We start from the raw sequence: 112877 nt of genomic DNA on the forward strand, positions 1-112877 counted from the left end.
GCACGCCAGTGGCTCCGATTCCGGCCCGGTACCTCTTTTCCAACTGGCCCGTTGCACCAAAGCGGCCTGCGGCGCCGATGGCTTACTCACCGGCCGGAACTCGTCGGGTGCCCGCCGGGTCTCGGCCGCCGCCCTTGCGCGTGGCGCTCGGCGAAGTGCGGGTGAAGGCGTCTCGAAAAACCCCGTCAGAACCCACGACGCCCTACGCCGACACGCTGGCGGCCCGTTTGGCCAAGGGTCAGGCCCTAACGCTGCGGACCCTGTACTTCACGCAAAGCAAGGCCGACCTGCCCATAGCAGTCCAGGCCAGCCTCGACACGCTGGCTCGGGCCCTGCGCCGCTACCCCGCCCTGCGCCTGGAAGTACAAGGCCACACCGACGACCAAGGCGACACCTTGCTCAACCGGCAACTCTCGCAGCGCCGCGCCGAGGCCGTTTGCCGCTACCTGGCCGCGCGCGGCGTGCCGACTGCGAGCTTGCGGCCCGTGGGCAGGGGAGGCACCCAACCCATCGCCGACAATGCCGTGCTCACGGAGCGGCCCCGTAACCGGCGGGTGGTGCTGCGTCCCGTGCCTTAGGAGGTCATTTTCAAGGGAAAAGAGAGTTTGCATATCAATTCCCCTTGCCACGCATAGTAAAGCTATGCCCTCAAGGGCAACCGCTGGCGCACCCGCCGGGCGTAGGGCCGTCTTCCACCTGCACGGTGCTGTGATGAATGTGAAACTCGGTTTCCAGGCCCTTGGCCAGGCGGGCCAGCCACGCGGCATCGGCACCGCCGGGGCGCACCAAGTGAGCGGTGAGGGCCGTGTCGTGGTCGCCGCTGCTCAGGCTCCACACGTGCAGGTCGTGCACGCTCACTACATCGGGTTGGTTGAGTAAGAAGGTTTGTACGGCCTCTAGGTCGATGCCATCCGGCACGGCTTGCAGGCCCAAGCGCACGGTGTCGCGCAGCAGGCCCCAGGAACTGACGGCAATCATGGCCAGGATGACGACGCTGATGGCGGGGTCGAGCCAGGTCCAGCCGGTCAGCATTACCAAGCCGCCGCCAACCACTACGCCCACGCTCACCAGCATGTCGGTTACCATGTGCAGGTAGGCGCCGCGGACGTTTACGTCGCTTTTTTGACCGTGCCGAAACAGCCAAGCCGTGAAACCATTGATGAGCACCCCAATGCCAGCCAGCAGCATCACCGTAGTACCATTCACGGGGGCTGGGTGGCGAAAGTGGTCGATGGTTTCCCAGAGAATGAAGCCTAGCGCGGCGTAGAGCAAGGCAGCATTCAGTAGGGCCGCCTGAATGGTGGCGCCCTTGTACCCGTAGGTGTAGCGGCTCGAGGAGCGCCGGCCAGCCAGCCAGGCGGCGCCCCAGGCCAAGGCCAGGCTCAGCACGTCGCTTAGGTTATGGCCTGCATCGGCGAGCAGGGCCACCGAATTGGCCGCCAGGCCGCCAATGGTTTCGGCCACCACAAAACCCAGGTTGAGGGCGATGCCAGTGGCGAAAGCCGCGCTGAAGGCGCCCCCGGGCGGCGGGGCCGCGTGCGCATGGCCAGCGTGGCCGTGCGAGTGATGAGCGTGGTTGTGAGGCATGAAGGAAGCACGTGGTACTGTCGCAAGAACGCAACAGCCGCGCAATGGGTGCGGTTTGTGCCTCTTTCTTCTCGTCAAGCGGGGCGTGGCGGCGTGCGCGTCAGCACCTCGTCAATGAGGCCGTACTCTTTGGCTTCGTCGGCGCGCAACCAGTAGTCGCGGTCCGAGTCGTCGTGGATTTGCTGGTAGGTTTTGCCGGTACGCTCGGCGTAGATGCTGTAGAGTTCCTGGCGCAGCTTCACCACTTCGCGGGCCGTGATTTCGATGTCGGCCGAGGGGCCTTGCACTCCGCCCGAGGGCTGGTGAATCATCACGCGGGCGTGGGGGAGGGCCGAGCGTTTGCCCAGCGCGCCGCCCGCCAGCAGGAACGCGCCCATCGAGGCCGCCAGGCCCGTGCAAATGGTGGCCACGTCGGGCCCCACATACTGCATGGTGTCGTACATGCCCAGGCCCGCATACACCGAGCCGCCGGGCGAGTTGATGTACAGCAGAATGTCTTTGCGGGCATCGGCCGACTCCAAGAACAGCAGCTGGGCGTTGATGATGTTGGCAATGTTGTCGTCCACGGCCGTGCCCAAGAACACAATTCGGTCCATGATAAGGCGCGAAAACACGTCGATTTCGGCGAAGCGGGTGGGCCGTTCCTCAATCACAGAGCGGGTCATGCCGTGCACATAAGGACGGGCAATGCCCTCAACGTAAGACATATATTGGTCGACGCCCAGGCCGTTGAGGCCCTGGCCCTTGACGGCGAACTTGCGGAATTCTTGTTTGCTCAGCATGATGTAGGTTGGAATAAGGAGAAAGTGGGATTGCAGCGGAACAGGCATAGCATGGCCGCGCAGCCTGCTGAGGCGCTGGTTTGAATAAGATTTTGGGAACGATGTAGAGACGCGACACCTCGCGTCTCGGCGTTGAACGACGGGCGGCAGTAGAGTGGGCAGCGAACGGCGCGCACACCGAGATGCGAACCGCAGGTCGGCGTAGCCAAGTGTCGCGTCTCTACACTACCCTGCCGTTTGGCTCATTATATAATACAGTCCTAGCCACGCAGCCAGCCCAGGAACTGGTAAAGTTTCCTCACCCAGCCGCCCGGCCGGGCGGCATAAAGCTGCGCGTGAATGGCGGCCAACTCGCGCCGCAACTGGCGCCGACCAGCCATCTGTAAGCCGGCATATAGATGCTGCTGGGCCACGGTGTCAGCGTGCAGTTCGCCGTCGAGCAGCTGGTGTAGGTGCCAGTCGGCGGCGGGCAGGGCGGCCGGGCCATGCAGTAGCTGCGATTCGATAAGAGCCAGGCGTTCGAGTTCGGGGCGCATGGCTTAATAGTGAATAGCTTCCGGGGTGACAGCGGCCCGTACCGATTGCCGCAGCCGCTCAAGGCACTTGAATTTCTGCACCGTAGCCGAACGCACGGTGCGGTAGCCGTGGGTGGCGGCAATGTCCGTCAGGGGCTGCTGAAAGTAGTAGAAGCTCAGCAGGATGTTTCTGCATTTCTCGCCCAGTCGCTCCACGTACTCAAGAACCGTGAACCCCGACTCGGCAGGCGCGGACGGCTCGGCAGCCAGCTGGCTGGGGTCGTCGGGGAGGGCATCTTGCGGCAGGCGGGCACGGCGGCGCTGCTCGTGGTGCCACAAGTTGCGGCTGATGCCCACTAAATAGGTGCTGGCCGAGGCCGTGAGGACCAGCGTTCCAGCCACTGCCTGCTCATAGAGAAGCACCAGCGCATCGTGAAATACATCTTGCGCATCGTGCGGCGTGCCGCCGTGGTTGCCCACGTAGCGGCGCACCACGGGAAACGCCTGGCGGTACAGCTGCGTCAGGGCGCGTTCGCGGTTAGCGAGCAGGTCCTCGCGCAAGAGCGCCGCAGGCGAGAAGGTCGGAAGTTGAGGCGAAGGAACCATAGGAGTGGCTGTGTACCTAGTTAATCCAGTTCCGGGGCAAGTATCACCTTTTAACGCAAAATAGCTGCGCTATTTTCTGTTGGGGAAAGCAGCATGTCCAGAAATCAATCAGAATAATTGGCCATTATGCCACGCTTGAAGGCTTTTCAGGTCCACACGAAAGCATTGGCGCCGGAGAGGCTTGTGCTGAAAGAACGGCAACTCGAAAAGAATAATAGGCGCTCAAAGGCTTTTGCCGCTGCTTCATTTCAAATGATTCAACGCGTGACCTAATGCCTCAAACGCAAAAAAGCTGAGCAGTCCTGGCGGACTAACTCAGCTTTAGGGTGCTGGTGTGATTACTCGGCCTGACGAGGGGCCTAGGCCATTACGCAGTCTTGCAAAATCAACTCGTTATTGAGGAAAGTAGCTGCGCGGGTGCCGCTGGCGGCGGCCAGAATGGCCTGCTGGTAGGGACCGGTCATGTCCCCCACGGCGTACACGTTGGGCACGCTGGTTTGGCCGGCGTCGTTCACGTCCACATACACGTCGTCGGCGGTGAAATGACAGCCTAGCTGCCTGGCCAAGTCGCTGCGTTGGCGCTGCACGGGGCGCACAAAAAGAGCATCCACAGCCTGGCGGGTGCCGTCCTCAAACAAGATGGCCCGCAGGCACTTGGCTGTGCCATCGATGGTCGTGATGGGCGTTTCGAGCACAGTGATGCCCAGCTGGGCGAGGTGCTTGCGCTGGGCGGGTGCCAGGTCGGCGGGGCCGTCGGTGCACAGCGTCAGGCGGGGCGCCCAGTGGTGCAGGTGCACGGCTTGCTGGTAGGCGCTTTCGCCGCGGCCGTACACAGCCACCTGGCTGTAGCGAGTTTCCCAGCCGTGGCAGTACGGGCAATGATAAACGCCCCGGCCCCACAGCTCGGCCAGGCCCGGCACGGCGGGCAGCTCGTCGACAACGCCGGTCGCCAGTATCAGGGCGAGGGCCGAAACTTCGGCGCCGCTGCTCAGGGTGAGCTCACACTGGCCGGTGGCCGAGACGCGGGCTTCGCGGGCGAGGTCGGCGCAGATTTCAACCTGGTAGGGCCGCAGTTGCTCGCGACCGATGCGCAGCAATTCCTCGGGCGCGGCTCCGTCGCGGGTGAAGAAGCTGTGCGAGTGGAAGGACGGTGCATTGCGCGACGGCCCACCGTCGAGCACGAGCACGCGGCGCCGCGAACGCCCCAGCACCAACGCGGCGCTCAGGCCGGCGTTGCTGGCGCCCACAATTATCATGTCGTAATGAGCCGCAGTCGGCCGGGGAATTCTACGCATAGCGAAATAGGATTGCAGAAAAAGTGAGTTGATAGCGAAGGCAGGAGCGGGGGGAATAAAGCCTCCCACAGGAAGCCTCGGGTAAGCAGGCCCGGGCACTGGGCCAGAGTCCGCTTCCCCGAGGCCAATTGGAGCGGGCCCGCGGTTACTGCACCGTCACGGGGAAGGTTACTTCCACGTCAACATCGCCAGCGGTTTCCGAGCCGGTCTTGCTGCCGGGCTGGTGGCGCAGGGTGATTTTGAGCGTGCCGTTGCCGGCTGCGTTGGTAACTACCCGAGTTGCGAGGCCAATTTGTAGGTTGTTCTTGTCGAGGTCGGTGCGCGTGATGGTGAGCAGGCTGGGGGGCGTGCTTTGGTAAATAAAGAGGTGCTCATCACTCTCTTCTGCTACCTCTTTGGTGACGTCTGCCATTGGGTTCTTAGTCTCGTCAGACAGCGTGATGGCCCCGGTGTAAGTGGTGTTGGCCCGCAGGTTCGTGGAGGTAATGGTGGGGGCGTTGCCACCCGCGCCGTCGATGTCGCGCCATGTGAAGGTGGCGGTGGGAGCGCCGGCCGTGGTGGGCGTCAGCACATACGTCACGGTCGTGATTTGTTCGTTGTCATCCTCGGGCTCAGGGTCTTTATCCTTCTTACAAGCCGAAAAAGTGAGCGGAAGGGCCAGCAGCAAAGCAGCCAGGCGGAAGCGTGATTGGAAAATGGTCATGGTGATTGAAATGGTGAAAAATGAAAAGATGGGGAAATGTGAAGTATCAATTTTTAGAAGTGCCGAAGGCCAGCGGCACCCGTAGCCGCAGCGTCACGTTGCGACCCACTTCGTCGAGGAAGTAGCGGTAGCGGTTGAGGTAGTCGCGGTAGGTGTTGTCGAGCAGGTTGGTGCCGGTCAGGCTGATTTCCAGCGGCGTGCGCGGCCCCAGCTGCAGCGTGCCCCCGATTTCGGCACCGAGCAGCCAGTAGCCGGGCGGTGGGGCCAGGTAGTCGCGCTCGTTGTTGTCGAGCGGCACGCGGGTTTGGCGGCGCACGCCTTGCGCCCCAAGCTGCGCATAGAAGCCCCGCACGCGGCGCGGCGCGTTGCGGGCGCCCTCGGCTTCGTAGCGCAGCCAGCCTTCGAGGCGGTCGGCGGGGGCCAGAATCAGGTAGTCGTCGCGGCGCAAATCCCGCTCTACCACTGTCGCGGCCTTCGCCCCCAGCGTGAGGGGCCGAGCCACCCGGTAAGCCACCAGCAAGTCGAGTCCATGAAAGCGGGCATCGGTCTGTTGGTAGCGGTAGGAGGGAAATAGCCCCCGAATGTCGAGCACGGGCGGAATGGGCGTCTGGAAAATATAATTCTGGATGTGGGTCTGGTACACCGTCAGCTCCCCGTTGAGGCGGGGATGGTCGTGCCAGCTCATGCTAAACGCCGCCGAGCGAGCCGTTTCTGGTCCCAGCCCCGGCGTGCCGGGTGGCCGGGTAATATCGTAGCCCTCTTCGTAAATGCCGTTGTGCACGCCCTGGCTGGCGCGCTCGTTGGCGGCCGGCGGCCGTTGCAGCAAGCTGGCATCGGCCCGCAGCGTCACGTGCGGCCCCAAGTCCCGCGCCACGCCCGCCGACAGCGACGGCGTAGTGAAGGCGAAGCTTTCCCGCACCACCGCGAAAGAGCCGCTCGCGCGGGACGGCCGTCGGGTTTCGAGGTAGCGGCGGTCGAGGCGCAGCCCGGCTTCCAGCAGCCAGAGGCCCGGCCGCCAGTGCCCCAGGGCATAAGCCCCGCCGCCCGCGTTGGTGAAGTAAGGGATGAAGTAGCGGCTGCCGGGCCGGTAGGTATTGTCCTGGTAAGTGCCGCTCAGGCCCAGCTCGCCGCTGAAGTCGCCGTGGGAGTGGGGCTCCCAGCGCAGGTCGGCGGTGCTGGTTTGGTTGCGGTAGTCGAGCTCCGGCAGGTTTCTCTGGGCCACGTTGTCGTTGCGCGGCCGGTACTTGTCGTACTCGCCCCGGCGGTCGGCCTGCTGGGCCAGCGTCAGGTTCAGGCGCCCGCCCCAGCCGTTCAGCTTATAAAAGCTGTTGAGCTTGAACAGCGTGTGCTGAATTTGCTGATATGGCCGGTCCAGCGCATAGCTAAACGTGGCTGGCAACGGCGCTACCGTGCCCTGGCGAGCCGTGACGTTCCAGTTTTCCGGCACCGGATACAGGCCCAGCTGGGCGTTGTATTGGCTCACAAAAGCCTCCACGCCCCAGCGCTCCCGCTGCCAGCCCACGGCCGCCGAGTAGTTGTACTCGGCCAGCCCCGATGAGCTTATCCAGTAGTCGGGCGTGCGCGAAAGCCCGGCCCGCCGCACCGTGCCCTGGGCCCGCCAGGCCAGCGAAGACAGCCCCGCCGGCGAACCCTGCACCGTGGCCGACAAAGCGCCCAGCCCGTTGTTGGAAGCGCCCACCGCGTGCACCTCGCCCGTGGTGCCCGCCGAGTCGGGCAGGGCGGCCGGCTGCACCAGCACCACCCCGCCAATGGCATCAGCCCCGTACCGAACGCCGGCCGCGCCCTTCACCACCGTCAGCTGCGAGGCCACAAAGGGGTCGATTTCCGGGCCGTGGTCCTGGCCCCACTGCTGGCCTTCCTGCCGCACCCCGTTGTTAAGCAGGGCTACGCGGTTGGAGTGCAGGCCGTGAATCATGGGCTTAAACACGTTAGGTCCGGTTTGGATGGCCGATACCCCGCTCACTTTCAGCAGGGCTTCGCCCAGGGTTTGGCCGCGGGTGGCCGCCAGGTCGGCGCCAGTCAGGGTGGCCGTGGCTTGGGTGGCTGGCGGGGGCGGGGCATGCCCGCGCACCACGGCGCCCTGCAGCTGCACCGCATCGGGGTGCAACTGGAAGTTGCGCACCACGGAGCTCGTCACGCGCACCTCGGCCGTTTCGGAGCGGAAGCCCACGAAGCTTACTTCAAGGTGATAAATGCCAGCGCACACGTGGAAGTGATAGTTGCCATAGGGGTCGGCAGCGCTCACCTCGCCCGTCTCCACCAGCCGGGCCGTAGCGCCAGGCAGCACCACGCCCGACTCGTGGTCGGCCACGCGGCCCGCCAACGCCAGGGTGCAAATATTCGAAATTGGGGCGTCTTGCGCCCGGACTGGCAGGGCCAGCAGCCCTGTCATCACCATTGCCAGCCATACCGCAACGCGGCCGGCTATGCAGGAAATTACCCTCATTAAATAGACAAGAAGCGCCGCACAACGGCGGCATAAGCAGTAGTCCGCCCCCAGACCGCGGCAGGGGTCAGGGCAGAACATTGCTTAAAATCAAGAAAAGCCGGGAGCCGCTACGCGGCCGGCGGCCCACGCAGTTGGGCCGGTTGCCGGGCTATCCAGGGCGCTGTGGCGATGGTAGGCACGGGAGCCGTGGCAAAGCACGAGTGGGCCACTGGCTGTGGCACCACCACAGGCGCGCTCAGCAAAAAGGGCACGTCGTAGAAGTGCTCGGCGGGGCAGTGCAGGTGCTGGGCGCTAACCAGGGCCTTGCCCTTGCTCCGAAAAGCCGGCGCCTGGGCGGGCTCGTCCGCGGTGTGTGCGTGCGCGTGCATATCCAATACCCACGTCTCGGGCAGCAGCGTCCGCACGAGGCAGAGCAGCAGGAGAAGGGCGATATGGGAGCGCAGGGCGGACATAAATACAAAGATGCGAGGAAAGAAATAAAACGCGGCGAAGAGAATCTTTTTAACCCTCTTCCGTTTATAACATTCCAGTGGAGGCGAATTGTTAACAGCCCAACCAGTATTTTCGCCCCAAGCGGCTCAGGCCGAACTCTTTTGTGATAATTACAACGATTCCCGACCTATCTGTGCAGCACGACGAAGCCTTGGGCTTGCTGCGCATCGAGTGGGCCTCGGGCCAGGACATGCGAACCTTCCGGGCCAGCTTCGAACAAATTTTAGAACTGGCTCAGCGCTCCCAAACCAGGCATGTACTCCTGGACATAAACTCCTTTCCCGACATATCGGTGTACGACCAAGTCTGGATGGGGTCAAACTGGATGCCTGAGCTGGTGAAGCTGCCAATCGAGCGTCTGGTTTTGGCCATCAACCGCCACCGGGTACACAACCAGCTGGCTATCGATTCGCTCATTGCAACAGCGCGTCCGCTCATCAAGTTCGACCTCCAGTTTTTCTTGACGGCCGTGCCGGGCCTGCACTGGCTCAGCGACTATTCTCCCCGCCTGCCAATGTTGCTGGCCGAGTGGAACGCCGTGCACGGACCCGACCTGCCCTCGGCCTCGGGTAATTTGACCGAGCCGCGCAACTTCTTCCGGCCCCGGGGCTAGGCCGACGGCCCCCGCCGCTGTCAATCTGACAGCGCATCTCCCCTTGGAACGTGCTTTGAATGCCGCTCGACCTGCGGCCCGCGGCCCTGTGCCCGGCCATTCCGTCTGCATTCAACCGTTTCCCTATCTTATTACCATGCAAGAAACCGGCTCCATCTCCATCCACACCGAGAACATCTTCCCCATCATCAAGAAGTTCTTGTATTCCGACCACGAAATCTTCCTGCGGGAATTGGTTTCGAACGCCGTCGATGCCACCCAGAAGCTGAAGAGCCTGGCCCAGCTGGGCGAGTTCAAAGGCGAGCTGGGCGAGCTGAAAGTGCGCGTGACCGTGGACAAAGAAGCCCGCAAAATCACGATTTCCGACCACGGCCTGGGCATGACGGCCGAGGAAATCAAGAAGTACATCAACCAGATTGCCTTCTCCGGCGCCACCGAGTTTGTGGAGCAGTACAAGGAGAAGGACGCCGCCACCAAAGACCAGATTATCGGTCAGTTTGGCCTGGGCTTCTACTCGGCCTTCATGGTGGCCAGTGAGGTGGAAATCTGGTCGAAGTCATACAAAGACGACACGCTGACGGCCCACTGGGTGTGCGACGGCAGCACGCAGTTCACCCTCGACGAGCCCACGGGCGAGCACGCCAAGGCCGAGCGCGGCACCGACGTGGTGCTACACGTGGCCGAAGATTCCGACGAATTCCTGGAGGAGGCCCGCCTGCGCACCATCCTCACCAAGTACTGCAAGTTCCTGCCCATTCCGATTGAGTTCGAGGGCCAGCTCATCAACGACACCACGCCCATCTGGACCAAGCAGCCCGCCGAGCTGACCGACGAAGACTACAAGAAGTTCTACCAGGAGCTCTACCCCATGAGCATGGACGAACCCCTGTTCTGGATTCACCTGAACGTGGACTACCCGTTCAACCTGACGGGCATTCTCTACTTCCCCAAGGTGAAGGACGAACTGCAGTTTCAGCGCAACAAGATTCAGCTCTACTCGCGCCAGGTGTTCATCACCGACGAAGTGAAGGACGTGGTGCCCGAATTCCTGATGCTGTTGCACGGCGTGATTGACTCGCCCGATATTCCCCTGAACGTGTCGCGTAGCTTCTTGCAGGCCGACGCCGCGGTGAAGAAAATCAACACCTACATCACCAAGAAAGTAGCCGACAAGCTCAGCAGCCTGTTCAAGCAGGACCGGCCCGGCTACGAGGAGAAGTGGTCCGATATCGGCATGTTTGTGAAGTACGGCATGCTCTCGGACGAGAAATTCTACGAGAAGGCCAAGGACTTTGTGCTGCTGAAGAACGTGGACAACAAGCTGTTCACCCTCAACGAGTACACCGAGCACATTCAGGCCAACCAGAAAGACAAGAACGACAGCACCGTGGTGCTCTACACCAACGATGCCGAGCACCAGCACAGCTTCGTGGCTGCTGCCCAGGAGCGCGGCTACGACGTGCTGAACTTCGACCACATTCTCGACCCGCACTTCGTGGGCCAGCTAGAGCAGAAACTGGAGAAAACCAGCTTCAAGCGTGTCGATGCCGACACCGTGAGCAAGCTCATCGAGAAGGACACCACCACCGAAAGCGTGCTGGGCGAAGACGACCAGAAAAAGCTGGAAGAAACGTTCAAATCGGCCATCGCCAACGAGGCTATGCACGTGAAAGTGGCGGCCCTCTCGCCCCAGGACGCGCCCGTGGTTATCACTCAAAACGAGTTCATGCGCCGCATGAAGGATATGCAGCGCACTGGCGGCGGTGGCGGCATGCAGATGTTCGGCGCCTTCCCCGAGTCGTATGATGTGACAGTGAACGCCAACCACCCCGTAGCCCAGAAAGTACTGGCCGACGGCGGCAGCGGCGAGAAACTGGCCAAGCAGGCCTTTGACTTGGCCCTCCTGGCCCAAGGCATGCTGAAAGGCGAGGCGCTGACGGCGTTTGTGAAGCGTAGTACGGAGCTGCTGTAAAACCTCACCCCCGGCCCCTCTCCCGTGGAGAGGGGAGCCAACTGATTCGTAATGAAAAGCCCCGACTCATTTTTGAGTCGGGGCTTTTTGTTTTGAACTGATGAATAATGGGGCCGCCGTGGCTCCCCTCTCCACGGGAGAGGGGCCGGGGGTGAGGTTACGCCGCCTTCACGTTCCGCGCCACCACAAACATCCTATCCCCAAACCGCCCGGTCACCTTATTCAAATAGTAAGTCGGGTACTGCCCCGCCAGCTTGCCCACCTTCTCCACCATACTGCCGCCCAAGCGGATATTCTTCGGCGGCTTCACCGGATTCAGCAGCTCCACTACCTCGAACCCCTGCTTCTTGAGCATCTTGGTAATGGTGGCAGGAGTAAATTCGAAGAGGTGATAAGGCGGGATGTCCATCTTGCGCTCCTTGCCCAGCAGGCCGTACGCGGCGAAGCCCAAGCGCACGGTGGGCAGGTTCAGGGTGGCGGGCAGGGCCAGAACCAGCAGGCCATCGTTGGACAGAATGCGGTGAAACTTGGCCAGCGTGGCGCTGGGCGAGAGCAGGTGCTCGAGCACGTCGCCCATGTAGGCGAGGTCGAACTGGTTTTCGTGGAAGTCCTCGGTGGTTTCGATGTTGCCGGTTACCACAGGCAGCTGCAACTCGCGGCGGGCAAATTCGGCGGCGTGCTCGGAGATTTCCAGGCCGTGGGTTTCCCAGCCCAGCGCTTGCAGACTTTTGAGGGTGTAGCCAGGGCCGCAGCCCACTTCCAGGTAGCGGAACTTGCGGCCGGGGTACTTGGCCAGGATGTAGTTGGTGAACTTGTCGGGCCGGACCTGGTTTAATACATCGCGCTTCTGGCCTTCCTCAATGAAAACCACCTCCTGTTGGGTGCGGTCGTAGTTGGGCCGCTCCGTGAAGTAGTCCTTGCCGTAGAGCCGTTCCAGCTGCACGGGCGTGGGCTGGGGGTCCAGAAACATCAGGTCGCAGCTTTGGCACTGGGTGCCTTGCAGCTTTTGACTTTCAAATTCGTAGTAGAAAGGCAGCTTTTTAAATTTGGTGCTGCCGCACAAGTCGCAGGTACGCATGGCTGTAGCGCGCGAGTAGCGCAAACTTTAACTTCGTTGACCTTTCGGTTGTAGTTCGCGTCCCGGAACGACTACCGCCAGCGCAAATGCACAACGGCGCGGGGACGCGAGCTGCAAAGTTCGCGCTACTTCACTCAACAATTCTCCAACCCCTGGTTGGCACTAGTATATGCTTGATGTTCTCATTATTGGCGCCGGCCCTGTTGGCCTCGCCTGCGCCCTCGAAGCCCAGCGCCGCGGCCTGCGTACAGCCGTGGTAGAAAAAGGCGCGCTGGTCAATTCCATCGTGGGCTATCCCACCAACATGGAGTTTTTCTCCACGCCCGAGCTGCTCGAAATCGGCGGCTACCCATTTCCCACCAACCACTACAAGCCCCTGCGCGAAGACGCCCTCGACTACTACCACCGCGCAGCCGCCACCGAGAAGTTGGAGCTGCGCCTGCACGAGAAAGTGCAGTCTCTGGAAGGTGAGCAGGGCGACTTCACCGTGCGCACCGACAAAGGCCAGATTCGCACCCGCACCGTGGTAGTAGCCACCGGCTTCTACGACTTGCCTAATCCGCTCGGCGTGCCCGGCGAAGACCTGCCTAACGTCAGCCACTATTACAAAGAGCCCTACCAGCACGCCACCCAAAACGTAGTGGTCATAGGAGCCAAAAACTCCTCGGCCAAAGCCGCCCTGCAGCTCACCCGCGCCGGAGCCAAAGTCACGCTCATCGTGCGCGGCCCCGAAGTCAGCAATTCCGTGAAATACTGGATTCGCCCCGACCTCGTCAACCGCATTGCCGAAGGCCGCATCACCGCCTACTTCAACACCACAATCACGGCCATCACGCCCGAAGCCATCGAAATTCTGACGCCCGAAGGCCCGCTCACCATCGCCACCAATTTCGTGTACGCCCTCACCGGCTACCACCCCGACGAAGCCCTGCTCGGCCGCCTCGGCGTAGAGCCCGACCCGGCCGACGAAGCCCACGCCCCGCTCTTTGACACCGCTACCCACGAAACCACGCGCCCCGGCCTGTACGTGGCCGGCACCGTGTGCGGCGGCCGCGCCACCAGCCGCTGGTTTATCGAAAACGGCCGGCACCACGCCCAACTGATTGCTGCCCACATTGCCGCCCGGCAGCCCGTGAGTGCTGCGTAATGCGCAATCTGTGGTTACCGCACACCTCTAGTTGGACTGACATTTCACAAAAAACGCCTTCCTCTTTCGGGGAAGGCGTTTTTGTTATTGTTACAGGGCAAGCTACTGCGGGAAGCGTACGCCGCGGTAGGAGCTGACATCCACGCCGGGCACCGAAGAACCGTACTTGGCATTGATGACTTTAATCATCTCGTTAGCTACGAGGGCGTAGCCGCGCGGCGTGGGGTGCACCCCGTCCAAGCTAAACAAGTTGCCTGAAACATAGGCCGCCGTATTAGGAACGGTGTTGGTGATAACGCCACTGGTAGCCACTGAACGGAAGAACACGTTGGCATCAAATACTGCTAGGTTGCGAGCATTTGCGGCGGTAACGAGTGCAGTATTGAAAGCCGTGGTAGCAGCTTGAACCTGAGCCTGCTCGGTATCGTCAAGAATGAAGGCACTGGGAATGGGATTGCCCGCCGTGGCTCCGAAAGCCTGCAGGGTGTCAACACCGTAGGCCTGCAAATAAGTGGCAAGAGCCGCCCGAGGCACGAAGGAGCGCCACGGAGCGCCGGTAGGCCGGCCCAGCAACCCCAGGAATGGCGAGGAAGTGAGCGTAAACAATTGGCGACCGTTGCCGGCAGCATCCCGAATGTCGGCGGTAGCAATTTGCCTGCGGTTGGCAGTCGCGGGCCCACCGGGTGCGGCGCCCGTCATAGCCACGATGCCGGGAACGCTATTTGCTGTCAGCGTTGCTTTGAAAGAGGGACCCACCGTGGTGAAAAAAGGAATGGTGGTGACATCTGGAATGGTCGCCACTACGCCTTTGGCACCGCCTGCTGTCAGAGCATCCAGAACCAAGTTGTTGTTGGCTGTGAAAGTGGCAATAGGAGTGAGGGAACTGGAAGCTCCTCCAGCCGTGGCAAAGCCCAGAACGTCATTGTTGCCCAGCCAAGAGGTAAAGAAGGTTGGCCGCAGGCTCGTCACCGTGGCCTGCACACGTTGCAGGTACGTTTGCTGCAAATTGGCATCGGGGGTGATGCGCTCAAAGTAAGCATTAGTGCTAGTCAGTGTATTGCTGGTAATGTCCGACATGCGGATGCCGTCGACTCCCAGATTGTTAACCGGGTCGGTGTATTTCGTGTAAAGAACCCGCGGGCTTACTGCCCGGATGGCCAAGTTGGTGGTCACGTTACCGGTCGTGGGCGTGCCAGCTGCCGTGAAGCCAGTTATGCGCAGGTAGCCTGAGCCATTGCTTTGGGCCTCGGTGAAAAGAGGCTGCACAAACTCACCGCCGCCCACTCGCTTAAACTGAGTAGCAAGGATGTTGGGGTACGAATTGAGTTGGCCTTCCCGGTAGACGCCGCCATCGGAGGTGCCCTGCGTGAGCGAGTTGCCTACCGATACATAGGTGGTAAAATCGGCTTGTCCGGCACTGGATTTCGGGTCTTCATTCAGGTCAGGCTGGCAGCCGCCAAGCGCAAGGCCTAACAGCGCTAGAAAGGGCGCGGAACGTTTGAAAATAAGGTTCATACAAACGAGATACTAGCGGGGTGAGACTTAAAAGTTGTAGCGGAAGCCGATGCCGGGGATGCTGACATTGGTGCGGTAAGTGCCGGCCACGCGGTCAGTGGTACCGTTGTTGAGCAGGTCGGCTTCCGTCTGGGTGCGCTTGAGAATAGCTTGGAACATAAAGGATGCATCGACGCCGAAGTTCTCGGTGATGTTGTAGCCCACCCCGGCCGTGCCGATGATGCGGTTGTTGTCGGGGGTTTCGGGGGTCACGTAGCCGTCTTTCACGGGCGTCATATCGTAGGCCGTGCCCAAGCGCAGGGCCAACTTGTCGTTCACCTTATACTGGCCGCCGAGGCGGAAAGTCAGGGCGTCCTCGTACGAGCGTTTCGACTCCGAGAACGTGGCCGTACCTATCTGAGCAGGGGCTCCGTCTTTGGTGAAGTCGAAGCGCAGGGCGCGGTACTCGCTCCACTGCGTGAAGTTTACGTCCACGCCAATGGTCAGCTTATCGGTGGGCATAATGCCGATGCCGAGATTCACGGTGGCGGGCAGGGGCAGTGTGGCGTCAAACTTGTTGGCCACAAACCGCGACTGCAGCGCCGGAATGGGGTTGGTCACGGTTACGTCGCCGCCTACCACGCGCGCATCAATCTTGGAGCGGTAGCTCACGCCTAGGCTGAGCTTGTCCGAAGGCTTGAAGAAAATGCCGGCGTTCACGCCAAAGCCCGTTTTGGTTTTGCCGTCCAACTCAATCCGGCCTTCGGCCGAGGGCAGCGCAACGGCGCGCTGCAGGTTCACCGAACCCGAGGCCAGAATCATCAGGCCCGCGCCCACGCTCAGCTTATCAGTGATGGCGTAGCTCACAGTGGGCTGCACGTAAATAGCGCGCAGGGTGATTTCGCTCAGCGAAAAACGACCTTCCCAGCCGTCCTGGTACTTCAGTGTAGAGCCATAAGGCGTATACACGGCAATGCCCGTCCGGAACTTGCCCTCCTTGGGGCCAAAGCTGGCGTAAAGGTTAAATGGCGTGACGGTGGTATTCTCTAACTCGCGCTGTGGACCGCCCGAGGCCGGCCGGAACGCAAGCCGGGCAAATGTGGCACTCACGCCCACTTGCACGCCGCTTTGGCGCAGCATGGCCATGGCGCCGGGGTTCAGAAACTGCGCGGCCTGTTCCATGGAGAGGCCCACGCCCACTCCGCCCATGCCAATGCTCTGCTGGCTGGGCAGGTAAACCTGAAAGCCGCCTGCGCTAGCGCTCGACGCGCCCATCAGGACAGCCCCGCCCGCAAGGAGTAGTGTTTTTACCGTCATACAATATAGAAAATTTAGGTGGTGAGGTTGTAAGGGCTAAAAGTAACGTAAATTTTCAAGTGAAGTGTTAGGCAAGCCGAATAATTAAATGCATTACAAACGTTTGTGGCGCGTCTTCACCTTCGCAAGCACCAGCCTGTACCTTTGCACTATGATTCTTCGCGCCGACCACCTGATTAAGAAATACAAAGCCCGCACCGTGGTCAACGACATGTCGGTCACGGTGGAGCAGGGGGAAATTGTTGGGCTACTCGGGCCAAACGGTGCCGGCAAAACCACGTGCTTCTACATGATGGTGGGCATGGTAAAGCCCAACGCCGGCCGCATTTACCTCGATGATATCGAAATCACCACCATGCCCATTTATCAGCGGGCACGGCTGGGCGTGGGCTACCTGGCCCAGGAAGCCAGCGTGTTTCGCGACCTGAGCGTGGAGGAAAACATCATGGCTGTGCTCGAAATGACCAGCATGAAAAAAGAAGCCCGGCGCGACAAAGTGGAAGAGATGCTTGAGGAATTCAGCCTCACCCACGTGCGCAAAAACCTGGGCAAGGTGTTGAGCGGGGGCGAGCGCCGCCGCACCGAAATTGCCCGCGCCCTGGCCGTCGACCCCAAGTTCGTGCTGCTCGATGAGCCCTTTGCTGGCGTAGACCCCATCGCGACCGAAGAAATCCAGGGCATCGTGTCCAAGCTCAAGCACCGCAACATTGGCGTGCTCATCACCGACCACGACGTAAACTCCACCCTCAGCATCGTGGACCGCGCGTATCTGCTTTTTGAAGGCAAGCTTCTGAAAGCCGGCACCGCCGAAGAACTGGCCAGCGACGAAACCGTGCGCCGCGTGTACCTGGGCAAAAACTTCGAGTTGAAACGGGCCGTGTAACAACCCGGCCCAGGCAGGCACGCTCAGAAGATAATGAGGCAATAAGCCGCCCGCAGCGATGAGATAGGCGCGGCCAGCGACTTCCCGGCCATCGCATTTTCTGGCCGGATGGCAGTGCCATTAGCGCCGCACGCCATTACTTCGTGCCCTCATCACGCCACTGCATTATGCTCGACCAGCTACTCGCCTCCGCCGTTCAGTGGGGCAGCCTACCCCGGTTGGCCCGCATCCGCGAACAGCCGCACCGCGTGCAGGCGCAGGTGCTGCAGCGACTGCTCAGCCGGGCCCAAGCCACCGAATGGGGACAGCGCTACGGCTTTCGGGAGCAGCTGAGCGCCGCCGAGTTTGCGCGGCGCGTGCCAGCCAGCACCTACGAGCAGCTGTACCCCGAAATTGAGAAGGTGCTGCGCGGCCAGGCCGATGTGCTCTGGCCGGGCCGGCCGCAGTGGTTTGCCAAGTCGAGCGGCACCACCAACGACCGCAGCAAGTACATCCCCGTCACGCGGGAAGCCCTGCACGACTGCCACTACCGCGCCGGCCGTGACATGCTGGCCCTGGCCACTACCTTTTACCCGCAGGAGCGGCTGCTCACCGGCAAAACGCTCTCGCTCGGTGGCACGCACGCCAGCAATCCGTTTCGACTTCAAGAGTCCGCTTCCCGCGTCGGCGATGTGTCGGCCGTCATCATGCAGCAGCTGCCGTGGTGGGCCGAGCAAATGCGCACGCCCCCGCTCGCATTGGCGCTGCTCGAGGAATGGGAAGAGAAAATTGAGCGCATTGCCGCCCACGTGCTCACCCAGGACGTACGCACCCTCGCCGGCGTGCCCACTTGGATGGTGGTGCTGCTGCGTCGCGTGGTAGCCCTCGCCAACGCGCCCGACATCACCCACGTGTGGCCGAACCTGCGGCTGTTTTTGCACGGCGCCGTAGCGTTTGGGCCCTACCGCGAGCTGTTTCGGCAGCTGATTCCCGATGCGCGCATGCGCTACCTCGAAATCTACAGCGCATCGGAGGGCTACTTCGCCCTCCAAGACCAGCCCAACAGCGAAGACCTGCTGCTGCTGCTCGACCACGGCATCTACTACGAATTTCTGCCCGCCGAGCAGTGGGCCAGCCCCGACCCACGCCCCATTCCGCTGGGTGAAGTAGAACTGAACCGGCCCTATGCCGTGGTCATCACTACCAACGCCGGCCTATGGCGCTACATCGTGGGCGATACCGTGCGCTTCACCTCGCGGGCTCCGTACCGGGTGCGCATCACCGGCCGAACCAAGCACTTTTTGAACGCTTTCGGGGAGGAAGTCGTCATCGAGAATGCCGAAGCAGCCGTGGCCGCGGCCAGCCGGGCCACCGGGGCAGCTGTCCGCGACTTTACTGCCGCCCCGGTCTGGTTTGTTGCCGAGGATTCGTCACGCGGAGGACACGAGTGGGCCATAGAGTTCGCAACGGCCACCATTACCCCCGACCTTGATAAGTTCGGCGCCGTGCTCGATGCTACGCTCAGCGAGCTCAATTCGGACTACGCTGCCAAGCGGCACCGCAGCCTGGCGCTGGCACCTCCGCGGCTACACGCCGTGCCGTCGGGCACATTCGAGGCGTGGCTGGCTAGCCAGGGGAAGCTTGGCGGCCAGCACAAAGTACCACGCCTGCTCAACTCACGCGATGTGTTGGAGGCTGTGTTGCGAACCGCCACCAAGTACCAATCTAATGGAGTATAACGGTATGCCAACCAGTATTTAGGAAATAAATGTTAAAAGAATAACAGAAAAATGCGGCTTGCATAGCCAAAAATTTGGCTTAGTTAAATTGTTTATATTACATTTCGGGAATTCTTAGTAATATTACATTCTTATTCCCACTCTATGTCTTATTCAACTCTTGTTCCCATGGCCAAGAAATCGGCCTTTCAACGCCCGTATAAGTCACGTAGCGAACGCCGAGAAATCGACCGCCGCAAGCACGATGAGGCAAAAGATTATAAATTTCTGATTCGGGTAGCCATTGCCATAGGCCTCGTGCTGGTGGTTGCGCTCGGGTTTGCCATCACTGGAGTGGTAGACAACAGTGGCAACCTGGCGCAATCGACGATGAGCAGGTAGCAGCCCTGGGGTGCTCGGCACCCCAGGCCCCAACCTTTACTGGTCCATCACGCCCCCGAAGAGGCCGCCCAGCACGCCGCCACTTTCTTTTTGGGTATTGCTCCCGCCGGGAGCCAGGGCTTGAATGAGCTTTTTAACCGGCATCGACTGTATCCACACGCGGCCTGTGCCGCGTAGGGTGGCCAGCAACAGCCCTTCGCCACCGAATATCATCGATTTCAAGCCACCGGCCCGGGCCACACTGAAATCAATGCTGGGCTCGAACGCGACCACGCAGCCCGTGTCCACGCGCAGGAGCTCGTTGTTCAGTTTTTTCTCGATGATGGTGCCGCCGGCGTGCACAAAGGCCTTTCCGTCGCCAGTCAGCTTCTGTAGAATAAAGCCCTCGCCCCCAAAAAGCCCGGCCCCGAATTTCTGGTTGAAGTGCACGCTAATTTTGGTGCCCCGCGCCGCGGCCAGAAAACCATCTTTCTGCACAATCAGGCCATTGGGCATGTCGCCCAAATTGACGGGGATGATGGTGCCCGGGTACGGTGCTGAGAACGCCACGCGGCTTTTGCCATAGCCCCCGCGGTGCGTGAAGTGCGTGATAAACAACGACTCGCCCGTAATCAGCCGGGTGCCGGCCGAGAACAGTTTGCCCATTAGGCCCTGGTCGGGCTCTGAGCCATCGCCCATCTTGGTTTCGAAGGCGATGCCTTCTTCCATGTAAACCATGGCCCCGGCCTCGGCAATTACGGTTTCGTTGGGGTCAAGCTCAATTTCCAGCACCTGGATATCGGAACCAATGATGCGGTAGTCAACGTCGTGAGAAAGCATAGCAACATGGAAAGATGGTTGATGCAGCCAAAGGTAAAAGCGCGCGGGATTTCTGCTGGCCGTTCACTATATAGGACATAGGCCCAGGCATACACGAAATTTCGGCGCAGAGACGTTTGGCTTTCCGATAGAAACTAAATTTATAATCCGATCTAATGTTCTCGTTTTATGCGCATTTCTGTGTTCCTGATTTTCCTCAGCGTCGGCCTGCTGTTAGGTTCCTGCGCCGCTAGCAACCGCTACGACCGCAACAGCATGACCAGAGGCCGTTGGCGTACTTATTATGACTCCAACAGTAAACACATCACGGGGAAATACCGCCACGGGCGCCCGGTAGGCACGTTCCGCTATTATGCGCCCACCGGCACCCTCGACCATTCGGAGCGCTACGGCGACGACGGCCTGTGCGAGGTAACTTACTGGCACCCCAGCGGGAAAGTAGCTCGCCGGGGCACGGCGCAGTGGGTTACTGGGGCCAAAGGCGCCCGGTTCTACTGGTACGGGCCTTGGACAAGCTTCGACGAAGACGGCCAGATTACATCCATTCAAACCTACACCGACGGCACCGTTAGCCGCACCGAAACGTACGAGCTGGGCAAGCTCACGCACGTGGAAATCCATGACAACGCGGGCAAGGTCACGCGGGCTGAAACGTACCAGGACGGCAATTTGCTGCGCGTAGAAACCTTTGAGCAAGGCCGGCGCACTGGCTCTTCGCTCACGTTGTAACAGCTAAAGCGGACTTGGTTGGTTTACTCGTCGGCGGGCAAGTCGAGGCGGGTTTCCGCGGCCGCCGCATCGGGGTCGAGTGCTGCTTTCTTGCGCTTGGCCTCGCGGCTGGTGCGTTTCATAAAGTCTTCTTCGCTCTCCTCGGGCTCGGGCGAGTGCTCGGCATCGGCAATGGGGAAGGCTTCGTCCTCGGTTTCGTCGGGAGCGGGCTTTTCGCCAAATTGTCCGGCGCGGTCCACCAGTTTTTTGTCGCGCACGTGGCGCCCCAGAAACTGGTTGATTTCCTCGATGCTGTAGTTGGAGGTGATTTCGCCCAGCGGGTTCACGCCAATCTCAAAGCCTTCCAGCTCTTTGTGGACGCGGGCTTTCTTGTCGGGGTCTTGCTGCGATTTCGACTTCGGTTTAACAGGTTTCTTGGCCATGGTGGAAGCAGTTGAGTTGGGTAGCGGTGGTACGCTTTACGCGAATTAGCCGGCGTGGGTGGTCACTCAAGAACGGACCAAGCATAAAAAAAGGCTGGCCATTGGCCAGCCTTTTGTCTTTACAGCGAAGGAACCACGCAATGCTTATCCCAGCGTGGCCACCGCCTGACGCAGGCGGGTGGCAACTTCGCCCGTGCCCAAAATGGCCAGGGTCTCAAACAAGTCGGGGCCAGCTGCAGCGCCGGTCACGGCCACGCGCAGGGCTTGCAGCACCTGGCCCGGCTTCATGCCTTTCTCCTCCACAGTCTGGTTGAAAATGGCTTTTACTACTTCGGCGTTGGAGCTGGGCTCCGAAGAATCGGGCAGAGCTTCAGCATAGGCCACTAAGACGCTGCTCACCTGCGCATTCCATTTCTTGGCCACCACCTGCTCATCGTAGCTGTCCGGCGCCTGGAAGAAGTACTTGGCTTCCTGCCAGAAGTCGTTGGGGAAGCTCACCCGCTCCTTCATCACGCTCACAATTTGCTCGGCCTTGGCCTGGTCGCAGGCAATGCCGTGCTCGGCCAGGGCCGTGAGTAGGTAGGGGGCCAGTTCGGCGTCGGACTTGGCGCGGAGGTAATGCTCATTGTACCACTTCACCTTGTTCTGGTCGAAGCGGGCCGGCGACTTACTCACGCGCTCGATGCTGAAGGCAGCAATGAGTTCGTCCATCGAGAAAATCTCCTGCTGCGAGCCGGGGTTCCAGCCCAGGAAAGCCAGGAAGTTGATGAAGGCTTCGGGCAGGTAGCCGTCTTCGCGGTAGCCGCGGCTCACAGTGGGCTCGCCGGTTTCACCGTCGGTGCCGTGCCATTCCAGCGGAAATACGGGGAAACCGAGCTTGTCGCCGTCGCGCTTGCTGAGCTTGCCGGTGCCGTCGGGCTTCAGCAGTAGGGGCAGGTGGGCAAACTGTGGCATGGTGCTTTCCCAGCCCAAATAGCGGTAAAGCAGCACGTGTAGCGGCGCCGATGGTAGCCATTCTTCACCCCGAATCACGTGGGAGATTTCCATCAGGTGGTCGTCCACGATGTTGGCCAGGTGGTAGGTCGGCATGCCGTCCGACTTCATCAGCACCTTGTCGTCGATGGCCGAAGAGTGCACCACCACCCAGCCGCGAATCAGGTCCTGAAAACGGACTTCCTCTTTGCGCGGCACCTTGAGGCGAATAACGTACTGCGCGCCGCTGTCGAGCAGCTGCTTCACCTCGTCCTCGGGCAGGGTGAGGGAGTTGCGCATCTGGGCGCGGGTGATGCTGTTGTACTGCGGATTGGGCACTTTGGCGGCCTGCAGGCGCGCGCGCATGGCGTCTAGCTCCTCGGGGGTGTCGAAGGCGTAGTAGGCGTGGCCGCTGGCAATGAGCTGGTCGGCGTACTGCTTGTACATGGGCTTGCGCTCGCTCTGGCGGTAGGGCGCGTGCGGGCCGCCGGGGCCCACGCCTTCGTCAATCACAATGCCGCACCAGGCCAGCGCTTCCAGAATGTAGTCTTCGGCGCCGGGCACGAAGCGGTTCTGGTCAGTGTCTTCAATGCGAAGCAGCATCTTGCCGCCCAGCTTGCGGGCCAGCAAATAGTTGTAAAGGGCCGTGCGGACCCCGCCAATGTGCAGTGGCCCCGTGGGCGACGGTGCAAAGCGCACCCGAACTTCTCTCTCAGTCATATCGCAAAAAAAGCGCGTTCCGGAGTTCGGAACGCGCCGCAAAGGTAACGCCAGTAACCAGTAGCGCGAAGCTAGGCGCTGCGAGTTCTACTCGCCCCACGGATACAGGTCGGGCGGGCCCTTCTCAGTCGGATGAATATCGAGCGGGTGCAGGGCCTGGGTTTTATCAAAGAAGAGAAACGCATCGTACCGCTCCGGGATAACCGAGGGCACGTAATTTCCGAACTGTTCGAACTGTGGGCGGTACACCACTCCAATGGCCCGGTGGCCCTGGGCCTTGCTCAGGCTGTCAATTTGCCTAAGCTCGGAGGACAAAAGCAGCGCATTATCGCCGCTCAGCTGGCTGTGCAATTGGTGCTCCCAGGAGCCTCGGGTAGCCGCCGGCACGGCCATGGTCTCCAGTGGTGCTCCCCAGGATTTCCCGGCAATCACGCTGCCCTGGTACGAACCAAACCCCACGCTGAACACTTTATCCCGACCCAACTGCTCCCGGGCCAGCTGGCCGATGTTGACCATGTCTTCGCGGCGCATGTCCGTAAAGCGGGCATCGCCGATGTGGGTGTTGTGCGCCCAAATGATGGCTTTGCTATCCGGCCCGTGCAGGTCAAGCAGGCGGGTGAGAGTTTCCATCATGTGCTCGTCACGCACGTTCCAGGAGGCCCCGCCACCGCGCAACATGGCCTTGTAGTAGCGCTCGGCGTTCACCGCCACCAAGGCATTTTGCTCGGCTCCGAAGGCCAGCTCCCGCTCGGGTAGGTTGGTCGCGGGCCGCTGCAAGGTTTGGGTACGCAGGGCTTTGAGCACGGCGGTTACCTCGTCCTGGCAATCTTCCGACACAAAGGCCACGGCCCGGGCATACTCCTGCGGGTCGGTGCTGTAGGGCTCGAAGCAACTGAAGGCGCGGCGCGCGGCCGTTACGGCGCCATCGCCCTGCTTTTCTACATACTGCAGCACCGCTTGCAACGATTCCCAGAGGCTATACACGTCGAGGCCATAGAAGCCCACACGCTGCTCAGCGGGCTTGCTTAGGTTGTGGCGGTGCAGCCAGTCGACCAGGGCCGCAATCTCCCAGTTCCCCCACATCCAAGTCGGCCATCGGTCGAAGGTTTGCAGCAGCTGCGCGGCGGAGCTGTAGCTCACTTCTTCCTGCTTGATGGCGGCATTCACTGCGAAGCAGTCGGGCCAGTCGCCCTCCACGGCAATGAATTGAAAACCTTTTTCCTGAATCAGGCGCTTGCTCAGGGCCGCCCGCCAGGTGTAGTACTCGTGCGTGCCGTGCGACGCCTCGCCTAGCAACACCACGCGGGCGTCGCCAATGGCGTCCAGCACGGGGGCTAGGTCGGCCGTTTGCTGTAGGGGGTAGGTGGGAAAAGACGAAGCCATAGCCAAAGGGTATTCAGCGGAATGGGTTTTCCGCTTCCAATTGGGTCCACGTTAGTAGACCTTGCCCAACCTACGCCCTTGGCTATCTATTGGTTAATGAGGAGCTTAGCTGTAAGCTCAGCCTCTCAGAAATCAGTCGGCTTGGCTGCCAAGCTAATCCCGGTTCTTAAAGCTGAGCCACAGTATTAGCCCAAGCAGCGTAATCCCACCGCGAATTAGCCAGGCCACAGTCGTGCCCCACTGGTCAATCCAGGTCAGAAATACTGATTTGATGTTGGGGTTGATGAACGGCAGTACCAGCGAAATCAGCCCAATGATGAGCAGCCCGAGTCCAAGTTCTTTCATGCGTGAGAGTAGTTAGCAAGCGTTGATTATTTCGCATCAACGCTGTGCGGGCCCTCTTTCTTATGCGCCAACGGCAATGCAGGAAATTTCCACTTCCACGTCGCGGGGCAGGCGGCTTACCTCTACCGTTTCGCGAGCCGGCGCGGTAGCCTCATCAAAGTAGGAACCGTAAATCTGGTTGATGGTGGCAAAGTTGCCGAGGTCTTTCACGAAAATGCTGCACTTCACTACATCCGTCAGGGCGAGGCCAGCGGCAGCTAGCACGGCCGTGAGGTTTTTCAGCACCTGATGGGTTTGCTCGGACACGTCGCCTGCTACCAGCTGTCCGTTAGCATCGAGCGGAATCTGACCCGAAACATAAACGGTATTGCCAGCCTTCACGGCTTGCGAGTAGGGTCCAATCGGTGCAGGAGCTTGGTCAGTCAGGATAATCTGGTGGGGCATGGGTGGGTATGGTTAGGGTATCTTTGGCCCCAAAGTAACAACCGAAACTATGCACATCCTGGTCATTGACGGCAACCATGTAGAGGCTGAGTTCCGCCAGAAATTCGGGCCGACGCACGAGTATACCTTTTTTCGTATTTCTGAGGTAGCAACTTACGACGACTTTAATCAGCAGCTTGAGGCCTGTTTAATTGCATGTAATGTCGTATTTGATTTACCCGGGTTACTACACTTGCAAAATCGCAAGCTTCCTTCTTTGCTTCCAGTATTTCAGGAGATGTCCGGTGCCGCCAACAGTTCATCGACTCTCTCTAGTTCTGTTTGTTTCGGCTTCTGCGGCCTCCCCACTCTCCTTAACCGCGCCTTGCTGGAAGTAAGCCTCTACGATGAGGCCGACCGCGGGAAGCTGGCCGAGACCTGCGCCGCCCTCGGTACTGACTACCGTGTAGTCGAAGACCGAGTGGGCCTGGTAACTCCCCGTGTCATCTGTCAAATCATCAATGAAGCCTGCTTCACCCTGCAGGAAGGAACTGCCAGCATGCAGGATATCGACCTCGGCATGAAGCTGGGTACCAACTACCCCCATGGGCCCTTTGCCTGGGCCAATGCCATCGGCGTAGAGCGCGTGTATGCCGTGCTAGAAGCCCTGTGGCAGGACACGCACGACGAGCGCTACAAAGTATGCCCCTTGCTCAAGCGGCAGGCACTACGCGGCCAGCCGTTTGCTGTCTGAACCGCGGATTTATCGGATTGAACGGAGTTGCCGAATTTTGAGGGCGATAAACTGTCGTCAGTGGCAAGGGCGCTGCTCAGGCTACGGCAATGCCGCGCCAAAAAAAGGCCACCTAATTAGGTGGCCTTTTCTGTTCTGGCAAATTGTCCTCAAAATCCGACAACTCCGTTCAATCTGCGGTTCAGACAGTTTTATTCCACCGTTACCGACTTGGCTAGGTTACGGGGCTGGTCCACGTTGCAGCCGCGCAGCACGGCAATGTGGTAGCTCAGCAGCTGCAGCGGCACCACCGATACCAGCGGCATCAGAACTTCGCTGGTGTGAGGCACTTCGATTACGAATTCGGCCATGGCCGGAATCACCTTGTCGCCTTCGCTCACCACGGCAATGATGCGGCCTTTGCGCGCCTTCACCTCCTGGATGTTGCTTACCACTTTCTCGTACGAGCTGTCGCGGGTCGCAATAACTACTACCGGCATGTTCTCGTCAATCAGCGCAATTGGGCCGTGCTTCATCTCAGCCGCAGGGTAACCCTCGGCATGTATGTAACTGATTTCCTTGAGCTTCAATGCGCCTTCAAGAGCTACAGGGAAGTTGTAGCCCCGACCCAGGTAGAGGAAGTTGGTGGCGTCCTTAAAAATCTCGGCAATGGCCTGAATCTCATGGTCCAGCTCCAGCGCCTTCTCCACTTTCGAAGGAATCGTGTCCAGCTCCACCATCAGCTCACGCAGCTTGGTGTCGGTAATGGTGCCCCGCTTCTGGCCCATAATCATGGCCAGCAGGGTCAGCACGGTTACCTGAGCCGTGAAGGCTTTGGTAGAAGCCACCCCAATTTCGGGGCCAGCGTGGGTGTAGGCCCCAGCGTCGGTAGCGCGCGCAATGCTGCTGCCCACCACGTTGCACACCCCAAAAATGGTAGCGCCTTTGCTCTTCGCCAACTCGATAGCGGCCAAGGTATCGGCCGTCTCACCGCTCTGTGAAATGGCAATTACAATGTCGCGCTCCGTAATAACAGGGTTGCGGTAGCGGAATTCCGAGGCGTACTCCACTTCCACCGGAATGCGGGCCAAGTCCTCAATCAGGTACTCGGCCACCAAGCCAGCGTGCCACGACGTGCCACAAGCTACAATGATGATGCGCTGGGCATTCACGAACTTTTGCTCGTAAGCCCGGATGCCGCCCATGTTCAAGTGGCCAGCTTCCAGCTCCAAGCGGCCGCGCATAGAGTCGAGAATTGAGCGGGGTTGCTCAAAAATCTCCTTCAGCATGAAGTGCTCGTAGCCACCTTTCTCGATGCTCTCCAACTCCATTTCCAGCTTCTGGATGTATGGGGTCTGGCTAACATCTTCTTTGGTACGAATCTCCAACTGGCCATCGCGAATAACCACTACCTCGTAGTCATTTACATAGACAACTTCGTTCGTGTACTCAATGATGGGGGTAGCGTCCGAGGCGATGAAGAACTCTCCTTCGCCAATGCCAATTACCATTGGCGAGCCCTTACGAGCCGCAATGAGTTGGTTGGGGGCGTCTTTGCTGAGTACTACAATGGCGTAGGCACCCACTACTTCGTGCAAGGCCAATCGCACTGCTTCTTCCAGTGAGCAGGCGTTCTGCGTTTGGATTTCCTCAATCAGGTTTACGAATACCTCCGTGTCCGTATCCGACTGAAACGTGTGCCCTTGCTTTAGCAAGTGCGTTTTCAGCGCGGCGTAGTTCTCAATGATGCCGTTGTGAATGATGGCAATTCGCTCCGAAGTGGAGTAGTGGGGGTGGGCGTTCTCGTCGTTGGGCTCGCCGTGGGTTGCCCAGCGCGTGTGGCCCATGCCTACGTTGGCATGCGTATCTTTTTCAAGAATAAATTTCTCTAAGTCAGCAACTTTGCCTTTTTTCTTATAGACGTTTAGCTCACCATCAAGCAATGCGACACCGGCTGAGTCATAGCCACGGTACTCGAGGCGACGAAGACCTTTAAGAATGATAGGGCAGGCCTCGCGATGACCCAAATAAGCAACAATGCCGCACATGGCAGAAGGGGGTTAAGTAATTAAAGGAATTGAGGATAAAGGAATAGGGGGACCTAACAGATGCCCGTCCCTTCGCTATTTATCGTTTGGAGTAGTAAACCCGCAAACTCACGTTGGCAGCATCGATTACTGCGCGGTTTAGGCCTAAGGTTAACGTAGATGGTTCCGTGCTATCAGGAATTAGGTTGCTACTGTCTGGTATGAGTAGCAACGAAGCCGGATTGCCGCCCAACCTATCGTTGAGATAAGCCTGTAAGTAATTAGTGATAACCAAGGTATAGTACTGCTGGGAAGCAGGTCCCTCCAGTATGCCCAGTGCTCTGCGGCCTACTACGAGTTGATTACTGCCATCTTCTTGCACAACGCGGTCGCTGGGAAGGAAATTTAAGATGCGCTGCAGTACCTTATTGTTATTGTCGGCTTCAACCGCATAGATGTAGCGGGGATTTGGAAACAACGCGTTGCTAAAAGGCTTCACGGGCACCCGCAACTCGGCGCGGTTGATGATGAGACCGGGCATATTTCTTAGGGCTTCCAAGCCCCTCAGCGTGACGCGGGTGCTCAAGCCAACGCCTTCCTGCAAATAGCTGGTGCCATTAAGGGTTGCGGACGCAACTGCTTGCGTCGCATCAGACAAGCGACTCAAATCAGTGTTTGCCAGATTGCTGCTCATCTGGGTGTAGTAGCGCGGGTCCCGTGCCGGAGCTGCTCCGCCACTGCTGTAAATCGGTCCGAAGAAAACCGAGTACGAACGCCAGCGGCGGCGAGCCGGCGCCACAGGAGCAGCAGCAGCGGCATCATGGAAGAAGAACGCCAGGCGACCATTATAAGAACGGCCAAAGCTGACAATGGCCGAAGAGTAGCCCTGACTGGGTTCGATAGCCAAGCCTTTCAACTCGCGGTTGAGCTGCGCTTGCGTGAAGCTGGCGCCACTGCCGCGCAGCGTTGCAAAGAAATTGCTGAAATAAGACGAAGCCACTGCCGGGGCGGGCGCAAAGGGCGCTGCTACGGCGCCACTGCGCTGCAATGCCAAACGTATTGTTTGGTCGGGCACAGCGGTCCTGGTTACGGGCCGGGTGCTGGTGTCCGTCACCACCAGCGCGGTGCGGTCGAGTCGGCTCATCAGGTTCTGGCCCAACAGGGCGCCCTTGGCCGTGGCTGTGGCGCTGTTGTAGGGCAACCGCTCATCCAGAGGGGCTTGCAGGTCGGAAACGTCAAAGCGCACGGGCGTCGCACTGCTGCCATTCACTCGGTCGAAACCCATCACCAGCACCACCGAGTCGAGAACGGGCTGAACTAGCTTGGACGGCAGCGAATCATTAGAACTGCCAGCCACCACGTTCAAGAATGAGCGCGCTTCGGTGATTCCAGCAACGTTATCGGTCAGCCGGCCTATTAAGTAATGGTCTGCTTTGAGGCTTTGCACCGAAGCGGTGCGGACCGTAGCCACATCGAGCAAAGGAGTTTTGTACTCCGTGTACTCGGTGCTGATGGCCGTAGTATTGGGTAGGTCAACGTTCAAATCAGTTCCTTTGTCGCAGCCGGTCAGGGCCAGCGCCGACAAGGCCACTACGGGTGCACAACGGCTAGTTAGCCAATTCATTGTAGAGCGCTAGGTAGGAGGAATGCAAGTTTTCGTCGGTGGCAACCTGGCTGAGCCGGTGATGCAGCGCGTACTCCGTGAACATGCCATTCATGTTGTCGCTGAAATCCTCGTCGGACCGCACCACAGTGTCGGCATATTCCATGCCCATTTTAATGAAACCGCTGAAGTCTGCCGTTTTCAGCGAGGCCAGCATGGCATCATCAATGTCGAGCATCTTGGCTTTCTCGAGGATGTTGCCCTCAAATTTGTCGGCAAACTCGTTGTTGTAAATCGAAAACACCGACTTGGCATCCTTGAACACCGGGTCTTTTTTGTAGGTCGTTTTCAGGTACAACGGAATCAGGCCCGTCATCCAGTCGCTGCAATGCACGATGTTGGGCGACCAGCCGAGTTTCTTCACGGTCTCGAGAACTCCTTTGCAGAAGAAGATGGCGCGCTCGTCGTTGTCGGCGTAAAATTTATCGTTCTTGTCGACCAGCGCCGACTTGCGGTGGAAATAATCTTCGTTATCAATAAAATAAACCTGCAACTTTGCCGTCGGAATTGAAGCAACCTTGATAACCAAGGGCTTCTCATCATCTCCCACGGCGATATTGATGCCCGAAAGGCGCACTACTTCGTGCAACCGGTTCTTGCGCTCATTGATAATGCCAAAACGTGGCACGAAAATGCGAATTTCGCAGCCCATTTCCTGCATGCTGGCGGGCAGCCGACGCAGCATTTCAGCTACTTTCGTAGTCTGTAGAAACGGGTCAATTTCGGTGGCCGCGTAGAGGATTCGTAGCTTCGACATAAGGGATTATTGAAGAGAATGGGACAAGGCCATGCTATGGGTGCACAAAATTAAACAATTTTGAGCGGAAAATCAATAAAAGCTACTTTGGAGGCTACCTCAATTGCCTTCCTCCTCTATGCAGATACTTACTACCGCCGCCGGGTTGCAAGCCTACACCGAACGGGCTCGTCAAACCGGAAAACGGGTGGGCTTGGTTCCCACCATGGGCGCTTTGCACGCCGGCCATCTTCAACTTGTGCGGGCCGCCCGGGCCGATTGTGACGAGGTGATAGCCAGCCTGTTCGTTAACCCCACGCAGTTCAATAGCGCCGAGGACTTCCGGCTTTATCCGCGCCTTCCCGAGGCCGATGCGGCATTGCTGGCACCAGTAGGGTGCACCGCCCTTTTTGTGCCGTCGGTAGACGAAATATACCCCCGGCCCACCGTGCTCCGGTTCGATTTTGGTGCCCTGGAACAGGTGATGGAGGGTGCCCACCGGCCTGGTCATTTTAACGGGGTGGCCACGGTCGTGAGCAAACTTTTTCATCTGGCGCGTCCGCACCGGGCCTATTTTGGGCAAAAAGACTGGCAGCAGGTTGCCGTGATTCGCCAGCTGGTGGCTGACTTATCGTTTGATTTGGAAATTGTAGCCTGCCCCACCATCCGCGAGGCCGACGGCTTGGCCATGTCTTCGCGCAACCTCCGGCTCGATGCCGAAGCCCGCGCGGTGGCGCCGCTCCTGCATCGGGTATTAGTTGCTGCTGCTGCCGAAGTGAGGCAAGGAATATTGCCTGCCCAAGTACGAGCCTCTGCGGCCTCGGCCCTCGCAAGCGAGCCACTTGTAACGCCTGAGTACTTTGAAGTAGCTGATGCACAAACCTTGCAGCCTCTTAGCGAGTATGCGGCGGGCCGCGACGTGGTACTTTGCCTGGCCGCGCACCTGGGCGGAGTCCGCCTCATCGATAATGTGGTAGTCGCCGCCTAAACTGGGGCGCTGTCACCTTTTATCTTTGCTTTACGAACCCTATATCCGGCCTTGCTTAGTTGAAACAGCTTCTCAATATCCTAAAATACGTGCTATTGCTGGCCTTATCCGGCGTACTCATGTGGTACGCCGTTCGTGACCAGGATTTATCGCGTATCGGCTATCATATTCGTTCAGCCAATTACTATTGGCTGGGGATAACCATGTTTCTCTCCGTGTTGGGGTACTTTAGCCGTGCTTACCGGTGGAGAATGCAGCTTGAAGCCTCGCGCCAGCACGTGCCTTACTGGAATGTCTACCACGCGATGATGGTAGGGTATTTGGCCAACATTGTACTCCCCCGCATGGGCGAAGTCATTCGCTGTTCGGTGCTGCGCCGCACAAGTGGGGTACCGGTAGAAGTGTCCCTGGGCACGGTGATAACGGAAAGGGTGATTGACGTGCTAGTGCTGGCCTCGCTGCTGGGAGCAGTGTTGCTGATGGAGTTTAATAAGTTTTGGGCATTTATTCAGAGCTTGTTTGTGGATAAATACGATTCTTTGGCGGCCAACCGAGATGTGCTGCTATTGGTATTGGGCATCATTGGGTTATTAGCCATAGTGTTTGGCTACTTGATGTTACGAAACCTCGATAAGCTGCGTGAGAATGCCTTATTTATGAAGGTGGTAGGGTTTGTTAAGGGCTTGCTGGCGGGCGTGTTTAGTATCCGAAAGATGGAAAACAAGGGCGTCTTTCTGCTTCATACGGCCTTCACCTGGTTGGTCTATTACCTGATGGATTACCTGGCTTTTAAGTGCTTTCCGGCAACCTACGGCCTTGATGTGAAGGCCGGCCTGGCGGTGCTCACATTCGGAGCTTTCGGTATGGCAGCCCCCGTTTCGGGCGGTATTGGCGCATTCCATGTGATGGTGCAGAGCACCTTGCTGGTGTATGGCATTGGCAAAGAGGCAGGTATTGCGTATGCTTTGGTGGTGCATGGTGCTCAAACGATTCTAATGGGACTTATGGGAGCTATTAGCTTCGTTGTTACTGCCATTCAATCGGCAAAGCCAGTGAGCAAAAGTGCGCTACAGGTAAATAGTTAACTTTAAGAGGAAGCGGAGCAATGACGGTTCAGCTAAATTCCTCCAAACCTGAATTACTCACCCTAAACTGGTTCCTGATTGTCTTGTATGTGGACGAAAGAAAAAATCTTGACCCGGGAGCAACTGCCTGCTACCGTAGCTGGCTGGCGGCAGCAAGGCCGAAAGGTGGTATTTACCAATGGCTGCTTCGACTTGCTACACCTGGGCCACGTTGATTACCTCGAGCAGGCTCGGCACTTGGGCGACGCCTTGGTAGTGGGCCTGAACACGGATGCTTCGGTGGGCGCGCTGAAGCCGGGCCGACCCGTGCAGGACGAAGAAGCCCGGGCGCGTATCCTCGCGTCGTTGTCGTTCGTAGATGCAGTAGTCCTGTTCGGCGAGCCTACCCCTTTAGCTCTTATCGAACTGGTGCAGCCCGACGTTTTGGTCAAGGGTGATGATTACGCAATTGACGGAATTGTAGGCCACGAATTGGTGTTAAACAGGGGCGGAGAGGTGCGTACCGTTCCTTTGGTGCCAGGCTACAGCACTTCCCGCATTGTCGAGCGTATAAAGAGTGCTGCTGGTTTTTAAGTTGTGGTTTCTGATTACTCGTTTGGGTACTTAGGCGTGGCCAACAACGAAAAGCCAGTAGCAAGAAACCAATAAACCCCTTCAGCCATGTACTTCCTTATAATTCTGCTTATGCTGGCCAGCTTCGTCATTCAGTGGCGTTTGCGAAGCAAGTTCAAACAGTATTCCCAAGTTGGCTTGAAAGCCAACCTAACCGGCGCCCAGATAGCCGAGCTCATGCTCGCCGACCACGGCATTACCGATGTGCGCATCATCAGCACCGAGGGCCGGCTTACCGACCACTATAACCCCACGGATAAAACCGTGAATCTGAGCGAAGGCGTATATGCCGAGCGCAGCGCTGGCGCTGCTGCCATTGCGGCGCACGAGTGCGGCCATGCTGTGCAGCACGCCACCGCGTATTCTATGCTGCAATTCCGCTCGGCAATGGTACCGGCTCTGAGCGCCGTATCTACCTACATGCCTTGGATTCTGCTCGCGGGTATTTTCATGATTAACCGCAGCGTGATTCCGCTGGGCGTGGGCATTGCTCTTTTCTCGCTTACTACGCTGTTTTCCTTTGTCACCTTGCCCGTAGAGTTTGACGCTTCGAGCCGGGCCTTGGCTTGGATGGACAAGCGGGGTGTAGTGACTACGCAGGAGCACGCCATGGCTAAAGATGCCTTATGGTGGGCCGCTATGACCTACGTAATTGCGGCCCTTAGCTCACTGGCTACGCTGTTGTACTACGTAATGATTTTCATGGGTGGCAGCCGCCGCAACTAAGCTACTGTTTGCATAGTCCTAAGCCACCGTCCTGCTTGCAGGGCGGTGGCTTTTTTATTTTGTTCAAATTTTTCTTGACATATTGAATATTTGATTTAAAGCTATAAATTGGTCATACCATTCGCTTCGTGGCTTTTAACATCAACTGTTAAAGGTGCGAAGGGTGTGTACGATGCTCCTTTCATCTTTTTCTGCTTTCCTCCATGACGACGTCTACCCAGAATGTCTTGGTGGCTGCCGCGCCCACGCTCTACCGCGAAGGCCTGGTAGCACTGCTCCACGAGCAATGGCCCCACCTGCGGCTCTCCCTCACCGCCGACGCTACTCAGGTTGCCTATTTAGTTTGCAATCGGCCCTACGGGCTGCTCATTCTCGACGCTTTGCTGCCTGGTTTTCAACTGGTGCCTTTGCTGACGCAGTTGCATCGGTCATGCCCCCGGCAACGGGTGCTGCTTCTTACTGGCCCAGAGACCTCTACTACCGCCGCCCCCTTGCCGTGGGCCGATACTAGGTTGCTGGTGTCGCGGCAGGCGTTGGCCGATGCGTTGGTGGCAGCATTGGCGCCGTGGCTTAGCGCACAGTCGGCCGCTCCTGCGCCGGTTAGCTCCTCCTGGCGTGGTACCAGCAGCTTGTGCAATGGCTTCAGCGCACGGGAATTGCAGGTTCTCAGCTTGGTAGTAGCGGACTACTGCAATGCGGAAATCGCGGATAAGCTCTGCCTGAGTGTGCGCACGGTGGAGAGCCACCGCCGCATGCTGCTGCAAAAGGCCGGGACCAAAACGCTGGTGGGCTTGGCGGCGCGGGCCGTGCGCGAAGGGTGGGTGGCATAAAATTCAGCGCTTATACTATTACGAGAGGACTCGACAGTGTAAGGAAGCCCACACTTATGTCATTCAGTTTCACAAGCACGGAGGTTTGCCCATCAATAACGCTCACCCCAACAATTGCTGGCTAAGTATAGCGCTGGTTGGCAACCTCTGGCTGCCGATTGGCGCTATACCTGCCAGCCGTACGACGGGCTGGCCGACTTTCTCCCCTGCATAATGACTCATCTCAAGTTTAGTCTCAGCTATTCGCTTCTGTTTTTGGCCTGCAGTTTTGGCACTGCAGACTTAGTAAGGGCTCAAAGCACTGCATCCAGTTCCATCCTCGCCGGTTCGGCTACGCCGCAACTTGTAGCGCGCCAGTTCAAATTCACCGAAGGCCCGGCTGTAGACAAGGCCGGTAATATATACTTCACCGACCAGCCTAACGACAAAATCTGGAAGTACGACACCAGTGGCAAACTCAGTGTTTTCCTAGAGAAATCAGGTCGTTCCAATGGGCTTTACTTTGACAAGCAAGGGAATCTGTTAGCCTGCGCCGACGAGCAAAACCAGCTTTGGTCTGTTGCACCGAATGGCAAGGTCACCGTTTTGCTGGATAACGTGCAGGGGCACCGCCTCAATGGTCCCAACGACCTGTGGCCGCACCCGCGCAACGGTGGCATTTACTTCACTGACCCTTACTACCAGCGGCCCTACTGGACGCGCACCGAACCCGACCCGAATCTGGGCGGCCAAAAGCTGTACTTTCTGCCCAAAGGCCAGGCACAACCCACAGTGGCCGACGACCAGCTGCAGCAGCCCAACGGCATTATTGGCACGCCAGATGGCCGTTTGCTTTATGTGGCCGATATCAAAGCTGACAAGACTTATCGCTACGAAATAAGTGCGGATGGCAAACTCACCAACCGCCAACTATTCGTCGCACAAGGCTCCGATGGCATGACCATCGACAACGAAGGCAATGTGTACCTCACGGGCAAGGGTGTTACCGTTTATAATTTGGCGGGCCAGAAAATTCAACACATCGACGTGCCGGCCGACTGGACTGCCAATCTCTGCTTTGGTGGCAAGGACCGGAAGACGTTGTTTATCACCGCTTCCGAATCTGTGTTTATTCTGCCCATGCGGGTGAAAGGCGTGCAGTAAGGCAAGTTGAACGGCAGATTGCCAGCCTTAGCGCCTACCGCGCTGAATACTCTGGGATGAAACCATCTTAGCTCCCGCATTCAAGCGGAAGCTAAATAATCAAAGTATTGTACCACGTAGGTACAAAAAAGGCCCACGTCATGTTGACGTAGGCCCTTCAGTGAGACTGTAATGATTGTTAGCTTAACCCAGCTTCTTGTACCGCACGCGCTTCGGTTCCACGTCACCCAAACGCTTGCGCTTGGCCTCCTCGTAGTCCGTGAAGTTGCCTTCGAACCACACCACCTCCGAATCGCCCTCAAAAGCCAGAATGTGCGTGGCCAAACGGTCCAGGAACCACCGGTCGTGGCTGATGATAACGGCGCAGCCAGCGAAGTTTTCCAAGGCGTCTTCCAGCGCCCGGATAGCGTTTACGTCCAGGTCGTTGGTTGGCTCGTCAAGCAGCAGCAGATTGGCGCCCTGCTTGAGCGTCATGGCCAGGTGTACGCGGTTCTTTTCGCCACCCGAGAGCATGGCCACCTTCTTCTCCTGGTCGCCACCGCCGAAGTTGAACTTGCTGACGTAGGCGCGGGAGTTTACGGGTCGGCCGGCCAGCAGCATAGTTTCAGTGCCGCCCGTGATGGTGTCGAACACTGACTTGCTGGGGTCCAGCGTGTCGTGCTGCTGGTCGATGTAAGCCGTCTGTACCGTGGGGCCGACTTCAAACGTGCCTGCGTCGGGCTTCATCTGGTCGGTTATCATGCGGAAGAGCGTGGTCTTTCCCGCGCCGTTCGGCCCGATGATGCCCACAATGCCACCCTGCGGCAGCGAGAAACTCAGGTTTTCAAACAGCAGCTTATCGCCAAACGCCTTCGTCAGTCCTTCGGCCTCAATTACCTGAGCACCCAAGCGCGGGCCGTCGGGGATGAACAACTCCAGTTTCTGCTCCTTGTCTTTGGCTTCCTCGTTGGCCAGCTTGTCGTAGTTGGCCAAGCGGGCTTTGCCTTTGCTCTGACGCGCTTTGGGCGACATGCGCACCCAGTCCAGCTCGCGCTGCAGGGTTTTCATGCGCTTGCTTTCGGTGTTTTCCTCCTGGGCCATGCGGGTAGTCTTCTGCTCCAGCCAGCTGCTGTAGTTGCCTTTCCACGGAATGCCCGAGCCGCGGTCCAACTCCAGAATCCAGCCGGCCACGTTGTCGAGGAAGTAGCGGTCGTGGGTCACGGCGATTACGGTGCCCTTGTATTGCTGCAGGTGCTGCTCCAGCCACAGCACGCTTTCGGCGTCGAGGTGGTTGGTGGGTTCGTCCAGCAGCAGCACATCGGGCTCTTGCAACAACAGGCGGCATAGGGCCACTCGGCGTTTTTCACCACCCGACAAGTTGCCAATGATGGCTTCCTGCGCGGGCGTGCGCAGGGCATCCATGGCGCGCTCCAGCTTCGAGTCCAGATTCCAGGCGTCGAGCTGGTCGAGGCGCTCCTGCACCTTGCCCTGGCGGTCGAGCAGCTTGTCGAAGTCGGCGTCTTCGGCGCCGAAGGCCTCGTTGATTTCATCAAATTCCTTGAGCATGGCCACCGTTTCGGCCACGCCTTCTTCTACTACCTCACGCACAGTTTTGGTGGGGTCAAGCTGGGGCTCCTGCTCCAGGTAGCCCACCGAATAGCCCGGCGAAAACACGACTTCGCCCTGAAACTGCTTGTCGACGCCGGCAATAATTTTCAGCAGGCTCGACTTACCCGAGCCGTTGAGGCCGAGCACGCCGATTTTGGCACCATAGAAAAAAGAGAGATAAATATTTTTGAGAACTTGCTTCTGGGGTGGGTAAATCTTACTCACGCCGGCCATGCTGAAGATGATGGTCTGGTCGCTCATGGAGGTTGGGTGTTGGGGTAAGGGAAGGATAAGCGAATGAGGTGGATACCAGAAGGTATGCCAGCCCGGGCCTCGTAATTACACACTGCCTGCTACAGCAGCCGAGGGGCAAAGTACGGCAGGGGCGCCTTGGTAAACCACACCTTTTCTCCTGCGGCCCCCTTATGACCTACCCGCCTCACAAGCCCATTTTTGTTTAACTTCTTTGTTGCACCGTCCCATTACTGAAAGAACACAGCAATTCATCGCGTTTTTACCGTAAACTTGTAATCCTTTCCCCATTCCACGTTTCAGCCGTATACCTATTCCACACTCCTACCCACGAGCTTAATTTTAGTATGGAACCAACCGACCCCTTGCTGGCCGAAGCCAAGCGCTATGGCTACGTGGAAGCCGGCGGTGTATGGCTGCGCCCGGTGTTGGGCCAGCCCGCCCGCCAGATAGGCCTGGTCAAAGAAACGGACGATGCCGCGCTGCTTTACTTCGGGCAACGTTTTGAAGCCTTGCGCGCCAAAGTGGATACGCTGCTTGCCCGAATGGAAGCCAGCGAGAACAAAGGCTCGTTTCTGATGAAGGCACTGCACCTCAAAGAGCAGTTGCTGAGTTACGACGGCCTCGGCGACTTCACCGGCCTGCAACGCCGCCTCATCGAAGCCGAGGAATCCATTGCGGTGACCGTAACCCGCAACCGCGAGAAAAACCTGGCCACGAAAATCGGCTTCATTCACGAGGCCGAAGCCTTGCGCGACAGCGTGGAATGGATTTCGGCCAGCGAAAAGGTGAAAGACCTGCGCCAAGGCTGGCTCAAGACCGGCCCCGTCGACAAGGAGATGACCGATGACCTAGAGCACCGCTTCCAGACGGCCATTCAGGTGTTTTTCGACCGGCGCAAGGCCTTCCAGGCTGATAAAAAAGCCATGACTTCGCGGGTGCAAAACCGCTACCGCGAGCTTATCCAACAAGCCGAAAACCTCAAGAACTCCGACCAGTTCGAAACCACGTCGCGGCAGCTCAAGCAGCTGCAGCAAGCCTGGCGCGAGGTAAACGGCTCCCTGCCCAAAAAACAAGCGTCGGAACTGTGGACCCGCTTCCGAGCGGCCAATAACCACTTTTTTGAGCGCCTGAAGGTGCACATCGCCGCCCAGCAAGCCAGCGGTGGCCCGGGCTCGCCGGCCTCTCCCGAGGAGCTGCTGGCTCGCAAGCGTGCCCTGGCCGACCGTGCCGAAGCCCTGATGAGCGTGCCGCCGCAAGAAGCCATTCACCAGGCCAAAGCCCTGCAGGCCGAATGGAAGCAGGTAGGCACCGTGCGGGGCGAGGAATCGGACCGCATCTGGCAGCGCTTTATGGTGGCGTGCGATAAGATTTTTGAGCTGAGTGCCCTCGAGTATCACCTGCGCAAGCGCGTGGGCGGGGAGCCTGCCAACTCGCCCTCCGAGCGGGCCCGTTTTCGCGCCAACACCCTGCGCGAGCTGCTCAAAGACGACCACCAAGAGCTGGAAGTGCTGCGCGACAACCTCGACAAGCTCAGCCCCAGCAGCGCCAACGACGCTTTCCGCCAGATGCTCCAAACAAAAATCCGTTCCTTCGAGCGTAAAATCCGCACGAAAAACGATTTAATTGCCTTATTCAGCCAGCAAGCCCAGGCCGCGGGCTAACATTGCACCCACTAATTGCGTTGTCGAATTTCAACGTGTTTTCTGGCTTGTATCTTGACTGGAAACAGTTACCTTCGCCAACCTTTTTTTATCCTTCTCACTATGTATTGGACACTCGAACTTGCTTCCTACCTGGAAGATGCTCCCTGGCCCGCCACCAAAGACGAACTGATTGACTTTTCTATCCGCTCGGGTGCGCCCATGGAAGTGGTTGAGAACTTGCAAGCCCTGGAAGACGACGGCCAGCCCTACGAAAACATCGAGGAAGTATGGCCCGACTACCCGACCAAAGAGGACTTCATGTTCAACGAGGACGAGTACTAAAATCCATTAACAATTATCAGTGAGCAATGAACAGTTGCTCGGCGGGCACTCGCGGCAAGTAACAGGCTTCTCCAATTGCTCACTGATAACGGCTCATTGCTTATTGAAGACTTGGTTGCGGGCTACCCCGGAAGGGTACTGGTCCGCAACCTTTTTTTGTGCCTGCCCGAGCCCGCTTTTGTGGCCCTGGTAGGCCACAACGGCAGTGGCAAAACCACCTTGTTTCGGGTGCTCACGGGCCAGTTGCCCTACGAAGGCAGCGCGCAGCTGCTGGGCCAGGAAGTACGCGGGCTGCGCCGAGCAGCGGCCGCCGGCTTGCTGGGCTATTTGCCCCAGCGCGGCAGCATTGGGTTCTCCATTGCGGTGCGCGAGCTGGTGGTGATGGGCCGCTACCGGCACCACGGTCTGTTCAGCGCCTATTCTCCCGCCGACTACGCGCTGGCCGATGCGGCCTTGCTGCGTGTGGGCGTAGCGCACCTAGCGTTGCGCGACTTTACCGAACTTTCCGGGGGTGAACAGCAATTGGTGTGGCTGGCGCAGCTCAGCTTGCAGGATGCCCAGGTGTACCTGCTCGATGAGCCCACCCAGCAGCTCGATGTGTACTACCGCCGTCAGGTCTTTAGCCTTGTGCACGATTGGGTGACGGAGCATCAGAAAACAGTGCTCTGCAGCACGCACGACCTCGACAACTTACCTGCGCTGAGCGGCTATTTGCTTAACCTTTCGGAGCCGCAGCCGCAGTTGCGCGTGCTGTCTTCAGCTACCGTGCATGCTGCCCGTGAGGTGCTTGAACAAGCACCCGTACGCTTCGCATAGGGCCGAAAAGGGAGTAACACATTAAAGCGCCCGCTTGCCGGGCTTGCCACGCAACACCTGCGCAATGGAGCGCATGAATGGCCCCGGCGACACAGAATTCATCACACGGAAGTTATCGGCCCAGGAAGTGGTTTCGTCCAGAAAGCGGAAGATGCGCTCAACGGGATTGCGCTCAAATAACTCCCGGAAAATATCGCGCGTGGTTTCGCCGCGCCGCTTCATAATGTCGAGCAGGAGCGTGTCGAACAGGTGAAACTGCCACTTGTCGCCCGTGGGGTCCGCTGGGGGCTGGCCAGTGCTGGCCAAAGCCGCTACCAGCCGCTCAGACTGCCTTTGAATGCGTTTGAACGCATAGCCCGTGCTGGGCTTGGCCCTGCCGCCCCGCGTGCCTATGTTGATGATGTGAGCGCCAGCTCGGGCGGGCAATGGGTGGTCAGTCATGGGGATGGCCCCAATTTCTTCCGCCTCAATGCGGTAGTCCTTAACCCCTAAAGTCTTCTCCAGGTATTCACGGATGGCTGCCTCATACTCGGTTTTCGCTAGCGGTGTTTCTGAAAACAAAGTGTACTCCACCAGTGCTCTGCGCTTTGAAAAAGGCAGTACGTAAATGAAGCGCGCCTCGTGGTGCTGCTCGCCCCGGAAGTCCATAAATTCCACCACGGCTGGGTCAAATACATCGGCATCAGTAGCTATTTCCCAGCCCACGAAGTGCTGCAACAGGTAGCGGTGCTTCTGCGGCTGCTGCAGCTGCTGGAGGTCAGGCGGGCGGCTGTCGAATGCGTATCGGGCTGTGAAGTGGCCGGTGCTGCTATAAGCTTCCACGCCGGTAGCCGTGTTTTGCAGCTGCTCAACGGTGCCTTGCACGAAAGTGAATTGGGCATTGGCAGCAAGCGCCCGGCGTACGAAGTGGTAATAGTCGAGCCCGCGAATCATGCGGTAGCGGTAGGCGCCAAGGTCTATCACCTTCTCAAAGCCGGGGCTGCGAAAAGCAATCTGCCGCCACTCGTGCGCTGCCAGGCCGTCAAATACCATCGGTTTGTCGGCCCAATATGACCAGGTGCGGTCGTTGTGGTTCTTGGCCTCCGGCTCGATTAGCAATACCTTCTTGCCGGCCAAGCGGGGTTCCTGGGCCATGTGGTAGGCCAGGCTGAGGCCCGCCGCTCCGCCGCCTACAAGGAGGTAGTCATAATCGAAGCGGGCGTCGGCAGTAGGCATGGTGGCAGGAGCAGGCTACAAAAGTGGCACACGCAGGCGCAAAAAAAGCCGAACCTCGCGGCTCGGCTGATTTTGTTACTGGTAAAACTGCCTGGCTTCTTAGAAGTTTGGCGACAGCAGGTACTTGTGGTAGAAATCGTCGATGATTTTTACCGCCTCGCTGGCATCGTCCACAATCTGCACCAGGTTCATGTCTTCGGGCGAGATGTTGTGTTCCTCGTGCAGCATCACTTCTTCCACCCACTTAAACAGGCCGCTCCAATAAGCGGAACCTACCAACACGATGGGGAAGCGGCTGATTTTCTTGGTTTGAATCAGCGTCATGGCCTCAAACAGTTCGTCGAGGGTGCCGAAGCCGCCGGGCATGCCCACGAAGGCCTGCGCGTACTTTACAAACATCACCTTCCGCACGAAGAAGTAATCAAAGTCGATGCACTTGTCCTGGTCGATGTAGATGTTGTGGCTTTGCTCAAAAGGCAACTCAATGTTGAGGCCCACCGACTTACCGCCCTCGGAGCGTGCGCCTTTGTTGCCGGCTTCCATGATGCCGGGGCCACCGCCTGTGATTACGCCGTAGCCGTGGCGCACCAGTTTGGCAGCAATTTCCTCGGCCATCTGGTAGTAAGGGTTGTCGGGTTTGGTGCGGGCCGAACCGAAGATGCTCACGCAAGGGCCAATTTTGGACATCTTCTCGAAGCCCTCCACAAACTCGGCCATCACCTTGAAAATCTGCCAGCTGTCGGCGATTTTTATTTCGTTCCAGTCTTTGTCCACGAAGGCGCGGCGCAGGCGCTGCTCGTCTTCGATGGCCAGGGCCGGGTGGCCACCGCTCTGCTCCCGCATCTCGCTGATGGAAGTCAGCTTGTCGTCGTTGACGTTGGGCTGCTTGATGGTTTTGCCGCTGCCAGCGTTCAACATGTCGTCCGACATCTTGGTCTTGCTGGTCTTTTCTCTTTTGATTGTAGACATAGTTGCTGTGGGAATTCCTGCCAAAACAAAATCGCCCCGGAAAAGGGGCGATTAAAAGTAGGGCGTCAAAGTTACCAAATTGTTACGATAAAACAGTGATGTCTTGATGTATTACTACTCCTGAACTAGGCCGAAGCCGGAATATGTTCCCGACTTCGGCATTTCAAATCAAGCAAATTATTTAGATTCAATAGATTACATCTTGTATCATTAAACCAATTGCCGAAGCGCCATCTCAAACGAGCGTTGGGCAATGCCGGTGGGGTGGGCATTTTCCTGGTACGTGCGCTCCAGCGCGGCCCCGATGATGCGCGAGGTATCGGCAAAAATGGCTTGGTCTGTAATCTCGGCGCCGGTTTCCATGAGGTAGGCAAACACGCGGGCCATGCCGCAGTTGGCAATAAAGTCGGGAACAACGGCCGTGTGCTGGTCGGCAAACTCTCCGGTGGGACCGAAGAATATCTCCGGGTCGGCAAAAGGCACGTTGGCGCCGCAGCTAATTACCTTCAGGCCACCGGCCAGCAGTTGCTCCACCTGCTCCCGGGCCACGAGGCGCGAGGACGCAGCCGGGATGAAAATGTCGGCGCCCATGGACCAGACCTGCTCGTTCACCTCATTGAACGAAAGCAGGTTGTCGGCAGTTAAAGCATTACCCTGGCGCGACAACAACAGCGCCCGGATTTCTTCCAGGCCGAAGCCTTCGGGATTTAGCAGGCCCCCGGCCCGGTCGATAATGCCCACGATGCGCACGCCCTGCCCGGCCAGGTAGTAAGCAGCCGCCGCTCCTACATTGCCCCAGCCCTGAATGATGGCGCGCTGCCCGCGCAGGTCTGTTTGGGGCCAAAGCCGATAATAGTGCCGTACGGCTTCTGCCACGCCGTAGCCGGTAATGAGGTCGGCCACAGTGTACTTGCGGGCCAAGTTCGGCGAAAAAGTAGCGTCTTCTACCACTTTTATTACCCCCTGCCGAAGCTGGCCGAGTTTCTGGATTTTCTGGGGTTCGGTGGCGTGGTAATGCCCGGTTACTACGCCTTCCTGCGGGTGCCAAAGACCATATTCTTCAGTAATAGGTATAACCTCATGTATCTCATCAACGTTAAGGTCACCGCCGGTGCCGTAGTAGTTTTTCAGTAGAGGGATGACGGCCCGGTACCAACGCTCCAATACTCCGCGCTTGCGCGGGTCCTGGGGGTCGAAGTTGATACCCGACTTCGCGCCGCCAATTGCCGGGCCCGACACCGTGAACTTCACCTCCATCGTTTTTGCCAGGCTCTCCACTTCCCGTTTGTCCAGCCCTTTGCGCATGCGCGTGCCGCCGCCGGCCGCCCCGCCCCGCAGGGAGTTGATTACCACCCATCCTTCGGCATCGGTTTCGGAGTCTTTCCATTCAAAGACGATTTCGGGGCGCTTGTTTTCAAATTTGGTGAGCAGGTCGAGCATTGGGTGGGAATACTGAAAAGGTTCCGAATAATAAACAGAATGACAAAGTTAGAACTTCAGTCTTAAGCGGCTGAAACACAATAATTGTATTTGACGTAGAAATAAGAGGTTCGAATACTTGAGTATTATAGAAATAAATGGTTTACTTGCATCTATTTTACATCACTTTGTAGGAACTACCCTTTGAGTACAGTTGTATTGCGGTCATTCTACCTCTTCAACCTAAATGCTTCTGCCCATCGATTACACCTCTCCTCCTTTTCCATTTTACTTTTCATTGACTCATGAAACCATTGCATTCGCGTGTAGAAGCGCAACAGTTGGACCGTGCCGCGGCTATGCTCAAGGTTCTCTCCCATCCCAAGCGGTTGGCTATCGTTGACTTATTAGGCAAGACCAAAGGCAAAGACAGCCAGATGTCAGTTACTGACATTTACCAAGCCCTCGACCTCCCCCAAGCCATTGCCTCGCAGCACCTCATCACCCTCAAAGACCGTGGCGTGCTGAAATCGAGCAAAATTGGTACGAAGATTTACTACTCCCTGGCAGTTCCTCAACTGCTGAAGGTGATTGATACCCTCGAAGATTATTCGGGCAAGCTGTAGTCGTCACGACCAGCTGAATTATAGTGAAAGAAGCTGTTTTGCGAGAAACGGCTTTTTTTATGCCTTTACCCCAGCGCTGAACTCGGTGTGCAGGGCCAACACCTGAGGCAGCAGCGGGAGCACCTCGTCGTTGGTCAGGACGTAGTCGGCGCGGTTCATTTTTTCTTCCTCGCTCAGCTGCTTCGCCATAATGGCCTGCACGTCGGCCGGCGAGCGGTGCGGGTCGCGGCGCAGCACGCGGGCCTCGCGCACGGCTACTGGGGCAAACACCGTAATAATCCGGTCGAGCTGCCGATAGGAGCCTGCTTCAAAAAGCAGGGCCGCTTCTTTCAACACATACGGGTGCCTGGCCTGCTGCTGCGCGGTGGCCCAGCGTTCAAAGTCGGTGCCCACGTGCGGGTGCACGAGCGAGTTGAGTTGCGCCAGCAGAGCTGGGTTGTTGAACACCGTACCCGCCAGCACCGGGCGGTTTAGCCGGCCCGCCGCGTCATAGGTAGTGGGACCAAAGGCTGCGCTTAGCTGCTCGCGTAGCTCCGCGTCGTTTTCCATCACCCAGCGGGCGCGGGTGTCGGCGTCATAAATGGGCACGCCCAGCGCGTGAAACAAGCGACTGACGATGCTCTTGCCCGAACCGATTCCGCCGGTGATGCCGATGCGCAGCATAAGAATAGACTATTCGTGGGGTGAGAAAGTGCGCCGGAGCAAGCTCCGGCTCGGTTCGGCTGCGCGGGATTTGCAGCGCATCTGCACGCTTGGCACCGAAGCCCGCACGCGGGCGGGAGCTTCCACGGCCACCTCTACTTCATCATCGGCGCGTTTGCTGGTGGCGCGGGGTACCAGCATGGGGTAGGGGTCGGGCAGGGCGCTCACCACGCTGGCAGGCCCACGGAAGGTGACCACTGCCGGCGTAAAGCGAGCCGTATAGAACCGCGCCGAATCGCGGGGCAGGGCTAGGCGAAGCTGCCGGCTGGCAATTCGGTCAAACGTAAGGCGCAGGGTGTCGCCGGCCCATTCAGTGACCTGAACGCCCTCCAGGGCGCTTTGCAGGCCAAGGCGCCAGGCATCGGCGGGGAGGTAGCGGGTTCCGGGCAAGGGCACGGGACGCAGCACCGCCGGGCGGGTGCCCCAGCCCATGTTAGCCCGCAGCAAGCGCCAGCCCTGGCCCGTCACCGTTACTGGCAGGGCCTCCGGCAGGGGGCGCATCGGTACGTAGCGGGCCGAGTCATAGCGCCACGCCAAAGGGTAATTCAGGCGGGTGGTGTAGGTCTTGTTCAGGGCATTCATCTGCCAGAAGAAGCCCGCCGCGAGTAAACACGCTGTGATGGCCCGATAAAAACTGGGCTCCTGGCCTGCGAAGGGCCGCACAAACCAGCTAACCAGCCGGCTGGCCCGGTTCAGCGGCCCGTCCATCGTTTAGGCGGAGGCGATGCTATCGGTGCCGGTGCTGGCTTTGCTGCTCACTTCGCGAGCAATAGCCGAGCGGTCGAAGCGCAGCTTGGTGCCGCGGTCTACTTCCACCACCACCGTGTCTTCGGTGAGGTCGACCACGAGGCCGTGCAAGCCACCAATGGTGACGATGCGCGAACCTTTGGCTAGCGACTGGCGGAAGGCCTTGGCGTCGGACGCCCGCTTCTGCTGGGGGCGAATCATGAAGAAGTACACCACCAGACCGATGGCTATCGGGAAGAAGAGCTGTGTGTAATCCATTCCTCCGGAAGCTTGCAAGAGTAGGGTCAAATACATGGTGCTGAAATTAGTGGCTTAGAGCGGGCTGGAGGCTGCGGCGCCGACAGTCAACACGTTACCTTTGATGAGAATGGTGGTGATGTTGGGTTGGGTGTTGGCCCGCACCGCAATCTGCTTACTAATGATGCCCTGCTTGCCGCGGCTGTCAAACTGCACTTCCATGGTGCCCTGGGCACCGGGAAGAACGGGGGCTTTGGTCCAGCTGGGGGTGGTGCAGCCGCAAGACACTATGGCGTCCTGAATCAGCAGCGGCGACTTGCCAGTGTTGGTGAAGGTGAAGGTATGACGCACCTTGCTGTCGGCTTTGATGTCGCCGAAGTCAAACTCGCTTTCGGTGAATTTCATCACTGGCGCGTTGGGGTTGGGAGCTTCGTCTTCGCTCACCACGTTGGGGTTGTCCACTGTGGGGTTCGCCGTGGCGTCGGAGGCCGCATCGGTAGCGGCGGCGTTCATGCCTTCGGTGCCCACTTCGCCCGACTTGTCGCGGTTGCAGGCGCTAAACAGCAGCGCTGCAGCAAGGAGAATCTGGTATTTCATACACGTGGAAACGCGCAGGGCACGTTTCGATAAGGGCTCAGTAATGACTAGGTGCCTTCAGCAACAAGGCCTTGCAAAGGAGAGTGCCCGCAGCCAGTCCTTTGCAGGGGGCTGCGGGCAACTTCTTTTGGTGCAACTAGAGCTTGGCGATGATGTTTTGGGCAAACTGGCTGGTGCTGGCTTGGCCGCCGAGGTCACCCGTGCACTCTTCCTGGTGCATGAGGGTAGCTTCCAGAGCTTTATCAATCTGGTCGGCCTTGTCGTGCTCGCCGAGGTAGTGCAGCATCATCAGGGCCGAGCGGAGCAGGGCGGTGGGGTTGGCTTTGCCCTGGCCGGCAATGTCCGGAGCCGAGCCGTGCACGGCTTCAAACACGGCCATGTCGTCGCCGATGTTGGCACCGGCCACCACGCCCAAGCCGCCCACGAGGCCAGCGCATAGGTCGGAGAGGATGTCGCCAAACAGGTTGGTCGTTACCACCACGTCGAATTGCTCGGGCTTGTTCACGAGCTGCATGCACATGTTGTCGATGATTTTATCCTCGAACACAATCTGCGGAAACTCGGTTGCGGCTTCTTTGCAGGCGTTGAGCATCAGCGTACCCGCCATCTTGATGATGTTGGCCTTGTGGGCCAGGGTCACCTTTTTGCGGCCGTGCTTGGCAGCGTAGGCAAAGGCGGCGCGGCAGATTTTGCGCGAACCTTCTACCGTGATGCGGTTAAAGGAGTCGGCAATGCCCAGACGCTCGTCGTACACCTCCAAGCCGGAGTACAGGCCTTCGGTGTTCTCGCGAAACAGCACTAGGTCGATGCCTTCGTAGCGGGTTTTGATGCCAGCCGTGGTTTTGCTGGGACGCACGTTCTGGTAGAGGTCGTACTTCTGGCGCAGCGTCACGTTGATGCTGCGGAAGCCCTTGCCGACCGGCGTGGTAATCGGGCCTTTGAGGGCCACCTTATTCTTTTCCAGAGACTTGAGTAGCGAATTCGGAATCAACTCGCCCGATTGGTCGAACGTGGTCTGGCCAGCGTTCTGCTCTTCCCACTGCACGGGCACTTGTGCCGCGGCAAAAATGTCGGTTACGGCCTTGGTGATTTCGGGACCAATACCGTCGCCGGGAATAAGGGTTACTAAATGCATTCTTTTAGGAGTGACTGAGTGGCTGAGTGACTGAGTGAGAAGAGGAAGCAAATGGTTTTACGCATCTGCTCATTCAGTCGCTCAGCCACTCAGTCGCTCGTTTAAAATTAGACGCCCTTGCGGGAGTTGATTTGATTAATGAGTTGGTCTACATCGCCCAGCAACTGCTCGGCTTTGGATTTGGCGTCGGAAATCACGCGCTGACCTTCGGTTTTGGCCGAGGAGGGACCAGCCATGTCGCGGCTGGTCACCAAGCTGTCGGTGAGGTCGGCGAGTACGGAACGGTACTTCTCCAGCTGGTAGCTAAGCCAGGAACGGGTTTCGGTGCCGGTTTCGGGGGCATAAAGCAAGCCAAGGGCTGCGCCGGTGAGGGCGCCGCCCGCGAAGCACAAGATGCCGGTAGTGGTTTTGCTGGCCATGGTCGTCGAGATGAAGAGGGAGAGGTGGGAAAAGGTACGAGCTATTGGTACGGAGAAACGCAGCAGTAGTATACAAAGGTGGCCAAAGTGATGGAATCACCAAATTGAACCGGCTAGTCAGCGCGCTGCCTGGCCGTGCCCTACTGGTTGTCGAGTAGTCCGCGGCCCGATTTACGGATGTCGCCGCTGGCTGCCAAATCCTGCGCCAGCTTGTCCAGAATGCCGTTTACAAACTGCTTGCTCTTGGGCGTGCTATACAGTTTGCTGATTTCGATGTACTCGTTGATAGTGACTTTCACCGGAATGCCGCGGAAGAGCTGCATCTCGGTAAGGGCCATTTTCAGGATAATCTTGTCGAGCAGCGCCACCCGTTCCACGTCCCAGTTTTGCACCGAGCCGGCAATGAGCTTTTCCATTTTGTCATCCTCGATGAGCGTCTGCTTGTAGAGCGTTTCAGCAAATTCGCGGTCGTCGGCCCAGTTGGCCGAGAGGTTCATCAGCTCCTGCTTTTCATCGGCGGCGAAGGGCAGCATCTTCAGCGTTTTCAGTACCAGGTTGCGCACGATGGGGCGGTTTTCCTCCCAGTTCAGGTCGTCGGCTTCCAGCTGGCGTGGCAGTGCCTCGCCCTTAAAAACGTAGTCCTTGTAGATGAGCCGCAGGATTTCCATATCGGCCTCATAGTCGGCCTCGGCAATGCCGGTAGGCTGGCCGGCCAGGTACTCGCGGAGCGGGCCGTCGGCCTTCATCTCTTGCCAGGCGGCGCGCAGGGCTTCAATTTCCTCGGCGCCGTCCCAGGCCAGCTTGCGGCGGATGGTCAGGTCCTGAAGCTGCTCGTTTGCCATTAGCTTAACAACAGCTTGGTTCTGGTGCAGGCGGTCGGTGTTCAGCGCGTTCTCGCTGGGGCCGAGGCGACGGCGCTCCTCGCGGCTCTGCTCTTCTTCCAGCACTCCCTGCAGGGCAGCCGGCAGGTTGAGCAGGTGCAGGTACTGGTCGTGAATACTTTCGGCACCGGCTAGCAGCTGCCCGCCAAAGAACGTAGCATCCTTTTTTACCTGGGCCTCAAAGAAGCTGATGGCATCGGTCAAGGCCGCGTCCACGGCTTTGTCATCCGTCTTTTCGGGCTGAACGCCGGTTTTGTACCACTCGCGCAGCTGGGCTTCGCCCATTTTGCGCTGGCCTTCCAACTGGCGACGGTCGGGAGCCTCTTTGGCCGTGAGGTCGGGCTCAAAAGCAGCCGCGATGCGGTCCTGGGCCAGCATCAAATCAGCCCCTACCGCTTGGTGGTAGGAGTAGAGCGACTGCATGACTTTGATACGAAGGAGGCGGCGATTTAGCATTTCTTTGAGTTATGAATTATGAGTTATGAATTATGAGTTGCGGTTATAAGCTGGCTGGCTACTTGGTCCATCCAACTCATAACTCACAACTCATAATTCATAACTCCTTTAGTAGGTCGACTTCACCTTGCCCACGTTGGCGATGCGCTCCTTGGCCTGCTTGATAGCAGCAGCTTGGGGGTGCGTGCCTTCTTCTTCGGCCTTGGCCAAAACCTGGAGGGTGAAATCGTAAATTTTTTCGGTTTGGGTGAGGGCGCCCTGGCGGCTGGAGCCCACTACTTCGGAATACACGTTGATGAGGCCGCCGGCGTTGATGAGGAAGTCGGGGGCGTACACGATGCCGCGGCGCACCAGCTCGGGGCCGTGCTGGTTTTCTACCTTGAGCTGGTTGTTGGCGCAGCCGGCCACCACCTGGCACTTCAAGCGCGCAATGGTGTCATCGTTCAGCGTAGCGCCCAGGGCGCAGGGCGAGTAGATGTCCATCTGCTGGTCGTAGATGTCCTCCAGGCCCACGGCGGTAGCGCCGAAGCGAGAGGCCGCTTCAAGAGCGCGGTCTTCGTAGTAGTCCGTCACGATGAGCTTGGCACCTTCTTTTTGCAGGTGCTCAAGTAGGTAGGTGCCTACGTGGCCCACGCCCTGCACACCAATGCGCTTGCCAGTCAGGCTTTCGGAGCCGAATGCTTTTTTGGCGGCGGCCTTCATGCCCATGTAAGTGCCATAGGCTGTCACGGGGGAAGGGTCGCCCGAGCCACCCATGCTCTCGGGCAAGCCAGCTACGTGAGTGGTTTCCATGCGGATGTACTCCATGTCCTTAGTGGTCATGTTCACGTCCTCGGCCGTGATGTACTTGCCGTTGAGGTTCTTCACGAAGCGACCGAATTTGCGCAGCAGCGCTTCGGTCTTCATTTTCACATCGCCGATAATGACGGCTTTGCCACCGCCCAGGTTCAGGCCCGAAATGGCCGCCTTATAGGTCATGCCGCGCGAGAGGCGCAGCACGTCGTTTAGGGCTTCCATGTCGCTGGCGTAGTGCCACATGCGGGTGCCGCCCAGCGCTGGGCCGAGCACGGTGTTGTGAATGCCGATGATGGCTTTCAGACCGGTTTCGTGGTCGTGGCAAAACACGACTTGCTCGTGCTGGTGTTCGGCAATTTGACCGAAGATGACCTCGGGGGCCAGGGTTTGGGTTTCAATCATGGGAGGGGATTGAGATTGGTGGGAATTTAGGGTTGGGAGGAGTGTGGCGTAACTTTGTTGTATTCTATACGAAGGCTATACGCAAACCCGGAACGTCATGCTTACTCTGGCGTCTGTCTGCCGAAGCATTCCGTTATAGTTTGAAGATGCCCTTTCGTTTCAGGCCACAAAAGTACCCCTATTTTCTTATACCGGCCTCTTTCCCACCCAGCCTGTGCGCGCCCTAAACGCTGTCAACCCCTTCATCTTTCGCTACAAATGGCACTTCCTGGCGGGCGTGCTATTTGTGGCGCTAAGCACCTTGCTGGCCATTTTTCCGGCCCAATTGGTGCGCTACGCCTTCGATTTGGTGAACGAGGGCATCGACCTCTACCACCTCTATGCCGGCACGCAGGCCCAGAGCAGCGTGTACCAGCTGTTTGGGCGCAACGTGCTATTCTACGGCATGCTCATCATCGCGCTGGCTCTGCTGCGCGGCATCTTTTTGTTCTTCATGCGTCAGACTCTCATTGTGATGTCGCGGCACATTGAAAACGACCAAAAAAACCAGATTTACCAGCACTATCAATCGCTGCCGCTCAGCTTTTACCGTCGCCACAGCACCGGCGACCTGATGTCGCGCATTTCCGAGGACGTGAGCCGGGTGCGCATGTACCTCGGGCCGGCCATCATGTATTTTCTGCAGCTGGTACTGCTGTTTTTGCTCATCGTGCCGCTTATGCTCATGGTGAACGTGAAGCTGACGTTGTACACGCTATTGCCGCTACCGGTGCTTTCGGTCAGCATTTTCTACGTGAATAACCTGATTGAGCGCAAGTCCGACGAAATTCAAAAGGCCCTCTCGGGCATGACCACCTTCGTGCAGGAGGCCTTTTCGGGCATTCGGGTGCTGAAGTCCTTCGTCCGTGAAGCCGATTCGCACGAGCAGTTTTCCAAAGCCAGCAATGAGTACAAGGAAAAATCGCTGAGTCTGAACTTCGTCAATTCGCTCTTTTTCCCGCTTATCCTGTTTCTCATTGGCTTGAGCACGCTCATCACCGTGTGGGTAGGTGGGCAGGAGGTTATCCGGGGCACCATCACCACGGGCACTATTGCCGAGTTCCTGATTTACGTGAACTTGCTGACGTGGCCGGTTACGGCCTTGGGCTGGACGTCGTCGCTGGTGCAGCGGGCCGAGGCGTCGCAGGCGCGCATCAACGAGTTTCTGGACCAGAAAACGGAAATTGTTTCCCGCCAGAACGTGCAGCGGGAGCTGGCAGGCGACATTGTGTTCGAAAACGTGTCCTTCACCTACCCCGATACCGGCATTCAAGCGCTGCGCGACGTGAGCTTCCGGGTGCGGCCCGGCCAGACGCTGGCGGTTATCGGCAACACGGGCTCGGGCAAAAGCACCATTGCCGCGCTGCTCTGCCGCTTATACGACGTCACGGCCGGCGGCATCAGCATCGATGGCACCGACGTGCGCGACTACTCCCTCCGCGCCCTGCGCGGACAAATCGGCTACGTCCCGCAGGATGTGTTCCTGTTCTCCGATTCCATTCGGAACAACATCAACTTCGGCCTCGACGAGCCGGATGAAACCCGAATGCTGCAGGCCGCTAAAGACGCGGACGTTTACGAAAACATCTTGGCTTTCCCCGAAGGCTTCGATACCAAAGTAGGCGAGCGAGGCATCACCCTCTCTGGTGGCCAGAAGCAGCGCGTGAGCATGGCCCGCGCCTTGGTGAAGGAACCCAAAATCTTGATTCTGGACGACTCACTCTCGGCCGTGGACACTAAAACCGAGAATGCCATTCTGGGTAGCCTTCAGCGCATCATGGCGCAGCGCACCAGTCTCATCATTTCGCACCGCGTGAGCTCCGTGAAGCTGGCCGACGAAATTTTGGTGCTCGACGACGGTGTGATTGTGCAGCACGGCACGCACGAGAACCTCATGAGCGATGCCAGCGGCCTGTACCGGGCTCTCTACGAGCGCCAGCTGCAAACCGAGGAAGCGTAAAGAACAATGCAAAAAAAGCGCCGGGAGGCGGCTGTTCGTCTTATGACAAACGGCCACCTCCCGGCGCTTTTTTATAGCAGAAATCTTTTAACCCAAACGGGAAGGGCGCTACATTCCGATTTTCACCCGGCGCATGCCGGTTTTCTCATAAGCGGTGCAGCGCACAATGTAGGCACCGGCGGGCAGCTTGCTTACGTTGAGAACCAAGGGCGTCTGGCCATTCATCATCGTGTGGGTAAGCACGGGGCGCCCGCCCACATCAGTCACTTCAACGCGGGTAGGGCCGGGGTTATCGGTCTTCACGGTGAGGCGGCCCGCTGCAGATTCGGCCTTCACCTTGATGGCGTTGGGGTCGGCAGCGGGGGTTTCAGGGGCCGGAGCAATGAGGGTAGCGTTAGCAGCAGAGGTTGCGGTTGGAGCCTTGGCAGCCGGAGCAACCACGCCGCTGGGCAGAATGGCTTCCTGAGCAGACTCTGGGACGGTGGGTGCAGGCGCAGCTGCGGGAGTGGCTGCGGGCGCCGGAGTGCCCTGAGCGTGGGCGGCCGCTGGGGCCAAAATGCAGGCCAAGGCTAGTAGAAATAGATGCTTCATAAAGGGAATACGAATTGCCGAGGTTAAAATTGCTAGCGTAAAGCTAATAAATTCTGAGCCTCGCTAGTGCCTGCCGTTCTGCAAGTCGCGTGCCAGCGCCGGCAAGGTTTGGCAATTAGTCAAACTTTATTTGGTTTCTGGTTGCACCAAGTAAGAAAAAGCCCTTACCTTTGTTACTCCAATACCAATCGGGGTGTAGCGTAGCCTGGTATCGCGCCAGCATGGGGTGCTGGAGGTCGTAGGTTCGAATCCTGCCACTCCGACGGAAGAGCAGCCGCTCTTAAAGCCTCCGAACTTAACGGTTCGGAGGCTTTTTTCGGCCGCAATATTGGAAACAGAAACAGGCCGCCCCATCGGCCTGCTTTCGGGGTGTAGCGCAGCCCGGTAGCGCGCGTCGTTCGGGACGACGAGGCCGTAGGTTCGAATCCTGCCACCCCGACTTTACTAGTGCTCATCAAAAAAGCCCGCTGAACAGCTGTTCAGCGGGCTTTTTGTTTTATAGCTCAGAAAGAGTCGGCTTGCGTGAAACGCAAGCCGACTGAAGTAGGATAGTAGCCTTTAGCTAGCCGTGCGATAGCGGCCCCGGGCAGGCCGGGCTATCGTTTTGTCTTTTTTGCTGAGCAGCAGCACCACGCCGCCAACTACGGCTGCAAAGCCCGCCAGCTTGAGCACCAGCGTTTGAGGGCTGTGCTTCCACTCGGCCTTGTAGCCTTTTTCAACAAAGATGTTGGGCACGTGGCCGTGCAGCAAATCATCCACTACGCCTTCCACCACGTTCACGCGGTCGGCCAGGAGCAGGGGAAGCCAGTGTCCGTAGTGGCTTTCGCTGTACTTAAACGCGAAGCGACGAATCATGCCGCTCAACCCGGCAGGTGGCGCAGCTTCGCCGAACACCGCCGATACCTGGGGGCGCTCAATGGACTTCAACACTTCAATATCTTCCGGCTGCAGCGAGTCGGGGCGATGTTTGCTGTCGGGGTCCTGCGACACGTTCATGCGGTGGCGCATGGGGTAGGTCGGGTCGTTTTTGGGGTCGGCATCGACGCCCCAACCGGGTAGCTTCTGCGGGTCTTTCACAGTATTGTCCATTGTTCTTCGGAATTAAATATTGGAAGGAAACACCAGCAAGGGCTTGATGCAATTGTCTAGTTTGGCGGAGAATAACCGGTATCCGTCAGCGACGTCCTCTAAAGGAATGCGGTGCGTAATCAACGCTTTGGGATTGATGACTCCGTTTTGCACGTGCTCAATTAAGCGGGGCAGCAAGCGCTTTACGGATGCCTGGTTGGCCCGGATGGTGAGGCCTTTGTTGAGCACGTTGCCCATGGGAATGAGGTTGTCCGTGGGGCCATATACGCCCACTACCGATACCACACCGCCTTTCTTGACGGAGTTGATAGCCCAGTGCATGGCCGTGGCCGAACCGGCCTGCAGCAGCAGCTTTCGGCCCGTGATGGTTTGCATGGCATTGCCGGCGGCTTCGGCGCCTACGGCATCAATTACGCAGTCGGCACCCATCCAGTCGGTTATTTTCTTAATGAAGACCACCGGGTCGTCCATGTCTTTTTCGAAGTTGTAGGCCTCGCAATTCGCGTAGTTGCTGGCGAATTCCAGGCGGTAGTCTTCTTTGTCGATGATGATGACGCGGCCCGCGCCAAACAGCCAGCAGCACCGGGCGGCCATGATGCCCACCGGGCCCGCTCCAAAAACAACCACGGTATCGCCTTGCTGAATGCCCGCCATCTCGGCGGCCTGGTAGCCCGTGGGCACCACATCGGTCAGGAGCACAGCATCGTCCGGGTCCATGCCGGGAGGAATGACCGTGGGACCTACGTTGGCGTAAGGCACCCGTGCGTATTCGGCCTGGCCACCATTGTAGCCGCCGGCGGTATGCGAATAGCCAAAGATGCCGCCCACTGCGGTGGCCTGCGTGTTGGACTCGTGGCAATTGCCGAACATGCCCTGCTTGCAGAAGTGGCACTCGCCACACGCTACGTTGAAGGGCACCAGCACATGGTCGCCAACTTTAATTTTGGTTACCTCGGAGCCAATTTCTTCAACGATGCCCGTGAACTCGTGCCCGAAGGTGGTTCCTACGCGGGTGTCCGGCACGTTGCCGTTGTAAAGGTGCAGGTCGGAACCGCAGATGCAGGAACGGGTGACCCGCACAATGGCATCCTGGGGATGCTTGATTTCGGGCATGGGTTTCTGAGTGGCGCGGACCCTTTTCGGGCCCCGGTAGTCCATCGCTAGCATATAAATCCTGCTTTAATGTGGAAAGGAAATGACATGGTACGAAGGCAGTTTGGTAGGAGCCGACGTAGCTTCTAGCTGTACTTGTCGGGTTGGCTAAGGTTGGGAATTAAGGCGAGGATGGAGAGTAATTAAGTAGTTATCCATGATGGTTTTGAATATACGTAAGTATAAAGACGGAATGAATGGCAACCGCCTGGGCGTGATAGCAGGACCTAGCGCGTAGAGAAGAAGTAGATATAAGGGGCCTAGCAAAACGTATGTGGCCGGTTCGGGCACGCTGACCGATTGAGATTGTAGCCACCTTAGAATGGGAGTAGTCACAATAAAGGAGTGCGCCAACAGTTACTGTTGTTGCATACAGTAATATAGCGTTTCAACACAATCACCTTTTCCCTGATGAAAAACTCAATGCTCCTATTGGGACTCTTCGGCACTGCTACCGTCGCCGAGGCCCAACCATCTACCCCAACGATAAACCAATCCAGCAAGTCGGCTGGCAGCGGCATTGCGGCGGGCACTATTTCCCTCGGCGGCGGGATTGGCTACAACAGTAGCACCGACAAAAGCTCTAGTAACAACGGCACAAATTCTACTAACACAAAGTCGAGCCAATTTAACTTCAGGCCCACGGTAGGTTATTTCATTGCCGAAAACCTGGAATTAGGATTGGAGCTTGGCTATGCCAGTAACCGGCGCTCTGTCTCCTCCACGCCTGGGCCGGTCGTAGCACAGCCCCAATTAAAGCCCGCCACCAATTTGAATGTGGGCCCATATGTGCGGTATTATAAAATGCTTAGCGACCAATTCGGCGTAACCGGTGCTCTCGGAGGTGGCTTTCAGAACAGCCGCTCCTACGGATACGATTATACTGGTGCCAACACCCTCGAAGTTTTGGAATACAAAGGGGATGGCTTTTATGCCAATCTGACTCCGGCCATCGTTTTTTTTCCGATACCTAAGTTTGCAATGAGTGCTTCACTTGGCTCTTTGGGCTATAGTCGCGTAAGCTACGACTTCCCTAAAGGGTCTAGTAATCCGGCCCCTTCGAATTATGAAAATACCTCAAGTGGATTTGGTGCCAACTTCGGTTTAAATCAGCTTGCATTCGGCGGCACTTATTATTTCGGTCAGTAAAATCTTCGGTATTGGCCTTTCATTTAAAAACCCCAGAACTTTCTGGGGTTTTTTATTAGCCTCTGACCCTACTTCACGCCGACCCACACCTCGGAATTATCCTCAGCGCCAAAGCGCTCCAGGTAAAAGTCGCCGCGCTGCGTGAGCTTCTGCTTCTTCACGGCTTCGAGCGCGGCGGGGTATAGCTTGTTGGGAGACAACAGGTAGCTCACGCCGGTGAGGCGGGCGGCCACCACGCGCTGCCCGGCGGGCACAAAGTAGTAGCGAAAGCCTGCGGGCAGCTTGCGCGTGGTGTCGGCCACGGTGATACCGATAAATGCCTTGATGGTGTCGTGAGCCGTTTCGGGGTCGTTGAAATACAGGTTCGCTAGGTCACCGCCAAATTGCTGCTGGGTCTGCACGTCTTTGGCTTGGCGGAATAGCTGGCCGAAGCCATCGCCCTGCACCGACCCATCATAGGGCTGGCCGGCCAGGTAAAGCGGAGCGGCGGTGGTTTCGAGCGTGACCTTGGGGTCGCGGGTGCCGCCCAGGTACACGTAGGTGCCCGCCGCAATCAGGGTGAAAAGGATAACGGCGAGAAAGAGGTAACGGGTCATGCGGACAGGTGGCGGGTAACGGGAAAAGTCGGAGGCAGAAGCGGGCTAGGATGCGTCGGGCAGTTGGTTCTTGCCCAGCGCTACTTCTTCAGTGCCGGCGGGCAACTGCTCGGTCACCACGTATTGCATGCGGTATAGCTGGGCATAATAGCCGTCCTCAATGCGCAGGAGCTCCTCGTGCGTGCCGGTTTCCTTAATTTCGCCCTTGTCGAGGACAATGATTTTGTCGGCTTTTTGAATCGTGCTCAGGCGGTGGGCAATAACCAGGGAGGTGCGGCCCTGCATCAGCTTTTCAATGGCCGACTGAATCAATTCCTCGGTTTCGGAGTCGACGGAAGAGGTGGCCTCGTCCAGAATGATGACGCGGGGCTGGTACACCATGGCCCGCACGAAGCTGATGAGCTGGCGCTGGCCCACGGAGAGCGTGGCGCCACGCTCCATCACGGGGTAGTTGAGGGCGTTGGGCAGGCGCTCAATGAAACGGCGGGCGCCCACGAGGTCGGCCGCTTCCCAAATTTGGGTGTCGGTGATGGTCTTATTGCCGAGGGTGATGTTGTCGCGGATGCTGCCGGCGAAGAGGAAAACGTCCTGCAGCACCACGCCGATTTGGCGCCGCAGCAGGCTTAAGTCGTACTCACGCAGGTCGCGGCCATCGATGCAGATGCTGCCTTCCTGAATGTCGTAGAAGCGGCTGAGCAGGTTGATGATGCTGGTTTTGCCGGCTCCGGTGGCGCCCACAAAGGCGATGGTTTGACCGGGCTTCACGTGGAAGCTGATGTCCTTGAGCACCCACTCGGGCTCGTTGTAGGCGAACTTGACGTTTTTGAACTCCACATCGCCGCGCAGCTCGGTGGGGGCGTAGGTGCCGCTGGTGGCCACCAAGTCCTTGTTGTCGAGTAGCTTGAGAAGGCGCTCTGTGCTCACCAAGCCCAGCTGCAGGGTGTTGAACCGGTCGGCAATTTGGCGGATGGGTCGGAAAAACAGCGCGTTGTACATGATAAAGGCGATGAGCGCACCCTTCGAGATGGTGCCTTCAATCTGGCCCTGGGCTGCGTACCACACCAGCAAGCCCACGCCAATGGCACCTAACACCTCGGCCACCGGGAAGTAGATGCTGTAGTAGAGCACCGAGCGAATGTGAGCATCAGTATGCTCTTTGTTGATGGCCTCGAACTTGCGAAATTCCCGCTCCTCGTTGTTGAAAATCTGCACCACGTTCATGCCCGTGAGGTGCTCCTGCACGAAGGAGTTCAGCTTGGCCACGGCATTGCGCACGTCTTGAAACGACTTCTTGATTTTCTCCTTGAACACATAGGTCGAGAAGAGCAGCGGTGGAATCACGGACAGGCTGATGAGCGTGAGGCGCCAGTCGATGTAGAACATGAAAGCCATGATGAAGAGCAGCTGCAGTACGTCGCCCGCCATGGCCGCGAGGCCTTCGCTGAACACGTCGGAAAGCGTTTCCACGTCCGAGATATTACGCGTGACCAGCACGCCAATAGGTGTTCGGTCGAAGAAGCTCAACTTCAGGTTTAGGAGGTGCTGGTAGAGGTCGGTGCGGATATCGCGCACGATGTACTGGCCCAGCCAGCCGCCGTAGTACGTCTGCAGGTAGCTCACGCCGGCGTGGCCCACGAGCAGCACCAGCAGCAGGCCAAACATGGCGTTGAGGCTATGAGTATCGCCCTGCTCGATGCTGACATCGACCATGCGCTGGATGAGAAAAGGCCGCAGCGTGCCGAGCACGGCTGTGGCCACAGTCAGAAAAATCAGGCCGATAAACACGCGCCGGTAGGGCCGCACGTAGGCCAGCAGGCGGCGCAACACCGTCCAGTCGAATACCTGACCAGTTTTGGTAGCGGAAGTGGTGGGGTCCATAAGTGGGGCAAAGGTCGGGAGTACGGCGTTAGCGAGCTACAGGGTTGAATTCCTAGCCGCTGCCGTCTTCCTTATCCTTAACAAGCAAATGCGCCCAAAAGCTGCATCCCCCTGGAAAACTACATTTGCCCGCCGGCGCCGCGGTTGAATTTAAGGCAGCGTGAGCAGTCCCGAAATCCCTTTGACGTTAAGCCGGGCGAAGCGTTTTACCCGCTCAAACCGGGCCTGGGTCTCGACCAGCTCGTCGTCCTTGGGCCGCGGGGTGGAGGCGTGCGACTCCAGCAGCTCAAACACAGAAGCGGCAATGTCGATGTAGCCGAGCAACAGCAAATAGAGTTGTTTCTTTTCCGCTTCGGCATACTGCTTGGTGCGGATGGCTTTGGTCAGCGTGTCGAGCTGCGCGGTTTCGTCCGTAAACAGGTCCCGCAGGGCCCGGCGCTCGCGGTCGTAGTCGGCCAGCTGCGCTGTCGTGGCCGAGGAGGCAGCGAAGGGAAAAGTATCCGTAAAAGCTACCGCCTGACGAAATGCGCCTTCGGCTGCGTACACGGTGGCCAGGTGCTTTTCCAGGCTTACCCAAAGGCCCAGGCGGGCTTTGTCAAAGACGTTCGGTGCGGTGCTTTCCACAGTTGTGCGCTTGGGGTGATGAGCCGCAAAGGTACCTGACCCGCGGGCTGCTTGCTGCTAATGGAATTCTCTGGATAGACCGCCCGGCTGCGCCGCTACTCCGGCACAATGCCTGGCCCGTATTCCACTTTGCTCAAAAACAAGCCTCGCGCCGGGGCCGCGCCGCCCGCATCTACCCGCCGCTGGGCCCAGAGCAGCTCCTGAAACTGCTGCGGCGTCATCTTGCCCCGGCCCACGTCGAGTAGGGTGCCCACCACCAGCCGCACCATGCCGCGCACGAAGCGGTTGGCCCGAATGCGAAACACCAGCCCGCTGGGCGCGGGGTGCCACGCCGCTTCGTAGCAGTAGCACACGTAGTGGTCGACGCCGCCTTTCACTTTGGAAAAGGAGGTGAAATCAAACTGCCCAATCATGCAAGCGGCGGCTTCGTTCATGGCCGCCACGTCGGGCGTGCGGTCGAGATGCAGGGCGTGGTCGCGCCGGAAAGGGTCGGGCTGCGGCGTGAGCACGAAGTAGTCGTAGGTGCGCTCTTCGGCCGAGAAACGGGCGTGGTCGCTGTCGGCCACGGGGTGCAGGCGCAGGGCGGCAATGTCGGTAGGCAGGGCACGGCGCAGGCGGTAGAGCAGCAGGTCGAGCGTGAGGTTTTCGGGTAGCTCGGCGTCGAAATGCGCGACCTGGTGGCTGGCGTGTACGCCGGTGTCGGTGCGCCCACTGCCCAGGCTGTGGATGGGCTGCCGCAGCACCTGCGAAAGGCAGCGGTCGACTTCGGCCTGCACGGTGAGGGTGTTCGGCTGCACCTGCCAGCCATGGTAGCGCGTGCCGTCGTAGGCGAAATGGAGGAAATAACGCATTGAGATAAATCAGCGCACCAGCGCGTAAAGCAAGCCATCCATGGTCTGCCCGTCTTTGGTAACAGCCTGCCGGAGGCGCGCCTCCAGGGTGAAGCCGGCTTTTTCGAGCACGCGCCCTGAAGTAGCGTTATGCGCAAATACCACGGCGTAAATCCGCGCCAAGTCGTGGTGAGTAAAGCCGTGGTCTGCCAGCACTCGCACTGCAGCCGTGGCAATGCCCCGGCCCCAGTGCGTCCGGCCCAGCCAGTAGCCAATCTCGGCCGAGCGGCGGTTTACATCATGCTTAAATAATAGGCTGATGCTGCCCACGGCCTCGCCAGCCACGTCGATGCACAAATGCAAATCACGCTGGCCTTCCTCGCTGTTCACCATGGCGATGTAAGCTTCGGCATCGGCTACGGAGTAAGGATGCGGAAACCGGTCGCGCAGGTTCAGCCAAATGCCGTGGTCGTTGGCGTGCAAGGCTAGGCTGGGCGCGTCGGCGGGCGCGAAGGGTCGAAGCAACGCGCCCGCTTCGGGCAGTGGCAGCACTGGCATGGCGGCAGAGAAATTCTACAGCTTCTCGTAAATCACCGAAGCGCCTTGGCCCACGCCCACGCACATGGTGGCCAAGCCGTAGCGCACGCCGTCGCGGCGGTGCATTTCGTGCAGCAGCGTGGCGGTGATGCGGGCGCCGGAGCTTCCCAGCGGGTGGCCCAGGGCAATGGAGCCGCCGTTCACGTTCACTTTATCCATGTCGAGGCCCAGCTCGCGGATGCAGGCAATGCTTTGGGCCGCGAATGCCTCGTTCAGCTCAATCAGGTCGATGTCATTGATGGTGAGGCCAGCCCGCTGCAGCACTTTTTGAGTGGCCGGAATCGGGCCCAGGCCCATAACCGACGGGTCGACGCCCGCCACGGCCGAGGCTACTACCCGCGCCAGGGGCTTGAGGTTGTAGCGCTTCAGGGCTTCTTCGCTCACGAGCAGCACGGCGGCGGCGCCGTCGTTGATGCCCGCAGAGTTGCCAGCCGTCACGGTGCCGCCTTCGGGCTGGAACGCGGGCTTGAGGGTGGCCAGCTTTTCGAGGGAGGAGAAGCGGGGCTGCTCGTCGGTGTCAAACAACGCCGTATCGCCCTTGGGCTGCGGAATGAACACGGGCACAATCTCCTTGCGGAAGCGTCCTTTCTCCAGGGCCCGGGCATACTTGCGCTGGCTTTCGAAAGCGAAGGCGTCTTGCTCCTGGCGCGTCACGTTGTATTGCTTGGCCACGTTTTCGGCTGTCTGGCCCATGGCGAAGGGGTAGTGCAGCTTGGTGAGGCGCGGGTTGATGAAGCGCCAGCCCAGCGTGGTATCGTGGGCCGTAAGCTCGCGGCCGAAGGCCGACTCCGACTTGGCCATGACAAACGGCGCGCGGGTCATGCTCTCGCTGCCGCCGGCCAGGTACACGTCGCCCTCCCCGCACTTAATGGCCCGGGCGGCGTCCATGATGCTTTGCAGGCCCGAGGCACAGAGGCGGTTCACGGTGTTGCCGGGCACGGTGATGGGCAGGCCCGCCAGCAGCGCGGCCATGCGGGCCACGTTGCGGTTGTCTTCACCGGCTTGGTTGGCCGCGCCGAGGATGACGTCCTCAATGGCGGCTTTATCAACGGAAGGATTGCGGCGCATGAGCTCACGCAGTACGTGGGCGGCCAAATCATCGGGGCGGACGCTGCTGAGCGCGCCGGCAAATTTTCCAATCGGGGTACGCACGGCGTCCACGATATAAGCAGTTGGCATTCGAATTATCAATAGCGGCGTAAACGCCGGATGGGACTAAATTTGTGGCCCCGACACAGATGCGGGGCAGTTTTTACTAACAGCAAAGATGATACAAAGAATCCAAAGCGTGTTTTTACTGTTGCTGGCCCTGGCCATGCTCAGCATGTTAGCGTTGCCACTGTGGCACAAAATCGACGGCCTCACCAACCAGGAGCTGACCCTTACGGCCTTCGGCTTCACTCCCAAAGGCATGCAATTGCCGGCTTCTACGGGGCCAGTTTGGCTTATCGGCTTGCTGGCGGGCGCCTCCGCAGCGGTGGCTATTTTCGAAATTTTTCAGTTTCGCAACCGCGGCAAACAACTGCTGCTTGGCACCGTCAACCTGCTTCTGATTACGGCTACGATTGGCGCAGGCTTCTATTTCTCCAGCCAAGGCGAACAGATGCTCAACGTGAAGCTGGCGGGCCAGTACATGGCTGGTTTTTACCTCCCAACCCTGGCTCTGATGTTGAACCTGCTGGCCAACCGCTTCATCCGGCGCGACGAGCAGCTGGTGCGCAGCATGGACCGTTTGCGGTAGATGCTAGTTGGCTGGTAGCTTTTGGCTGATGGCCATTAGCTTCTGGTTGGAGAAACAAGCATACAAAAGAAGAGGCCGCTGTAGTATCTACAGCGGCCTCTTTGTCTTTGGGCAGCACCGTTTTGGGGTGGGCCTCAACTCTTATTGCTCAGCGCGCACGGCCTGCTGCACTTCCTGCACGCTGGCATCGTACTCGAAGGCTTCGTAGACGCGGTAAAAGTTCTGCGGGTCGGTGAGGTGAGAGTGCGCGTACTTGGCAAGCTCCACGCGGGAAGCTTCGAATTCCATGGTGCGAAGTAGGCGTTTCAGGTCGTCGGTTTGGAGGCTGCTTTGGGCCAAGGCTTCTTTGGCAATATTCAGCTTGCTGGCCTCAAAGGGGCGCTGCTGCACAGCTTGTATGAGGGCATCAACATCCTGCGGAGCCATGATGCGGTAGCTGCTAGCAGTTGAGCCGGGATAGTAGCCCGCGCCGTTGGGCGTGTTGCCGTAGCTAGGGCTGTTGTTGCCGTACCCGTTGTTGCCAGGGTTGTTGCTGCCTCCATAGTAGGGTGCGTTACCATTCTGGCCATACGGCATGGGGCTGTTGTAGCTGCCTTGGCCGTAGCCATTGTCATAATAACCATTGCCACGGCCCCGCGGGCCATACAAGGGCACGGCCGCGACTTGCCGCAGGCTCAGCGGGCGCCCGGGGCGGGCAATCAGCACAAACGAGGTTTCGAGGCCGGGCTCCAGCCACACGCGGCTCCGGAACCGCACGGCGCCGCCGTAGGCCGTGGGCACGGTGAAATCGGCCCAGTGCAGGCCGGGGACTAATTGGTCGACGCGCACTTGCCGGGCCACGCCGCGGGTGAGGGGGCGCCCGTCGAGCACGAGGCCAAAAGGCACGCCGCGCTCGGAAGAAAAGTTGACATTGGCGGGCGGAGGCGGGTAAGCCAACGCAGGGGCCACGGCGGCAAACAAGCCAACCAGGGCAAGGAGTAGGGCCTTTTTCATGGCGCAGAAAGGTGAGAGCCAACCACAGCGGCGGGTTGGTAATTCCACTATTTTCAAAAGGTATGCCATGTTTAAAACCTCAGGCAACTGAGCGTAATTCACGGCCGTTCGGTGAAAACACACGGCACAAAAAAGGCCCCGCAACTCGTGTTGCGGGGCCTTCGGATGAGAAAAATTATCTCAGTTATTGCGCTACTCGGGTCACCTTGAACTCGGTGCGGCGGTTGCGCTGGTATTCTTCCTCCGACTTGGGCGCCGCTATAATTGGGCGGGTTTCGCCGTAGCCTTTGGCCGTGATGCGGGCCTTGTCGATGCCTTTGCTCACGATGTAGTCGACAGCAGCCTGGGCCCGCTGTTGCGAGAGCTTCAGGTTGTAGGCGTCCTTGCCGCGTTGGTCGGTGTGCGAGCTTAGCTCGATGGAGATTTTGGGATTGTCGACCAGCGTCTGCACCAGGGTATCGAGGCGAATGGCAGCGTCCGAACGAATGTTGAACTTGTCGTAGTCGTAGAAAATGTCTTTGACTTCAATGGCCCGGGCCAGGATGATTTTGTTCAGCGTCAGGGTTACCGGCAGCCGAATATCGTTGGCCGGGTTGGGGAGCTGGTCCTGACTGGGCTTGCGGCCCACGGTGGTCAGGGTGGTGCGTGCCGCGAAGTCGCCGGGGCGTTCGGCCAGGATGGTGTAGTTCGATACTGAGTCCAGCGGAGCCGAGAACTTGCCGTCGGGGCCACTGGTCAGGGTCTGGCGTTGGTTGTTCGGGCCGATGAGGGTAACCTTGGCGTTGGCCAGGGGAACGGTGGTTTTGGCTTTGTCGTCGCGTTCCAGCACGGTGCCGTCGAGATAGAACGCCACCAGCTTCGGCGCCTTCTTCTTGAACGTGTACATGTCGTCCGAACCTTTGCCACCGGCGCGGTTCGAGCTGAACAGGCCCATGTCTTTGCCCATGGGCACAGGTGCAAAATCATCGGCAATGCTGTTGACATCGGCTCCCATGTTTACGGCTTTCCCGTCCTGCATCATAAACAGGTCGAGTTTGCCCAGGCCGGGGCGGCCGTCGGAGGCGAAGTACAGCGTGCCATCGGGCGCTATGCCGGGGAAGTTCTCATTACCAGCCGTGTTGACGGATTCGCCCAGGTTTTCGGCCGGAGAGAAGCGGCCGTTAGAACCCAGCGTGGCTTTGTAAAGGTCGTTGCCGCCCTGGCCGCCCTTGCGGCCCGACGAGAAGTACAGCGTGGTGCCGTCGGGCGCGAAGGCCGGCGAGAAGTCGTCGGCGGTGCGGTCGTTGATGTTGGCCAGAATGGGCTCGCTCCATTCGCCGCCCTTGTTGTAGGAAATCCAGAGGTCCACGCTCAAGTAGCCTTTTTTGCTGCCGTCGTTCGAGCGGGCAAACACCATGGTTTTGCCGTCGGGGGTGTAGGTGGCGCTGGCCTCGTGCTTGTTTTCGGAGTTGAAGGGACCTTCCAGCTTGCGTGCGGTGCCGCCAGTCATGGTGGCCGCGTTGTCGAACTTGATGGCGTAGAGGCTGTTGAAATTCTCGCCGTTGCCGAGGTATTTCTTGCCGTCGCGGCCGGAGGTAAACACTAGGTCGCCGGTGCTGGCCACCAGGGTACCGCCAAAATCCGATGCCGGCGAGTTCAGCGCATCTACCGGCGCTACTTCGTACTTATTCTTGATGGCGGCCACTTCCTTGCTGGCCAGGGCGTTTTTGGCTTCCGTTTCGGCGCGGGCGGCCAGGGTGCGGTTGCCGCCAACGTTGCCGTAGGCCGTAAACTGGGCCGCGGCCTCGTCGTACTTACCGTTGGCCCGCATGGCTTCGGCATACCGGAAGCCAACTTCGGCGTTCTTTATTCCACCGTCCAGCGCCGCTTTGTAGAATGGCTCGGCCATCTCGACCCGGTTGGAGAGGCGGTAAGACTCGCCAATGCGGAAGTTGGCCAGGGCAGCGTTCCGGCCCTTGGCCACGTCGGCCTGGTAGAGGGGGATGGCCAGCTCGTACTGGCCGCGGGCAAACTGTTTATCGCCCTTGCTTGCGCTGCCCGAAGTAGCGCAACCGCTTAGTAGGGCGGTAGAGCCAACTGCGGCACAGACCAATAGTAGGTTCCTCATGGGTCGAATGGTGGTAGGGAAGGGGCCGGAATGAATCTCCGATTAAGCACTTTTGGGTTAGCAATAATACTACGGATTGGGCAGCATTCGAAGGGCAAGGCCGTCTCAGGCAGGCAGGTGGCTTTTTTCTTCCTGCCCAAAGTAGCGGGCCAGCCAGGTTTCGGCGGCTGGGCGGGGCCAGTTGCTGTCGAGTTGCGCTTTGGTAGCTAAGGTGTTGTCGAAATAAAAAGTTTCGGGACCAATGGTGCCGGCCGCTACGGCGGCCTTCAGCTCGCTGCGTTTGAGCAGGGTCACGGCTCCCTCATGGAGGAAAGCGAGCCGGGATTTTTCCAGTAGCTCCGCGCCCAGGTGCTGTTCGAGCTGCGCCACAAACCGCACCGACGCATCGATGGAGCAGCCGCTGGCGCCGGCAACGCCCTCATCGAGTCCAACAATCAGAAACTGCTGGTGCAGAAACTGCGCCGAGGCGTGCAGGCTGCGGCCGTGGCTGGTCCACTCCTCGGCAAAGCGTGCCAAAGACGGCAGCACGCCCACAATCTCCTGCGCGCTGAGCTGGCGCGAGGCCTGATAAATCCAGACCCGGGCTTCGGGAGGCAGTTGGTCGAAAGCAACGTACATAATTCGCGGGGATTAGCAGAGGCAAATGAGCTCCTGCGGTCGGTTTAGTAGTTGGGTAGATGGAGCTGAGTAGCTCAAGCAAACCTCACCCCCCGGCCCCCTCTCCAAAAAAGAGGGGGTGAGTTCAACGGAGTTCACGTCAGGCTCCCCCTCTTTTTTGGAGAGGGGGCCGGGGGGTGAGGTTGATTGGGGCTGAGTATAAGCTTACTCCTTTTTGAGTCCTTAAATACAAAGAACGTCATGCCAAGCGAAGCCAAAGCAGCGCATAGCATGACGTACTTGGTAACCAGTATAACGCGCCGAAAGGTTACATATTTCCAGAACACGGCGCAAAAGTGGACTAATGCCAACTTTCACTCGTGTTCCACCGCGCCGGAGGCCTTAGGCGTTGATGCCCTCGGCCGAAGCAACGAGCTCTGCTATGTCGAACACCTGCACGCGGCTCTCTTGTTCCTCGTGCTTCACGCCGTCGCTCATCATGGTCATGCAGAACGGGCAGCTTACAGCAATGATGCTGCTTTCGAGGTCGTGCCGGCTGGGCGCGCTCTTTTCAGTCTCGACGCCGCCCAGGTTGGCCAGTGCTTCGGCTGCGCCGCTCAGGGTAGCCAAGGCTTCCTGGGTGCGCTCCACGTTGATGTCTTTCTTGCCGGGCTCGGGCTCTTTCCACATCTGGGCGCCGCCGGCGCCGCAGCAGAGGCCGTTGGCGCGGCTACGCTTCATCTCCACCAGGTCGGCATCGAGGGCAGCCAGCACGTCGCGCGGGGCCTCGTAAATGTTGTTGGCGCGGCCCAGGTAGCAGGGGTCGTGGAAGGTGATGCGGCGGCCCTTAAAGCTCTCGCCCCCGGTCACGCCCACCTTGCCCTCGTTGATGAGCTGCTGCAGGTAGGTGCTGTGGTGAATGACTTCGTAGTCGCCGCCCAGCGCCGGGTACTCGTTTTTGATGGTGTTGAAGCAGTGCGGGCAGGCTGTCACGATTTTCTTAATGCCATAGCCGTTCAGCGTCGTGATGTTCTGCATGGCCTGCATCTGAAACAGGAATTCGTTGCCAGCACGCTTGGCGGGGTCGCCGGTGCAGCTTTCTTCCAGGCCGAGCACGGCGTACTTGGTGCCCACGTGCTCCAGAATGCGCACAAAGGCGCGGGTCACGCGCTTGTAGCGGTCGTCGAAAGCACCGGCGCAGCCCACCCAGAACAGGATTTCGGGCGACTCGTTGCGGGCGGCCAAATCGGCCATGACGGGAACGTTGATTTGGCGCTTTTCGCCGGCAGCGGGAGTAGTTGGGGACATGGTGGGATGGTTAGAACGACACAGTTGTCATCCTGAGCGGAGCGAAGGACCTTATCACGTCCACGCCGCGGTGAGTTGGTGAACCTGACGAAAGCAGCGGTGATAAGATGCTTCCTGCGTCAGCATGACAAACGATTTACGCTACCGTGGCAGCTTGCTGCTTCTCCGTGGCGAACAAATCGTCGGCCCAGTTGAAGCGGTCGGAGGGCGAGAAAGCCCAAGGCGCGCCGTTGTTCTCGATGTTGGAGAACATGACGTTGAGCGAGTTGGGCGCGGCCGACTCTTCCAGCACCAGGAAGCGGCGCATCTCAATAATGCTTTCCAGCGGGTTAATGTTTACGGGGCAGCTTTCCACGCAGGCGTTGCAGGTGGTGCAGGCCCAGAGCTCCTCTGGCGTCACTTTGCCGCGGAGTAGGGTGGCATTGGCCAGGTCGGTCACGGGCTCGTGCTTGGCTTCGGCGCCGTACATGTTGGGCCGGAAAATGAGCGGCGATTCGTACTTCTCCTCCACCCGGTCGCGGGTGTCCATGATGATTTTGCGCGGCGAGAGCAGCTTGCCCGTGAGGTTGGCGGGGCACACCGAGGTACAACGGCCGCACTCCGTGCAGGAGTAGGCATTCATGAGCGAAGTCCAGGGCAGGTCTTCCACGTCTTTGGCACCAAACGAGGTGGGCGCCAGGGCCGAGCCATCGGGGCCGACGGCGGGCGGCGGCACCACGTAGCTCGGGTCCATCATGGCCTTCACTTCGTGGGTGATGCTCTCTACGTTGCTGAACTGGCCCTGGGGCACCAGCCGCGAGAACCACACGTTGGGGAACGTGATGATAATGTGGAAGTGCTTGGAGCTGGGCAAGTAATTCAGGAACAGGAAGATGCCGATGATGTGGGCCCACCAGCCCACGCGCTCCAGCACGTGCAGCGTGCCCGCATCGCTGGGAAACAGGCCCACGAGCAGGCTGCTGATGGGGAAGGTACCGGGCATGGTCTCGCCGCTCACCTGGTGCAGCTTGAGGTCGGCGGTATTCATCGTGAACAGCGCCGCCATTAGGACCACTTCCACGTAAAGAATGATGTTGGCGTCGAGCTTGGGCCAGGCGCGCAACTCCACGCCGGTGAGGCGCCGCACGGGCTGGGTGCGGTTGCGGCGCCACCAGAAGGCCACCACGGCCAGAATCACCAGCGCGCCGAGAATTTCATTGGTGGCCATGAGCACGTCGTAGCCCGGGCCCAGGAAGCGCAGGAAGCGGTGCGTGCCGGTGAGGCCGTCGACCACAATCTCCAGCACCTCCACATTGATTACGATAAAACCCACGTACACAATGAGGTGCAACAGGGCCGGCGTGAGACGCTTGAACATCTTTTGCTGCCCAAACGCTACCAGCACCGTCTTTTTAAACCGCTCGGCGGCGTTGCCGCTCATGTCGCGGGGGCGGCCAACGAAAATATTAGCGCGGATTTTTCGGATTTGCCATACGAAAAGGCCGGATGCTGCCACTAGCAGCAGAAAGAAAATGATTTGCTCCAACATGCGGGTAAAGGTAAGGAAGTGGGAACGTTTGCGGCTGCAATATACTCGGCATGCCGAACACTTTGCCGGGGAATTCCCGAAGCCCAACACTTTTTTTACTATAATTCTTGCGGCATTGTTTTGGTTTCGTACCTTTGCGGTCCCCAAAGCGCACTTTGGCAGCGGGGAAACGGCAACATAGCTCAGTTGGTAGAGCACAGCACTGAAAATGCTGGTGTCGTTGGTTCGATTCCAACTGTTGCCACGAAAAGGCCCTTAGCGTACTGCTAAGGGCCTTTTTTATTGCGCTAACGCCAATGCGCAGCAGGGCTGGCTGTGGAGAGGGGGAAGTGGTCGCGGAGTCCAAAAGCCTTCCCATGGGAATACGCCCTTGCGGAATAGAGAGAATTAGCGCAGCTTCGAACGTTGTGTGGGGGTTGAACTGCATCTTTTGAGCCTAGGGCAGGGCTGGCTAACGTTTCACGGATTTAGGGAGAAATGCTGCTCCAGCACGCGCTCAACCTGCTCCTGGGTGAGGGGTTTGGCGAGAAAATCGGCGACGGGCTGGTGTTTAACGCGCTCCAGGTCGCGGGAGCTGACGGAGGTGGTGAGCATTACGATGACCACGGCATGCCGCTGGGCATCGGGCAGCTGCTGGAAGGCCGTCAGAAACTCGAAGCCGTCCATTAGGGGCATGTTGATATCGAGGAAGATGAGGGCCGGATAGCTGGGCGTGGGCGGCTGGCAGTAGCGGTGCAGCACGGCCAGGGCCTCTTCGCCGTTGGCGGCAACCAGCACCTCCTCGGCGGCCTCCAGGCGCAGCAGCAGCTTGCGGTTGAGAAAGTTGGTGATGGGGTCGTCGTCAACGAGAAGAATACTGGGCAACCGGGACATGCAAGCGGGGTAGAAGGAGGAGGTTAGGACACCGGGTGTACGGGAAAAAAGACCGTGAAGGTGGTGCCCTTCTCGAGCTGGCTGGTGACATCGATGCGGCCGCCGCTGTTTTCAACAATTTTCTTGACCATGTAGAGGCCAATGCCCGAACCCTCGACGTGGGTGTGCAGGCGTTGAAACATACCGAAGAGCTTGGCTGAGCCCTGGTTGAGGTCAACGCCAAGGCCGTTGTCCTGCACGCGCAGCACGTGGAAACGCTCTTGCCGGAAATAGCTAAGCTGCACGTGCGGGGCGCGGTCGGGGTGGCGGTACTTGAGGGCGTTGCTGAGCAGGTTGTACACCACTGAGCGCAGGTTTTTTTCAGAGAAAGGCAAACGCACGGCGGCCGGCACGTCGAAGGTGAGGTGGGCCTGGGTTTGCTGCACCAGGGGCAGTAGGTCGAGCCGCACTTCTTCTACCAGCGCCGCCAGCGGCACCTGTGTGGCGGGCTGGGCGTGCTCTTTCTGCAGCTTGCTCACGTCGGTGAGGTAGGCAATGGTGCGTTTGAAGCGCTCGGTGGCGTTTTGCATGAGCCGCAGCATTTCGGGCACGTCGCCGACCAGCGCGGCGGGCGGCAGCTCGTGGGCGAGGGCCAGCAGCAGGCCTTCGATGTTGGAAATGGGGGCCTTGAGGTCGTGCGAGGCCGTGTAGATGAAGTTGTCGAGGTCGATGTTGGTGCGCGTGAGCTGGGTGTTGGACTCGAGGAGCTCTTCGTTGGTAGCGGCCAGCTCTTCGTTGATGACCGCCAACTCTTGGTTGAGGCCGTCGACTTGCTGGCGGGCCTCCACCTGCTCGGTGATGTCCGAGACCAGGGTGTAGAAGCCGGCCACGGTGCCGTTTTGCACGTCGGGCACGTAGCTGGTGCGGATGTATTTGGTGAAGCCTGCGCGGTAGGGCATCTGGGCTTCGAAATCGAGCCGCTCGCCGGCCAGGGCACGGGCCATATAGCCTTCGCTGGCGGCGTAGGCCTTTTCGCCAATCACCTCGCGCACCAGCCGGCCCAGCAGCAGGGCCGGGTCCTGGTTGAACCAGCTGCGGTAGGCTTCGTTGGCGTAGCGGTAGCGCCGCTCGCTGTCGAGGTAGCCGATGAGTACGGGCAGGGCGTCGGTGATGAGGCGCAGCTGGCGGGCGCTGGCCTCGCTGGCCTGGCGGGCCCGCACTTGCTCGGTTACTTCAAACACAAAGGCGAGCACGCCGTCGACCTGGGACTGCTCGTTGAGCCGGGGCTGATAAACCGAACTGAAGTAACGGTCTTCGAGCGGGGCGCCGGGGCTGGGTGCCAGGCGGATGAGGGTGTCCTGCTCAGAGTGAGTTTGCCCGGTATCGTACACTTGGCGCAGCCAGGCGAGTACATCGGTGCCGGCCAACTCGGGCAGGGCCTCCATCAGGGACAAGCCCACTAGGGTGCGGTACGGCACCAGCCGCTGGCAGCCGGGGTTCACGAACTCAAACACCAGCTCGGGGCCGGCCAAGATGCAAATGCCTGCGGGGGCTTCCTCGAACAGGCGCAGCAGGCGCTGCCGCTCAACCTCCTGCGTGCGGCGGGTTTCCACCTGCTCGGTCACGTCGTAGGCGAAGACGGAGACGCCGGCAATTTTGCCTTCTTCGCAGTAGGCCTGGTAAGTAAAGTTGAAGTATTGGGGGCGGGAAGGGCTGTCCCTGGTCGGCGGCATCACCAAAGAAACTTCAGTGCCCGAGTAGGTTTCGCCCGTTTGGTACACTTGGTCCATGAGGGCGCCGAAGCCCATCTCGACCAGCTCGGGCACGGCCACGGCCAGGTCCTGGCCCACCAGCTGACGGCCGGGGAAAAATGCCTGGTAGGCAGGGTTTACGTATTCGTAGCGGTGGCTGGGCGAGCGCAGCAGGGCCACTATGGCGGGGGTTTGCTCGAATACCTGATAGAAGGCTTCGCGCTCGTGCGCCTGGCGCCGGGCCGCGGCCAGAAGCTCGGCCTGTAGCGTTTCATTCTGTTGGCGGGCCCGCACCTTTTCGGTAACGTCGACGATGAAGGCCAGCACACCGGCGGGCTGGTTGGGCCCGGCCTGCAGCGGCTGGTAGATGAAGTCGATGTAGTGCGACCGGCGCTGGCCGTCGGCGTCGAGCAGCTGCACCTGCGCTTCGGTGCCAACGCTGGCCTGGCCGGTGGCATACACTTGGTTGAGCAGGTGCAGGAAGCCTTGCTCGGCTACTTCGGGCAGCACCTGGGCCATGGGGAGGCCAGTTTGGGCGCGGCCACCGGTGAAGGCCTGGTAGGCGTCGTTGCAGAATCGGTAGCGATGGTCGGCGCCTTCGAGGGCGGCAATGGCGGCGGGCACCTGTCCCAGAATTTGCCGCAGCTGGTCTTGCTGGCGGCGCAGCTGCTCGCGCTGCTGCTCGGTGGTGAGCAGGGCCGCCTGGAGCTCGGCGGTGCGGGCGGCCACGCGGGCTTCGAGCTCCTCGTTGAGCTGCTGCACCTGGCGGCGGGCGAGCACCTGCTCGGTCACGTCGAAGGTGAAGTCGAGCAGACCGTCGACGCGGCCCTGGCTGTCGCGCAGAGGGTAGAAAAACAGGTTGAGGAATACTTGCTCGCGGTGACCGGTGGTGTCAAATTCCAGCCACACTTCCTGCTCCGGGGCATGGTAGGGCTCGCCGGTTTGGTAAACGTAGTCCATGGCCGCAAACACGCCGTGCTCGCCGGCTTCGGGCATCACCTCGCGGATGGAATGGCCCAGCAGGGCCCGCCCGGAGAAGTAGCGCTGGTAGCGGGCGTTGGCGAAGACGTACTGGTAGTCGGGGCCGTGGTAGGTGGCTATTTGGGCGGGCAGGGCCATGAGCACCTCGTAGAAGCGCTGGCGCTGGGCGTCGGCGTCGGCGCGGGCGGCTTTTTCGGCAGCCTGGGCTTCGCGCAAGGCTTGCTCGACGGGGGTGCGGGAGTGGCTAGCCGTATCGGTGAAGCTGACCACCAGCAGCTCGCCGCTGCGCCGGGCCGCTAAGTGGAAGTAGTTGTCGAGGCCGTCGGCCTGGTAATTGGTTTCGTAGGTGTCGGCAACCCCGGTTTCGTACACGCGGCAGAGATAGTCGAAGATGCCGGTGGCCGCCGTGTGGGGGAAACGGGTCAGAATCGTGCCGCCGGGCTGTTCGGGCAGCCCGGTCATGCGCTGGCCGGCCGGGTTGAGGTAGTCGACGGCAAAATCTTCTACTTTGCCGGTGGGGCCGTGGAGGGGGCGCAACAGATTAACGCCGGTGAGGGAAACGGCCAGTAGGTCGACGAGCAGGCCATCGGAAAAGGCGTAGGGGGCAGTAGCTGCCTGGAACTCTGCCATGGACGAGAACAGGGATTTAACCGGGAAGATGTGCTTCCATACGTGGGTTAAAAGCGGGCGTTGGCGTAGCTCGACAGTAGTAAAGGCTACTTATTTGTCGGGATGGGGAGGCCTCCGGCTTCTGGGTGTACCTTGCCCGCCCTTCTTCCATCAGCTTCCGCCGCTTCGCCATGCCCACCCCTTTAGAGTGCCTTTCCCTGGAGGAGCAAAACGAGGCCCTGCGCGAAGAAAACCGGCAATTGCGTGCCCACCAGGCGACGCACGCGCAGCAAATTCCCTCCGACGACGGGCAGCGCCAGGCACGGTTTCGGACGGTATTCGAAAACTCGCCGTTCGGCCAGAAAATCATTACCCCGGACTTGACCATCCGGCAGGCCAACCGGGCGGCGGCCGCCATGCTGGGCTGCGGCAGCGTGGAAGAACTGGTGGGCCGCAAAATCATGGAGTTTGCCCACCCCGACCACCAAGCCGACTGGCAGTTTCTGCAAGAGCGGCTGTGGGCGCACAAGCTGCCGTACTTCACCCTGGAAACCTGCCTGGTGCGCTGCGACGGCTCCTCGTTCTGGTGCCAGGTGACCTCCATCCGGTTTCCGGACGCGGGCGAAGAGCTGGGCTACACGCTGCTGGAAGACATTGGCGACCGCAAAGAGCTGGAGCTGTCGCTCAAGCGCCTCTACGATGCGCAGGAAACCATTCTGCACCTCGTCACGCACGACCTGAAGACGCCCATTGCCCACATTCAGCTGCTCGCCGACCTGCTGCAGCACCAGGCAGACGCGCCGGAGCGGCTGGCAACCGGCGGCCGGGACGAAACCCAACAGTACCTCGACCTCATCCGCCGGGCCTGCACCGACGCCGAAAAGCTGCTCAAGGACGTGCTGTTTCTGGGCTCGCTCGACGCGGCCCACCTCAAAAAGCAACCCATCGACCTCAATGCCTGGCTGCAGCAGCGCCTGCAGGCCCCGCGCCTGGTGGCCCAGGACAAAGGCAATGCCCTGGTGACGGATATACCGGAACAGGTATTTCACGCCAACATCAACGCGGATGCCTTCGGGCGGGTAGTCGACAACCTGGTGAGCAACGCGCTGAAGTTTACGCCGGCCGGGGGCCGCGTGACGGTGGGGCTGCAGGAGCGGGCGGGCCGCGTGCTGCTGACCGTGCGCGACACCGGCATTGGCATTCCGGAAGCGCTGCAGGCCGAGCTGTTCGAAAAATTTAGCCCCTCGGCCCGCCCCGGACTGACCGGCGAAGCCAGCACGGGCCTGGGATTATTCATCACCAGGCAGATTGTGCAGCTGCACCGCGGCCGCCTGTGGGTGGAAAGCCAGGAGGGCGCGGGCACCTGCTTTTTTGTGGAGCTGCGCTGAGAGGGCTGGGGTGACAGGGATTTACAGAAGAATAATGTAGAGGCGCAATATTTTGCGTCTCGGTGTTCGCGCGGTTAGAATTACGCCTTGAGTCATCTTCTTGGTGCAAGTCGTTCAACGCCGAGACGCAAAATATTGCGTCTCTACATTATTGTTCAGTAGGTGTTTTCAGTAGGCAGGGCGGCTTTTAGCGCGGGGGTTCGCTGTCGCGGGCGGGCTGGTCGAAGTGCTGGTGCAGAATCTGGTTGATTTTGTCGCGGGTGAGGGGCTTGGTGAGGTAGCCGGCAATGGGCAGGCCCTGCATCTGCTCGAGGTCGCGGGGGTTGAGGGAGGTGGTGAGCATGATGATGACCACGGCCGGATTGTTGGTGGGCGGGCGCTGGGTATAGGCCTGCAGAAACTCGAAGCCGTTCATGAGCGGCATCTTCATGTCGAGCAGAATCAGGGCGGGGCAGGAGGGCGTGGCCACGGGGTCGCAGTGGGTTTGCAGCAGGTCGAGGGCCTGCTGGCCGTTGCCGGCCACGAGCACGGTGTCGGTCACGGCCATGCGCCGCAGCAGGGCCTGGTTGAGGAAGTTGGTCGTGTCGTCGTCGTCGACGAGCAGGGTGCAGGAAATGGCGGCCATTGAATAAAGGAGGGTAGCTGGAAAAAAGAATCAGGCAGGGGAAGCCGCGTGGGGCAGGTATACGAAGAAGGTGGTGCCGGCGCCGAGCTGGCTGTGCACCTCGATGCGGCCCCCGGCGTTCTCGACCATGCGCTTGACCATGTAGAGGCCAATGCCGGTGCCCTCGACGTGGTCGTGGAAGCGCTGGAACATGGTGAACAGGCGGGGCAGGTGGCCCGCGGCGATGCCGAGGCCGTTGTCGTGCACTTCGAGCACAGTGTAGCCAGCGCGCACATGGGCCCGCACGTCCACGTGCAGCGTGCGGTCGGGGTGGCGGTACTTGAGGGCGTTGCTGAGCAGGTTGTAGACGATGCTGCGCAGGTTCTTTTCAGAGAATAGAATGGGCGGCAGGTCCTTAACGTCGACCACCAAGCGGGCGCCGCTTTGCAGAAGCAGGGGGCGCAGGTCCTGGCGCACGTCTTCCACAACGTTGTGCAGGTTGACGGCCGCGGTGGCGGGGCTGTGCTCTTTTTGCAGCTTCGACACCTCGGTGAGGTGGTCGATGGTGCGCTTGAAACGCTCTACCGACTCCAGCATGCGCGTCAGGGTGGGGCCGACATCCGCGTTGGCATCCTCGATTACGGCGGCGGGCAGCTCTTCCTGCAGCAAATACAGCAGGCCTTCAATGTTGGAAATGGGGGCTTTGAGGTCGTGCGAGGCGGTGTAGATGAAGTTATCGAGGTCGACGTTGGTGCGCACCAGCCGGGCATTGGCGGCAGTGAGCTCGGCCGCCATGGCCTGGGCCTGCTGGCGGGCCAGCACCTGGTCGGTGACTTCGAAGGCAAACACAAGAATACCGTCGATGGCCCCCTGCTCGTTGTAGCGGGCCTGCTGAATGTAGTTGAAGTAGCGGTCTACCAGCACCCCATCGGGCTGGACCAGCGGAATGAGCATGCTCGTTTCCTCGTGCGTGGCTCCCGTCTCGTATACCTGGCGGAACGTGCGGGACACCACATGCTCCGAGATTTCGGGCAGGGCCTCCAGCAGCGGCCGGCCGTGCAGGTGGCGGCCGGGAAACAGGGCCTGGTAGCTGGGGTTCACCAGCTCGTACACCATGTCGGGGCCGGCGAGGATGCAGACGGCGGCGGGGGCCTGCATGAACAGCTGCTCGAGGCGCTGCTGCTGGAACGCCCGCTCTTGCCGGGCCACTACCCGCTCGGTCACGTTGTAGGCAAAGATGGAAATGCCCGCAATCTGGCCCGCTTCGCGGTAGGCCTGGTAGGTGAAGTTGTAGTAGCCGGTCTGGGGCGCATCGCCGTTTTGCGCCACCACGGTGAATAGCACTTCGGCCCCAAAGAAGGTTTCGCCGGTTTGGTACACGCGGTCGAGAATGGCCACAAAGCCCTGCTCCTGCAGCTCGGGCACGGCCTCGGCCAGGTGCAGGCCCACCAGCTGGCGGCCGGGAAAAAGCTGCTGGTAGGCCGGGTTGGCGTATTCGAAGCGGTGGTGGGGAGCGCGCAGCAGGGCAATGAGGGCCGGCGTTTGCTCGAACACGGCCTGGAAAGCTTCGCGCTCCTGCACCTGGCGCTGGGTAGCCGCCAGCACTTCGGCCTGCAGCGAATCGGCGCGGCGGCGGGCCTGCACCCGCTCGGTCACGTCGACGGCGAAGCTCATCACGCCTTCAATCTGGCCGGTGGCGTCGAAGAGGGGTTGATACGAGAGGTCGAGGTAGACGTCGTGCAGCTCGCCGTTGGCAAGCAGGTCGAGGCGGGTGAGGCGCTCCTGCTGGTGCAGGGCTTCGCCGCTGCGGTACACGTGGTCGATGGCAGCGTGCTGCTCCTCCGGCAGCTCGGGCAGGGCCTGGCGGCGGGGCAAGCCAAGCAGCGGGCGGCCTTGGAGCATCTGGGCTGTGCCCGGGTGTGCCAGGGTGAGCACGTGGTCGGGGCCGGTGAAGATGTTAATGAGGGCCGGGGCCTGCTGAAACAGGCGCAGCAGGCGGTTGCGCTGCTCCTCGGCCTCGGCGCGGGCCGCTTCGGCTTCGCGGGTACGGGCCTGCACCCGGGCCTCAAGGTCCTGGTTAAGCTCCTGGAGCTGCTGGCGGGCGAGCACCTGCTCGGTGACGTCGTACGAGAAGTCGAGCACACCATCGACGCGGCCCTCGGCATCGTACAGCGGCAGGTAAAAGGAATTGATGTGTACCGTACCTGGGCGGTCGGGGTGGGCCGGGTCGAAATGAACAGGAACCTCCTGGCCGTAGGCCGGCTCGCCGGTGGCGTACACGTGGTCGAGGCGTTCGAAAAAGCCTTGCCCGCCCACTTCGGGCATGGCCTCCTGCACGGGGCGCCCAAGTAGGGCGCGGTCCGGAAAGTAGTCCTGGTAGCGCTGGTTGACGAGGGTGTACACGTGCTCAGGACCAGCGTAAGTAGCTACCTGGGCGGGCAAGTGCATAAGCATTTGGTAGAGGCGCTGGCGCTGGGCCTCGGCATCTTCGCGGGCGGCTTTTTCAGCAGCCTGGGCTTCGCGCAGGTCAATCTCGACGGCCGAGCGCGGATAGTCGGTGGTGTCGGTGAAACTGACCAGCAGGCCGGTTCCGGCGCGGCGGGCGGCCAGGCGGTAGTAGTTGTCGTAGCCGTCGGCCTGGTAGTTGGTGCTGTATTCGCGGGGCTCACCCGACTCAAACGCGTCGATGTGGAAGGCTAGGGTGCCGTAAGCTTTGCTGTGGGGCCACTGCTCGCTGTGAGTCTGGGTGGGCACCTCGGGCATGTTCAACATGCGCTGGGCGGCGGGGTTAAGGTACTCGAAGGCAAAATCAACGACTTCGCCCGAGCCGCTGGGGTCATAAATGGGCGTGTAGAGAATGACGCCGGTAAGCGAGACGGCCAGCAGCTCACGCAGCAAATCGTCGGCGGGAGCAATGGCGGCAGCGGCAGATGGAAGCATGGGCAAAGGCGGCGTGACGAGGCAACAAAAAGAAAGAGCGGTTGAGCAGCGCGCCACCGTTAACCAACGAATATGCAGCGGGAAACGGGCCGCACCGGGTAAGGTTGCCGGCTGGCAGATATGCCGGGGTGGCGCAAAGGCTCCAGCGTAGGACGCGGCAACGGATTGGTTTTGCGGCAGGAGGGTGAATGCAGGCGGCTCAGAAGCTCAGGCGCAGCCCTGCGGCGGGAATGGCCGTGGCCAGGGCGGGCCCGGGAATCACTTCCAGCCGCAAGCCAAGGGAGGCCGCCCGCTGGCGATTGTGCCGGGCGGCCACATAAAGCGGAAGGCTGACTGCCGCAACCCCCAACCCGCCAATCATCACTCGTTCCCAGACCAGGTAGGAGGGGTTGACGCTGCTGTTTTGGAAAGTGCTGGCAATGCCCAAGGCCGCGGTGACTGCCACCGAGCCGCCCATGACCAGCATCACGTTGGCGGTGCGGCGCTGCTTAGTGCTTTGGAGCAAGTAGTCGTGTTGGGTAAGCAAGCGGGCAGGGTCGGGGGCTTGAGCAGCAGCCGGGCCAGCAGAAATTAAGAACATCAGGCACAGTAACCGGCGCATAACTACAAGGCAAGAGCAAGCCTGAAGCAGCGCGTGTTACGGCTTCGGCCGGAAAGAAAAGAACTAATTAGCTTGGTCTGGCTAGTCAGGGAGTTAAGGTTTAATGTCTGAGACTTCCTGCTGTGCGGGACCTTCCCGGCGGGACCTCACCCCTGCCGGGCACGGCCCCGGCCCCTCTCCAAAAAAGAGGGGAGCCACGGCACAAGAACGAAGTTGCTTACTCAACAGAAAGTCCCGTTGCGATTAGCTGCGGGACTTCCTGTTATCTTGATTTTGTCAGGCTCCCCTCTTTTTTGGAGAGGGGCCGGGGCCGTGCCCGGCAGGGGTGAGGTCCCGCCGGGAAGGTCCCGCACACCCAACTAACGCCTAAAGTAAAAAACAGCTCAAGTCAAATACGCTAAGCATGCCTTAAAGTAGTGCCAAGACGCGGAATCACCTTCTGTTGTTTCGCGCAGCAATCTTATAGGCGTGAAAGCAGCTGGTATAAGAGGCTTTCTTGAAGCCGAAGGAACTGACGAAAACTACAGCCGCAACGCAGCGCCGGGTACTTACTTCTGCTTCTGGTCCAATTCATTGCGCAGCTTGGCCCGGGCGGTAGCCAGCAGGCCGGCGCGGCCGGCCCCCGAAGCAGGACAGTTGCCCCCGGGCCGGGCCGCGGTTCGCAACCTTTTGGGCGGCTTCCGCGAAAGAGGTAGCTACCGGAGGCCATTTATGGGCCTCCGGTAGCTACCTCTTTCCATATTAGCTACTCCTTATGAGCCACCCCAATAGCCCCCGCGTCAGCACCGATTCTGCTGCTTCCCAAGTTCTTTCTCAAGCTGGCGACCAGCAGGCCCCAGCAACTGGCGCAGCCGATGCCGATGCCGCTGGCAATGCCACTAGCGACGCCTCTACTGCCTCGGCCGGCGGTGCGGCGCAGCTGCTTTCCCAGGCCCAGCGCTGGCTGCAAGACAGCGGCCTGAAAAACACCCTCAGCGAGCTGCCCGCTCCCGTAACCCACTTGGCCAGCCAGGCAAGCAGCCGCTGGCGCCAGATGTCGACCACGCAAAAAGTGCTGAGCGGCGCCGTACTGGCCGCTGGCGGCTGGTACTTGCTGCGCGGCACTGGCACGGGTGCCGCTGCCAAACCAACGAAGCGCCGTCGCACTGCCAAGGCCCAGGCCGATGCCCTGCACGAGCTGCTGCTTTTCGTGAACGACCGGGTGGCCGGCTACCAGCGCGCCGCCGCCGAAAGCAAAGACGCCGAGCTGCAGAGCTACTACAAGCACCTGGAGCAGCAGAGCAAAGACTTTTCGCGCAAGCTGAACATGTACCTGGGCGAGCAGGACGGCGGTTCCGAAACCAGCACCACCCTCAAAGGCAAAATCTACCGGGCCTGGATGGACTCGAAAGCGGCCATCACCGGCTTCAGCGAAACTGCCATTTTGGGTTCCAACGTCTACGGTGAGGAGTGGGCCCTGAAGGCCTACGAGGAAGCCCTGCAAAACAAAAGCCTCAACTGGGCCCTGCGTAGCGAAATCCAGCGGCAGTACACGCAGTCGCAGAAAACCTACGAGCGCCTGCAGGACCTGCAGCGCAAGCAGGAGCAGCAATAGTCCGGGCCGCCTCATTGTGGCGGGCCTGTCGTGTTCCGAGTAAATAAAAAAGCCCCGCTTCCTTGCTGGAAGCGGGGCTTTTTTGTGCCCTGGGCAGGGCGGAGGCGTGTGCTCGGAAGCAGTGGCTAAACTACTAGGTGCCTGCCCAGCCCAGGGGCTTATAGACTGAGGCCAGCCGGGGCACTGATTACTGAATAATCAGGCGCTGCCACTGCTGGTGGCCGCCGCTGCGCAGGCGCAGCTGGTACAGGCCGGGAGCAAGCTCAAGGCCTGCCACCGTGACTTCGCGGGGGGCGCCGGCGGCTAATGTCCCCTCGAACACGGTCCGAATTAGGCGGCCCTGCAGGTCGAAGATGGCGACTTGCGCCGGGCCCTCGGTGGGCGCGGCCAGGTGCACCTGAAACGTGCCGTTGCTCGGGTTGGGGTAGGCTTCCAGAACATAGCGGCTGGCTGCCACTGAACTTCCTGCTGCGCCAGCCGTGGCCGAGGCCATGGTGGCCTGCTGCGCGGTGGGCGCCCCCACGGTAATCGTGACGGTGCTCAGGGAATACAAAGTAGGCGTGCACGGCTCCAGGCCGCCGTATTCGACCACGTAGCCGGCGATGCTGGCGCCGGTGGCGCACTCGTCTAAGTCATTCCAGAACCCCGACGGGCCGTAGAGCATGCCGTAGTCCTCGCCCTGCGGACGCCACTGGTTTTTGAAGTCGTCGGGCTGGCCGGGGAGCCAATTGGTGTAGGACAGGTCGTCGCCTTTCCACAGGAGTTGGCCGGCTTCCGGGCCCGTTTTCCACCGCCATTCGCCCTCCACGTCCTTATCGGAGGCCCCGAACCAGTAGGCCCCGTTCTGCCGTCCCTTCAGAAAATTCTGCTCCTCCAGGGCGGTGATGGTGGCCAGGTAGCCCTGCATGCCGCGGTAGGTGCGCCCGGCCGCCGCTACCTGGGCTGCCAACCAGCAAATGCCGGGGGCCGCTACAAACTCGTAGTAGTGCCCCGTGGAGCGGGACGCGAGAACCGGGCCGCTTTCCTGCACAAAATACGTCAGCTCCACCTGGCCGCGGAAGCCCGCGGGGGGCGTGTAGGTAAACGTGCCGTTCGCCTGCTGGGTCAGGGTACCCACCCGGGGCGGGTCGATGCTGGTGACCTGGAGCGGGCGGCCCAGCGGGTCGCTGTCATTGGCCACGAGCATGGCCGAGCTGAAGGTGAGCGTTGTCCCGGCGTTGGTGGCTAGCTGGTCGGGCCGCGCGCGGGGTGCCGTCTGCAGGGGGACGCATACGGGCTGAGTAGGCACGCCTTCTTGCTTGTACTTTATAGTGGCGATGTTCGTCAAACCGAGGTTAGCGTTCGCGTTGCCGGTTACCAGCACGTTGCCGCTCGGGTCGAGGGCAATATCGGCCGCACTGGCCGGGCTGGCGGAATTGTCGGGGGTTTGATACGTTGCGAGCCAGCGCTGCTGGCCGGCTGCATCGTACTTGATGGTGGCATACAGCCCATTGGCTGCCCCTGTAACGTAGGTATTGCCCACGGCGTCCAGCGCCAGGGCATTGGCCTGGTCTGGGTTGGCGCCGGCGCTGGTGTAGCGGGCTTCCCACAGCAGCTGCCCGCCCGGGGCATACTTCAGGGTGGCGTAGTCGGCGCCGCTGGCCGCGCCCTGCGAAACGCCGGTGACGAAGACATTGCCCGCCGCATCAATCTGCAGGTCGCGGGCCGCGTCGTCGCCATTGCCGGGGCCGTTGTAGCGCATTGCCCACTGCTGCTGGCCATCGGGGGCGTAGCTCACCGTGGCATAATCCGCGGCGGAGCTGCCCGTGACCACCACGTTGCCGGCAGGGCCAAAGGCCACGGTGGTGGCTAGGTCGACGCCGTTGGTGGGGCTGTTGTACTTAGCGGCCCACAGCTGCTGCCCGGTGGGCGAATACTTCAGCGTGGCGAAGTCGTAGACCGAGCCACCCGTTACGGCCACGTTGCCGGCGGCGTCCACGGCCACGTCGGTGGCGTTGCTGCCCTCGCCGTTGTAGCGGCGGGCCCACACCTGCTGGCCCGCCGCGTTGTATTTCACGGTTGCGTAAGCGCCATCGGAATTGCCAGTAACATACACGTTGCCGGCCCCATCCACGGCGATGGCCGAGGCATAATCATCGGCCGGTTGATTATTGAATTGAGGACCATCGTACCGGGATACCCATACTTGATGCCCGGCGGAGGAAATTTTGACCGTGGTGTAGTCGGAATGGTTGTAGCCAAAAAAGCTAAAAAAATTAGACCACCCTGTTATGTACACATTACCGGCCGCATCAACGGCCATGTCGGTAGGGATGGTGCCACTGAATTGCCCGAAGCCATTGCTTTCCTGCCAGAGCTCCTGACCAGCGGGCGAATATTTGGTGACCACATAACTGGTGCTGTTCAATCGGCCGCCTCGTCTCTGGCCGAGGGTGTAAACATTGCCGGCGGCATCGGTGGCGACTCTCAGGGCCTGCACGGTCGCAGCGAAGCCGGCATTGGAGTTGACGACCCATTCCTGCCGCACATTCTCGGCCGGGTTTGATACGGGCTGCCCGACCGCCGTAGCGCTCAGGGTTAGCAGGCCAGCTACGGTGAGCCAGGCGGGTGTAGATGTTTTTTTCATGCGCAGACGAATAATGAAAGGACAATACGGTCGTTCGGCGGGGTGATGGCGCCGTCCGAGAAATTCCGGGCTGGAGAGGTAATCCGCTGCTGCAGTGGTTCGTTGGGGTAACCTGAACCGTACAAGAGTGACAATCAAAGCTAACGAAATATAATTTTCCTTTCATTACATATCTAATAATATTTTGACTTTATCTCATGGTGTTTTGAGGGTTAGTTCGAAGGTTTTTTAATTTGTTGAATGCCGGTGCAGAGGTAGCCGAATAGAAGAAGAACGTCCTGCCGAGCGGAGTCGAACCGAAGGGGCCGTAGGCAAACAGCTCTACCTCATTAGTTAGCATGGTCTTTTGTTATGACTCAATCGTCTGTCATGCTGAGCCTGCGAAGCACCTTCTCACCGCTGAACAAGTCGTTGAGGCGTGATAAGGTGCTTCGCAGGCTCAGCATGACAGACGCGGGGCGAACAAAAGCGGAAGAGACGCCCCAAATGGCGCGAGTTTAGCGCAGCGTAACTCGTGACTTACTATTCGGGCGAGGCTGTGCCTCGCAATAGAACGACTGCTTCACGGCCCTCTGCCGGTTTGCCGCTGGGCGGCAGTGGAGTCGCAGCCTCCACATCATGTTTGGTCACGAGTTACGCTGCGCTAAACTCGCGCCAGTTAGCACAGTAGCGCACAGTAGCGCGGACTTTGTAGTCCGCGTCCCCGCGCCATTAGCAACCGTTGTAACGGCGCGGGGACGCGGACTACAAAGTCCGCGCTACTGTGCTACTGTGCGCTACATGCAGTACTTCCACCAATGCACTGGGCGAAGCATCAGGCTACGTAAGCCCCGTCCGGAGTTTGGCGCAGCAGCGACAGGGCGGCCAGCGTGGCCAGCAGGGGCTCGGCCTTGTCGGGTTTGAGGCGCTTGAAGCGGGTGGCTACTTCGGCCACGGTGAGGGCGGTGCCGGCTTGCTGCACCACCTCGCGCACGGCCTGCATTTGCTGGGCCAGCTCTTTGGGGAAGTCAGTTAAGAGGGAAGAGTTAGGAGTTAAGAGTTTTTCGGCTGGCTGGGTCGTCAGCCCACTGTTCATTGTTAATTGTTCGTTTTTCAATGATTTGGCCTGGTAGGCGGGGCGCAGGTAGCGGACGTGGCCGGCGGCCTCTTCCTGGGCGCGCTCGAGGTTGAGGCGCACGAGGCGGGTGAGAATCTCGGCCTCGGGCAGAGGGGCGGGCCAGGCGTAGGCCTCGGCTACGGCGGCGTCGAGCTGCTGGTGCAGGCTGAGGACCACGGAGGCGAGGACAAAGTGAAGCTAAAGGGTTAATTAAGTCGGTTCAACTACATTTGCAGAAATAAGAAAGGCCGCTATGCTCTCGCACAACGACCTTCCTAGGTGAATTGAGACCCTCACCACAGGCGAACTAAAGAAGAAAGGTTCGGTGCTCAGGGATTAGTTGATGAACACGGTTTATGAAACCGGCCCTGACTCCTTAATGCCGTATATGTTGGCGGCAACCCCATTCTTATTTAGTTCCGAGCCGCCCCCGAACCACCGGGGGCGGTTTTTTTTGTTCTTGTCTAGTTAAGATTTTGTTGAATTTAAATCGAGCTCACGGACAGCATCTTGATGCTGCGGTTTGATGTTTCCATGTTCGTCGAACCATTCGGCGCTAATAAAGTGGAAATCAACTTTATTGTGTAGAGAAGCTACTTTTCTTGCCCCTCCAGTTTTCACAACTCGCGAAACTTGAGGAGCCACTTGTATTAGGGCCGTTTTTACGTCTGGCTTAAAGTCAGGCTCTTCTTCAAAAATAGCTTGGACAACAGAGCTAGCTCCTTTGAAAGTATCAAAGCCATACTTTGAGGGGTTACGTAAGACAAACCTTATTTTGTCTAAATAAGACCAGTTAGGGTCATATTTGCCAACTTGCGCTGAGTTCGTTAGCAAGGAGTTGTGATTAATGCCCCCAGGAGTGTATTGTAGTGCGAATGCTGGCAGGTTATGAGCTTTTTCTGAAGTAGAGCCAGAAGAAGGCACAGCATTAAGGCCAAATAATTTGAGCTTGCTTTCGCAATCAAGGACATACTGATTTGCCTTTTCCAATGCAGCATCAATAGCTGCTTTTGTTTCCATCAAGCTATTCTGGGCTTGGCGAGCTTCCACCAATTTTTTTCCTAGAAATGTTGCGAGGTCTTCCTCTAGCTTGCCTTCAAAACGTGGGGTTTCATACGCCATGACCAAGTGTCGTTATTTAACTATGCAAACATACTCAGGGTAAAGGCGAATTCAAACCCGCCACTTGACATTATATTTGCTCGCCTCTTGTACTCCGCTTTGGGGCGGAGGTAAAAAGCTGTTTAATCGCCCCTTTAGTCACTATTTGCCGAAATATTTATTTTGAAATTTCTTGAAAATAAAATTCTTGCTAGTCAAGTGACACAGCTCTGTCGAACTCAAGTGAGTACGAAACCTTTTTCGAGTTTAAATTACTCAGAGGACTAATCGCCTTTTGACAGGCTTCATAGGCGAGACTTGTAGGCGGTACCTAAGAGGCGGAAGCAATGTGCGTATGTAGGGGCGGGTGGTGCCGTCCCAACGCGTGACGGGCTGGCCGTGGGCGTCGAGGCGGGGCGTGGGCGCGTCGTGGCGCAGGGCGGCGTCCTGCTGGCGGATGTTCTGGTAGGTATCGAGCAGCGGCTCGGCGAGCTGGGTGATGCCGTGGGTGCGCAGGTGCCACTGCAGGTAGCCGATGCGCAGCACCACGTCGGCAATGGCAGCGGCGCGCGGGTTCAGCTCCAGGCCCAGCAGCTGGCGCGGGCTCACGGTGGTGCCGCCCCCGAGGTCGAGCAGGCCGGTGTGGCCGAAGGCGTTGATGGCGGCCAGCACTTCGCCTTCCAACCGCTTCAGGTGTTCGAGCGTGACGTAGAGGAAGTTGCCCGAACCACAAGCCGGGTCGAGAATACGCAAGGAAGTAAGCCGAGTGAGGAAGCGCACCAGTTCCTGGCGGGCCTCGCGGGGCTGGCCTTCGTCGAGGCGGCGGGCGCTGGCGGCTTGTGCTGCCGTCCACTCGCGGCGCAGGGGCTCGAGCACGGTGGGCAGCACCAGGCGCTCCACGCAGCGGCGCGGGGTGTAGTGGGCGCCCAGGCTGTGGCGCTCCTTGGGGTCGAGGGCGCGCTCGAGCAGGGTGCCGAAGATGGCGGGCTCCACCTCGGTCCAGTCGGCCTGGACCGATTGCAGCAGCAGGGCGGCCTGGGCGGCGTTGAGGGGCAGGGCCGTGGCCTCGCGGAAAAGCTGGCCGTTGAAGCGGCGCAGGCGGGCCTTGAGGTCGGGCGAGAAGCCGCCGGTGTCCATGGTGCGCCAGATCGTGGCCAGGGCATCGGGCAGGAACTCGAGCAGCTCGGGCGTGCCGTACTGCCGCAGCATGCCCGTGAAGCTGGCCTTGGGGATGAGGCCGGTGTCTTCGGAGAACATCGTGAACAGGCAGCGCACCAGAAACTGGGCCACGGCATCGGTGTGGTGCCCGGCCCGCTCCAGCTGGGCCGAGAGGCGGGCCAGGCGCCCGGCCAGCTCCCGCGTAACGCGGGCGGCGCGGCGGCTGGGGTCGAGGGCGCGGGGCTCCGTCCAGATTTGGCGCAGCAGCTGGCGGGTGGCTTCATCGGCCAGGGCGGCCAGCGGCAGCCGGAAGCGGGGCTGGTCGGGGAAGGGCTGGTAGGCGTCGCCCACGCCGGCGAAGTTGGAGTACACGTCGAGGCAGTAGCCCACGTCGACCACCAGCAGGAAGAGGGGGCGGGGCTCGTCGGGCGGCAGGGCGCGCACGTAGCCCAGGGCCTGCTGGCGGGCGGCCTGCATCATCTGCTCCCAGCGCACGGTGCCGCGCTGGGCGTGGCCCTTGCGGCGGGTTTCGGGGGCGAGGCCCAGCTCGGCGCGTTCGGCCCGCTGCTGCTGGTCGGGGGTGTCGGTGCCCTGCTTGGTTTCGAGGATGAAGCAGCCGCGCTTGTAGAGGTCAATGCGACCGGTGCTCTTTTTGGGGCCATCGGCGAAGGTGACGGCGCGCTCGAGCACGTACTGGTCGTGGGCAGGGTTATCGGTGGTGGGGTCGGGGTGCGGGACTTCGAGGAGGTCGCAGAGGTCTTGCAGAAACAGGCCGTAGTTGGCGCGCTCGGCGCCGCCGGCGGGTTGCCAGCGGGCGGCGAAGTCGGGGTAGGTCATTTTTTGATGTTCGGGCGGGGCGCCTCACCCCCCGGCCCCCTCTCCGGTTGAGAGGGGGAGACGAGGCGGCGTGGATGGGATGCAAGGTAGGGGTGGGGATGCTTCTGTAATTGGTTAGGCCTTGACTATAAAAAATTTGCAAATAATTTGATAAAAATTAATATATATTTCGACTTTATACAAACTCTGCTAGTATGCACAAAACCTTTATTCTCTCCTCGCTACTGGTGTTCGGCAGCGCCGTGGGGGCACAAGCCCAGCAGGTCTTTCTGGACCAAACCACCATCGACCGCGCCGTGAAGCCGGGCGACGATTTTTACGCCTACGCCAACGGCGGCTGGCTGAAAGCCAACGAGATTCCGGCCACGGAATCGTCGTGGGGCAACGGGGTGATTCTGCGGAACAAGACCCGGGCCCGCTTGCAGGAGCTGATAACGTCCACGGCCGCCCAGAAAAACAAGCCGGGCAGCGACGCGCAAAAGTTGCAGGACTTCTACAACAGCGGCATGAACACGGCCGCCATCGACAAGCTCGGCTTTCAGCCCGTGCAGGCCGATTTGAAACGCATCGAGGCCATCAGCACCCCGCAAGGCGTCGCGACCGAGGCCGCCACGCAGCTGGCCTCGGGCTTGGGCATGGGCACGGCACCGTTGTTTAACCTGGGCAATCTGGCCGACCCAATGAGCAACGATGTTGAGATTGTAATCATGGGCCAGGGGGGCATGGGCCTGCCCAGCAAGGACTATTATACCGACGCCAGCGCAAAAGGCGTGGCCATCCGGGCCAAGTACACGGCTTACCTGCAGCAGCTGCTGGAGCTGTCGGGCACGCCCAAGGCTGCGGACCGGGCCGCGGCCATCCTGGCGCTCGAAACCCGCTTGGCCGCGGGGGCCCGCACGCCCACCGAAAACCGCAACATTCAGAAGCAGCTCAATTACTACACCCTGGACAAAGCGCAACAGCAGTTTCCGCTGCTAGGCTTGGGCGCCACGTTCCAGAAGCTGAAGGTGGCCCCTGCTAAGTTCATCGTGGGCCAGCCCGAGTTTTTCGACGGGCTCAACAAAGAGCTCACGGCCACGCCGCTGGCCACCTGGAAAGATTACCTGCGGGTACGGGTTCTCAGCAGCGCGGCGCCCTACCTGAGCGCGCCATTTGCGGAGGCCAGTTTCGCGTTTTACTCGACGGCTTTGGCGGGCCAAACCCAGAACCGCCCGCGCAATGAGCGGGTGGTGGCGACTACCGATGCCAAGCTTGGCGAAATCCTGGGCAAAGTGTACGTGGAGAAATACTTCACGGCCGACGCCAAAAAACGGATGAACGAGCTGGTGCAAAACGTGGTCACGGCCTTTGCCGAGCGCATCAAGAGCAACAGCTGGATGACGGCGGCGACCAAAGAAAAAGCTACGCAAAAGCTGAGCACCGTCAGAAGGAAGGTTGCCTACCCCGACCAGTGGCGCGATTATTCGGCCCTCCAGATTGGCCCGAACTACTTCAGCAACGTGAAAGCCGCCACGGCGTTTGAGCTGCGCGAAAACATGAGCCGGGTGGGCAAGCCCGTCAACCGCGACCTGTGGACTATGACGCCGCCTACGCTGAATGCGTATTACAACCCGCTGAACAACGAGATTGTGTTTCCGGCCGGCATCCTGCTGCCGCCCTTCTTCGACCCCCTGGCCGACGACGCGGTCAACTACGGCGGCATTGCCACCGTTATCGGCCACGAAATCAGCCACGGCTTCGACGACCAGGGCAGCCAGTTCGACGCGCAGGGTCGTTTCAGCAACTGGTGGACCAAGGAAGACCTGGCCAACTTCCAGGCGCGGGGCACGGCCTTGTCCAAGCAGTTCAGCCAGTACGTGGCCCTCGATACGCTGCACGTCAACGGCAAGCTCACCCTGGGCGAGAACATCGGCGACCTGTGCGGCGTGACGGTGGCCTACCAGGCGTTCAAGAAAACGCCGCAGGGCCAGGGCACCCAGCTCATCGACGGCCTCACGCCCGACCAGCGCTTCTTCCTCTCCTACGCCGCCATCTGGCGCCAAAAGGCTCGCGAGGAAAGCCAGCGCACCCAGGTGCTCACCGACCCGCACTCCCCCGCCCGGTTCCGGGTAGTTGGGCCTCTCTCGAACCTGGACGCGTTCTACACGGCCTTCAACATCAAGCAAGGCGATAAAATGTGGCGCCCGGTGAAGGACCGGGTGGTCATCTGGTAGCTGGCCGCCAGTCGCTACACTTGGTACCGAGCCCCCATTCGTCAGCCGACGGGTGGGGGCTTTTGCTTGCGGCAAGGCGGCGCCGCTGGCTCCGGATTGACGCGCCGGAGCCTTGTTGCTTACGCGGCCACCGCATGCGTTAACTGCTGCTGGTCGGGGGAGGTCATTTCGGGGTAGAAATTGAGGCGACAGATAGTGTGCAGCTTGGTAGGCCTTGGTTCGCCCTCCGCGTCAACCTCACCCCCTGACCCCCTCTCCAAAAAAGAGGGGGCACCGGAAATGCCCGTTGCGGAATCGTCTTCACGAACCGGTGCCCCCTCTTTTTTGGAGAGGGGGTCAGGGGGTGAGGTGAGCCGCGTGCGCAAAAAAAGCCCCGCCTGCAAATCGCAGACGGGGCTTTTTAGCAAAAGGCAGGAGCGGAGCTTATTCCACTACCAAACGCTTGTTCACAGTGCCTTGCTCGGTTTGCAGGCGCAGCGTATACACGCCACGGGCTACACCGTCCAGCGAGAGGGTGCGGGCGGTGTTGCCGGCAGCCAGTGTGCTGCGCAGCACGGTCTGGCCCAGGGCGTTTATCACCTGCACTTCCGTGGCCTGGCGGGCCAGGGCGGCGGGCAGCGCGATGGACACCGCGCCACGGGCCGGGTTCGGGAACACCGATACCTGCTGAGTAAGGGCGGCTGGCGCGTTCGACAATACGGCCTGCTGGGTGAGCAGCAGCGAGAAGCGGCCGGTGCTCACGCCCGTGGCCAGCTGGAAGCTATACTCGGGCTGGGTACTCAGGTCGATGCGGGCGCCGGTCTGGGCATCGCGCAGGAAGGCGAAAGTGCCAGCGGGCAGGCGCAGCAGCTCGGCGGCACGCAGGGTGTAGGTGCCAGCCTGGCCGGCTTGCAGGCGCAGGTTCACCACTACGTCGGCGGCGGTGAGGGCGGGCAGGGCGTTCACCGAAAGGGCGGTGAGGGGCGAGGCAATTTCGCTGGCTACTAGCGGGCCGTTGCCGCCCACCAGCTTGTAAGCATCCAGGCTGGAGTCGAAACCGGCCGTAGCGGCGGCGTCGAAGTACACTACGGCTTCATCGGCCGAGCCGGTGGCGCCGCGGAGGTCGAGGCGCACCAGGGGAGCCGTGGCGGCGCTGCGCTGGAAGATGGGGCTCGCGTAGGTGGTGAGGCGGGCAGCGTTGGCGAAGGAAACCTGGCCATTATTGCTGCCGGGAGTGCTCACCCGCACAAAGAAGCCTTGGGCTACCGGAATCTGGTCGGTGCCGCCGTTGGTGCCGGTGCCGTCGGCCACGTAGGTCGAGTAGGTGCCGGCGTACTGGCCCGTCGAGCGGTACACGTACACAGCGGCGTCCACGTTGGTGCGGCCTACCAAGTCCCAGTCAATGGGCGATGGGTAGGGGTTGCCGAGCAGCTGGTAGCCCGACTCGGACTGGGTGCCGCGGCTCAGGCCGGAGGCATTGTAGGTGCCGTTGTTCAGGGTGCCTACGAAGTCCACGGTCTGCGAAGCAGGCACATTCACGGTGTAGCCGCGGGTCACTTCCATGGCGTCGCTCAGGGCGTTGGGCGAGAAAAAGCCTTTGTCGAAGTCCTGCGGTGCAGGGCTGCCGCTGGTATTCACGCGGGTTTCGTCGTAGCCGAATACCGTGGGGAAGGGCGTCACGCTGTTAGGTACAGCGGCGGTGTTATAGGCCGGGTTCACCACCGGCGTGAAGCCGGGCGTGGTAAGGTCGCCCACCGTCGAGCCGCTTACCGGGGCCGAGTAGTGGCGGTAGCCGGGGCCGTTGTTCAGCGTAGGCGTGATGTAACGCTGCACGGTGGCGTTGCCGGCTACAGTGCCGCTGGCGTTCACCACGTGGGCAGTGCCAGTGGCGTTGGAGAGCAGGGTCAGGTTGCCGTTCGAGGTCAGGTTGCCGTTGAGCAGCAGCACGCGCTGCACCTGCACTGGCGCAGCGGCCGTGAGGCCAGCGGGACCGGCCGTGAGGTTGTTGAAGAAGGTAGTGGTACCGCTCACGGTTTGGGCCGCTGCGCCGGCGAAGGCTACAGTGCCGGTACCAGTGCCGAGGGTGGTGCCGCCGTTGTTGGTGAGGCTGCCGCTGAGCGTGAGGGTGCCGCCGTTGGCGGTGGTGAGGGTGGCGCCGCTGGCCAGCGTAACGCCGTTGGCCTGCTGGGCGTTGCTGACCACGGGGTCATTGGCCACGTCCGGAATGGTTACGTTATCGGCGGCGGTGGGTACCTGTGCGGGCGACCAGTTGCCGGCCGTGCCCCAGTCGGTGCTCACAGCGCCGGTCCAGGTGAGGCCCGCTACCACTACGGGAGCCGGGGTGAGGAAGGCGGCCAGGCCGGTGAGGGCGCTGCCGTTGCCCACGCGGCCCAGCAAGCTGGTAGCACCGGAGGCTAGGTCGATGGTGTAAAGGTTATCGGTGGTGGTGCCGGTGAGCGAAGCCGCCAGGAAGCCCGTGTTGGTGGGAGTGGCGGGGTTGGTGAGGTCGGTGAAGATGTCAAACTCCACACCGTTGGCCACCGAAATGCCGGTGGGGCCCTGGTCTACGTAGGTGCCGAGGTTGGCATCGGTGGAGCGCAGCAGCACATTGCGAGCCTGGTCGTAGCCGAAGAGCATGGTGCCGGTGACGGGGTTGTTGTCGTTGTTGGTGTAAGCCACGCCCGAGAGGGTGGGCGTGCCGCCCGCGCCGGTCAGGGTGCCATCCGTGATGAACGTGCCATCGGCGGGGTTCATGCGCAGGTTGGCCTGGTTCGAGGCCGAGGTGATGCGAATGCGGTCGGGCACGGGGTTGAAATCAAAGCCAATGTTGCCGGCCGTGGCGCCCAGAGGCATGGCCTGCAGGCTGCCTACCGCTGACAGAGCACCGGCAGTTGGGCCTGGGGTATATTCCAGCGTGTAGAGCTGGCCCTGTTGGGTGGTCGCATTATAGCCCAGGGCATACAACATGCCGTTGGCGGGCCGGAAATCGGTGCCCACGAGCACTTGGTCGGCGCCTAGGCCGGTGATGTTTACAGCAGTGCGAATAACGCTGGGGTTGCCCGAGTCAAACGAAACCAGGTTGCCGCCGGCCACGCCGTAGAGCAGGCGCCCGGTCAGGGCCGCCGTGCTGTTGGGCACAGCAGTAGGGGCTAGCACCGCCGAGATGTCGCGCACCGGAATGCCCAGGCCGATGGTGCCCACCAGCGTGGTGGCTGCCGTAGCCAGGTCGAGGGTGTAGAGGTTGCTGGCGGTAGCGCCGCCGGGGTTGGCCGTCAGGAAGGCGCGGTTCAGCGAGGCGCTGGCATCAAAGTAGATGTCGAGGTCAACCAGGGCGTTGGCTTGGTTCAGCGCAATGCCCAGGCCGGTAGTGCCCACGGTGTTGAGGGTGCCGGCATTTGGTGGGTTTTGAATGGCCAGCGTGCTCAGGGCCTCGTCGATGTCGTAGAGGGTGGTGCCGGTGCTGCCAGCAAAGCTGTTGGTGTAGCCCACCGAGCCGATGCGGGGCGTGGCGCCAGCATTAATGTCGCCGGCGGCGTAGGTAAGCTGGCCATCGGTGGCAGCCAGGGCGCCGTTGTTGGGGTTGAGGCGGAAGTCGGCGCGGTTGGTGCTTACCACCCGAATGCGGTCAACGGTTGGGTTGAAGTCGAAGCCGATGTTATCGTTAGCGCCGCCCAGTTCGAGGCGGATGGCGGGACCAACCGGCGTTGCCACCGCCGTGGTGAGGTTGATGGTGTAGAGCTGGGAGTTGGCGCCCGCCGTAGCGGCGTCGTAGCCCATGCCAATCAGCTCGCCGGTATTGGGGCGGAAGTCGGTGCCCACCAGCGCTTGGCCAGCCGTAAGGCCCGTGATGCCCACGGCCGTGTTGATGAAGCCCGGCGTGCCCGAGTAGAACGAAAGCAGCGCGTTGTTGGTGTTCACGGCATACAGCAGCTGGCCGTTGGGGGCCGGCGCCGTGCGGTCAATGGCAAAAGCAATGTCGCTGATGATTAGGCCGGGAAAGCCGCTGGTAATGAGCGAGGCGTTGCCCGTAGCCAGGTCGAAGTTGAAGAACGCCGTAGCCAGCGGGCTCGTTGCGAAATTCACGGCGAGCAGGGCGCTCTGCGTGCGGCTCACCGGGTCGGTGTAGATGTCGAGGTCCGTCTGGTCGGCGGCGGTCAGCAGGTTGCTGCTGCTGCGGGTAATGGCCACCCCGGCCGATAGCACGCCTTCGTTGGGCGGGTTCTGAATGTAGAGGGTCGAGCGGCTCTCATCGATGTCGTAGAGCGTAGTGCTGGCCGTGCCCTGGAAGCTGTTGGTGTAAGCCACCGAGCCCACCACGGGGTTGTCGGTAGAAGGCGCCGGAAACTTGATGGCGCCGTCGGTGGCGGCCAAGGCGCCATTGTTGGGGTTCAGGCGGAAGTTGGCGTCGTTGCTGCTCGTGACTCGGATGCGGTCCACGGTGGGGTTAAAGTCGAAGCCAATGCGCTCCGTAGCCGCGCCCAGTGCCAGAGGCAGCACGCCGCCCACGGTGGTGGCCACGCCGGTAGTGGGGTTCAGGGTGTAGAGCTGAGCCGAGCCAGCGCCGTTGTACCCCAGGGCAAATAGCTCGCCGGTGGCAGGGCGCGAGTCGATGCCCACGAGCACCTGGCCCCCCGTTACGCCGGTAATGGGCACCAGCGTCGGAGTGCCACCCAGAACGATGGTTGCAGCGTTAAAAGTCACGAGCCCGGCCCCACCTGGCGTCAAGCCTGGCGTTAAGCCATAAACGGTTTGCGCTTCGGCGGTTGGTGCGGCGGCCAGCAGGCCCATGGTCAACGCCGCGGAGGATAGCACCTTGGAGGTGCGCCGCCATAGCCCGGGTTCGGTGGAAGGTATTTTTATGTTCATGCTTGCTTGGTATGGTAATGGAAAAGTGAACGAACAGGTAGAACGCCCGCCAGGCATGGCGGGGGACTTTGCAAGAACTACGGTAACGACATGCAGTTAGATTGAACTTTTTTGGAATTAATTTTTCCTTAAAATCCATTAAAGCTCCTGAGCAGCTTACAGAGCGTATTTCTTCCTGAAATACAACTCTTTCTTACAGTAAATAACCCGCTGCCAGGGCGCCCGCCAACGCCACTTCGGCACTAAAAAAACACAGCATTGAAGCCGGCACTAGCTTGGCGTTTAACCCAAAACCGGCACCGGTGAAAGCCAGCGCTGTTCGATGCTTAGCGTAGCCAAAGGCACTCCTCCCAGGGGGTAGGCCGCGCTCCTTGCCCAAGGCCGGGACCCCGCTAAAACTCTATGATAAACCCAACCGTCGGCACCACCAGCGCGTCGTTGTCGCCCAGCAAAAGGGGAATAGCATTGCCGCCGTCCGGCCGCACAGCCAGGCCGTCGGTGCTGCGGTAGCCGGCATTGTCGGCGGTGCGCTCGAAGGTGTAGATGGGCGGCGACACTGGCTTGGTGAGCAGCGCGTTCTGCACGTCCACGTAGAAGTCAAAGCTCAGGCGGCGCAGGCTGATTTTCTTGTCCAGGCGCAGGTCGAGCTGCTGAAAGCCGCCCAGGCGACGGGTGTTGAGTTGGCTGTAGTCGAGCACGCCCGTGCCCACGGCCTGGTAGCTGGCCCGGCTGGCGGCTTCGTCGTAGGGGGTGAAGGGCGAGCCGCCGCCTATGCGGTACTTGGCGCCCACCTCCCAGCCGCGCCCCAACTGGTAGCCCAGCAGCGCCGAGCCCAGAAATTGCGAATCCCAGGCCGAAGGCTTGTAAATGCCATCGCGGCCCGTGAATTCGGAGCGGAATGCCGTGAGCGACACAATGGCAAACAGCTTGCCGCTAAGCTTCTGCTGGAAAAAGGCCTCGGTGCCGTAGGCGCGGCCCTGCCCGGTGCTGGTCACGGCCTCGTTGCCAATGGCGTTGAAGTCGCCGCCCAGGTTGGCCAGGCTGATGCCGTCGCGCACCGACACCGGGTAGTTGGCATACTTCTTATAGAAACCCTCCAGCGTGAAGCGCGTGGCCTTGCCCGGCAGCCACTCCAGCCCCGCAACCGCGTGGTCGGAACGGATGTAGCGGCCCCCGGCATTCACGAGGGTGCCCGCTTCATCGCGAAAGCCTAGAATGGTGCTGGGCGGAATCTTGAAGTAGCGCCCCAGCGAGGCGTTCAGGTTCAGAGTAGGGCGCAGAGCATACGACAGCGACACCCGTGGCGAGAGCGTCCGGTCGAAGCGGTAGCCTTCGGTGAGGGCCGTGGTGCCGTCGGTGCGCACGCCCGCCGACACCGTCAGGCGGCTTTCGGCACCGTAGGTGCGGGTGGCCTGGGCAAAGGCGCCGTAGCGCAGAAAATCCAAGTCGGTTTTGAAGCGTACCGTCACGGCCGGGCTGAGGAGCGCACCGTTGGCGTCGCGCACTTCCGAGCGCAGGCGGTTGAAGAGGTTGTTGTCGTAGTGCACCAGCTGGCCCACGGCGCCGTAGCTGTACTGCCAGCGGCCCACGCGCTTGTTCACGTCGGCGCGCAGCTTGTTTTCTATCTCGTTGGCGCGGGCGCCCAGCTTGCGGTATTCCTCCTGGCCTTTGAAGCCGTACTCAAACTGGTCGGCCGAGTTGTAGAGCTGGGTCCGGCTCAGGGCCACGTTCACGAAGCCGTTCTCTACCAGGTGGCGCAGGTTTACGCCCACGGTGTAGTTCCACTGGTCGTTGGTGGGGTTGGAGCGCAGCACGTACTCCTTTTCCGGCGAGCTGTTTTTGGGCGCCACAATCTCGAAGTGGTCGATGGCGCCCAGCCCCAGCGTAGTCAGCGTGGTTTTGTCCGACAGCTTGGTGGTGGTCTTGAACTGAAAGTCGTAGAAATCGGGCCGGATGGGCAAGTCAATCAACTTAAACAGCAGCTGCAGGTAGCTGCGCCGGGCCGAGGCCAGAAAAGTCGTGTTCTTCGTAAGCGGCCCTTCCAGCGTAGCTGCCACCTCGGTGCCGGAGGTGCGCAGGTTGCCCTGAATGCGCTCCGAGTTGCCGTCGCGCTGCCGGAACTGCAGCACCGCGCTCAGGGCATTATCGTAGCGCGCCTGAAAGGCCGAGCTGCTCAGGGTCACGTCTTCAATAAAGCTGACGTTGAGAATGCCGGCCGGCCCGCCCGCACTGCCCTGCGTGGAGAAGTGGTTGATGACCGGCACCTCGATGCCGTCGAGGTAATACACGTTTTCGTTGGGCGCCCCGCCCCGGATGATGATGTCGTTGCGGAAGCCGGCCGTGCCGCCACTACCCCCGCCGCCCACGCCGGGCAGGCTCTGCACCACCCGCGAAATGTCGAAGTTGCCGCCGGGGTTGCTCTTGATTTCCTCAGTAGTGAGCCGCTGCACGCTCAGTGGCGTTTCGGCCGTGGCCACCCGAATGGCGCGGTTGGCCGTCACGGTGACTTCGCCCAGGGCCTGGGGCACGGTGTTCAGCTCCAGGTTCAGGGTGTTCACGTTGCCGGTGCTCAGCGCAATGTTGGCGCGAATGAGCGGGTCGTAGCCCACGAAGGTGGCGCGCAGGTTGTAGGAACCAGCCGGCACCCCCGTGAGGCGGTAGCGCCCCTGGGCATCGGTGGCGGTTCCGAATTCCGTGCCCTCCAGCGTGATGCTCACGCCCGGCAGGACTTCCTGCGTGGCGCGGTCACGCACGGTGCCAGCTACGGTGCTAACGTTTTGGGCGCTGGTGCTGAAGGCGACGAAAAGAAGGGCAAGCAGAAGGGTAAAAAGGCGCATGTAGCAGCAAGCAGCAAGCTGGGCAAATGTTTTGGCTGAATGGGCTATTTGGTGGGGTCGCCTTATGCGGGAAACCTCACCCCTACCGGGCACGGCCCCAGCCCTACCGGGTATGACCCCTCTCCCGCGGAGAGGGGAGCCAGACGAGATGTAGCGCGGACTTTGTAGTCCGCGTCCCCGCGCCGTTACCATCGTTCGGGCATCCGCTAGGGACGCGGACTACAAAGTCCGCGCTACATCCTCACAAACCGGTGCCCCTCTTTTTTGGCTTCGCGCTTCAAGCGAACCGGGGCCGTGTCCGGCAGGGGTCAGGGGGTGAGGTTCCCCGCGTCAGGTTCCGCTAGGGAGGAGGTTACCCCAAAGTTCCTCCCCTTCAGAAAATTTTATACCCCATGCAATCCGCTGCCCGAACCAGCCGCGTAGGTGGGTCATCATTCAAAACATCCAACCATTTATTTATAAAGATGAAAAAGACCTTGTTTTCCCTCGCTGCTGCCATCCTCCTCAGCGCTGCTGCTACCTCCTCGGTTTCGGCTCAAGCCATGATGACGCCCGGCACCGTAATGGTAGGCGGAATGGCGATGTACCCCAACAAGGACATCGTTTCGAATGCCGTTAATTCGAAAGACCACACCACCCTGGTAGCCGCCGTGAAGGCCGCTGGCCTGGTGGAGACCCTGCAAGGCAAAGGCCCCTTCACCGTGTTTGCTCCTGTGAACGATGCCTTCGAAAATCTGCCCGCTGGCACCGTAGAAACCCTGCTGAAGCCCGAGAACAAAGCCACCCTGACCAAGGTGCTGACCTACCACGTGGTAGCCGGCAACATGGACGCCAAAACCATTATGGCCGCCATCAAAGCCGGCAAAGGCAAGGCTACCCTGAAAACTGTGAGCGGCAACACCCTCACCGCCATGATGAACGGCGCCAACAACGTGGTGCTAACCGACGAGTCGGGCAACACGGCCAGCATTTCCACGTACGACGTGAAGCAGAGCAACGGCGTGATTCACGTAATCGACAAAGTGATGCTGCCCAAGTAGTCCTTCTGAGCTAGCAAACACAACTTAAAACCACCGCCGTAGGCTTCAGGCCCGCGGCGGTGGTTTGCGTTTTAGAGGGTCGGGGTCGGGCGGTCTGCCGGGTTGCGTGGCCTGGCTGGGGGCTTTGGGGCCGCTCGCGTTTGGCAGGCGTTTTCGGTTGCTCGCGCCGTTCGTCGGGTTGCGCTTGAGCACTTGGCGTTGCCAGGTTCTCGCTACTCATGCGTCGCTGCGCCCCTTTGCGGCGAGCGGCTTTTACAAGAAACGAATCGCAGCTGATTTCGGCCGTGCGGGCGTAGCCGTAGCCCAGCAGCAGCGAACGCCGGTAAAACTCACAGGCCGACAGCGTGTCGCCGGTGCGGGCGGCCAGGCGGCCGAGCAAGTAATGGGTGCGGCCGTCCTTGGGGCGGGCCTGCAGCACCTTAAAATAATCGGTACGGGCGGCATCGAAGCGGGCCAGGGCGGTGAGGGCCAGGCCCCGTATCTGCACGTAGTGCCACAGCACCGGGGCCCCGCTGCGCTGGCGCTGCGCCAAGCCGTGCGACAGGTCGGCCAGGGCCGGCTCGGGCTGGTTCAGGTCGAGCAGCCGGGCCTTGCCGCGGGCTAGGAAGGCCACGCTCAGGGTGCTGTCGAGCTCCACTGCGCGGCTAAAATTCTGGTCGGCCGACTCGTGCAGGCCCAGGTCGGTTTCGCAGCGGCCGAGGCGGTAATGCATGTCGGCCGTGGCCCGGGCGGGGTGGGGCTGAAGCAGAGCGGCCTTAAAATCGTTGCGGGCCGCCACGGGGTCGTTGTGGAGCAGCATTTCTAGCTCGGCGCGCCGCCGCAGGGCGTCGGCGTAGTCGGGCCGGAAGTGCAGGGCTTCTTCCATAAAGCTGTAGGCCGAAGCCAGGTGCCCGCGGGCGTAGGCACGCAGGCCGTCGCGGTAGTTGCTGATGGCCGTTACGCGGTCCATGGTCACTTTCACGGTCAGCGAAAGCAGCACGATGCCCATTAGAAACGCAATGGTCAGGGCCCAGTCGCGGCGGTTGAAGGTGGGGCGCTGGGTGGGGATGCGCTGGTAGTGGCGCTCGCGGCTGCCCGCGGGAGGGCGGGTGCGCAGCGGGGCGGGCGGCGGCATGGGCACCCCGTACACGTGCTGGGTGGCGGGGCGGTGCTGCTGCTGGCGCACGGCTTCTTCGGCGCGCCGGGCGGCCTGAGCCAGCTGAAAGTCGTAGGTGGCCCGGCGGCCGGGGTCGCCGAGCACGCGGTAGGCCAGGGCCACGGCTTTGAACTGCTCTTCGTAGCGCACGTCACCGCCGTGCTTGTCGGGGTGAAAACGCACCACCAATTGCCGGTACGCCCGCTTTATCTCCGCGGCCGGGGCGGTGGCAGCTACGCCAAGGACTTGATAATGATTCTGACTCACGCTGGGCACCAAACACAAAGGACTGCACAAAAGTCAGCCATGCCCGCAAATTTTCCGTAGAACCGGCTCAGTCAACTCCTGATTTTTTAGAAAACAGCCCGACTTAAAACAGTTCCTTCTTTATTCTTGCCACTCCAACTTTGCGCCGTATGATTCTCGACGACGACAACTCCAAAACACCCCGCAACGACAGCCTGATTGGCAACCTGACCGGCTACCTCGACACCCGAATTGACCTGGTCCGCCTGGAGATTCAGGAGAAGGTTTCCGGCATTCTCGTGGGCACCATTCACGGCGCCACCCTGGCCATCCTCGGCCTGATGTTCGTCATCTTCCTAAGCGTATTTGCCGGCTTGGCCCTTAATTCGGCCCTCGATAGCACCTTCTGGGGCTTTGGTATCGTGGCGGGCTTCTATCTGCTGCTGCTGGTACTGGTGCTGGTGGGCGTCGACAAAAGCGCTTTCCAGGGCTTGGCCACCAAGTTGCTGAAGGACAAAATTTACAAATCTGACAAACGCCAAGCCTAGCCTGCCATGAGTGACCTGCAAACCCCCCTGTTCGACGAAGAAAAAGAATTTCTGGAGCGCAAGAAGCTGGAGTACGAGCGCGCCCTGCGCGGCGACGTGGAGGAAATCAAAGAAAAATCGGTGAAAGCAGGCAAAGTAGCCCTTGTGGGCGCGGGCCTGGCCGGCAGCGTTTGGCTGATTGCCAAAGCCTTTGGCGGCCTCAGCAAGCGCAAGAAAAACAAGCGCTACGCCCAGACCGGCGACAACCGCGCCGAGTACGAACCCGACGGTTTCGATGACTTTGACGGCGAAGACGACGGCTTTGGTTCCGACGCTGACTATTTCACGGCCGGCAATGGCAAGCGCTACAAGAGCGTGGTGCACTACAAGTCGGCCGCCGATTCGGCCCGGGTTTTCCAAAGCCAAGGGGGTGCATCCGAGCATCAGCCAGAATACGGTCAGCAGTCCGACGACCTCGGCTTTGGCGCAAACGCCATCCCCACGTCCGATGACCAGAGCGTGGGAGCCCTTTTTGGGGCCAACTCTCTGGAGGAGTCGCCCTTCGACCCGCAGGATTTCCAGGATGACCCCTTTCGGGACCTGCCCTACGACGACAGCCGCCGCCTGCCCACTTCGCACGACTTCGATGGCGACGAGCTGGCGCTGAGCAGCAGTCAAAAGCACATTAGCCCCCGCTCCAGCAACATGGTAGGCCAGGTGCTGCAGGCTTTCCTGAAGTCCGATACTGGCAAGATGCTGGTGGCCCAGGCCGCCGCCGTGGCCTTGGCCATGGTAACAAAAAAAGTGAGCGAGTTTTTCCCAGCGGACAAAAATCCCGACCTTGCGGATTCCCCGGCCTACGCTCCCGCCGAAACCGGGTTTGCTCCCGTCGCTTCGCTCGCTTCTCCTGATTCCCCGGATGCGTCCACCCACACCTCTGCTATATGATGCGCTCCGGACCCGGCAGCAACAAGGCCGCAAGGCATTGGCCGTGCTGCTCGACCCGGATAATTTAAACGAAACCAGTCTCTTACACTTGTTGCGCCTGGCTCAGGCGCACCCAGTCGATTACTTTTTCGTAGGGGGCAGCTTGGTGCTTAGTTCGCACCAGGCTGCCCTCATTGCGTTGATTAAGGAGCACTCAGCCGTGCCGGTAGTGCTCTTCCCCAGCCACAGCCTGCACCTCGACGGTCCGGCCGACGGCGTCCTGCTGCTCTCCCTTATTTCGGGCCGCAACCCCGATTTTCTCATTGGCCAGCACGTGGTGGCCGCGCCGCGCCTGCGCGCTAGCGGCCTGCAGCTGCTGCCCACCGGCTACATGCTCGTCGACTCGGGCCGGCCCACCACGGCATCGTACGTGAGTGGCACCATGCCGCTGCCCCACGACAAGCCGAGCATTGCCGCCTGCACCGCCCTCGCCGGCGAGCAGCTGGGCCTAAAGCTGATGTACCTCGACGGTGGCAGCGGCGCTCAAAATCCCGTATCAGCCGCCATGATTGCGGCCGTGCGTGAGGCTGTGGCCGCGCCCATCATCGTGGGCGGCGGGCTGAATACCGGCGAGAAAGTGTACGCCGCCCTCGCAGCCGGGGCCGATGTGGTGGTGGTCGGCAACCATATCGAAGCCGAGCCGGAGTTTCTGGCCGAAGTAGCCGGGGTGGTGGCCTCGTTCAACCAATTGGCCCACTCGCCGGAAGTGGCGTAGCGCCGCTCCGTTCCGCCTCCTCTTCCTTCTGTTTTAATGCCCAACGCAGCCCTTCGCTCCCGCACCATTCTCATCATCGGTGGCGGCATTGGTGGCTTGAGCGCCAGCATCCGGCTGGCGCAGCTGGGCTACCAAGTGCAAATTCTGGAAGCGCGGGGCAGTGCCGGCGGGCTGGCCTCCGGCGTATGCGCAGGAGATTTTGCGTTCGATGCCGGCCCTTACATTCTGCTTGACAAGCCGGGCCTGGACTGGGCCCTGCAGCAGCTAGGCATAGCCCCCGAGACTCTGCCGCTCACGCCCATCGAAGCAGTGTACCACGTGCTGCACGAAGACGGCAGCACTACGGCCTTCGACCGCAGCCTGGCGGCTACCGCCGCCCGCTTTGAAGCCGCGCACCCCGGCAGCGGCGCGCAGTACACCGCGTTGGTCGACCGCACCTTTGCCATTCACCAAAACCTGAAGCCGTTCACGTTCAAAACGCACCCCAACGTGCTCGATGTGCTGCGCAACGGCTCGCTGCGCTACGTGCCCTTCCTGCTCAGCTCGCTCGACACGGTGCTGAAGCAGTCGGGCCTGCCGCTACCGCTGCGCAAGGGCATCAGCATCTGGACGCACGTGGCCGGCCAGCCCGTGGAGCAGGCGCCCAGCCCCATGGCCTTCGTGCCGGGCCTGTTCCACCGCATTGGTGCGTATCACCCCCGGGGCGGGATGCGCGCCATTGCCACCTTGCTGGAAGAAAGGGCCCTGGCGGCCGGCGTCACCATTCGCTACCATACCAAAGTGGCCGCCATTCGCACCGCCAGCAAAGCCGTGACCGGCGTGCAAACCGAGGCTGGCGAGTTCATTCCGGCCGAGGCCGTGATATCCAATTCCAACGGCATCGGCACCTACACCGAGCTGGTAGAAAACTTCGCGCCGCCCGAAAAAGCGAAGCTGGAGAAGCTGCCGCTGCAGTCGCCTGGGGTGTGCGTGTACCTGGCCGTGCAGGGCCGAAACCCGCCCTATTACATCCGCTTCAAGCTCAACGGCACGGGCTGCACCGCCTTCGTGCAGCCGGGCCTGCTCGACCCCGGCCTGGCCCAGGACGGCTGGTACCCGGCCCGGCTCATTGCCCCGCTCGACCACGCCACGGCCGCCGAGCTCGGCTCCGAAGGCCAGCACCAGCTCATGGATGAACTGCTGGCCGACCCGTGGTGGCGGGAAAACATCACGGCCTACCGCGTGCTGCACCGGCGCACCACCTTCGAGTGGGGCCGCGAGTACACCCTCTACCACGACAGCATGAACCCCGTGATGACGGCCCGATTCATGATTAAGGGCCGCATTGCGCACCGCAGCCCGTTTGTGCGCGGCCTCTACCTCACGGGCAGCTCCACGCACCCGGGGCAGTGGGTGAGCTTTTGCGCCATCTCGGGCGTGCTGGCGGCCGATAGTCTGGCCCACGATTACCCCGTGGCCCATGCTTGAAACAGCAATTGAATCGCACCACGGCCAGCCGCTGCGCGTGGCCCGCCTGGGTCAGGGCGAAGCCGTGGTGCTGCTGCACGGCTACCCCGAAAACCTTCAGGTATTTGCCCAGCTCGCTCCCGGGCTGGCCGTTGATAAGCAAGTCATTGCATTCGACTGGCCCGGCATGGGCCACAGCGCCGACTGGCCCGGCGGCGCTACCCCGCTGCTCATGGCCAAGCGCCTGCTCCAGCTCCTCGACGAGTGGCAGATTGACAAAGCCCACCTCATTGGCCAGGACATGGGCGGGCAGCCCGCGCTGGTATTCGCCGCCGTGTACCCCACTCGGGTGCGCAGCGTGGTGGTTATGAATTCGCTGGTGAGCGGCGACACGGAAACCTCTTGGGAAATAACTTGGCTGCGCCGCTTCGGCGTGAATAAAGTGCTGCTGCGACACTTCCCGCGGCTGATTTTCTGGCGAGCGCTGCACACGTTTCTGCCCCGCCGGGCCCCGCTGGCGCCGGCCCTTTACCAGGACATGTGGCGCACGTTTCGGGTGCCCGCCGTGCGGCAGTTCATCGTGCGGATGTGTGCCGGCTACGAAGGGCAGCTGCCTCGCCTGCCCGCCTGGTACCGGCAGGTGGCGTGCCCCGTGCTCGTGCTGTGGGGCGGGCGCGACAAGCACTTTCCCGTGGCCCACGCCCACTATTTAAAAACCCAAATTCCGCAGGCGCAGCTGGCCATCCTGCCGCAGGCCACCCACTGGATGGTGCTGGCCCAGGCCGAGGAAGTGCTGGCCCGGATAAGGACTTTTTACGCGGGGCTTTAGGGCACTGTGCGAGTAGCGCGAACTTTGTAGTTCGCGTGCCAGAACGACACCCGAACGGCGCGGGGAAGACACCCGGACGGCGCGGGGACGCGAACTACAGAGTTCGCGCTACTTGCGCACTGTCCCGAAACCACTTACTGGCATTAGCTGATTCTACCTGCCTTACTCAATAATTGAGCGAATACACCTGGCAAAATTGCTGCTCGACGAGCCGGGCCGGGGCGGCCCGCATCACGAAGTTGCGGATGGCGCCCGCCGTGTTGGTCCAGTAGCCCACGCGGCCCATGAGGCGGGAGGTGCGTACGATGAAGGTGGCTTTGCGGCGACGCAGGCGCTGCAGGGCGGCAAAGGCCTGCTCTACGGTGGGCTCGCGGTGCAGGCACTGGGCAATTACGAAAGCGTCTTCCACGGCTTGGCAGCCGCCCTGGCCCATGTAAGGCGTGGAGGCGTGGGCAGCGTCGCCAATCAGGCATACTTTGCCGCGGCTCCAGCGGGGAATGGGGTCGAAATCGGCAATTTCATTGCGGATAATGCGGTTTTCGTCGGCCGCTGCAAGAATGGCCGGCACGGGGTAGGCGAAGTCTTGGAAGGTGGCCTGCAGGTGGGCTTTTAACGCGGGGCGGTCTGTGGGTTGGGGGCCGGCCTTCACCACCACAAACCAGTCGACCACCCCGTCGGCCACTTCCGAAAAGCCGAAGCGAACGCCCTGGGACCACGCCTCCATGATGGACTGCTTGAACGCCGGCGCCAGCTGCACCTCCGACATGCCCCGCCACACCACGTGCCCCGTGCCGGCAAACCGGACTCTGGGAAACAGCTGCGTGCGAATGGCGGAGTGCACCCCATCGGCCGCAATCACGAAGTTGGCGTGCAGCACCGTGCCGTCGGTGAAGGCCACGCTCACGCCGTTAGCATCCTCTGTGAGCGAGACGAAGGTTTTGGAGAGGAGAACGGTGGCCGGGTCCAGCTCGGCCAGCAGCAGGGCCTGCAGGTGGGCGCGCTTGATGGCCGTGGTGGTGTAGCCAAACTTTTGCCGAATCCGGTCCTGGTTGGTACGCATGATGGGCTGCATCTGCCCATCAACCACCTGAATGTTGCGCAGGGGCACCCCGGCGGCGTTGATTTTCTCGGCCAGGCCTAGGCGGTGAAACACTTGCATGGCATTGGGCGCCATCCAGATGCCCGCGCCCAGGGGCAGAATTTTGGGCGCCGACTCGCACACCCGCACCGCAATGCCGCGCTGCTGCAGGGCCACGGCCGCGGTGAGCCCGGCAATGCCACCGCCGATGATAAGACCTGTTGGCTGCATGAAAATTAGAAGGTTGGGAAACTCGCCGGGGCTTTGGTTCCGGCCACACGGCTGGGCGCTGGTCCGCTGGCCGGCTGGGGGCACGGGGCGTTTTGCGCAGGCAAGGTAAGCAGGAGATGAAGCCCCGTAGCGCCTCGTTGCCGGGAAGTTAGTGCTTGGAGGCCGCGGAGAGGAATCAGCGTGATAGGGAGCTAATTTTTAACAAATTAAGCTGGGCCTTGCTTAAGGAATCAGTAAGGTAAAATGCAAAAATGACAATTAAAAATATTAATAACTATATAAATTATAAATCCTTGCACTGAAATGTAAGGATAGTCTTTAACGAGGGTTTTTGGGCATTTAACAAGCAAGAATGGCCGTTGAAAGAAAATGAATAGGAGGCCTTGATTTAAGCCAATAATTTTGAGCCCTCTTATAATAATTTAATTTTCGTCGTTTCGAATGCAACAAATTTACTCGGTATTACTGGCAGCCTCCTTGCTGCATGCTTCGCCCGTACTTGCCTCCTCCACCAGCGGTGGAGCCCCCCACCAACCCACCAAAAAACCTGCTGCCAAGCGTCCTGCGGTGAAGCGCAAGGCCCTGGCGCCCCCCACCGACCCTACCGAAAGCTCCATCCGGGGCGTGGTGCAAACCACCGCCGGTGAAACACTGCCCGGGGCCACCATCTTCATCCGCGGCACTTACATTGGCACGGCCACCAACCAGGTTGGCCAGTTCAACCTGAACCCGTCGTTCAACGGTGGTGCGCTGGAGCTGGTGGTGTCCTATGTCGGTTACGAGACCCAGGTAATCCAGCTCATCCAGCCCGACATGGCTTTGAATGTAAGGCTGGTGCCCAGCGCCACTCTGCTGAACGAAACCGTAGTATCGGCCTCCCGCATCGAGGAAAACATCCTGCGCGCCCCGGTTACCATCGACAAGGTATCGGGCCGGCAGCTCGACCGCATCAGCACGCCGGAGGTGCTTGCCGGCCTGGGCATGCTGCCCGGCGTCGACGTGAACTCGGCTTCCATGCTCTTCACCAGCATCAGCACGCGCGGCTTTAACACGGCCAAGTCGGAACGTGTGATTCAGCTGGTTGACTACATGGACACCGCCCTTCCCTCGCTCAACCTGAGCCCCGGCAACCTGGTGGGTATTCCGGAGCTCGACATGGAAAGCATCGAAATCATCCACGGCCCAGCGTCGGCGCTCTACGGTTCCAATGCTTTGAGCGGCGTGGTGCTGTTCAACTCCAAAGACCCGTTTGTGTACGACGGCCTGAGCGTGCGCCTGCGCGGCGGCGAGCGCAACCTCATGGACGGACAAGTGCGCTACGCCAAGAAAATAGGCGAGCGGTTTGCGTTCAAGCTTAATGCCAGCGGCTTCCGGGCCACCGATTGGCTTGCGCAGAACTTCGACGCCTCGTCGTTCTCGGCCAATCCGGCCGGCTCCACCCTGGGCTACGACGCCGTGAACCGCTACGGCGAGACCAGCAACGTGTATTCGCCCTTCCAGAACCAGCCCGGCTTCACGGTGAACCCCGAGCTGTACGGCAAAACGGTGTACATGCCCGGCTTCAGCGAGGCCGACCTTATTCGGGGCGATGAGAAAACCCGTTCCTACCGCGTGCAGGGCGCCGTGTCGTACTTGGTGAAGGACGACCTCAAGCTCACGGTGGAAGCCAAGCGCGGCGTGGGCACGTCCACCTACCAGAACCTGAGCCGCTTCCGGATTAAGGATTTGGGCACCAACCAGTACCGGGCCGAACTGAAGGATTCGAAAGGCTTTATCCGGTTGTTCTCCACCGAGGACTTTTCCGGCAGCACCTACGAGTTGTCGCAGCTCAGCCGCCTGATTCAGAACTCGCCCGTTTCGGAAACCAACAGCATGCCCTACAGCCAGCGCTACTTCGTGGTGTACAACCAGGCCTACAGCCAGGCGCGCGGTGCCAACCTGAGCCCCGAGCAGGCCCAGGCCGCAGCCCAGTCGGCCGCCAACGGCACCCAGCTGCAAGCCACCGACGCGCGCTTCATTGCCCTGCGCGACAAAATTGCCAACAACGACCAGCCCGGCGTGGGCGCGCAGCAAAACTTCGGCTCCTTCCTGAACGACATCAGCGCCCAGCGCAGCTTCAAGCTCGGCAACGCTGGCACCAACCTGATTGTGGGCGCGGCCTACCGCGAGTTCCGCCTGGGCTCGGGCGGCAAGCTGTTTGCCGACACCGAAGGCAAGCGCATCGGCAACTACGAGTACGGCGCCTACGGCCAGGTAACCCAGGCCCTGCTCGACGAGCACCTGAAACTGGCCTTCGCCGGCCGTGTCGACAACTTCAAGAATTTCGCGCCGGCCTTCTCGCCCCGTGCCGCCGCCGTGTATTCGCTCGGCCAGAACCTGCAGCATAACTTCCGGGCCAGCTTCAGCCAGGCGTTCCGCAGCCCCACCCAGCCCGACCAGTACCTGCGCTCCGACGTTGGCAACTTCATTCTGCTGGGCAACGTGGGCGACGGCTTCAAGGGCTACAACTTCACCAACTCCAAGGGCCAGGCCTACACGCCCGGCACCTCGCTGCAGGACTTTGAAGTATCAATCGACAAGCTGCGGCTTGAGCGCGTGAGCACCGCCGAGGTGGGCTACAAGGGCGCCATCATCCCCAACGTGTACGTCGACGCCAGCTACTTCCGCAGCAGCTACAACGACTTTATCGGCGGCCGCCTGTTCGTGGGCAACGTCGACGGCTCCCGCCCCACGTTCCAGCAAGTGAACGCCGGCCTGGCTTCGGGCTTCACCAACCCCAATGCTTCCCCGGCCCGCGTCATCTACGCCGCCAACAATAACAGCCAAGAGGTTCGCACCCAAGGGGCCACGTTCGGCCTCACCTACTACATGAGCAGGGCGCTGAACATTGGCGGCAACTACTCCTTCAACTTGCTGGACAAGAGCAACCTGCCCGAAGGCTTCCTCACCTTCTTCAACACGCCCAAGCATAAGTTCAACATCCTGGCCAGCGGCACCGTGCTCACCAACCTCACCTACTCGGTTAACTACCGCTGGGTGGAGGGCCACAGCCAGGAACTGCCCTTGGCCAACGGCCAGATTCGTACCTACAGCACCACCGACGCGTACCTGGGCTACACCCTGCCCAAGCTGGCCACCACCCTGCAGGCCGGCGTCTCGAACGCCTTCGATGCCAACAACGTGCAAATCATCGGTGGCCCGCAAATTGGTCGCCTCGCCTACCTGGGCGTGCTCCTGAACGTGAAGTAAGGAACTTGGGCTGCCGCGCTGCCTTTGCTGGCGGGCGTCGGTTTTGATAAGTTAAAAACAAGCCAAAAGGCCCGCATTTATAATGTGGGCCTTTTGGCTTGTGGGCAGTTGGTAACCAATAGGATAGAGCCATGCATGCATGCATGCATGCATGCATGCATGCATGCATGCGGCAATTATTAGGCTGAACCGTTCGGGATAGCTTGTTGATAATGAGCAAACAGATGGCCGTCAGTACGCGTATGGTTCTGGTGAAGCTATTGATGCAGCTCTCTCGCTTTCTGGTAAGTCTATGCCTTATTATACTGTTAGCAGCTGCTCTTTAGCAACAGGGCAAGAGCCAGAGCTGCGCCTACATGTAGCCGGTTACGACAAGTAAAAATTGATATCTTTAGCTGCATTCAAACAGGGCCAAAGTGACTGATTTCGCTGATTTCTTTGTGGACCAGGCCGCTGCCAGCAGCCATGTTCAGTTTATTTATGACGTGGCAGCCGACCGGGTCACTTTTGTGAACGAGGCCTACGAAAAAGCTCTGAACGGCCGCTGCGCACACGTCAACGAAGAGCTGCCGGCCCTGCTGGCCCGCCTCCACCCCGACGACCGCGCCTACCTCATCCATTACTGCAAGCTGTGGGTGCGGGGCCAGGTCTCCGATGAGATAGAAGTGCGCCTGCAGCAGCCCGGCCAGCCCGACCAATGGTTTTGCCTGACGCCCCACCACCAAGCCACCAATGGGCGGGTGCTCATCGGGGGCGTTCTGCGCGATATCAGCGTGGCGAAGCGCCACCAGCAAAACGCCGACAACTTCAGTAGCCGCAAAAACGCGGCGTTGGAAATCCTATCGCACGACCTCAGCGGCGCCTTTGGCATCGTGCAGCAAGTGGCGCAGTACCTGACCGAGGAAGTGACCGTGCCGGCCAACAGCCGCGTGGGCGACATGCTGCGCGTGCTCGAAAACACCAGCCGCAGCAGCCTCAAGATGATTCGCGACCTGGTTAACATGGAGTTCCTGTCCTCGGCCAATACCGACCTGAAGCGCGACCGGGTGGAAGTAGGCACCGTGCTCCGGGCTCCGCTCGATGAGCTGCAGCGCGGCCAGGGCACCCTGGGCCACGCCTTTGAATATTCGCTGCCCACGGAGCCGCTCTACGTCAACCTCGACGTCAACAAAATAACCCAGGTGCTCGCCAACCTGGTCAGCAATGCCTTCAAGTTCACCCCCGATGGCAAGCGCGTGGCCGTGGCCGTGGAGCCCTGCCCGGGCTGCGTGCGCATCCGGGTAATCGACGAGGGAATTGGCATTCCGGCCGCCCTGCAGCCGCAGCTGTTCGAGCGTTTTACCAAGGCCCGGCGGCAGGGCCTGCGCGGGGAGCAAACCACGGGCCTGGGCTTGGCGCTGTGCAAATTCATTGTGGAATGGCACGGGGGCACCATCTCGGTAGACAGCGCCGAGGGCGTGGGCACCACCTTCACGGTGGAAATACCGCAGGCTGAGAGCGAAATCGCCGCGCTCTAAAGGCGGGCTGAGCGGGCTATAGTGGGGGTAGCGCGGACTTTTAGTCCGCGAATCCTCCGGTCAGTGGGCTTGCGGACTAAAAGTCCGCGCTACAGTACACCAACCCCGAGACGGCTCTAGCTAGCGGCGTTGCCGTCGGGCCCGGCGTGGCCGCGAAACAGCAGAATGTCTTTGTCGAACATGTAGATGCCGCTCTTGTCGTCGCCCACCAGCTCGAGCTTGTCGTTGAGGGTGCGGGCCAGGGCTTCTTCCTCCAGCTGCTCCGACACGTACCACTGCAGGAAGTTGTGAGTGGCAAAGTCCCGCTCCTGCAGCGCCAAGCCCACCAGCTCGTTGATGCTGGCCGATACCTCCATCTCGTGGCGCAGAAAATCCTGAAACACCCGCTGCAGCGACTGAAACGTGACTACAGGCTGCGGCAGGGCCGGCACCACCGCAAAGCCGCCCCGCTCGTTGACGTAGCGGATGAGCTTGAGCATGTGCACTCGCTCCTCGTTGCTTTGCTGGTAGAAGAAGTTGGTGACGCCGTCGAGCCCCGGCTGAATTTCGGCCCACGAGGCCATGGCCAGATAGGCTTGCGACGACTGCGCCTCCATGGCAATCTGTTGGTTGAGCGCGTCCTTGATGGATTGAGTGAGCATACGCAGGCAGGCAGGCTAAGATGATGGGCGGGCCACAGCAAGCAGGGCCCTGCCCGAAAGTACTACTTACGTGCCAAGGCTGGGGGCGGGGTGCTTTTCGATGACCCGGGGCCGAAAACGCAAAAACCCGGAGAAGCGCTTCTGCCGGGCAGCAAGCATTTCTCCGGGTTTGAAAAGGGGAGCCTCTTATTGGACTCGAACCAACGACCTGCTCATTACGAATGAGCTGCTCTACCAACTGAGCTAAAGAGGCTTATTTCCCAGCCAACGATTTTGGAGGGGAGTGCAAAGATAGGCACCGCGCCGGACGCCGCGCAACCGCCACCGTGGAAAAGTTTGGCAACCCCGCCTCGCGGTCAGCGTTCTATCAAGGCTACCCTTTCCTGCTACATATGAAACTACTGCCTTCGCTGGCTGCCGGCTTTGCCGGAGCCGTGGTTCTCACCGCCATTCACGAAACCGTGCGCCACCTGCGGCCCGAAGATGCCCCGCGCATGGACGTGCTGGGCATGCGCGGCCTGCGCAAGCTGTTGGGCAAAGCCGACCTGCCCCAGCCCGATAACGACACCTTGTTTGGCATGACCATGGCCGGCGACATTCTCAGCAATGGCCTCTACTACAGCCTCGTGGGCAGCGGTCGCCACGCGCTGCGCCGGGGCGCACTGCTGGGCGTGGCCGCCGGTGTGGGCGGGGTGCTGCTGCCGGGCCCGCTGGGCCTAGGCGAAGCACCTAGCAACCGTACCCCCCAAACCCAAGCCATGACTGTGGCCTGGTACACGGCTGGCGGCCTGGTTGCCGGCGCCGTGGCGCAGGCCCTGCGGAAAGGCCGGTAGCTTCTGGGTCGCGTCACTGTACGGAGTCTTGTTGTGAGCTGCGGGAGCTTTTGCGGCCGTGCGGCCGTTGAGAGCAGTAGAGGGCCCACGGTTCGGTCGCCTTTCGACGCTGGCTGTACCTTGCGGCGGCTTTTACGTTTCTAGGCTATGAAGTTCTGGTTTATCTTGATTTTGGTTTTTGTGGCAATGCGCTATGTATTGCCCATTGTGTTGCGGCTGGTGCTGGCCGGCTTTGTGCGCAAGCAAATGCGCAACGGCGGCTTTGTGGTGCCTCCGCAGTCGCGGCCCGGCCCGCCGCCCGTGCCTGGCGAAGTTCGGGTCGACTACGTGCCCCCCGTGGCGCCCGAAGCGGAGAAGCCACCGGGCTTCAAAGGCGGCGAGTACGTTGATTTCGAGGAAGTCAAATAGCGCGCAAGGGTTCGCGAAGTAAAAATTAAGTCTCGCTAGGTGTTGCTTCAACATTTTGGCGGGACTTAATTTTTGCTCTGCGAATCCTTGCGCAACTGTACCTTCGGGCACGTTTTTGTGTTCCCTAAAATTGCCCTGATGGCTGCTGTTGCTTCTGCTTCTTCTGTTTCGTCCGCGCCGTGGTGGCGCCGGGCGCTGCCCCACGTGCTGGCAGTCCTGTTTTTCGTGCTGCTGGCCTGCGTGTATTTCTCGCCTATAGTGTTCGATGGCAAGACGCTGGCCCAGCACGACATCACCCAGTTTCAGGGTGGCGCCCACGAGGCGCAGGAGTACGCCAAAGCCATGGGCAAGGAGGCGCTCTGGACCAATTCCATGTTCTCGGGCATGCCCACCTACCTCATCAGCCTGCACTTTCCGGGCGACTGGTCAGGGTACTTGCAAAAAATCATGACCCTGGGTTTGCCCGCTGTGGTAGCCAACTTGTTCCTGGCGCTGCTGTGCGGCTACATCTTGCTGGTGGCGCTGGGCGTG

The 112877-nt window shown here is 60.2% G+C and carries 96 protein-coding genes and 4 tRNA genes (2 of these 100 only partly in view); 39 read left to right on the forward strand and 61 right to left on the reverse strand.

The annotated features are described in order from the left end of the window. Nucleotides 1–578, forward strand: partial view of an OmpA family protein gene (locus BMZ66_RS08820; protein WP_092671274.1) — the 3' portion only. Its footprint begins 526 nt before the window's first position; only the last 578 of its 1104 coding nucleotides appear in the window; the start codon falls outside the window, past its left edge; the stop codon is at nucleotides 576–578. A 70-nt stretch (nucleotides 579–648) separates the two neighbouring features. Here the strand turns inward: BMZ66_RS08820 and BMZ66_RS08825 are convergent, their stop codons facing one another. The 8 genes from BMZ66_RS08825 to BMZ66_RS08860 form a co-directional block, all read right to left on the reverse strand. Further along, nucleotides 649–1587, reverse strand: a complete 939-nt coding sequence (locus BMZ66_RS08825) for a cation diffusion facilitator family transporter (RefSeq protein ID WP_092671277.1) — start codon at nucleotides 1585–1587, stop codon at nucleotides 649–651. A gap of 74 nt (nucleotides 1588–1661) precedes the next feature. After that, nucleotides 1662–2369, reverse strand: a complete 708-nt coding sequence (locus tag BMZ66_RS08830) for a ClpP family protease (protein ID WP_177204659.1) — start codon at nucleotides 2367–2369, stop codon at nucleotides 1662–1664. A gap of 260 nt (nucleotides 2370–2629) precedes the next feature. Further along, nucleotides 2630–2905 (reverse strand): hypothetical protein, encoded by a 276-nt coding sequence (locus tag BMZ66_RS08835; RefSeq protein WP_092671280.1) that lies wholly within the window; start codon nucleotides 2903–2905, stop codon nucleotides 2630–2632. Nucleotides 2906–2908: 3 nt separating this feature from the next. Next, on the reverse strand, nucleotides 2909–3490 hold the full coding sequence (locus tag BMZ66_RS08840) for an RNA polymerase sigma factor (protein WP_092671284.1): 582 nt from the start codon (nucleotides 3488–3490) through the stop codon (nucleotides 2909–2911). 359 nt (nucleotides 3491–3849) lie between these two features. Beyond that, nucleotides 3850–4785 carry an NAD(P)/FAD-dependent oxidoreductase gene (locus BMZ66_RS08845; RefSeq protein WP_092671290.1) on the reverse strand — a complete coding sequence of 312 codons (936 nt, stop codon included), beginning with the start codon at nucleotides 4783–4785 and terminating at the stop codon, nucleotides 3850–3852. A gap of 145 nt (nucleotides 4786–4930) precedes the next feature. Then, nucleotides 4931–5488 (reverse strand): hypothetical protein, encoded by a 558-nt coding sequence (locus BMZ66_RS08850; RefSeq protein WP_234795042.1) that lies wholly within the window; start codon nucleotides 5486–5488, stop codon nucleotides 4931–4933. A 46-nt stretch (nucleotides 5489–5534) separates the two neighbouring features. Then, a complete protein-coding gene (locus tag BMZ66_RS08855) occupies nucleotides 5535–7955 on the reverse strand; it encodes a TonB-dependent receptor (protein ID WP_177204660.1) in 2421 nt (806 codons plus the stop codon). Nucleotides 7956–8065: 110 nt separating this feature from the next. Beyond that, nucleotides 8066–8410: a hypothetical protein gene (locus BMZ66_RS08860; RefSeq protein ID WP_092671296.1), complete on the reverse strand. Its 345-nt coding sequence runs from the start codon at nucleotides 8408–8410 to the stop codon at nucleotides 8066–8068. A gap of 143 nt (nucleotides 8411–8553) precedes the next feature. Between BMZ66_RS08860 and BMZ66_RS08865 the strand changes: the two genes are divergently transcribed. Both BMZ66_RS08865 and htpG read left to right on the forward strand, forming a co-directional pair. Then, a complete protein-coding gene (locus BMZ66_RS08865; RefSeq protein WP_143080121.1) occupies nucleotides 8554–9063 on the forward strand; it encodes a hypothetical protein in 510 nt (169 codons plus the stop codon). 136 nt (nucleotides 9064–9199) lie between these two features. Further along, nucleotides 9200–11035: a molecular chaperone HtpG gene (gene htpG / locus BMZ66_RS08870; protein ID WP_092671302.1), complete on the forward strand. Its 1836-nt coding sequence runs from the start codon at nucleotides 9200–9202 to the stop codon at nucleotides 11033–11035. Between the two features lie 157 nt (nucleotides 11036–11192). On the opposite strand, the gene BMZ66_RS08875 is transcribed toward htpG, so the two are convergent. Then, nucleotides 11193–12113: a class I SAM-dependent methyltransferase gene (locus BMZ66_RS08875; protein WP_092671305.1), complete on the reverse strand. Its 921-nt coding sequence runs from the start codon at nucleotides 12111–12113 to the stop codon at nucleotides 11193–11195. A 169-nt stretch (nucleotides 12114–12282) separates the two neighbouring features. Between BMZ66_RS08875 and BMZ66_RS08880 the strand changes: the two genes are divergently transcribed. Further along, nucleotides 12283–13260: a YpdA family putative bacillithiol disulfide reductase gene (locus BMZ66_RS08880; protein ID WP_092671308.1), complete on the forward strand. Its 978-nt coding sequence runs from the start codon at nucleotides 12283–12285 to the stop codon at nucleotides 13258–13260. 102 nt (nucleotides 13261–13362) lie between these two features. Here the strand turns inward: BMZ66_RS08880 and BMZ66_RS08885 are convergent, their stop codons facing one another. Further along, complete coding sequence (locus BMZ66_RS08885) at nucleotides 13363–14775, reverse strand: SGNH/GDSL hydrolase family protein (RefSeq protein WP_092671311.1); 1413 nt, start codon at nucleotides 14773–14775, stop codon at nucleotides 13363–13365. Between the two features lie 27 nt (nucleotides 14776–14802). After that, a complete protein-coding gene (locus tag BMZ66_RS08890; RefSeq protein ID WP_092671314.1) occupies nucleotides 14803–16071 on the reverse strand; it encodes an OmpP1/FadL family transporter in 1269 nt (422 codons plus the stop codon). A 151-nt stretch (nucleotides 16072–16222) separates the two neighbouring features. Here BMZ66_RS08890 and lptB point away from each other — a divergent pair, with 151 nt between their 5' ends. From lptB to BMZ66_RS08905, 3 genes are all read left to right on the forward strand, one after another. Next, complete coding sequence (gene lptB / locus BMZ66_RS08895; protein WP_092672968.1) at nucleotides 16223–16954, forward strand: LPS export ABC transporter ATP-binding protein; 732 nt, start codon at nucleotides 16223–16225, stop codon at nucleotides 16952–16954. A 167-nt stretch (nucleotides 16955–17121) separates the two neighbouring features. Continuing rightward, a complete protein-coding gene (locus tag BMZ66_RS08900) occupies nucleotides 17122–18672 on the forward strand; it encodes a GH3 auxin-responsive promoter family protein (RefSeq protein WP_092671317.1) in 1551 nt (516 codons plus the stop codon). A gap of 144 nt (nucleotides 18673–18816) precedes the next feature. Continuing rightward, a complete protein-coding gene (locus BMZ66_RS08905) occupies nucleotides 18817–19053 on the forward strand; it encodes a hypothetical protein (RefSeq protein WP_143080122.1) in 237 nt (78 codons plus the stop codon). A 36-nt stretch (nucleotides 19054–19089) separates the two neighbouring features. Here BMZ66_RS08905 and BMZ66_RS08910 read toward each other — a convergent pair whose 3' ends face one another. Continuing rightward, nucleotides 19090–19872, reverse strand: a complete 783-nt coding sequence (locus BMZ66_RS08910; protein ID WP_092671323.1) for a TIGR00266 family protein — start codon at nucleotides 19870–19872, stop codon at nucleotides 19090–19092. 168 nt (nucleotides 19873–20040) lie between these two features. Between BMZ66_RS08910 and BMZ66_RS08915 the strand changes: the two genes are divergently transcribed. Further along, nucleotides 20041–20601: a toxin-antitoxin system YwqK family antitoxin gene (locus BMZ66_RS08915; RefSeq protein WP_092671326.1), complete on the forward strand. Its 561-nt coding sequence runs from the start codon at nucleotides 20041–20043 to the stop codon at nucleotides 20599–20601. Between the two features lie 23 nt (nucleotides 20602–20624). Here BMZ66_RS08915 and BMZ66_RS08920 read toward each other — a convergent pair whose 3' ends face one another. From BMZ66_RS08920 to BMZ66_RS08940, 5 genes are all read right to left on the reverse strand, one after another. Further along, a complete protein-coding gene (locus BMZ66_RS08920) occupies nucleotides 20625–21023 on the reverse strand; it encodes a hypothetical protein (RefSeq protein ID WP_092671329.1) in 399 nt (132 codons plus the stop codon). Between the two features lie 144 nt (nucleotides 21024–21167). Beyond that, nucleotides 21168–22715: a glutamate--tRNA ligase gene (gene gltX / locus BMZ66_RS08925; protein WP_092671332.1), complete on the reverse strand. Its 1548-nt coding sequence runs from the start codon at nucleotides 22713–22715 to the stop codon at nucleotides 21168–21170. A gap of 87 nt (nucleotides 22716–22802) precedes the next feature. Continuing rightward, entirely contained in the window at nucleotides 22803–24098 is a 1296-nt protein-coding gene (locus BMZ66_RS08930; protein WP_092671335.1) for an erythromycin esterase family protein, read from the reverse strand. A gap of 153 nt (nucleotides 24099–24251) precedes the next feature. Then, a complete protein-coding gene (locus BMZ66_RS08935) occupies nucleotides 24252–24443 on the reverse strand; it encodes a hypothetical protein (protein WP_092671338.1) in 192 nt (63 codons plus the stop codon). A gap of 60 nt (nucleotides 24444–24503) precedes the next feature. Beyond that, nucleotides 24504–24887 carry a Rid family detoxifying hydrolase gene (locus tag BMZ66_RS08940; RefSeq protein ID WP_092671341.1) on the reverse strand — a complete coding sequence of 128 codons (384 nt, stop codon included), beginning with the start codon at nucleotides 24885–24887 and terminating at the stop codon, nucleotides 24504–24506. Nucleotides 24888–25251: 364 nt separating this feature from the next. On the opposite strand from BMZ66_RS08940, the gene BMZ66_RS26040 reads away from it, so the two are divergent. Next, nucleotides 25252–25620: a 3-hydroxyacyl-CoA dehydrogenase family protein gene (locus BMZ66_RS26040; protein WP_234795043.1), complete on the forward strand. Its 369-nt coding sequence runs from the start codon at nucleotides 25252–25254 to the stop codon at nucleotides 25618–25620. A 191-nt stretch (nucleotides 25621–25811) separates the two neighbouring features. Here BMZ66_RS26040 and glmS read toward each other — a convergent pair whose 3' ends face one another. The 3 genes from glmS to BMZ66_RS08960 all read right to left on the reverse strand — a co-directional run bounded on the left by glmS (nucleotide 25812) and on the right by BMZ66_RS08960 (nucleotide 30046). Next, the gene (glmS, locus tag BMZ66_RS08950) at nucleotides 25812–27647 is read right to left on the reverse strand and encodes a glutamine--fructose-6-phosphate transaminase (isomerizing) (RefSeq protein ID WP_092671347.1); all 1836 of its coding nucleotides are present in this window, start codon (nucleotides 27645–27647) and stop codon (nucleotides 25812–25814) included. Between the two features lie 79 nt (nucleotides 27648–27726). Then, the gene (locus BMZ66_RS08955) at nucleotides 27727–29250 is read right to left on the reverse strand and encodes a DUF4270 family protein (protein WP_092671351.1); all 1524 of its coding nucleotides are present in this window, start codon (nucleotides 29248–29250) and stop codon (nucleotides 27727–27729) included. Continuing rightward, nucleotides 29234–30046, reverse strand: coding sequence for a glycogen/starch synthase (locus tag BMZ66_RS08960; RefSeq protein ID WP_092671354.1), 813 nt, complete (start codon nucleotides 30044–30046; stop codon nucleotides 29234–29236). The genes BMZ66_RS08955 and BMZ66_RS08960 overlap by 17 nt, the downstream gene beginning before the upstream one ends. A gap of 118 nt (nucleotides 30047–30164) precedes the next feature. On the opposite strand from BMZ66_RS08960, the gene panC reads away from it, so the two are divergent. From panC to BMZ66_RS08990, 6 genes are all read left to right on the forward strand, one after another. Beyond that, nucleotides 30165–31013 (forward strand): pantoate--beta-alanine ligase, encoded by an 849-nt coding sequence (gene panC, locus BMZ66_RS08965; RefSeq protein WP_092671357.1) that lies wholly within the window; start codon nucleotides 30165–30167, stop codon nucleotides 31011–31013. Nucleotides 31014–31072: 59 nt separating this feature from the next. Further along, nucleotides 31073–32098 carry a lysylphosphatidylglycerol synthase transmembrane domain-containing protein gene (locus tag BMZ66_RS08970; protein ID WP_234795044.1) on the forward strand — a complete coding sequence of 342 codons (1026 nt, stop codon included), beginning with the start codon at nucleotides 31073–31075 and terminating at the stop codon, nucleotides 32096–32098. Nucleotides 32099–32185: 87 nt separating this feature from the next. Further along, the gene (gene rfaE2 / locus BMZ66_RS08975) at nucleotides 32186–32671 is read left to right on the forward strand and encodes a D-glycero-beta-D-manno-heptose 1-phosphate adenylyltransferase (protein ID WP_092671360.1); all 486 of its coding nucleotides are present in this window, start codon (nucleotides 32186–32188) and stop codon (nucleotides 32669–32671) included. Between the two features lie 87 nt (nucleotides 32672–32758). Then, nucleotides 32759–33436 (forward strand): zinc metallopeptidase, encoded by a 678-nt coding sequence (locus BMZ66_RS08980; RefSeq protein WP_092671363.1) that lies wholly within the window; start codon nucleotides 32759–32761, stop codon nucleotides 33434–33436. A gap of 203 nt (nucleotides 33437–33639) precedes the next feature. After that, on the forward strand, nucleotides 33640–34266 hold the full coding sequence (locus tag BMZ66_RS08985; RefSeq protein WP_092671366.1) for a helix-turn-helix transcriptional regulator: 627 nt from the start codon (nucleotides 33640–33642) through the stop codon (nucleotides 34264–34266). Nucleotides 34267–34479: 213 nt separating this feature from the next. Then, the gene (locus BMZ66_RS08990; protein WP_092672974.1) at nucleotides 34480–35409 is read left to right on the forward strand and encodes an SMP-30/gluconolactonase/LRE family protein; all 930 of its coding nucleotides are present in this window, start codon (nucleotides 34480–34482) and stop codon (nucleotides 35407–35409) included. A 183-nt stretch (nucleotides 35410–35592) separates the two neighbouring features. Here the strand turns inward: BMZ66_RS08990 and ettA are convergent, their stop codons facing one another. After that, nucleotides 35593–37257, reverse strand: a complete 1665-nt coding sequence (gene ettA, locus BMZ66_RS08995) for an energy-dependent translational throttle protein EttA (protein WP_092671369.1) — start codon at nucleotides 37255–37257, stop codon at nucleotides 35593–35595. A gap of 338 nt (nucleotides 37258–37595) precedes the next feature. Here ettA and BMZ66_RS09000 point away from each other — a divergent pair, with 338 nt between their 5' ends. From BMZ66_RS09000 to BMZ66_RS09010, 3 genes are all read left to right on the forward strand, one after another. Beyond that, nucleotides 37596–38912 (forward strand): DUF349 domain-containing protein, encoded by a 1317-nt coding sequence (locus tag BMZ66_RS09000; protein ID WP_092671372.1) that lies wholly within the window; start codon nucleotides 37596–37598, stop codon nucleotides 38910–38912. Nucleotides 38913–39014: 102 nt separating this feature from the next. Then, the gene (locus tag BMZ66_RS09005) at nucleotides 39015–39236 is read left to right on the forward strand and encodes a DUF2795 domain-containing protein (protein ID WP_035561220.1); all 222 of its coding nucleotides are present in this window, start codon (nucleotides 39015–39017) and stop codon (nucleotides 39234–39236) included. Between the two features lie 75 nt (nucleotides 39237–39311). Continuing rightward, on the forward strand, nucleotides 39312–40052 hold the full coding sequence (locus BMZ66_RS09010; protein ID WP_234795045.1) for an ABC transporter ATP-binding protein: 741 nt from the start codon (nucleotides 39312–39314) through the stop codon (nucleotides 40050–40052). A 21-nt stretch (nucleotides 40053–40073) separates the two neighbouring features. Here the strand turns inward: BMZ66_RS09010 and BMZ66_RS09015 are convergent, their stop codons facing one another. The 3 genes from BMZ66_RS09015 to BMZ66_RS09025 form a co-directional block, all read right to left on the reverse strand. Continuing rightward, nucleotides 40074–41267, reverse strand: coding sequence for a lycopene cyclase family protein (locus BMZ66_RS09015; protein ID WP_092671375.1), 1194 nt, complete (start codon nucleotides 41265–41267; stop codon nucleotides 40074–40076). Between the two features lie 99 nt (nucleotides 41268–41366). Further along, nucleotides 41367–42110, reverse strand: coding sequence for an LOG family protein (locus BMZ66_RS09020; protein WP_092672981.1), 744 nt, complete (start codon nucleotides 42108–42110; stop codon nucleotides 41367–41369). A 336-nt stretch (nucleotides 42111–42446) separates the two neighbouring features. Then, entirely contained in the window at nucleotides 42447–43676 is a 1230-nt protein-coding gene (locus BMZ66_RS09025; RefSeq protein WP_092671380.1) for a Glu/Leu/Phe/Val dehydrogenase dimerization domain-containing protein, read from the reverse strand. Nucleotides 43677–43960: 284 nt separating this feature from the next. Between BMZ66_RS09025 and BMZ66_RS09030 the strand changes: the two genes are divergently transcribed. Then, a complete protein-coding gene (locus BMZ66_RS09030; RefSeq protein ID WP_046244304.1) occupies nucleotides 43961–44281 on the forward strand; it encodes an ArsR/SmtB family transcription factor in 321 nt (106 codons plus the stop codon). Between the two features lie 57 nt (nucleotides 44282–44338). Here the strand turns inward: BMZ66_RS09030 and coaE are convergent, their stop codons facing one another. The 8 genes from coaE to BMZ66_RS09070 form a co-directional block, all read right to left on the reverse strand. Beyond that, nucleotides 44339–44944: a dephospho-CoA kinase gene (gene coaE / locus BMZ66_RS09035; protein WP_092671383.1), complete on the reverse strand. Its 606-nt coding sequence runs from the start codon at nucleotides 44942–44944 to the stop codon at nucleotides 44339–44341. A 9-nt stretch (nucleotides 44945–44953) separates the two neighbouring features. Then, the gene (locus tag BMZ66_RS09040; RefSeq protein ID WP_092671386.1) at nucleotides 44954–45691 is read right to left on the reverse strand and encodes a YbbR-like domain-containing protein; all 738 of its coding nucleotides are present in this window, start codon (nucleotides 45689–45691) and stop codon (nucleotides 44954–44956) included. Between the two features lie 3 nt (nucleotides 45692–45694). Beyond that, nucleotides 45695–45988: a preprotein translocase subunit YajC gene (gene yajC / locus BMZ66_RS09045; protein WP_234795046.1), complete on the reverse strand. Its 294-nt coding sequence runs from the start codon at nucleotides 45986–45988 to the stop codon at nucleotides 45695–45697. Between the two features lie 54 nt (nucleotides 45989–46042). Then, nucleotides 46043–46564 (reverse strand): DUF1573 domain-containing protein, encoded by a 522-nt coding sequence (locus tag BMZ66_RS09050; RefSeq protein WP_092671392.1) that lies wholly within the window; start codon nucleotides 46562–46564, stop codon nucleotides 46043–46045. Nucleotides 46565–46700: 136 nt separating this feature from the next. Next, nucleotides 46701–47699: an isocitrate/isopropylmalate dehydrogenase family protein gene (locus BMZ66_RS09055; RefSeq protein WP_092671395.1), complete on the reverse strand. Its 999-nt coding sequence runs from the start codon at nucleotides 47697–47699 to the stop codon at nucleotides 46701–46703. Between the two features lie 107 nt (nucleotides 47700–47806). Continuing rightward, nucleotides 47807–48118, reverse strand: a complete 312-nt coding sequence (locus BMZ66_RS09060; RefSeq protein WP_092671398.1) for a YtxH domain-containing protein — start codon at nucleotides 48116–48118, stop codon at nucleotides 47807–47809. Nucleotides 48119–48258: 140 nt separating this feature from the next. Further along, complete coding sequence (gene nusB, locus BMZ66_RS09065; RefSeq protein WP_092671401.1) at nucleotides 48259–49455, reverse strand: transcription antitermination factor NusB; 1197 nt, start codon at nucleotides 49453–49455, stop codon at nucleotides 48259–48261. 108 nt (nucleotides 49456–49563) lie between these two features. After that, nucleotides 49564–50652 (reverse strand): Glu/Leu/Phe/Val dehydrogenase dimerization domain-containing protein, encoded by a 1089-nt coding sequence (locus BMZ66_RS09070; protein ID WP_092671404.1) that lies wholly within the window; start codon nucleotides 50650–50652, stop codon nucleotides 49564–49566. Nucleotides 50653–50866: 214 nt separating this feature from the next. Here BMZ66_RS09070 and BMZ66_RS09075 point away from each other — a divergent pair, with 214 nt between their 5' ends. Beyond that, entirely contained in the window at nucleotides 50867–52651 is a 1785-nt protein-coding gene (locus tag BMZ66_RS09075; RefSeq protein ID WP_092671407.1) for an ABC transporter ATP-binding protein, read from the forward strand. Between the two features lie 108 nt (nucleotides 52652–52759). Here BMZ66_RS09075 and BMZ66_RS09080 read toward each other — a convergent pair whose 3' ends face one another. After that, a complete protein-coding gene (locus BMZ66_RS09080; protein ID WP_143080123.1) occupies nucleotides 52760–53242 on the reverse strand; it encodes a T9SS type A sorting domain-containing protein in 483 nt (160 codons plus the stop codon). A gap of 189 nt (nucleotides 53243–53431) precedes the next feature. Here BMZ66_RS09080 and BMZ66_RS09085 point away from each other — a divergent pair. Both BMZ66_RS09085 and BMZ66_RS09090 read left to right on the forward strand, forming a co-directional pair. Beyond that, nucleotides 53432–53505 (forward strand) — tRNA-Pro (locus tag BMZ66_RS09085). A gap of 102 nt (nucleotides 53506–53607) precedes the next feature. Next, nucleotides 53608–53681 (forward strand) — tRNA-Pro (locus BMZ66_RS09090). A gap of 119 nt (nucleotides 53682–53800) precedes the next feature. Here the strand turns inward: BMZ66_RS09090 and BMZ66_RS09095 are convergent. Then, entirely contained in the window at nucleotides 53801–54331 is a 531-nt protein-coding gene (locus BMZ66_RS09095; RefSeq protein ID WP_092671414.1) for a hypothetical protein, read from the reverse strand. Nucleotides 54332–54343: 12 nt separating this feature from the next. After that, nucleotides 54344–55498, reverse strand: a complete 1155-nt coding sequence (locus BMZ66_RS09100) for a zinc-dependent alcohol dehydrogenase (protein ID WP_092671417.1) — start codon at nucleotides 55496–55498, stop codon at nucleotides 54344–54346. 396 nt (nucleotides 55499–55894) lie between these two features. On the opposite strand from BMZ66_RS09100, the gene BMZ66_RS09105 reads away from it, so the two are divergent. After that, entirely contained in the window at nucleotides 55895–56632 is a 738-nt protein-coding gene (locus BMZ66_RS09105) for a hypothetical protein (protein WP_092671419.1), read from the forward strand. A 68-nt stretch (nucleotides 56633–56700) separates the two neighbouring features. On the opposite strand, the gene BMZ66_RS09110 is transcribed toward BMZ66_RS09105, so the two are convergent. The 6 genes from BMZ66_RS09110 to BMZ66_RS09135 all read right to left on the reverse strand — a co-directional run bounded on the left by BMZ66_RS09110 (nucleotide 56701) and on the right by BMZ66_RS09135 (nucleotide 62336). Further along, entirely contained in the window at nucleotides 56701–57228 is a 528-nt protein-coding gene (locus tag BMZ66_RS09110) for a hypothetical protein (protein WP_092671422.1), read from the reverse strand. A gap of 45 nt (nucleotides 57229–57273) precedes the next feature. After that, complete coding sequence (locus tag BMZ66_RS09115; protein ID WP_092671425.1) at nucleotides 57274–59106, reverse strand: ABC transporter ATP-binding protein; 1833 nt, start codon at nucleotides 59104–59106, stop codon at nucleotides 57274–57276. A gap of 150 nt (nucleotides 59107–59256) precedes the next feature. Then, a complete protein-coding gene (locus BMZ66_RS09120) occupies nucleotides 59257–59730 on the reverse strand; it encodes a hypothetical protein (RefSeq protein ID WP_092671428.1) in 474 nt (157 codons plus the stop codon). A gap of 95 nt (nucleotides 59731–59825) precedes the next feature. Further along, a complete protein-coding gene (gene truA / locus BMZ66_RS09125) occupies nucleotides 59826–60581 on the reverse strand; it encodes a tRNA pseudouridine(38-40) synthase TruA (protein ID WP_092671431.1) in 756 nt (251 codons plus the stop codon). A gap of 9 nt (nucleotides 60582–60590) precedes the next feature. Continuing rightward, nucleotides 60591–61118 carry a GNAT family N-acetyltransferase gene (locus tag BMZ66_RS09130; RefSeq protein ID WP_092671434.1) on the reverse strand — a complete coding sequence of 176 codons (528 nt, stop codon included), beginning with the start codon at nucleotides 61116–61118 and terminating at the stop codon, nucleotides 60591–60593. Nucleotides 61119–61133: 15 nt separating this feature from the next. Continuing rightward, nucleotides 61134–62336 (reverse strand): thiolase family protein, encoded by a 1203-nt coding sequence (locus BMZ66_RS09135; protein ID WP_092671437.1) that lies wholly within the window; start codon nucleotides 62334–62336, stop codon nucleotides 61134–61136. Between the two features lie 88 nt (nucleotides 62337–62424). Here BMZ66_RS09135 and BMZ66_RS09140 point away from each other — a divergent pair, with 88 nt between their 5' ends. Then, on the forward strand, nucleotides 62425–62898 hold the full coding sequence (locus BMZ66_RS09140; protein ID WP_092671440.1) for a DUF4293 domain-containing protein: 474 nt from the start codon (nucleotides 62425–62427) through the stop codon (nucleotides 62896–62898). Between the two features lie 141 nt (nucleotides 62899–63039). Here BMZ66_RS09140 and BMZ66_RS09145 read toward each other — a convergent pair whose 3' ends face one another. From BMZ66_RS09145 to BMZ66_RS09165, 5 genes are all read right to left on the reverse strand, one after another. Next, on the reverse strand, nucleotides 63040–63891 hold the full coding sequence (locus BMZ66_RS09145; protein ID WP_177204662.1) for a proline and serine-rich protein 1 family protein: 852 nt from the start codon (nucleotides 63889–63891) through the stop codon (nucleotides 63040–63042). A gap of 184 nt (nucleotides 63892–64075) precedes the next feature. Then, the gene (locus BMZ66_RS09150; RefSeq protein ID WP_092671446.1) at nucleotides 64076–65998 is read right to left on the reverse strand and encodes a CHU_0125 family OmpA-like outer membrane integrity protein; all 1923 of its coding nucleotides are present in this window, start codon (nucleotides 65996–65998) and stop codon (nucleotides 64076–64078) included. A gap of 105 nt (nucleotides 65999–66103) precedes the next feature. Next, nucleotides 66104–66616 (reverse strand): hypothetical protein, encoded by a 513-nt coding sequence (locus BMZ66_RS09155; RefSeq protein WP_092671449.1) that lies wholly within the window; start codon nucleotides 66614–66616, stop codon nucleotides 66104–66106. Between the two features lie 381 nt (nucleotides 66617–66997). Then, nucleotides 66998–67849 (reverse strand): (Fe-S)-binding protein, encoded by an 852-nt coding sequence (locus BMZ66_RS09160; protein WP_092672984.1) that lies wholly within the window; start codon nucleotides 67847–67849, stop codon nucleotides 66998–67000. A 190-nt stretch (nucleotides 67850–68039) separates the two neighbouring features. Next, a complete protein-coding gene (locus BMZ66_RS09165) occupies nucleotides 68040–69431 on the reverse strand; it encodes a 4Fe-4S dicluster domain-containing protein (protein ID WP_092671453.1) in 1392 nt (463 codons plus the stop codon). A 171-nt stretch (nucleotides 69432–69602) separates the two neighbouring features. On the opposite strand from BMZ66_RS09165, the gene BMZ66_RS09175 reads away from it, so the two are divergent. Continuing rightward, a tRNA-Phe gene (locus BMZ66_RS09175) sits at nucleotides 69603–69675 on the forward strand. 215 nt (nucleotides 69676–69890) lie between these two features. On the opposite strand, the gene BMZ66_RS09180 is transcribed toward BMZ66_RS09175, so the two are convergent. After that, a complete protein-coding gene (locus tag BMZ66_RS09180; protein ID WP_092671459.1) occupies nucleotides 69891–70304 on the reverse strand; it encodes a response regulator in 414 nt (137 codons plus the stop codon). 23 nt (nucleotides 70305–70327) lie between these two features. Continuing rightward, the gene (locus tag BMZ66_RS09185; protein ID WP_092671462.1) at nucleotides 70328–73645 is read right to left on the reverse strand and encodes a PAS domain-containing sensor histidine kinase; all 3318 of its coding nucleotides are present in this window, start codon (nucleotides 73643–73645) and stop codon (nucleotides 70328–70330) included. Between the two features lie 170 nt (nucleotides 73646–73815). On the opposite strand from BMZ66_RS09185, the gene BMZ66_RS09190 reads away from it, so the two are divergent. Beyond that, nucleotides 73816–75012, forward strand: coding sequence for a PAS domain-containing sensor histidine kinase (locus BMZ66_RS09190; RefSeq protein ID WP_143080124.1), 1197 nt, complete (start codon nucleotides 73816–73818; stop codon nucleotides 75010–75012). A 187-nt stretch (nucleotides 75013–75199) separates the two neighbouring features. Here the strand turns inward: BMZ66_RS09190 and BMZ66_RS09195 are convergent, their stop codons facing one another. The 3 genes from BMZ66_RS09195 to BMZ66_RS09205 form a co-directional block, all read right to left on the reverse strand. Further along, entirely contained in the window at nucleotides 75200–75637 is a 438-nt protein-coding gene (locus BMZ66_RS09195) for a response regulator (RefSeq protein WP_092671468.1), read from the reverse strand. Nucleotides 75638–75667: 30 nt separating this feature from the next. Beyond that, nucleotides 75668–78556: a PAS domain-containing sensor histidine kinase gene (locus BMZ66_RS09200; RefSeq protein ID WP_092671471.1), complete on the reverse strand. Its 2889-nt coding sequence runs from the start codon at nucleotides 78554–78556 to the stop codon at nucleotides 75668–75670. A gap of 199 nt (nucleotides 78557–78755) precedes the next feature. Continuing rightward, nucleotides 78756–79136: a hypothetical protein gene (locus BMZ66_RS09205; protein WP_092671474.1), complete on the reverse strand. Its 381-nt coding sequence runs from the start codon at nucleotides 79134–79136 to the stop codon at nucleotides 78756–78758. Between the two features lie 775 nt (nucleotides 79137–79911). On the opposite strand from BMZ66_RS09205, the gene BMZ66_RS09210 reads away from it, so the two are divergent. Next, nucleotides 79912–80751 (forward strand): PA2169 family four-helix-bundle protein, encoded by an 840-nt coding sequence (locus tag BMZ66_RS09210; protein WP_092671477.1) that lies wholly within the window; start codon nucleotides 79912–79914, stop codon nucleotides 80749–80751. Between the two features lie 187 nt (nucleotides 80752–80938). Here BMZ66_RS09210 and BMZ66_RS09215 read toward each other — a convergent pair whose 3' ends face one another. From BMZ66_RS09215 to BMZ66_RS09230, 4 genes are all read right to left on the reverse strand, one after another. Continuing rightward, nucleotides 80939–83377: an SBBP repeat-containing protein gene (locus tag BMZ66_RS09215; RefSeq protein ID WP_092671480.1), complete on the reverse strand. Its 2439-nt coding sequence runs from the start codon at nucleotides 83375–83377 to the stop codon at nucleotides 80939–80941. An 814-nt stretch (nucleotides 83378–84191) separates the two neighbouring features. After that, nucleotides 84192–84650: a hypothetical protein gene (locus BMZ66_RS09220; protein ID WP_092671483.1), complete on the reverse strand. Its 459-nt coding sequence runs from the start codon at nucleotides 84648–84650 to the stop codon at nucleotides 84192–84194. A gap of 291 nt (nucleotides 84651–84941) precedes the next feature. Beyond that, the gene (locus tag BMZ66_RS09225; protein ID WP_143080125.1) at nucleotides 84942–85595 is read right to left on the reverse strand and encodes a hypothetical protein; all 654 of its coding nucleotides are present in this window, start codon (nucleotides 85593–85595) and stop codon (nucleotides 84942–84944) included. 255 nt (nucleotides 85596–85850) lie between these two features. Further along, nucleotides 85851–87569 (reverse strand): type IIL restriction-modification enzyme MmeI, encoded by a 1719-nt coding sequence (locus tag BMZ66_RS09230; protein ID WP_234795047.1) that lies wholly within the window; start codon nucleotides 87567–87569, stop codon nucleotides 85851–85853. A 194-nt stretch (nucleotides 87570–87763) separates the two neighbouring features. On the opposite strand from BMZ66_RS09230, the gene BMZ66_RS09235 reads away from it, so the two are divergent. Further along, nucleotides 87764–89782, forward strand: a complete 2019-nt coding sequence (locus BMZ66_RS09235) for a M13 family metallopeptidase (protein ID WP_092671489.1) — start codon at nucleotides 87764–87766, stop codon at nucleotides 89780–89782. Between the two features lie 423 nt (nucleotides 89783–90205). Here the strand turns inward: BMZ66_RS09235 and BMZ66_RS09245 are convergent, their stop codons facing one another. Continuing rightward, nucleotides 90206–94627 (reverse strand): DUF4394 domain-containing protein, encoded by a 4422-nt coding sequence (locus BMZ66_RS09245; RefSeq protein ID WP_177204663.1) that lies wholly within the window; start codon nucleotides 94625–94627, stop codon nucleotides 90206–90208. A 392-nt stretch (nucleotides 94628–95019) separates the two neighbouring features. Continuing rightward, nucleotides 95020–97464: a TonB-dependent receptor gene (locus tag BMZ66_RS09250; RefSeq protein WP_092671498.1), complete on the reverse strand. Its 2445-nt coding sequence runs from the start codon at nucleotides 97462–97464 to the stop codon at nucleotides 95020–95022. Nucleotides 97465–97928: 464 nt separating this feature from the next. Here BMZ66_RS09250 and BMZ66_RS09255 point away from each other — a divergent pair, with 464 nt between their 5' ends. After that, the gene (locus tag BMZ66_RS09255) at nucleotides 97929–98504 is read left to right on the forward strand and encodes a fasciclin domain-containing protein (RefSeq protein ID WP_092671501.1); all 576 of its coding nucleotides are present in this window, start codon (nucleotides 97929–97931) and stop codon (nucleotides 98502–98504) included. A gap of 10 nt (nucleotides 98505–98514) precedes the next feature. Here BMZ66_RS09255 and BMZ66_RS09260 read toward each other — a convergent pair whose 3' ends face one another. Further along, nucleotides 98515–99906 carry a J domain-containing protein gene (locus BMZ66_RS09260; protein WP_177204664.1) on the reverse strand — a complete coding sequence of 464 codons (1392 nt, stop codon included), beginning with the start codon at nucleotides 99904–99906 and terminating at the stop codon, nucleotides 98515–98517. 149 nt (nucleotides 99907–100055) lie between these two features. Between BMZ66_RS09260 and BMZ66_RS09265 the strand changes: the two genes are divergently transcribed. Genes BMZ66_RS09265 through BMZ66_RS09285 form a run of 5 tightly spaced genes read left to right on the forward strand, consistent with a single transcriptional unit; the run spans nucleotide 100056 to nucleotide 104389 of the window. Then, nucleotides 100056–100433, forward strand: coding sequence for a phage holin family protein (locus BMZ66_RS09265; RefSeq protein WP_092671508.1), 378 nt, complete (start codon nucleotides 100056–100058; stop codon nucleotides 100431–100433). A gap of 6 nt (nucleotides 100434–100439) precedes the next feature. Beyond that, a complete protein-coding gene (locus BMZ66_RS09270) occupies nucleotides 100440–101360 on the forward strand; it encodes a hypothetical protein (RefSeq protein WP_092671511.1) in 921 nt (306 codons plus the stop codon). After that, on the forward strand, nucleotides 101332–102114 hold the full coding sequence (locus BMZ66_RS09275) for a geranylgeranylglyceryl/heptaprenylglyceryl phosphate synthase (RefSeq protein WP_092671514.1): 783 nt from the start codon (nucleotides 101332–101334) through the stop codon (nucleotides 102112–102114). Before BMZ66_RS09270 ends, BMZ66_RS09275 begins: the two co-directional genes overlap by 29 nt. A 36-nt stretch (nucleotides 102115–102150) precedes the next feature. After that, nucleotides 102151–103581 (forward strand): phytoene desaturase family protein, encoded by a 1431-nt coding sequence (locus BMZ66_RS09280; RefSeq protein ID WP_092671517.1) that lies wholly within the window; start codon nucleotides 102151–102153, stop codon nucleotides 103579–103581. Continuing rightward, nucleotides 103574–104389 (forward strand): alpha/beta fold hydrolase, encoded by an 816-nt coding sequence (locus tag BMZ66_RS09285; RefSeq protein ID WP_092671520.1) that lies wholly within the window; start codon nucleotides 103574–103576, stop codon nucleotides 104387–104389. The genes BMZ66_RS09280 and BMZ66_RS09285 overlap by 8 nt, the downstream gene beginning before the upstream one ends. Before the next feature lie 166 nt (nucleotides 104390–104555). On the opposite strand, the gene BMZ66_RS09290 is transcribed toward BMZ66_RS09285, so the two are convergent. Then, nucleotides 104556–105698: an FAD-dependent monooxygenase gene (locus BMZ66_RS09290; protein WP_143080126.1), complete on the reverse strand. Its 1143-nt coding sequence runs from the start codon at nucleotides 105696–105698 to the stop codon at nucleotides 104556–104558. Nucleotides 105699–106139: 441 nt separating this feature from the next. Between BMZ66_RS09290 and BMZ66_RS09295 the strand changes: the two genes are divergently transcribed. Together BMZ66_RS09295 and BMZ66_RS09300 are read left to right on the forward strand one after the other, a co-directional pair. Beyond that, nucleotides 106140–108947: a TonB-dependent receptor gene (locus BMZ66_RS09295; protein WP_092671526.1), complete on the forward strand. Its 2808-nt coding sequence runs from the start codon at nucleotides 106140–106142 to the stop codon at nucleotides 108945–108947. Nucleotides 108948–109363: 416 nt separating this feature from the next. Further along, nucleotides 109364–110464 (forward strand): sensor histidine kinase, encoded by a 1101-nt coding sequence (locus BMZ66_RS09300; RefSeq protein ID WP_092671529.1) that lies wholly within the window; start codon nucleotides 109364–109366, stop codon nucleotides 110462–110464. Between the two features lie 116 nt (nucleotides 110465–110580). Here the strand turns inward: BMZ66_RS09300 and BMZ66_RS09305 are convergent, their stop codons facing one another. Together BMZ66_RS09305 and BMZ66_RS09310 are read right to left on the reverse strand one after the other, a co-directional pair. Beyond that, nucleotides 110581–111105 (reverse strand): ferritin, encoded by a 525-nt coding sequence (locus BMZ66_RS09305; RefSeq protein WP_092671532.1) that lies wholly within the window; start codon nucleotides 111103–111105, stop codon nucleotides 110581–110583. Nucleotides 111106–111285: 180 nt separating this feature from the next. Next, a tRNA-Thr gene (locus BMZ66_RS09310) sits at nucleotides 111286–111358 on the reverse strand. Nucleotides 111359–111497: 139 nt separating this feature from the next. On the opposite strand from BMZ66_RS09310, the gene BMZ66_RS09315 reads away from it, so the two are divergent. From BMZ66_RS09315 to BMZ66_RS09325, 3 genes are all read left to right on the forward strand, one after another. Then, the gene (locus BMZ66_RS09315) at nucleotides 111498–111938 is read left to right on the forward strand and encodes a hypothetical protein (RefSeq protein WP_092671535.1); all 441 of its coding nucleotides are present in this window, start codon (nucleotides 111498–111500) and stop codon (nucleotides 111936–111938) included. A gap of 147 nt (nucleotides 111939–112085) precedes the next feature. Then, a complete protein-coding gene (locus BMZ66_RS09320; protein ID WP_092671538.1) occupies nucleotides 112086–112346 on the forward strand; it encodes a hypothetical protein in 261 nt (86 codons plus the stop codon). Between the two features lie 138 nt (nucleotides 112347–112484). Further along, nucleotides 112485–112877, forward strand: partial view of a YfhO family protein gene (locus BMZ66_RS09325; RefSeq protein WP_092672987.1) — the start only. Its footprint extends 2175 nt past the window's final position; 393 of the gene's 2568 nt are visible here — the first part of the coding sequence; it begins with the start codon at nucleotides 112485–112487; its stop codon lies off the right edge, out of view.

The sequence above is a fragment of the Hymenobacter arizonensis genome (assembly GCF_900115775.1).
Classification (GTDB): domain Bacteria; phylum Bacteroidota; class Bacteroidia; order Cytophagales; family Hymenobacteraceae; genus Hymenobacter; species Hymenobacter arizonensis.

What these genes read in the sequence shown, in the direction of transcription:
- BMZ66_RS09275 (WP_092671514.1), top strand. Translation starts at nt 101,332, where the DNA reads ATGCGTCCACCCACACCTCTGCTATATGATGCGCTCCGGACCCGGCAG.
- BMZ66_RS09200 (WP_092671471.1), bottom strand. Translation starts at nt 78,556, where the DNA reads ATGCTTCCATCTGCCGCTGCCGCCATTGCTCCCGCCGACGATTTGCTG.
- BMZ66_RS09140 (WP_092671440.1), top strand. Translation starts at nt 62,425, where the DNA reads ATGATACAAAGAATCCAAAGCGTGTTTTTACTGTTGCTGGCCCTGGCC.
- BMZ66_RS08955 (WP_092671351.1), bottom strand. Translation starts at nt 29,250, where the DNA reads ATGAATTGGCTAACTAGCCGTTGTGCACCCGTAGTGGCCTTGTCGGCG.
- BMZ66_RS09110 (WP_092671422.1), bottom strand. Translation starts at nt 57,228, where the DNA reads ATGACCCGTTACCTCTTTCTCGCCGTTATCCTTTTCACCCTGATTGCG.
- ettA (WP_092671369.1), bottom strand. Translation starts at nt 37,257, where the DNA reads ATGAGCGACCAGACCATCATCTTCAGCATGGCCGGCGTGAGTAAGATT.
- panC (WP_092671357.1), top strand. Translation starts at nt 30,165, where the DNA reads ATGCAGATACTTACTACCGCCGCCGGGTTGCAAGCCTACACCGAACGG.
- BMZ66_RS09235 (WP_092671489.1), top strand. Translation starts at nt 87,764, where the DNA reads ATGCACAAAACCTTTATTCTCTCCTCGCTACTGGTGTTCGGCAGCGCC.
- BMZ66_RS09080 (WP_143080123.1), bottom strand. Translation starts at nt 53,242, where the DNA reads ATGAAGCATCTATTTCTACTAGCCTTGGCCTGCATTTTGGCCCCAGCG.
- BMZ66_RS09210 (WP_092671477.1), top strand. Translation starts at nt 79,912, where the DNA reads ATGAGCCACCCCAATAGCCCCCGCGTCAGCACCGATTCTGCTGCTTCC.
- BMZ66_RS09050 (WP_092671392.1), bottom strand. Translation starts at nt 46,564, where the DNA reads ATGAAATACCAGATTCTCCTTGCTGCAGCGCTGCTGTTTAGCGCCTGC.
- BMZ66_RS08830 (WP_177204659.1), bottom strand. Translation starts at nt 2,369, where the DNA reads ATGCTGAGCAAACAAGAATTCCGCAAGTTCGCCGTCAAGGGCCAGGGC.
- BMZ66_RS09185 (WP_092671462.1), bottom strand. Translation starts at nt 73,645, where the DNA reads ATGGCAGAGTTCCAGGCAGCTACTGCCCCCTACGCCTTTTCCGATGGC.
- BMZ66_RS09070 (WP_092671404.1), bottom strand. Translation starts at nt 50,652, where the DNA reads ATGATTGAAACCCAAACCCTGGCCCCCGAGGTCATCTTCGGTCAAATT.
- BMZ66_RS09030 (WP_046244304.1), top strand. Translation starts at nt 43,961, where the DNA reads ATGAAACCATTGCATTCGCGTGTAGAAGCGCAACAGTTGGACCGTGCC.
- BMZ66_RS08840 (WP_092671284.1), bottom strand. Translation starts at nt 3,490, where the DNA reads ATGGTTCCTTCGCCTCAACTTCCGACCTTCTCGCCTGCGGCGCTCTTG.
- lptB (WP_092672968.1), top strand. Translation starts at nt 16,223, where the DNA reads ATGATTCTTCGCGCCGACCACCTGATTAAGAAATACAAAGCCCGCACC.
- BMZ66_RS09255 (WP_092671501.1), top strand. Translation starts at nt 97,929, where the DNA reads ATGAAAAAGACCTTGTTTTCCCTCGCTGCTGCCATCCTCCTCAGCGCT.
- BMZ66_RS08890 (WP_092671314.1), bottom strand. Translation starts at nt 16,071, where the DNA reads ATGACGGTAAAAACACTACTCCTTGCGGGCGGGGCTGTCCTGATGGGC.
- gltX (WP_092671332.1), bottom strand. Translation starts at nt 22,715, where the DNA reads ATGACTGAGAGAGAAGTTCGGGTGCGCTTTGCACCGTCGCCCACGGGG.
- truA (WP_092671431.1), bottom strand. Translation starts at nt 60,581, where the DNA reads ATGCGTTATTTCCTCCATTTCGCCTACGACGGCACGCGCTACCATGGC.
- BMZ66_RS09100 (WP_092671417.1), bottom strand. Translation starts at nt 55,498, where the DNA reads ATGCTAGCGATGGACTACCGGGGCCCGAAAAGGGTCCGCGCCACTCAG.
- nusB (WP_092671401.1), bottom strand. Translation starts at nt 49,455, where the DNA reads ATGCTAAATCGCCGCCTCCTTCGTATCAAAGTCATGCAGTCGCTCTAC.
- BMZ66_RS09195 (WP_092671468.1), bottom strand. Translation starts at nt 75,637, where the DNA reads ATGGCCGCCATTTCCTGCACCCTGCTCGTCGACGACGACGACACGACC.
- BMZ66_RS09265 (WP_092671508.1), top strand. Translation starts at nt 100,056, where the DNA reads ATGATTCTCGACGACGACAACTCCAAAACACCCCGCAACGACAGCCTG.
- BMZ66_RS09105 (WP_092671419.1), top strand. Translation starts at nt 55,895, where the DNA reads ATGAAAAACTCAATGCTCCTATTGGGACTCTTCGGCACTGCTACCGTC.
- BMZ66_RS08845 (WP_092671290.1), bottom strand. Translation starts at nt 4,785, where the DNA reads ATGCGTAGAATTCCCCGGCCGACTGCGGCTCATTACGACATGATAATT.
- BMZ66_RS09190 (WP_143080124.1), top strand. Translation starts at nt 73,816, where the DNA reads ATGCCCACCCCTTTAGAGTGCCTTTCCCTGGAGGAGCAAAACGAGGCC.
- BMZ66_RS09215 (WP_092671480.1), bottom strand. Translation starts at nt 83,377, where the DNA reads ATGAAAAAAACATCTACACCCGCCTGGCTCACCGTAGCTGGCCTGCTA.
- BMZ66_RS09295 (WP_092671526.1), top strand. Translation starts at nt 106,140, where the DNA reads ATGCAACAAATTTACTCGGTATTACTGGCAGCCTCCTTGCTGCATGCT.
- BMZ66_RS09305 (WP_092671532.1), bottom strand. Translation starts at nt 111,105, where the DNA reads ATGCTCACTCAATCCATCAAGGACGCGCTCAACCAACAGATTGCCATG.
- BMZ66_RS08915 (WP_092671326.1), top strand. Translation starts at nt 20,041, where the DNA reads ATGCGCATTTCTGTGTTCCTGATTTTCCTCAGCGTCGGCCTGCTGTTA.
- BMZ66_RS08985 (WP_092671366.1), top strand. Translation starts at nt 33,640, where the DNA reads ATGACGACGTCTACCCAGAATGTCTTGGTGGCTGCCGCGCCCACGCTC.
- BMZ66_RS08935 (WP_092671338.1), bottom strand. Translation starts at nt 24,443, where the DNA reads ATGAAAGAACTTGGACTCGGGCTGCTCATCATTGGGCTGATTTCGCTG.
- BMZ66_RS08940 (WP_092671341.1), bottom strand. Translation starts at nt 24,887, where the DNA reads ATGCCCCACCAGATTATCCTGACTGACCAAGCTCCTGCACCGATTGGA.
- htpG (WP_092671302.1), top strand. Translation starts at nt 9,200, where the DNA reads ATGCAAGAAACCGGCTCCATCTCCATCCACACCGAGAACATCTTCCCC.
- BMZ66_RS09160 (WP_092672984.1), bottom strand. Translation starts at nt 67,849, where the DNA reads ATGGCCGATTTGGCCGCCCGCAACGAGTCGCCCGAAATCCTGTTCTGG.
- BMZ66_RS08880 (WP_092671308.1), top strand. Translation starts at nt 12,283, where the DNA reads ATGCTTGATGTTCTCATTATTGGCGCCGGCCCTGTTGGCCTCGCCTGC.
- BMZ66_RS09040 (WP_092671386.1), bottom strand. Translation starts at nt 45,691, where the DNA reads ATGGACGGGCCGCTGAACCGGGCCAGCCGGCTGGTTAGCTGGTTTGTG.
- BMZ66_RS09230 (WP_234795047.1), bottom strand. Translation starts at nt 87,569, where the DNA reads ATGACCTACCCCGACTTCGCCGCCCGCTGGCAACCCGCCGGCGGCGCC.
- BMZ66_RS08960 (WP_092671354.1), bottom strand. Translation starts at nt 30,046, where the DNA reads ATGTCGAAGCTACGAATCCTCTACGCGGCCACCGAAATTGACCCGTTT.
- BMZ66_RS08910 (WP_092671323.1), bottom strand. Translation starts at nt 19,872, where the DNA reads ATGCTTTCTCACGACGTTGACTACCGCATCATTGGTTCCGATATCCAG.
- yajC (WP_234795046.1), bottom strand. Translation starts at nt 45,988, where the DNA reads ATGGATTACACACAGCTCTTCTTCCCGATAGCCATCGGTCTGGTGGTG.
- BMZ66_RS09155 (WP_092671449.1), bottom strand. Translation starts at nt 66,616, where the DNA reads ATGTACGTTGCTTTCGACCAACTGCCTCCCGAAGCCCGGGTCTGGATT.
- BMZ66_RS09290 (WP_143080126.1), bottom strand. Translation starts at nt 105,698, where the DNA reads ATGCAGCCAACAGGTCTTATCATCGGCGGTGGCATTGCCGGGCTCACC.
- rfaE2 (WP_092671360.1), top strand. Translation starts at nt 32,186, where the DNA reads ATGTGGACGAAAGAAAAAATCTTGACCCGGGAGCAACTGCCTGCTACC.
- BMZ66_RS09130 (WP_092671434.1), bottom strand. Translation starts at nt 61,118, where the DNA reads ATGCCAGTGCTGCCACTGCCCGAAGCGGGCGCGTTGCTTCGACCCTTC.
- BMZ66_RS09270 (WP_092671511.1), top strand. Translation starts at nt 100,440, where the DNA reads ATGAGTGACCTGCAAACCCCCCTGTTCGACGAAGAAAAAGAATTTCTG.
- BMZ66_RS09015 (WP_092671375.1), bottom strand. Translation starts at nt 41,267, where the DNA reads ATGCCTACTGCCGACGCCCGCTTCGATTATGACTACCTCCTTGTAGGC.
- BMZ66_RS09180 (WP_092671459.1), bottom strand. Translation starts at nt 70,304, where the DNA reads ATGTCCCGGTTGCCCAGTATTCTTCTCGTTGACGACGACCCCATCACC.
- BMZ66_RS08860 (WP_092671296.1), bottom strand. Translation starts at nt 8,410, where the DNA reads ATGTCCGCCCTGCGCTCCCATATCGCCCTTCTCCTGCTGCTCTGCCTC.
- coaE (WP_092671383.1), bottom strand. Translation starts at nt 44,944, where the DNA reads ATGCTGCGCATCGGCATCACCGGCGGAATCGGTTCGGGCAAGAGCATC.
- BMZ66_RS09000 (WP_092671372.1), top strand. Translation starts at nt 37,596, where the DNA reads ATGGAACCAACCGACCCCTTGCTGGCCGAAGCCAAGCGCTATGGCTAC.
- BMZ66_RS08905 (WP_143080122.1), top strand. Translation starts at nt 18,817, where the DNA reads ATGTCTTATTCAACTCTTGTTCCCATGGCCAAGAAATCGGCCTTTCAA.
- BMZ66_RS09165 (WP_092671453.1), bottom strand. Translation starts at nt 69,431, where the DNA reads ATGTTGGAGCAAATCATTTTCTTTCTGCTGCTAGTGGCAGCATCCGGC.
- BMZ66_RS08920 (WP_092671329.1), bottom strand. Translation starts at nt 21,023, where the DNA reads ATGGCCAAGAAACCTGTTAAACCGAAGTCGAAATCGCAGCAAGACCCC.
- BMZ66_RS09150 (WP_092671446.1), bottom strand. Translation starts at nt 65,998, where the DNA reads ATGAGGAACCTACTATTGGTCTGTGCCGCAGTTGGCTCTACCGCCCTA.
- BMZ66_RS08980 (WP_092671363.1), top strand. Translation starts at nt 32,759, where the DNA reads ATGTACTTCCTTATAATTCTGCTTATGCTGGCCAGCTTCGTCATTCAG.
- BMZ66_RS09020 (WP_092672981.1), bottom strand. Translation starts at nt 42,110, where the DNA reads ATGCGGGAGCAGAGCGGTGGCCACCCGGCCCTGGCCATCGAAGACGAG.
- BMZ66_RS09005 (WP_035561220.1), top strand. Translation starts at nt 39,015, where the DNA reads ATGTATTGGACACTCGAACTTGCTTCCTACCTGGAAGATGCTCCCTGG.
- BMZ66_RS09315 (WP_092671535.1), top strand. Translation starts at nt 111,498, where the DNA reads ATGAAACTACTGCCTTCGCTGGCTGCCGGCTTTGCCGGAGCCGTGGTT.
- BMZ66_RS09025 (WP_092671380.1), bottom strand. Translation starts at nt 43,676, where the DNA reads ATGCTCGACCTGCTCACCAAATTTGAAAACAAGCGCCCCGAAATCGTC.
- BMZ66_RS08855 (WP_177204660.1), bottom strand. Translation starts at nt 7,955, where the DNA reads ATGAGGGTAATTTCCTGCATAGCCGGCCGCGTTGCGGTATGGCTGGCA.
- BMZ66_RS08875 (WP_092671305.1), bottom strand. Translation starts at nt 12,113, where the DNA reads ATGCGTACCTGCGACTTGTGCGGCAGCACCAAATTTAAAAAGCTGCCT.
- BMZ66_RS09320 (WP_092671538.1), top strand. Translation starts at nt 112,086, where the DNA reads ATGAAGTTCTGGTTTATCTTGATTTTGGTTTTTGTGGCAATGCGCTAT.
- BMZ66_RS08825 (WP_092671277.1), bottom strand. Translation starts at nt 1,587, where the DNA reads ATGCCTCACAACCACGCTCATCACTCGCACGGCCACGCTGGCCATGCG.
- BMZ66_RS09205 (WP_092671474.1), bottom strand. Translation starts at nt 79,136, where the DNA reads ATGTTCTTAATTTCTGCTGGCCCGGCTGCTGCTCAAGCCCCCGACCCT.
- BMZ66_RS09135 (WP_092671437.1), bottom strand. Translation starts at nt 62,336, where the DNA reads ATGCCAACTGCTTATATCGTGGACGCCGTGCGTACCCCGATTGGAAAA.
- BMZ66_RS08850 (WP_234795042.1), bottom strand. Translation starts at nt 5,488, where the DNA reads ATGACCATTTTCCAATCACGCTTCCGCCTGGCTGCTTTGCTGCTGGCC.
- BMZ66_RS08885 (WP_092671311.1), bottom strand. Translation starts at nt 14,775, where the DNA reads ATGAACCTTATTTTCAAACGTTCCGCGCCCTTTCTAGCGCTGTTAGGC.
- BMZ66_RS09250 (WP_092671498.1), bottom strand. Translation starts at nt 97,464, where the DNA reads ATGCGCCTTTTTACCCTTCTGCTTGCCCTTCTTTTCGTCGCCTTCAGC.
- BMZ66_RS09095 (WP_092671414.1), bottom strand. Translation starts at nt 54,331, where the DNA reads ATGGACAATACTGTGAAAGACCCGCAGAAGCTACCCGGTTGGGGCGTC.
- BMZ66_RS08990 (WP_092672974.1), top strand. Translation starts at nt 34,480, where the DNA reads ATGACTCATCTCAAGTTTAGTCTCAGCTATTCGCTTCTGTTTTTGGCC.
- BMZ66_RS09115 (WP_092671425.1), bottom strand. Translation starts at nt 59,106, where the DNA reads ATGGACCCCACCACTTCCGCTACCAAAACTGGTCAGGTATTCGACTGG.
- BMZ66_RS09280 (WP_092671517.1), top strand. Translation starts at nt 102,151, where the DNA reads ATGCCCAACGCAGCCCTTCGCTCCCGCACCATTCTCATCATCGGTGGC.
- BMZ66_RS08900 (WP_092671317.1), top strand. Translation starts at nt 17,122, where the DNA reads ATGCTCGACCAGCTACTCGCCTCCGCCGTTCAGTGGGGCAGCCTACCC.
- BMZ66_RS08835 (WP_092671280.1), bottom strand. Translation starts at nt 2,905, where the DNA reads ATGCGCCCCGAACTCGAACGCCTGGCTCTTATCGAATCGCAGCTACTG.
- BMZ66_RS08930 (WP_092671335.1), bottom strand. Translation starts at nt 24,098, where the DNA reads ATGGCTTCGTCTTTTCCCACCTACCCCCTACAGCAAACGGCCGACCTA.
- BMZ66_RS09145 (WP_177204662.1), bottom strand. Translation starts at nt 63,891, where the DNA reads ATGAAAAAGGCCCTACTCCTTGCCCTGGTTGGCTTGTTTGCCGCCGTG.
- BMZ66_RS09225 (WP_143080125.1), bottom strand. Translation starts at nt 85,595, where the DNA reads ATGGCGTATGAAACCCCACGTTTTGAAGGCAAGCTAGAGGAAGACCTC.
- BMZ66_RS09060 (WP_092671398.1), bottom strand. Translation starts at nt 48,118, where the DNA reads ATGGCCAGCAAAACCACTACCGGCATCTTGTGCTTCGCGGGCGGCGCC.
- BMZ66_RS09055 (WP_092671395.1), bottom strand. Translation starts at nt 47,699, where the DNA reads ATGCATTTAGTAACCCTTATTCCCGGCGACGGTATTGGTCCCGAAATC.
- BMZ66_RS09245 (WP_177204663.1), bottom strand. Translation starts at nt 94,627, where the DNA reads ATGAACATAAAAATACCTTCCACCGAACCCGGGCTATGGCGGCGCACC.
- glmS (WP_092671347.1), bottom strand. Translation starts at nt 27,647, where the DNA reads ATGTGCGGCATTGTTGCTTATTTGGGTCATCGCGAGGCCTGCCCTATC.
- BMZ66_RS09285 (WP_092671520.1), top strand. Translation starts at nt 103,574, where the DNA reads ATGCTTGAAACAGCAATTGAATCGCACCACGGCCAGCCGCTGCGCGTG.